Below are 115,343 nucleotides of genomic sequence, written 5' to 3' on the forward strand. Positions count from 1 at the left end.
TGCATATCGTGATGCCTGAAAAATCCCTGTTTGTAGAAAATGAGAAAAAAGCGACAGCTGCGGTTACCCTTAAACTTGCTCCCGGGACTAAACTGGGGGATGATCAAATCCGCGGGATTGCCAATCTCATGGCGGCTTCGGTCGAAGGACTGGAAATGCAGAATGTGACTGTTATGGATACAAACGGGAGCGTGCTTTCAGATGTCCTGGGCAACAGCAATGATCCTAACCGCCTGACCGGCACCCAGCTTCAGCTTAAGCAGACAGTGGAAAACAATATCCAGAAGTCTGTGCAAAGCATGCTCGACCGCGTCTTCCCGGGACAAACGGTGGTGCGCGCAAATGTCACATTGAATTTTGACCAGGTCTCAGTAAAAGAGCAGCAACACGGACCCGGAGCGGTCGTGAGCAAGGAGACCTCCACTGAAACGAGCACGAATGGCTCAGCCGTAGGAACTGTTCCGGGCCCAAATACCAATATTCCGGGTTACCCCGCTCCTACTGCTTCCGGTACGCCTTCCAGTTCGAATAGTTCGAAAACTACGGAAAATTTCCAGGTAGATGTTACCCAGACAGAAAGAATCATTAATCCGGGTTCGATCTCTCGCCTTTCAGTTTCCGTTATGCTGGACGGGGAGACGGTGACCCAGGCCCAAGCGGATCAGATCAAAGAAGTGGTGGCTTCGGCAGCCGGAATCGATGTTAACCGCGGGGATCAGATCCAGATCGCGGCTATCCCGTTTGACAAGCAATCCCTGATGGCGGAAAAGGCTGCTATGGCGCAAGCAGAGCAAAAACAAAAAATTCTCACCTACGCTGAACTTGGAGCCGGGGTGTTGTTAGGTATTCTCTTTCTGTTGATCCTGTGGCGCGCACGCTCCAAGTATAGGCAGGGAGGATCCTTAGCCCTGGCCGGGTCATTTGAGCCTGTGCCCTTGGCGGCGGCGGAAGAACTTCTGCTGTCTCAGAGACAGGCGGAAGCAGAGGCTAAGTTTAAAATTGCTCAGAAACAGGCTAAGAGTGCCGATGAGATCGAAAAGCAAAAAGTGAAAGAAGCCGTTGAACTATATACGCGCAATAATCCGGATGAGGTTGCTCGCTTGGTTAAAACCTGGCTGTCGGAGGACAGATAGATGGCACAAGACTTAAACGGTATCCAGAAAGCTGCTATTCTCCTGATTACGCTGGGTCCGGAACATTCGGCGCGCGTAGTGCAGCATTTAAGCGACTCTGAGATTGAACAACTTACTTTGGAGATGGCAAATATCCGCAAAATCGCCCCGGAAAGCCGCAACCAGGTGATTGACGAATTTCATCAGATGTGCATCGCCAATGATTATATTGCCCAGGGAGGGATTGAGTACGCCCGAGATGTCTTAGAACGGGCTTTGGGGGAACAGAAAGCATTTGAGATTATTACCCGTCTTTCTTCTTCCTTGAAAATGCGGCCCTTTGACATGGTGCGCCGTACCGATCCCAAGCAGCTGCTCACGTTTATTCAGGGGGAACACCCGCAAACTATTTCCTTAATAATGTCCCACTTGCCGCCGGACAAATCAGCCATCCTGATTTCAAGCCTGACTCCGGAGCGCCAGGCGGATGTGGCCAAACGCATGGCTTTGATGGGGCGGACCAGCCCGGACGTGCTGAAAGAGATTGAAAAGGTGCTGGAGAGGAAAATCTCGAGTCTGGCACCCCAGGATTACTCCAGTTCCGGCGGAATTCAGAGTGTGGTTGATATGCTTAACCGCGCTGATCCGGGGACCCTTAAGAATGTGATGGACACCTTGGAAATGGACGATCCGGATTTGGCCGAGCAAATCAAGAGGCAAATGTTTGTGTTCGAAGATATTGTTATACTTGATGACCGCGGTGTCCAGTTGGTGTTGCGTGAAGTGGAAACAAAAGACCTGGCCTTGGCTTTAAAAGGATCGAACCCGGAAGTTTCTCAGAAAGTGCAGTCCAATATGTCAGCGCGGGCGGCCCAAATGCTCAAGGAAGATATGGAATTTATGGGTCCGGTGCGCTTACGCGATGTAGAAGATGCTCAGCAGCGCATCGTAAAGGTTATCCGCAAGCTCGAAGAAAGCGGTACAATAGTTATTTCCAGAGGTGGTAGCGATGAAATCATTTACTAGTCAGCGGGTAGTAAAAAGCTATGCGGTTGAAGTCTCCGCTCCCAGGATGCTGGATTGCCAAGTTGACGCCTTTCGATCCCTAATGTCCCATCTGACAGTGGTTACGGTGGACGAAGATAAAGAAGTTCTGAGGGCCGTGAAGAATGAAGATGATCCTGAGAAGCAGGATGGTGCTCAGAGCGTAGAGCAGGCTAAGGCTGCAGAGGAAGCAACGGCGATTATAGCCAAGGCGCGCGCAGAGGCTGCAGAGATTCGCCGCCAGGCCGAAGAGGATGGAGCGGCAATCCTAGCCAAGGCCAGGGCAGAGGAAGAAAGCCTCCGCCTCCAGCTTGAAGCGGATGTGCGGTCAGAGGTATTTCCCCAGGCGCAGCAGGAAGGGTATGAAGAGGGAGTGCGGGCGGGGAGAGAAGAGGGTGCGAACTTGCGGGCTGAGGCCTACGCGCTCCTGAGTCTGGCGCAAACAGCACTAGAAGCAGAATATGTTAAAGCTGATGAAGAAATCTTGCACCTGTCAATCTTGATTGCCGAGCGCCTGGCGCGGGCCGCGTTAAATATAGATCCTGCGCGCTTGGTGGCGATCGTGAGAAATTTGAGCCTTTTACCCCAGGAACGGCAGGGATGGAGGCTTCATCTTTCAACCGCAGATGCTGATTGGATACAACGATTAGAGCCGGGTGAATTGCCCTGTCCGTGGGTTGTGGATGAGAGCCTGCATAGAGGAGACTGTGTGCTCGAATGCCAGGAGGGAATTTTTGATGCCAGGGTAGCAGCCCAGCTTGAGAGATTGGAAGAGACATTGCGGGAGGAACTAAGACGTGGGACAGTGGCAGAGGCTGGCTCGGATAGCGGAGAATAGTGAAACAATACTCTCACTGGGCCAGGTTGCGAAGATCGTGGGTCTGATGATTGAGTCTGCAGGGCCGCGGGTCAGTGTGGGGGAGTATTGTCTCATCCGGACGCGCGCCGGGCGGGATATACCGGCAGAGGTAGTAGGTTTTAGAGATACTACCACTTTGCTTATGCCCCTGGCCGAACTGGAAGGGATAGCGCCGGGGGACAAAGTAGTACCCCAGCGCCACCGACTGGCTGTGTCTGTAGGGGGGAACCTTTTGGGACGAGTCTTAGATGCCCTGGGACGACCGCTTGATGGGAAGCCCTTGGCCTGTGAAAGGGTGTACCCTTTACAAAACGCCCCGCCCAATGCCCTCTCCCGACCTCGGATTAAAGAGGAGTTAAGCGTGGGGGTGAGAGCGCTTGACAGCTTGCTTACGCTCGGACGCGGGCAACGGATGGGGATATTTGCCGGGTCTGGCGTGGGTAAAAGCACGTTGCTCGGGATGATGGCCCGCCACACTGAAGCGCATGTCAATGTCATCGCCTTGGTAGGAGAGCGGGGGCGGGAATTAAGGGATTTTTTAGAAAAGGACTTAGGTACGGAGGGACTAAAGCGCTCCGTCATCGTTGTCGCTACCTCCGATCAGCCGGCCTTGCTCAGACTGAAGGCAGCTTTTACGGCCACCGCCATCGCCGAGTACTTCCGCGATCAAGGGCAGAATGTCTTACTGATGATGGACTCCGTCACCCGCTTTGCCATGGCTCAGCGCGAAGTAGGCTTGGCAGCCGGAGAGCCCCCTGCTACCCGCGGTTATCCGCCTTCCGTTTTTGCCCTCCTACCCAAACTGCTTGAACGTGCAGGGATGGCAGAAAGAGGGAGTATCACCGGGATCTACACCGTGTTGGTTGACGGGGATGACCACAATGAGCCGATTGCTGATACCGTACGTGGCATCCTGGATGGACACATCGTTCTTACCAGGGAACTGGCTAGGCAGAACCACTATCCGGCGATCGATGTCCTGCAGTCTGTGAGCAGGTTAATGCCAGATGTAGCCGGTGCCAGGCACCTGGAACTGGCGGCCCAAGTGCGCGAACACATGGCAGTCTACCAGGAAGCTAAGGATTTAATCGACATCGGAGCCTATGTACAGGGGAGCAACCAGCGCATTGATGCGGCCCTGGCCCACATAGACAATATTCGCGCCTTTCTGAGGCAGGGCACGGAGGAAGAGGTGGAATTCAGCCAGATGCTTAAACAATTAGAGCAGATTTTTGCTGGGAGGAAGGGTAATGCCTAAATTCCGCTTCCGGCTTGAAGCGAGTCTGCGCTTGGCTGAGTTAGCGCTTGAAGAGGGGTTACGTCGGCTGGCCTTAGAAGTTAAACGCATGCAGGAGCTTCAGCAAGAGCGAGATGTGGGTGTGGACGCTTGGACTAAGGCTGTGGCAGGACAGCGCCTGGCAGGAATAAATACCCCTGAGGATCTTGGACTCTGGCAGAGATATGCCCACACGTGTGTGCAGCTTGTACGCGCAAAGGAAAAGGAACTTCTGGGGCAGGAAAAAAAAGTGCAAAAATGCCGGGAAGAACTGGCAGAGGCGTACAGGGAAGCGGAGAAATTCCGCCGCCTAAAGGAAAAACAGCTGCGTCTGTTTCGCTTGGCTGAAGAAAAAAGGGAACAGAAGATACTCGATGAGGCCGGACAGGTACTATACTGGCATCAGACGAGGGGCTAGGAGACAGAATTCAGAATTCAGTAGTCAGAATACTTCCAGACGATAAAGAGTTGAATAAACCGTTCTCTCATTCTGACTCCTGAGTAGTTACGATGAATTAAGGTCGGTGTTCGTATGATTTATGTCACCCGCTTAAATGGCAAACAGCTTGTGCTTAACGCGGATTTGATTGAAACGATGGAAGAAACCCCGGACACGGTTATAACCTTGACGGGTGGAAATAAATATGTGGTGGCCGAGGCGGCTGAGGTACTGATTGAGCGCGTGCAGGAGTACCATCGGCGCTGCCATCCTTTGGATGAAGCGGAGGAGAGAAAGTAAGATGACACGCAAAAAGCTGTTGTTAACGGCCTTGACTGTAGTAATTGGGATTGTTCTTGGCGTCGGAGGGACGATTGCGGCGCAGACCTTTATTTTCAAAAAGCCTGCCGTGGCTGTGAGTTCCCAGCCTAAGCCCAAAAAAGACGGCCCGGTGGTGCCGATCGGGGAGTTTATCGTTAATCTTCAGCACGGGTCTATTCTCAAAACCTCAATTGCGGTGGAAGGAGTAGACACGAAGGCTGGCGAAACGCTTAAAACTAAAGACGCTTTCCTTAAGGATCGGGTAAACTTAGTGCTTTCAGACAAGTCTCTGGCAGATGTCCAGACTCCGGAGGCACGGGAAAAGCTTAAGCAGGAATTAATCGTGAAGTTAAATGAGGTCGCTGAGGATAAAATCCAGGATGTCCTCTTTCAATCGTTCGTTTACCAGTAAACCCTGACGCGTTCGATATTTTCAGAGAGGGGGGATTCGATGGGAGACGTACTGTCACAGTCGGAAATAGATGCCCTGCTTAATGCTTTGTCTGACGGACAAGTGGATGCAGAGGAAATAAAAACCACCCAGACCCAGAAGCGCATCCGAGTTTACGATTTCAGACGTCCAAATAAATTTTCGAAAGACCAAATCCATTCTCTGCAAAATGTTCATGACAATTATTGCCGGGCTCTGACCACCTACTTTTCCGCCCATCTTCATACTATGATTGAAACGAAGGTTCTTTCGATTGAACAGATAACTTATGACGAATTCATCCGCTCTCTGCCGAATCCCACGGTTCTGGGGCTCTTTTCCCTGAGCCCGCTGGAAGGGACTGTCCTGATAGAGATGAGTCCAGCTCTGGGCTTTACCATAATTGACCGTCTCCTCGGGGGGGAGGGGCAAGGATCCGAAAAGAACCGTGATCTGACTGAGATCGAACGCACAATCATCGAGCATAGGGTAGTACAGATAATTGAGCTTTTTGGGGAGGCCTGGGAGGAAGTATATAAGGTATCCTCTGAGTATGTGGCTCTGGAAACAAATCCTCAGTTTACCCAGATTGTCGCCCCGAATGAGATGATTCTGCTCGTAACCATTGAAGTAACAGTCGGAGATATGGTGGGCATGATTAATGTCTGTCTGCCTTACCTTGTGCTCGAACCAATCTTGGATAAGTTAAGCACTTTCTTCCTTTTCTCTACCCAGGCCAAAATTACTTCGCCGGAACAAATAGATGTTATCCGCAAGAAAATTGAACGGGCCAAAGTTGATGTGGCCGCTTTCCTAGGCCACGCTGAGATCTTGGTCCGTGACCTCTTGGAATTAGCTCCGGGTGATGTGATCCCGCTCATGCAGGGTGTAAGCGAATCTCTGCCAATCTATGTGGGCAATTTTGAGAAGTTCCGCGCAGTCCCAGGTCTACACGGAGAACATCTCGCAGTGCAAGTGACAGAAATCGTTACGGAAGGAAGGGATCAAGATGAGTAACGGGATGCTCTCCCAAGAAGAGATTGACGCTTTGCTCCGGGGGACGTTGGAGCCTGAAGGCACCGAAGGTGTGGAAGCTTCTGAGATGCCTGCGACCGGAGGCCTGCTGGCAGACTTTAGTGAGATGGAGACCGATGCAATCGGGGAAATTGCCAATATCTCAATGGGCACGGCAGCGACTACTCTCTCCCAGCTCTTGGGCAAGAAGGTAGAGATCACTACTCCGCAAGTGGATGTTACGACCTCAGACCAGATCCGCAAAGATTACCCCGTTCCGTCCGTCATTGTGGATGTCAAGTATAAAGCGGGAATTGAGGGCTCAAACATCTTGATCCTGTCCCAGCGGGATGCTTCGGTCATCGTGGATTTAATGATGGGAGGGGATGGCAAGAACCCCTCAGAAGAATTGTCAGAGCTTCAGATAAGCGGAGTTTCAGAGGCTATGAACCAAATGATGGGCTCAGCAGCCACTTCGATGTCGACGATGTTTAATGCCATGGTAGATATCACACCTCCTCAGCTCGCCTTAAATAACCTGAGCCTGGAAGGGAATGGGATTCGGGATTTCCTGGCAGTTGGGGAAGAGTTGGTGCGCATTTCTTTCCGCATGGTTGTCGAAGCAGTTATTGACAGTATTCTGGTTCAGATTATTCCGCTGTCAGTGGCCAAAGGAATGGTATCCAAATTAATGGGAGTAGTTCAGGACACTCCTGCTCCTTCTCCCCAGCCCGCAATCCATCCTGCTGAAACCCCTTCCTATGGCACGGGTGTGCCAGCTAGCCCCACGTATGAGCAGACGGCAGCCTCGGTTGCGTACGCCATGGCACCGCCTGCGTATGGCATGACACCTCCCGCGTCCCCGGGAGCGGCTCAGGGAGGATACTACCCTCCTCCGCCAAATTACCAGGGAGCAGCCACTTCAGTCCAGCCTGCTCAATTTGCGCCCCTAGCACCAGGCCATCAGGGAGCGCATTCCAATAACTTAAGTCTTATCCTCGATGTGCCACTGCAAATCAGTGTGGAACTGGGGAGGACGAAAAAGACGATCAAGGAGATTCTGGAAATGGGTCCCGGCTCCGTGATTGAGTTGGAGCGGCTGGCCGGAGAGCCGGTGGACATGATTGTTAACGGCAAGCTTATTGCCAAGTGTGAAGTGGTTGTTATCAACGAGACCTTCGGCATTCGGATAACAGATATAGTGAATCCGGCCGAACGCATAAAAACCCTGAATTAAGACGAGGAGGAAAACAACGTGAGTGATACTGTGATGATTGTAGATGATGCGGCCTTTATGCGCATGATGTTAAAGGACATTCTGACCAAAAACGGCTTTACCGTGGTAGGTGAGGCGGAAAACGGGGCCGTGGCTGTGGATAAGCACGCAGAGCTTAATCCGAATCTGACCATTATGGATATTACGATGCCTGAAATGGATGGTCTCCAGGCTGTGAAGGAGATACGCAAGCGCGATCCGCAGGCACGAATTGTGATGTGCAGTGCTATGGGCCAACAGGCCATGGTCATTGAAGCGATTCAATCCGGGGCCAAAGATTTTGTGGTTAAGCCTTTTCAGGCTGAGCGTGTGGTCGAAGCAGTAAAGAAAGCCCTGAAGTAAAATGCCCAGCATTGAAGGTCAACCGTTTCCCTCAAGCCCTACTGAAGCATTGCCCAGTTCGGACTTCTCCTGGTGGGGACTGATCGGCACTTTGGCGGTCTTTCTCCTAATCCTACTGGTAGCGCTGTGGGTGATTCGTCGTCTCAACCGGGGATCATTCAGAGGGATGGATATTCCGTGGGCGCGTGTGCTCGACCGCCAGGTCTTGGGGGGACAGCAAGTGCTTTATCTCGTGGAGGTCGCCGGTAAACTCCAGGTGCTGGCAGGCACGGATCATCACTTAAGTAAAATCAGTGAGATTAATGACCCGGAAGTCGCAGCCGAAATCCTCGAAGAAATTGCCAACCGGCCGCGCGAGCGGGTACAAGGAGCATCTAACTTCATAGGAAGGGTCTTCGGGCGTAAGCGCTCTCAGGGAGATAGGTTTGCAGCCGAACTTGAGCATTTGCTTGAGGAGGTGGAAAAATGACCGAAGCTTTAAGCAATCCTCTGCAGATTGTGCTCTTGCTCACTGCCCTGTCCGTGGTTCCGGCGGTTCTGATCCTGATGACATCATTTACCCGGATTATAGTAGTCTTATCCTTTGTGCGCAATGCGTTGGGGACACAGCAGCTGCCCCCTAATCAGCTTCTAATCGGACTGGCCTTAATCCTTACCTTTTTCGTAATGGCACCGACTTGGAATCAAATTAACACTGAAGCTCTCCAGCCTTATCTAAATAAAGAAATTAGCCAAACAGAGGCTTTGCACAAGGCTGAAGAACCTTTACGCACTTTTATGTTTAAGCAGACGCGCCAGAAAGATCTGGAACTATTTGTCGGCCTGGCACGCATGGAGCGTCCTCAGACTTACGGGGACATCCCGACTTATGTCTTAATTCCTTCCTTTGTAATCAGCGAGTTAAAAACAGCTTTCCAGATGGGGTTTGCCGTCTTTATTCCTTTCCTGGTGATCGACATGATTGTCTCGAGCACTTTGATGTCAATGGGCATGATGATGTTGCCGCCCATGATGATTTCCCTGCCGTTTAAGATTTTGCTGTTTGTCTTGGTAGACGGCTGGCATTTGGTCGTACAGTCTCTCGTAACCAGCTTCAAGTAGCGCAGCACAAGATCTAAAGGGAGTAGGGGAAGTGACAGCATGAGCCAAAATCAAGTTTTGTTCTTAGCCAAAGAGGCTTTAGCTACAGCTTTACTAGTGGCAGGTCCTTTGCTGGGCATAAGTTTGTTAGTAGGTCTCTTAGTCAGTATCTTTCAGGCCATGACCCAGATCCAGGAGCAGACACTCTCCTTTATACCCAAGATTTTAGCCATTGTGGCCGTGATGCTGGTGTTGGGGCCCTGGATGCTGTCAGTGCTCACTACTTATACTGCCAATTTGTTCGCGCAGTTAGGTACGTTTGCGAGCTACTAAAGATGAGTTCCGAGGAGGAGGTATGGGAGCTTGGGTTTGGCAGAAATTCTCCAGTGGAACCTATCTTTGTTTTTACTTATCCTGTCGCGCTGGACAGGTATGGTCATGCTGGCACCGGTCTTCGGAGCGCGCGGGGTGCCGGGTCTGGTCAAACTTGGCCTCGCGGTCAGCCTTTCTGTTGTGCTCTATCCGCTGGTATGGGCTAATGCCCCTCAAATACCGGTTGGCCTTTTGCCCTATGCCGCCTTGGTTATTAAGGAAGTTATCGTGGGCTTGGTTATTGGCTTTGTGATATCCGCTTTTACGGCTGTGCTGCAGGGAGCAGGACAGCTGATAGACTTTCAGATGGGCTTTACCATGGCCAATCTGATTGACCCTGTCTACGGTATGCAGGGGCCGATGATGGGCAACTTCCAATTAATTCTGGCTACGATGCTCCTGCTGGCAACCAATGCCCATCACTACCTGATTGCGGCCATGGTCAAAAGTTATGCCTATATTCCCATTAACGTAAGTCGTTTTCCTCCCGGAATCAATTTCTATATCGAGCTTGTCAGCAGCGTTTTTGCGCTGGCTGCCCAACTGGCGCTTCCCGTCTTTGGGGCGCTCCTGGTGGCGGATTTGGGTGTGGGCCTCTTAGCGCGCACCGTGCCTCAGTTAAATATTTTTTCCGTGATGTTTCCGGTGAAGATAATTTTCGGTTTTATTCTCTTAATCATGGCGGTACCGTTTTTTGGGGAATCTATCGCACGCCTGTTTGACAAAAGTATGGATTGGATTCTGCAAATTTACCGGGGGTGGGGGATGTGAGCGAAAAGCAGCACCCCGCGACGCCTCGGAGGCGCCAGGATGCCCGTAAAAAAGGCCAGGTTCTTAGAAGCCAGGAACTGACATCGGCGCTTTTGCTTTTGGGTTATGTAGCGATCCTTAAATACTGGTTTCCGGCGATGTTTGTACGCATGGCAGATCTCTTTTCCTATACCTGGAGCCTGAATACAGAGTGGAGTGATAGAACAGTCGCAAGCTTGCTGGTGAGTGTGCTCTGGGTTGGGCTGCTGGCTGTGGCACCGGTGTTTGGAACCGGGCTTGTACTAGCGGTGGTTGCCAACTTTGTGCAGGTGCGCTCCCTGTTTACGGTAGAACCTTTGAAACCGCAGCTTTCCAGGCTTAACCCATTAAGCGGTCTCAAGCGCATGTTCGGCGTGCGCGGCTGGATTGAATTAGCTAAATCCTTAATTAAAGTTATCGTGATTGGCTATTTTTTGTACGCTACCATCCGTGACAACATGGGGGTCTTTCCCGCGCTGCAGCAAATCCCTGTCCTCCAGGGAGCGGTTCTTTTGGGGAAAGCGATCTTGAGTATGGCGTGGAAAATCGCGGCTTCCTTTCTCGTCTTAGCTGTGTTCGATTACTTATACCAGTGGTGGGATTTTGAAAAGAATTTGCGCATGTCTCATGAAGAACTGAAAGAAGAGTACAAACAGACGGAAGGTAATCCCCAGCTTAATGCCGAAATCAAAAAGAGGCAGCGCGCCATCGCCATGCGCCGGATGATGCAGGATTTAAAAAAGGCGGATGTAGTCGTTACCAATCCCACGCATTACGCAGTAGCGCTCCGGTATGACCTTGCTGAAAACCCTGCCCCTTTCGTTGTGGCCAAAGGGCAGGATGAACTGGCCCGGCGCATCCGGGAGTTGGCCAAGGAATATGGGATTGTAATTATGGAAAACAAGCCGTTGGCGCGGGCTCTTTACGCTCAGGTGGATATCGGGCAAGCCGTACCCGCGGACCTATATAAAGCAGTTGCAGAAGTCCTCGCCTTCGTGTACCGGCTCAAGAAGAGAGCGAGACTTTAGGTAGAAAGGAGTGACCCCGATGTCCGTTACCACCAGTCAGCGCCGCCGCTTGATGGCTAATACAGACGTTTTAGCAGCCCTGGGACTGGTGGCGATCGTGGTCATGATGGTCATTCCGCTGCCGCCCGGGCTTTTAGACATCCTGATTACCCTTAACATTTCGGGGGCTGTCTTAGCCCTGATGCTGGCGGTTTTTACCTTAGACCCGCTGGAGTTTTCTGTTTTGCCGTCCCTGCTGCTCAGTATGACTTTGTTCCGCCTCTCGCTTAACATCTCCACCACCCGTTTGGTGCTTCTGGACGGGTATGCGGGGGACGTGATCCAGCAGTTCGGCCAGTTTGTAATCCGCGGCAATCCTGTCGTCGGATTTATCGTTTTTGTGATCCTGGTAGTGGTCCAGTTTATTGTAATTACCAAAGGTGCGGAACGGGTTTCCGAAGTGGCCGCCCGTTTTACCCTCGATGCCATGCCGGGTAAACAGATGAGCATTGATGCCGATTTGAATTCCGGCTTGATTAATGAGCAGGAGGCACGGGATCGGCGCAAAAAAATCCAGCAGGGAGCAGACTTTTACGGGGCAATGGACGGCTCCAGCAAATTCGTCAAAGGGGATGCCATTGCAGCAATTATCATCCTTTTTGTCAATATTATCGGTGGTTTTATTTCTGGGGTGGCGATGAAGGGGATGCCCTTTTTGGAAGCCTTGCATAAGTACACCCTGCTTACGATCGGGGATGGCTTGGTGTCCCAGATTCCGGCTTTGCTTGTATCTACAGCCACAGGCCTGATCGTGACCAGGGCTGCCTCCGAGGATTCCAACTTGGGGCAGGATCTTGCCAAACAGTTGCTGCGCACCCCCAAAGCTTTATATATAACGGCAGGGGTTTTGATATTGCTGGCGCTTCTGGGGCTGCCGCCGCTACCGATGTTTCTCGTAGCGGGAGGGTTAATCACAATTGGAGTGATCACGCAGCGCAGCAGCAAGGCTCAAGTGGTGCAGGAAAGCGCAGCTGCTAGGGAAACAGCAATTGAAGAGAGCAAAAAACCGGAGAATATCATGGGGCTGCTGCATGTAGACCATATGGAACTTGAACTAGGGTATGCCCTGATTGCCCTGGTTGACCCCCAGCAGGGGGGAGACCTCTTGGATAGGATTGTGCTCATCAGACGCCAGATAGCGGGTGACATGGGCTTCATCGTGCCTGTAATCAGGGTGCGCGACAATATGAACCTATCTCCCAACCAGTATGTGATTAAGATCCGCGGCGCTGAAATCGCGGGCGGGGAACTCATAGCCGATCATTATATGGCTATGAGCGGAGGGCTGGATGATGACTCGATTCCCGGTACCCCGACCAAAGAACCGGCTTTCGGACTCGAGGCCAAATGGATTAATTCCGGCTACCGTGAACAGGCGGAATTAGCCGGGTATACCGTGGTGGATGCGCCCACGGTCCTGGCCACCCATCTAACGGAAGTGATTAAGAATCAGTCCTGGGAAATCTTAAATCGTCAGGATGTCAAGACCCTGGTTGACAACGCCAAAGAAAAGGCTCCGGCAGTGGTTGAGGAAGTCCTAGAGAGCTTAAACCTCGGGCAAATCCAGAAAATCCTTAGCAATCTTTTGCGCGAACGGGTTTCGATCCGGGACATGGTCAATATCTTAGAGGTTTTGGCCGATTTTGCCCCGAGCACCAAGGATATTGACCGCCTGACTGAGCATGCGCGCCAGGCTTTGGCCCGTCAAATCGTCCAGCCGCTTTTAGGCAAAGACAAAAATCTGTATGTGCTTACCCTTGACCCGCAGATAGAGCAAAAGATCCTCGACAGTATTCAACCTTCCGATTATGGGACTTATCTTGCTCTCGATCCCTCTCTGATGCAGGAATTGCTCCTAAGCTTAAGCCGCGAGGTGGAAAAAATGATGCTCAAAGGGTACAACCCGGTGGTGGTGTGCGCTCCGCTTGTGCGGATTAACTTAAAACGTTTAAGTGAGCGCCAGCTTCCACACTTGATAGTGCTCTCGTATAATGAACTTGTACCGGGTGTCCAAGTGCAAGCAGTAGGAATGGTGGTGATCGCGCGTGCGAGTTAAACGGTTTGTCGGGGACAATGTGGCGGAGACGATGGGCAAAATAAAACGTGATCTAGGTTCTGAAGCTGTAATCCTCCAAACTAGGCAGTATCGCGAAGGGGGCTTTTTCGGTTTTTTCGGCAAGCCTAAAGTTGAAATTATGGCTGCCATTGAAGATCACCCTGCAGGTAAGAAGGCACCGATGGGGAACTCTGATGTTCCCAATCCGGCGGGTAATCCTTGGCTTGGTTATAGGCAAGATTCCAGCTTAGGCATGCAAGGCGGAACGCAAAGCTTAGGAGCAGCGCAACTCTTGGGAGGCGCGCAAAATCCGAGAGTAGACGTGAATTCGGGGTCCGCGGCTTACCCTGGGGGAGTTTTGGCGTATGCTGCAGGGAGTTTGGCCGAGCCGGGTGGGATTGATGCACCGGAAACTGCCCCTGTGCAGCAGGAACTTAAGCAGATGCGGCAAATGCTTGAACAGATGAATAAACAGATGGAAGGCCTGGGCGAGGAGAAAACAATCTGGCCAACTTCCCTGCGCACGTGGGCTGATTTTCTGCGGCAGCGGGGTTTGAGTGAAAGCCTAGTGCGGCGGCTTTTGCGCCAGGTACAGCAAAGCCTGCGCGAAGAAGAATGGGCAAGCAGTGAACTGGTTTATGCCACGCTTAAAGAGAGCGTACTTAAGATGTGTGCTGCTACAGGTGCTATCAGGCCGGGGACTGGCAGACCTACGGTTGTAGCCTTAATCGGCCCGACCGGGGTGGGTAAAACCACCACGATCGGGAAGCTGGCTGCCGGGTTCAGTATCGTGGACAAGCGCAAGGTTGCTTTGATAACCGCTGATACTTACCGGGTGGCCGCGGTGGAGCAGCTTAAAACTTTCGGGGAAATTATCGGGGTCGATGTTGAAGTGGCGATGACTCCGTCCGGTCTGCGCGAGGCTCTGCTAAAGCATACGGATAAAGAACTAGTGTTCATTGATACAGCCGGGCGCAGTCCTCATCATGAAATGCATATGTCGGAATTAAGAGCTTTTCTCGATAAGGCGAAGCCGAATTTTACGCTTTTGGTTATGAGCGCGACAACTCAGTTGGCAGATCAGCTCAGGGTATTCCAACGCTTTCGGGACTTCGCTTCTCATGTAATTTTTACGAAACTGGATGAGACAGAATGTTCCGGTTCCCTGCTGAATGTATTACAGCAAACCACTTTGCCGGTTGCCTATGTAACCAACGGACAAAACGTCCCTGATGATATCGAGATTGCGACTCCGGAAAGATTGACTTACTACATCTTAGGGGAGGAAAAGCCGCATGTCTGATCAGGCGACTGTTTTGCGTGAATTGGCTTCGCGCCAGGCACCCCTCAAACATAAAATGCGCGTGATCTCTGTTACGAGCGGCAAAGGCGGCGTGGGCAAGACCAATTTTACGGTCAATCTGGCCTTGGCTTTGGCTGACTACGGTTTGCGCGTCATTATTATGGATGGGGATCTCGGCCTGGCAAACGTTGATATTGCCTTCGGGATTACCCCCCGCTACACGATGGAACACTTGTTGGCCGGGGAAAAAAGCATTGAAGAGATACTTATGACCGGTCCGAAAGGGGTGGGAATTCTTCCGGGAGGATCAGGCATACAGGAACTGGCCAATCTGGACAGAACTCAACTTCTTCACGTGCTCGCGAATTTGGGTAGGCTGGAGAAATTGGCAGACATTCTCATTATAGACACGGGAGCAGGACTTGGACATATTGTCTTGAATTTCCTCAGGGCCTCAGATGATGTGATTTTGGTGACAACACCTGAGCCAACTGCCCTCACGGACGCGTATGGCTTGCTTAAGGCTTTGCGCTTGGAACGGCAGGATCTTCAGGTTAATATAGTAATAAACAAGGTGCATTCAGAAGGGGAAGCCAGGGCTACATATGAAAGATTGGAAACAGCGGTTCAAAAATTCCTGAAGGAATCCCTCAACCTCCTGGGCTGGGTGTATGAGGACCAGTTAGTCGTACGGGCAGTCATGAAACAGGAGCCTATTGGAATATCTTATCCTGAGAGTTCAGCTTATCGCTGCATCCAGTGGGTCGCTGCCTCTCTTTCCGGCTTGTACCTGCAGACCCCGCGCAAAGCCAAAGGCATCCGGGGATTCCTAAGCTCTTTGCTCAAGAATTTTTAATTAATGCCCCTTCTACTTCGAACCACGAATATCGAACCACGAACATCGAAAAAGGGGGTGACCTTTTGACATACAAACAGAAACTTTTTCCAGGACAGGCGATTGAATTAAACGTACCGGAAGGGGATTACAAGGGAAAATACCGCACGCGTGTTGATGAAGTGGGGGAAAAACTCCTGTCTGTGGTTGCGCCTTATATCCAGGGGCAGGTCATTCCTTTACGGGAAGGCACAGTAGTTGAAGTGAATTTTTGGGATGATATTTCCGCTTACTCTTTCGATGCCAAGATTATGCAGAGAATTGCGGTTCCGATTCCGGTGTTTGTGCTTGAACTCCCTGAGAGTACCCGCAAAGTTCAGCGTCGTAATTTCGTGCGGGTTCCGGCCTATTATCCACTATCTTTCAGGGCTGTTACCCGCGAGGGGCTGAGTGACTCCCAAAAAGGGCTTATGCGGGATTTAAGCGGGGGCGGGATGCGTTTTCAAACAAAAGAGAAGGTGGAAAAAAGTTCTTTGCTGTACGCGGAGTTAGAGTTGCCTAACGGCAAGATTAAGACCCCAGTGCGCGTGTGCCGGGCTGATAAAGCGGAAGACGCCAAAGGGTATGATGTTTCGGCCGAATTCTACGAAATCTCGGAACGGGAAAGGGACAGGATTATTCGCTGTGTCTTTGATATTCAAAGAGACATGCGCAAGAAAGGATTGATCTAGCATGGATATAACTCAAATCCAGCTTGATGCTCTGCGCGAGATCGGCAATATCGGTTCCGGACACGCTGCCACGGCTCTTTCTACGCTGCTGCAGCGACGGATTAACATGTCTGTGCCGGAAGTATGGGCAGTACCTTTTGTTCAGGTGTCTGATATTATCGGTCAGTTGGATACTCCTCAGGCCGTGGTTTATGTCAAAGCTGAAGGGGAAGCACCGGGGAAAGCCGTGTTTTTCTTCCCTCTAACCAGTGCGGAAATAGTGTGCCAGGCTCTGTTTGGCACGAACGGACCTTTTGATCTTTTCAACGATGAGATGGCTCAATCCGCTCTTAAAGAAGTAGGGAATATTTTGGTCAGTTCTTTCCTTATTGCCTTGACTCAGTTCTCGGGGATTCCCTTTCAGCCTTCTGTGCCGGCGCTCGCTGTCGATATGGCGGGTGCAATTTTGGACGCGATTCTGATTGAAGAGGGAACCCTGGATGACAATGTTTTGTTTATAGATACTCAGATGAGTGGAATTCCTCAGATTGAAGGCCAGTTTATCTTCCTGCCGAATGAGGGTTCTCTGAACAAATTATTGGGAGCATTGGGAGTATGAGTGTAGTGATTACTGTTGGTATGGCAGATTATAAAACTGCCAAAATGCCGGATATCCTGATGACAGCGGGGTTAGGCTCCTGTATTGGGATTTGTGTTCATGACCCTATGCTTAAGGTGGGAGGAATGGCCCATATTATGTTGCCTACAGCGAATGGCAACAAAGGGAGCAATCCGGCTAAATACGCGGATACGGCTCTTGAGCTTTTGCTTAGTGGGATTATGCAGTTAGGGGCGAGTAAAATGCGGCTGCGGGCGAAAATGGCAGGGGGGGCGCAAATGTTTTCCTTTCCAGGCAAGCCCCAAGTCCTTAAGATCGGGGATCGGAATGCCGAGGCTGTGGAACAGGAGCTAAAGCGTTATGGTATCCCTTTACTCGTCGCGGATGTTGGGGGAAGCTTCGGTCGTACCATACATTATGACGTGGGCACCGGGGAACTAAAAATACGCACAATTAACCACGGCGAAAAGGTGATTTGATGAGTCCTTACATAGACAAAATGCGTCTGTGGGCGTGGCGCCTGGCAGTTGCTGCCTCCTTGCTGGTTGCAATCCTTGCCGCTGTGGGCGGAGCGGGTCTAACCGGGACCGTTATGCGGACGGCGATCGCGTGGATTGTAATTTATGGCTTAGCCTGGGCAAGTATTAAGTTGTTTGAGCAAACTGCTTCCCCGCCCAGACTTGAGCAAGCGGGAAGGCGTATTGATGTGGCTGTGGGTTTGGAAGACGACGGCGTGCTGCTCGGCAATGAAGGAGAACCGGATATTAAAGTTGAGATGAAGGAACCAGCGAAAGGAGTCCTTCCCGGTCAGGTTAACCCCGAACTGGCCGGAGGCCTGGGGGGTTCGGAAAAACAGGCGGAAATAGTCCGCCGTATGGGCTGGGGACAACAATAGAGGGGAGATTTTCTCATGCAGAAGGGATACGAAGGTGCAGCCCGTCCTCACTTAAATACGGAACAGATTGAACGGTATTTGCCCTTGGTCAAACGGATCGCGGGACGCTTGGCCATATCCCTCCCTCCGCACGTGGATGATAATGATTTGGTCGGGTACGGGGTATTTGGCCTGCTTGATGCTTTGGAAAGATTTGATCCAGGGCGCGGAGTCAAGTTTGAGACTTATGCCACGCTTAGGATTCGCGGGGCTATTATTGACGGGCTGAGGGCTATGGATTGGGTGCCCCATTCTGCCAGGCAGAGGGTAAAGCAGGTCCAGGATGCGTTTGTGGTTTTGGAAAACAAGTTAGGGCGCGCCGCTTCTACGGAGGAGGCTGCGGCTTATTTAAATATGGAGCGGCAGGAGTTGGAAGGGATTCTGGTACAGGGGCAAATGCTTACGCTCACTTCCTTTGATGAGATGGCGACAGGAGAAGAGGGGGAGACGAGCGGCACTCCCCTGAACTTGTTAATAGACCCTGAAGCGCAAGCAGCTTTTCAGGAAGTTGAAAAGGAGGACCAATACCGGATTCTAACGGAAGCGGTTGAGAAGCTGCCGGAGAAAGAAAAGCTGGTGGTTGGTCTTTACTATCAGGAAGAACTCACGCTCAAAGAGATAGCGGCGGTGATGAAACTGTCAGAATCCCGGATTTCCCAGCTTCACTCCCAGGCAATATTGCGCCTCAGGGGGAGGCTTAGCAGGCAGAAGAAGAATTTGTTTTAAATAGACTATAAGGTTAGGCCTTAATATTTAGCTTAAAGTAATTTGGAATTTCTGCCGATATAGTAATTGGAGTCTAACTTAGACGAGCCAAAGAGGAAAGCAGGTGATGCCATGACAGTTAACGCAGTCCTTGCGCCGGTACAGCCGGGAGCCAAGAAAGCAAATGGGGACAGTGCCGCTCCGGTGGGAGATGAAGGGGAACTGTTCGCAGCGGTGCTTGAACAGTGGCTGTACGCGACGGAAGGCGCGCAAGGGCAAAAGTTTGGGGAGGAAAACCCAAGCATCGTTCCGGCAGGCAAGGAGGCCAATTCCGGAATTGTCACAGGAGGCCAGGAAGAGACAAGCCCTCTCCTGTTGACCAGAGGATTTGCCCACACAGGGATGTATGGGCAGACCTCGATAGGTACAGGTTCGGAGTTGGATCAATATAGAGAGAGTATTGTTAAGTTACTTGAGGAATTAAACGGGGAAATCATTATTCCCAGGCAAGGAGTAAAAGCGGAGTTCCCGTACCAGACACAGGAATTCCAGAGCAAGCTCTTAGCCCAGGCATTTAGCCTGCTCCAGGTTCAAAGCCCGGGGTTGGCTGGAGTTAGTCAAGCCTTAGAGCAGGTAAGTATTGACTTGGCTGCGGGCGGTCAGGGAGAGCAGGCAACTGTTCAAGGTAGTCTGGGAGGCAAATTTTTCAGTATGGACGGTACAGGGAAAAATGTTGCTGTCCGCGAAGAGATAGCGGCGCAGTCAAGAGGGATAGCGCCACAGCCAAAAGACATAGAGGTTAGACAATTAAGTGATTCCCGGCAAAATACGGGAATCACGAATACCGGGGCCTTTGACCCGAATGTGGAAACCGGTATGGGGCCGGATCCAGCTCATGATGCCAGTGTTCTTGGTGAAAAATCCAGGGTTTCTGAGATTATAAACAAGAGCACGAACGAAGATAAAGGCAGTCTTGGGGAGCTGGTACAGTCTGCTGTGACAACAGTCCGCTCTCAGAGCAGAAACCTGAAGGCATCAGGGAGCAGCCCTGTGGATGCTGCCGGGGGATTTGAACAAGACTTAAAGACTCTTGGTGCTGGGCAGGCTTTAGCGGAAAATAGGCCTGGTTCAGGCAAAATTTCTAGTATTAGCTCAAGTGCTCAAGCAGACTCAGGAGAAGGCATGACTGGCAATCGACCGCAGAGCGGGATGTCTCAGACTAATGCTAATGGACAGGACAGTGTGGAAGCTCTCCCTACCTTTGGGGAAGGCCGCACCGGTATAACTGAGAGCAATTCTGCCCGCGGTAATATTGGGACAGAAGCCTTAAACGGGAGCAAAGGGCCGTTGCCGGTTTGGGACAAGATTGCTGAGGCAGTGCGTGAACACAGGAACAGTCCGGAAGTAAAGGAACTGCAAATTCAACTCCATCCAGCTGAATTAGGTAAGATCAAGGTTTTTCTGCACTGGCAGGACGGACAGGTTAACCTCCAGGTTCAAGCCTCTGAGAGTGCTACCGGCGCACTTCTGCAACATAGTCTAAGTGATTTGCGCCAAGCCTTAGAGCAGGCAGGGGTTTCCTGTGGCCTGCTGCAAAGCGGACTTGGCGGCGGGAACAGGGGGCAGCAGCCGGAGCAAGAATTTTCCGCTCATGCTTTAGCAAGACAGGATCAGGCCGAAGAGGACAGGAGCTTTCTGTCTGAGCACACTTACGGTTTTGCAGACATGGGTAGCAGGATTAACTATATGGCTTAGGGTGTTGAAGGCACCGGGAATTGTCTTATCAGGGAGGGACAAAGTGTGGGAACTATGATAAATACCAGCGCAGCCGTCACGGGGTCCAGCAGTCAGATTATCACGAAAGCGGCTGGCAATGTCTTGAACAAGGATGATTTTCTCAAGCTCCTGACGACGGAACTGAGATATCAGGACCCGCTGCAACCCCTTGACAATAAGGATTTCATTGCTCAGATGGCTCAGTTTAGCTCCCTCGAACAAATGAACAACGTAGCTGATGCGGTTAAGGATCTAAAAAACGAATTGATCGGACAGTATCAGCAGGGTGCCTTAACTCAGGGAGCGGTCTTAATCGGCAAACAGGTTACCGGTGCGGATGCAGACGGCAACGTCATTACGGGCATCGTGGACAGTGTTAAAATGCTCGATGGGATTGTGCGCTTAGTAATCGGGGCTCAAACTTTGGATTTAACCCAAGTGACGGAAGTAAAACCTTAAAAAAGTATGGATGTAGGTTATAGACGTAGAGCCCTAGCAGCTGAAAAAAGAGTAATTAAAGCCTAAAATAGGACGGGAGGAAGATAGCGCTATGATGCGTTCACTTTATTCAGCAATTTCCGGCTTAAAAAACCACCAAATCCGTATGGACGTGATCGGCAATAATATAGCCAATGTCAATACCACCGGTTATAAACGGACCCGCGCCACTTTTTCCACCGCGCTCAGCCAAACTCTCAGAGGAGCTTCGACTCCGACGACCCAGGGAGGTACGAATGCTATTCAAGTAGGCCTGGGGGCGATGCTAGCTTCTGTAGACCAGATTATGACACAGGGAAGCTCTCAATCCACCGGCAACCCGACTGACCTCATGCTTCAGGGACCGGGTTTCTTTGCTCTGCGCAACGGGGCGCAAACGGTTTACTCAAGGGCGGGTGGGTTTATCGTGGATAGCACTGGGCTGTTGGTTGATCCTGCCAGCGGGGCGGTCGTACAGGATAGTTCAGGCGCAGATATTACGATTGATCCGACATGGACCAGCTTCAGCATTGACACCGTCGGGCAAATAACCGGAGTGTCCGGTAATACCACGGTAGCAGGCCAGATAATCGGCGTTGCCAGTTTTAGCAATCCTGCGGGTTTAACCAATGTGGGCGGGAGTTTCTATAAGGAATCTAACAATTCAGGAACGCCTACATTAGGCCAGGCCGGAGATGCTGCGCATGCCGAGACTTCAATCGTTCCCAATGCCCTGGAAATGTCGAATGTGGATCTTTCCCAGGAGTTTACGGACATGATCGTGACCCAGCGTGGCTTCCAGGCTAATTCCCGTGTAATTACCGTGTCAGATACACTTTTGCAAGAACTGATCGACCTGAAACGGTCTTAATGCGAGTAACTTAGTATTTAGGACGTAAGTAAGTTCACCTGTCAGTAAACCACCGGACTTACTTGCAACTAACGCGGACTTACCGGATGCTGAATTAAGCGGAGGGCAAAAAATGCGGATCTTGGGAACGGCGGGAGCAGGCTTGCGGGCGCAGCAAGTTGGGCTAGATACTGTGGCCAACAATATGGCTAATGTCAATACTCCCGGTTACAAAGCACAAACAGTTAATTTCGAAGAAGCATTGGCTCAGGAGATTCGCCCAGCCAAGGCCACGATGTTAAATGGAGCTACAGCTGAGGAAGCCTTGAGTGTGGGTGCAGGCGTAATCTATAGTGGTGTAGGTACGGATTTCCGGCAGGGAACAGTTACTTTCACTGAGAGGGCACTCGATCTGGCCATTGAAGGAGAAGGTTTTTTCCAGGTGCGCACCGCTGGGAACGAAATAGCCTATACCCGTGCCGGGGTATTTCAGGTAGACAGTGCAGGTAAAATTGGGGACAGCAAGGGAAATTTGTTGGAACCGCCAGTAACGCTAGGGGCGGGAGTAACTGAGCTTAGCGTCAGCCCGGAGGGTGTAATCAGCGGGCTCCAAGGCGGCCAACGCAACGAGTTGGGCCGTATCACCCTGGCACGCTTTCCGAATGCGGAAGGACTGGCACAGGCAGGAGACAATCTTTTCCTGGCTACAGCCGAATCCGGGGTGGCGCAAACGGGAGAGCCCGGCACAGGAAACTTGGGCGTGATTCGGGCTCAGGCTTTGGAAAGCTCGAATGTGGAACTGGCTACGGGCATGACGGACATGCTCCAGGCGCAGAGAGCTTATCAGGTGAATGCCCGCTTGGTGCAGGACGGGGATAAAATGTGGGGTTTGGCTAATTCCTTAAGGAGGTAACAGGATGTCCGGTTGGTTAGAAAGTCCTATCTTTAATATCTTAGAGAAGGGGCTTGATGCATCGAGTCTGAGGCAAAAAGTGCTGGCTGATAACGTAGCCAATGTGGATACTCCGGGGTTTAAGCGTTCAGATGTCGATTTTCAAGAAGTATTAGGCCAGGCCTTGGGGGAAGGGAACAACAGCGGGAGGCTTGCCCTCAAACGCACTTCTCCCCAGCATTTGCCGGGCTCGAATGAAGGGGCTGCCACCGGCGTGGTCACAGATCAAAATACTAGCTTCCGCAATGATGGCAATAATGTGGATGTTGACCGGGAAATGGCGAACGTGGCTGAGAACGGCATCTATTACAATTCCGTGACCAGGGCCATTTCAGCGGAACTGGGACTTATGCGCATGGTTATCCAAGGGAAGCCCTAAGCCAGAGTTATCCGATGGCTGAATGGAAAAAAATAGAATTAACCTAAAAACTTCGAGAAAAAAATTTAGGAATAATTCTTAGGGAGCGATAGGAATGATCAGGGGTTTGTACACTTCTGCTTCCGGAATGTTGGCTGCACAGGCGCAAAGTGAAGTTGTTGCTGACAATGTAGCTAACATTAAGACCCCGGGATATAAAGAGGAAGAAAGCTTTGCAAGGGTTTTTCCGACAGTAGGGATCGAGCGCCTGGCTACCTCTAACGGGATAGCTGAGAGCACACCTCTGGGTGCGATCGGGACAGGGGTTATCGTGGACAGAGTCGCCCGCAACACGGTTCAAGGTGCGCTGCAGGAAACAGGAAAAGCCACTGACGTGGCATTAATTGAGCCGGACAATTATTTTGTCGTGCAAACTCCCGCAGGGGAGCAGCGCTATACGCGCAATGGACAATTTGAGCTGAGCAGCCAGGGAGTACTCCAGACCCGGGACGGGTATCAGGTATTGGGGACGAACGGTCCGCTCACACTCTCGGGAGACTGGAGCGTGAGTCCTGATGGAACGGTTAAGGCCGCAGGAGCCGAGATTGACCGCTTATTGGTAGTCAACATCGGCCAGGAGAATTTGGCGCGCGAGGGGCAGTCGTTATATCTGTCTAATAATCCTGGACAGGTGCCTGCAGCCGCTGCAAACATCCAGGTGCGTCAGGGAGCCCTGGAAGGATCAAATGTGGATCTGGGCGGGCAGATGGTGAAGATGATAACTGTCATGCGCGCCTACGAAGCGAACCAAAAGATTATCCAGACGCAGGATGAAACATTACAGAAAGCCGTCAATGAAGTGGGCAAAGTAACTTAGTCAATGAAGTTGGGAAAGTAAATGCTTTTTCAATGAAGTTGAATGTTAAGTTTATAAAAATATGGGAAGTGATAGCAGGTGGCCTCACAGGTCGTAATATTTGCACTGGGTCAAGAAGAATATGGAATGCCGATTGAAGTAGTAAGGGAAATAACCCGCTTAGGGGATGTTCGTCCGATTCCACAAGCCCCCTCCTTCGTGCGGGGATTGATAAATCTGCGCGGTGAGGCCATTCCTCTGATTGACCTGCATATAAGGTTCGGTATTGATAAAGAATCAGGTGCAGCAAGTGCGGACAGCGATGACAAACATAATCTGTTTGCGCTCATTACAGAAGTGCAGGGGAGCCATGTGGGATTTGCGGTTGATCAGGTACGGGAGGTCAGAGTCTTGGAAGATGTGGTGCCACCGCCGCCTTTGGTGACCGCTCCTTTTATTGGCGGAGTGGTGAATTTGCCGGACAGGATTATCATGCAGCTCCTGCCGGAGAGGATTTTGGAAGATGATGAAATAAGAAAGCTGAATGATATAATTTCCGTTTGATAATGCGTAGCTGATTATTCCTTCGGTATGAGCGCAGTTCTTCTAGTAAGACATATTAAATGTACATACGCAAAGGGGGACGCATTCGGTGAATGCGGCTGAAATTATCCTTATGTACCAGCTCCAGCAGGCTAACGGGGCGTGGCAGAGTAGTGACAAGAGCTGGCCGGGTGCAGGTACGCCCAATAATGATTTGCTATTTGCCCTGATGCTGGAAGCAATGCTCTCTGAAGATAAAGAGCAAACTTCTAAAAGTGCCAGTGGGGAGTTGGCAGCGGGTGCAAGTGGACACGGCTCAATTGATCAACTGATTAGCTCTATGGGCCAAAAATACGGCGTAGACCCTAATTTAATCCGGGAAGTAATTCGCGCCGAGTCCGGATTTAACCCGGAGGCATTGTCTTCCGCGGGAGCACAGGGGCTGATGCAACTTATGCCTGGGACAGCGGCTTCTTATGGCGTAAAGGATCCTTTTAGCTCCGTGCAGAATATTGAAGGAGGCACTCGCTTTTTGCGGGATCTTTTAAGCCGCTTTGAGGGGAACATTCCCCTGACCTTGGCTGCCTACAATGCTGGGCCGGGAGCGGTGGAGAGGTACAACGGGATACCGCCTTATAAAGAGACTCAAAACTATGTGAACAAAATCTTGAACAATCTGCGTAAGAATGAATGGGAAGGGTAAGCGAAGGCTGTGATTGATTTTTAGCTGAGTACATCTAGATGGAATCAAAAGTAAGAGGAAGGAGAGGAGGAGTATCATGAAAGTTATGTTTAGAAGAGGGATGCTGATTAGAAAAGCAACTCAGCTTTGGAAAGGCAGTTTGACTAAGAGAAGCATGGATTTAGGTTCTGAAGTTCCTAGTGAACGTGGTCTTGTGCTCAAGGCGCTGGTCTTGGCTGCGGCTTTGCTCTTTTTCTGGGGGATTCCCGGCAAAGCGTGGGCTGCGATCAGCTCAACTAATCTGCCAGCCCTAGGTAGTGCTCAGGAGAATATGCCGCTTTATACGGTGAATCAGGCGCTTACCGTGACCTTTGACCAAGATATTGGAACGGTTGATACGAGCATGATTAGTTTTAAAAATGCAGACAATACGGTGGGGAATTTTGTCTATTCTAAAAGCGGCTCAACCCTGACCATAGTTCCAGTCTTTGATGGAACTGGATCACCTGCCACAATATCAACTACCAATAAAATGCTGGAGTATAATAAAAAATATACGCTTAAATTCACAGCAGGTGCTGTAATGGACAATGCTACACCAGCCAATAGTTTAATTCCTTCTGACACAACCTATACCTTCACCACTGCCCATAATTTCGACACGCTTTTACAATACCCCGCTACTCTTGGCTCCCTCATTACCACCAATGCTCCGCGCGGGCTGAATATCCTGATCCCGAAAAAGTACATGACCAAGTTTGACATCTCGTACATTACCAAGGCAGGAACGACGACATTGGCCAGCCCGCTGACCTCGGTTGACATTACGGTTGACCCGGATGTGGCTGATATCGATGTAACTTTTGGCAGTGCGCCAACGCCGGTTCCAGCCCAGAAGCTGGATAACGTTTTCAATGCTGGTTATCAGGGTGTCATGACTACAACGGATGTCAATGGCAAGGAAGTGGGTTTGGACATTAAATTCAGCGCTTATGACAAGGATGGGCGCTTGTTGGAAGAAAAGACGATTAAGCTTGACCCCAAAGGGAAACAATCCGTGACCACTAATTCCAAAAAGCTCAACGGAACCAAGACCTTGCAAGATCTGATCATGAATAATGGCAAACTGTTCACCGATATCTTAAGCCAGTACAGTACTACGGACTTGGCGCTCACGATCCGCAAGTAGATTCGCGTGCCTGAGAAAGAGGTGGGCAGCCGCTGACTTCGGCAAATACGGTTTTCCGGATGATGTGAAAGGATGGTAGTGTGAGAAGAAATGCCCGCTTGGCGGCTTTAGCCATAACTTTGTTCTTGCTTTTCTCTCAGGCGGCTGCAGCAATGGCAGCCGATCCGCTGGCAGGCTTTACAGTCTGGCCAGGCAAAACAACGGATGATGTGAAGAAAGTTTGGACGGTTACTTTCACTACGCCCATCGCACCAAACAGTGTGATCAGCTCAAGCATCTATGTTACCAACACCAGCAATGCCAAGGTCTCAACCAAACTGACTCTGTCGGCAGATAAACGCTCAGTAACCGTTGCGCCCCTAAGTTCCTATAAGTCCGGGGAGTACCGCTTGTATATCACGGGCGGGATCAAGTCCCCGGAAGGAGTGAAGCTGGTTGAGCAAGTCATGATGCCTTTTACAGTATCAGATCCTCTGGGTGGACAAGCACCAACTTCCCCGAATGAGAAACCTAGTTACATCTTGGATGTCCAGAGCACAGTCGGCGAATATGTAACCAACTTTACGGTTAACACCGACATTGGGGTGTATAGAGTAGATGTAAATTATACTAAGCTGAGTTATATGGGGGACAATACGTTCAGCGGCGGAATTTTTGGCTTAAGCGCAGGTGACACGGTTACAGTCAAGGGATATGATAACAGCAACCGCTTGCTTGAGACCTACAAATACGTAGTGAACTAGGATAAGACCCTACCCGAAGCGGGTAGGGTCTTATTTAATGGGCTCATCATATATATTAGAAAAAACTTCGGCATCTCTTAACAATTCCTGCTGAGTAGTGTATACTACTATTCAACATACCACCAAGGGGTATATCGAATTAACCTCATGAGCAAGGAATGCTGACCTCAGGAGGGAGGAAATAGAAGGAGTTGGATCTTGATGCCGCTGCAGATATCTTTGTCGAAGAATATAAGTGAGGGCAAGCACCGTGAAGGCTGCCTTATCTGTGGTAAAGAACTTGTCTATAACGAAAAGGCCGAAAAGCAGGTATGTCTCATTTGCGGGAAGGAAGCAGAGAGTTCGATATTTTGCCTTAACGGGCACTTTGTATGTGATGAATGTCACCGGGCGGATGCAGCAGAGATTATCGAAATCCTGACAACCCGCAGTGAGGAGAAAAATCCGGTAAAACTGGCGCAAGAGATCATGGCAGCTCCGGTTTTCAATATGCATGGGCCAGAGCATCACATGCTGGTTCCGGCAGTACTCTTGGCTTCTATGCGTAACCTCGGCACAGAAATTCAACCTCAGCAAATGCGGGATGCGCTCTTTCGATCCAGCAAGCTACCGGGAGGGATTTGCGGGAGCTGGGGAGCGTGTGGAGCTGCGATCGGCGCGGGGATTGCATTAAGTGTGCGCCGCCGCCTGACAGCACTTAAAAAAGAAGGCTGGGGGGAAACAAACCGGGATGTGGGCATGATTCTCGCCAGAGTGGGAGCTTACGGCGGCCCTCGCTGCTGTAAACGCAGCACCTACTCAGCCGTTTTGGCAGCGATGGATATCCTCAAACAGGATGGGGTGGATTTCCCCGAGGAGGGATTCGTACTTCCTGTTTGCAAAGACTTCTGGCGCAATCAGCAATGCCTGAAAGAAGAATGTCCGTATTATCCGCGCAAGCAAGGAATTGAAAGATAACGGCTTACACTGAGGAAATCCGAAAAAATGGATTTCCTCTTAATTTTTGCCCATAAGTCCTATAGAAAATGCAAGGGTTAGCCGATAGTATATTATAGAAGAAAATATCTTGTCGAGAGGTCAAAAAAATAGCATATTCTGCCGTAGCAGAAGAAGGAATATTAAACAGTATAGAGAATCATAATCATGATATTAATATTTCGTAATAAGCATCAAGCATGTGCCTCGTGATTTCCGGTGGCTTGGATGTAACTCTCCGACTGGAGGGATCTGAATGGATAGAAAGTTCTTAAAGTATTGCCGTCTCTACTTCTGCCTACCCGGAGTGGTATCGTTGATACTGCTGCAAGGGGTATCAAACATTTGGCTGCGAACGGCAGGAGTCACTGTCCTGGCTCTGGGTTTTCTGGCTTTGATCGAAGGGCTTATTCATGATCGCAGGAGACTGCTGAAGGCTGCTAGCATTGATGACCTAACGGGACTGGGGAATTTTCGTTTATTTAAGGAAAGGATTACGCTGGAGACTGAGCTTGCTAAGAGAAGAAATACTCCTCTAACCCTTCTTCTGATTGATCTTGACAGTTTCAAGACTTATAATGACTCTTTTGGTCACCAACGGGGCAATGAGCTTCTGCGGGCCAGCGGGCAAATCCTTAAGGAAGCTGTACGGGCTACTGACGGGGTCTACCGTTTTGGTGGGGATGAATTTGCAGTGGTTTTCCCGGACACTTCGGTGGAGGCTGCCAGCAGGGTTGCGAATAGGATCGCCCGGGTTTTTGCGCGCTTAAACGGGCGTGGCTCAGTTACCTTAAGCATGGGGATGGCCAGTTACCGTGGGGAAAGTATGGAAGAATTTTTCGAGCGCGTCGATTCCCTCCTCTATAATGTTAAAGTGCAGGGCGGGGATTCCTGTCAATTAGAGCCGGAAGAGAGCATTGCGTTAGCATAACCAAAAAATATAGCCGTATGCCCCGACTTTAGGATGGGGAGGTTCAGAGGGGTATTTTATGTCTGACTATTACTATTATCTAGTGCGCACGACTTGGCCGTACTTGTTCGTGCTTTTTTTTATGCTTACACTAGTGGGATTTAAGTTCGTACAGATAAGCGTTAAGACCCTGCGCTCGGGCAGAGGACTGCGTGCCGTGCCCCTTTGGCTGACAAGGGTTCTTTTTTGGATGGGGATTTTAGGCATCTACCTCATGATGTTCATGCCGGCCAACCGGGACTGGTTGGCGCAGCCTGCGTTGGTCGAAGGGAGGATCAGCGGTATTGACACGATGGCGGGAGAAAGAGTGCTGATTAAACTCGAAGAAGGTTCAGGAGAAGTTACCGGGGAAGTTATACTGTATGCGGACTCGGAGTTTGCCGCCACAGTACAGCTTGGAGATGAGGTAAGATTAACTTATCTTGCGCATAAGAAGGAAATCGTAAAGTGCGTAATCAAATAAAAAATGGGGAGGGAATGTGTTTGTGAAAAATTCCCCCTTTATTTTTTACTCCAAAACGTATAACATATTGATAAGCTTGAGGAGTGGTAAGAAAATGAGTTCTGAAGTTTATTTTATGAATTTACGGACAAAACAGGGTCATAATCTTCTGGACAAATTGGAACGTCTTATCGGGAAAGCCGGGATTCTTGATGGGATCGAGGAAAAGGACTTGGTTGCGCTTAAAATGCACTTTGGGGAGAAGGGTAATCTGGCTTATGTTCAGCCCCAATTTGTCCGCCGTGTGGTGGAAGGGGTTAAGGGTAAAGGTGGACGTCCTTTCCTGACTGATGCCAACACCCTTTACGTAGGCTCGCGCGCTAATGCTGTCGACCATCTGGAGACCGCGATCGAAAACGGGTTTGCTTACGCGGTTGTGGGTGCGCCCTTGGTGATTGCCGACGGGCTAAACGGGAAAGACTATGTATCGGTGCCGGTTAACCTTAAGCATTTTAAGGAGGTTAAGATCGGCAGTGCGGCTGTCCATGCTGATGCACTGATCGCTGTCACGCATTTTAAGGGGCATGAAGCGACCGGTTTCGGCGGGACTTTGAAGAATTTGGGCATGGGCCTTGGCAATCGTTCCGGGAAACAGCAAATGCATTCAGATGTATTGCCCGAGATAACTGAGGACAGCTGCCGTGCCTGTGGGAAATGTGCCAAGTGGTGCCCTGCCGGGGCCATCTCTGTCTCGGAGAAAGCCAAAATAGATTCTGGTCTGTGTATTGGCTGTGGGGAGTGTACAGTGACATGCCCGTACAAAGCAATTGCGATTAATTGGAAAAGCCAGCCGGATGTCTTTCAGGAAAAGATTGTTGAATATACTGCCGGAGTTCTCAAGGGCAAAGAAGGAAAAATGGGTTTTATTACGTTTGTGACTAATGTCTCACCCTTGTGTGACTGTTGCTCCTGGAATGATGAACCCATAGTAAGTGATATTGGGATTCTGGCTTCGAAGGATCCGATCGCCATTGACCAGGCTGCGGTAGATTTGGTCAATAAGGCTCATGGTAATCCTCATTCCGAATTAGGGGAGCGCCACGGGGAAAATGACAAGTTCCGGACTCTGTTCCCGCAGGTAGATTGGGGGATTCAATTAGCTTACGGGGAACAAGTCGGGCTGGGAACGCGGAAGTACAAGCTGATCGAGGTAAATTGAGGTATTTTGCCTTTCTTTGCCAAGAATCCGGTGGCGTAATATGCTATAATCAGAATAGTATATGGTAGGAAAAGAGCATGGCGAGAAAGGGGAGCTGATAGCTATGCGTGTCCAAAAAGTTAATGATTCAACGATTCGCATCTTCATCTCCTTTACGGAACTTGCTGACCGTGATATCTCAATGGCAGACTTATTTCAACGCTCATCCAAGACCGAGCAGTTGTTTTGGGAATTGATTGCTCAGGCCAGGGAAGAAGTGGAATTTAATTTGGATCAGCCATTTTGGATTCAGGCCACAGTGGCATCGAATGATGAATTTGTTATTACGGTGATGAAGCAAGAAGAACAGACTGAGATTCCGGTTAAAGAGAAAGAAAAGAAAAAGCCCGCACGGGGCAGAGTTCCGGAATGGGTATATGCTTTTGCTGACTTTGAAGATGTGCTGGCAGTCGTTCAGCGTTTGCCCCAGTTTAATAACATGCGATCAAGCCTTTTTGAATTTGAAGGGGAATATTATCTGTCTGTCAGCAGAATCGGGGTCGGAAAGAAAAGGCAGTTGGCTGAAGCAATTTTGGATGAGTACGGGGACCTTGTGACCGCGACCCGTGATTTCCTGATCGAGCACGCTAAAGTAATTATAGCAGCTAAGGCGGTCCAGACCTTGCGCGCATCATTTGGAGTTTAACAACAGCAGTGGATCGTCATAACGTAGCGCTAAAAAAGGAAGCGTGAGCCGCTTCCTTTTTTGGCTATTCAAGTTTTGCGATTGAGCTATTCAGAGAAAAGTACGCGGGGAACCTAACTGCAAGAAAAGATCGAAGGTATAAGTTTAAGGCAGCAGGAGCAGACAGCTTTGCCCCGAAAAGTTTGAACTTTAATCGTTTGACCGCAGAAAATGCAGGATACACTCTGCTTTTTATGCTTAAAGTTAAGGTCAAAAGGGATAACAACAGCTACTGCGGCAGACCTTGTGCTGACAGGTCTACTTGAACAAGACATTTGGCAAACCTCCTAAGCTAGTATGTACCCATATAATATGCCATCTTCCCTGTCGAAATCCTAAAAAGGGCGCGGGCAGGAAGAGTAATAATTGGTCGATTAAGTCAAAGGAGTGTAAAGATATTGGACGAGAGCAAACTGCAAAGACTGAGAGCTCTCCCGGCAGTGCACGAAATATTGGCTGAACTTCAGGGTTTAGACGAGTTCGCCAAGTTTTTCATTGAGGAGGGGGGAGTGTCGAATGTTACTTATGCAATCCGGCACTTTTTGACAAAGGCCCGGGGGGAAATCATGCGCTCAGAAGATGCTTACCCGTGGAAGCTGGCGGGCACGGACTTTGGTGAGGCTATTCAGAAGTGGCTTAAGCAAGAGGTTTATCACGAGCTGGTTAACCCGGCCATGAGCCTGCGCCGGGTAATTAATGCAACTGGGGTTGTTTTACATACGAATTGCGGGCGTGCCGTTTTAGCGCCTAAAGTTGCCCGCTTTGTGGCCGCACAAGCGGAGCGCTACAGCAACCTGGAGCTAGATGTGGACAGCGGGGAACGGGGCTCGCGTTATGTCCATGTTGAGGAGATTCTGAAGCAATTAACCGGGGCCGAAGCAGCGATGGTAGTAAACAATAATGCTGCTGCCGTGCTCTTGGTGATGAACACTCTGGCCCAGGGGAAAGAAGTTATTGTCTCGCGTGGGGAACTGGTTGAAGTAGGGGGCTCGTTTCGCATTCCGGAAGTGCTTAAAGCCGGGGGCGCCCGCTTGGTCGAAGTTGGCTCGACGAATAAGACCTGGCTTAAAGACTATGAGAACGCCCTGGGACCTGAGACGGCACTTTTACTAAAAGTTCATACCAGCAACTACCGCATTGAAGGGTTTACCCACGCAGTGGACGGGAATGAACTGGTAAAGCTGGGGGAGGGAGCTGGGGTGCCTGTTGTCGAAGATTTGGGAAGTGGGAGCTTTTTAGATGGTACCGAGTTAGGCTTTCCGCTTGAACCTACGATTGCCCAGGTGGTCACAGCAGGTCTGGCCTTAGTGACCTTCAGCGGGGACAAGCTTTTGGGCGGGCCTCAGGCAGGGATTATTGTCGGGAAACGTGAATATGTTGAACGTCTGCGCCAGAACCAACTGACCCGGGCTCTTAGGATTGACAAGTTGACTCTCGCAGCTCTGGAAGGGACTTTGCGTCTGTATGAAAAAGAAAGTCTGGAAGAGATCCCGGTTTGGCGTATGCTCTCCCTTCCGGTGGCTGAATTGCGCCTAAGGGCGGAAGAACTGTATGCGCATATAAGTCAAATTGAGGAGCTGGAAGCTGAAATACAGGAAGATTACTCCCAAGTAGGTGGAGGGGCCTGGCCGACTGTAAATATTCCTACCTGGGTGGTTGCCGTGCGCCCGCGCCATGGGTCGGTCGAGGAATTGGAGCGCTTTTTGCGGCTAGGGCAGGTGCCGATCTTAAGCAGAATCCGTAAAGGCTGGGTTTTGTGCGATGGGCGCACCTTGCTCGCAGGGGACAGCGACGAGATAGTGAGCCGCCTGCAGGCGTGGGAGGAGAAGGGGGCGAAATGGTAGGACAGATGATACGCATTAAAGCTCTTGTTCCGCGAGTTCGGATTTACTTACCTTATTTTAAGGCATGGTAAATCCTTACAAGTACCTATTGGATCCTATTAGGCTTTAGATAGATTGATGGGTCAAAACCTGCCCACTGCACCATGTCCAAAGCCTGGCGATTCAAATTGCTCGGGAAATATCGTTGCCCTTGCACAACGACAACTTCTATTGTGGCTAGCACCTCCAGAATTGTTGCTATTGATGGAGTGTCAGTCTTCTTATTTCCCGGTAACTGGACAAATTCATTTCGTTCCTTAAGACTCTGTCGTACCCGATACTCAAGGTAAGATGCCAACATGAGCACCAAAATAAACACATATCCAAGCGCATGGATTCGTTTCTTGCTCTTTAGAAAAACCGGCCCTAGGTACACCGGACTTTTCAAAAACCGAAACTTCGTTTCGATCGAGATTTGACGCTTGTATTCAGCTAAAATGGCTGCCGGAGTATATTTCTGTTGATCCCGTATGGAGTAAATGAGCACGAAGGTTGATTCCAATTGGCGCAGCCGTTCAAAAAGATCAGGATTCAAGTCTCCTATTGTGCAGTTAACTCGGTAACTAACCGTCTCAATCGGTTGTTCACCTTTCTTCGGACGCCCCTTGCGTGCATAGGTTGTGACAGTCTGGCACTCCACTGTTCCAGAAAATGAGTAGCCTAGCTTAGCAACCTCTTTGGCAAAAGCTTGGAGAGCGCTGTGGGCATCCGGTTCACAGGCAAAAGCTGTGGAAGTTAGGTTTTTCGCCTTGCGTTCCAATTCTTCTTTCTGTTTGCTTATCCTCTTAATCAAGGTTTTCTCCTTGCTGGCTTCCAGCATGCTAGAGTGAACGACCAGGAAGTTGTATTCTCGATCATCCAGTTTTCTTTGTACCGGAAATACCCGATAGCGAGCTGCCTGGTTGGCATTACTACTCGCTAGCATCCCGATTTCCTGCCAATGGTCTTGGTCCCATGCCAACTGTTTTAATTCCCTGGCTAAGCTAAAGGTTTCGGGAAACCTAGAGATAAACTGCACCTCCTGTCCGGCTAAGCGCTTTAAGCCTCCGGTAGAAATCAGGGCACAATCAGCGATAAAGATGACGTCTTTGAATCCTTGCTTGGTGAAAAGCTCCTGTATCTTGAGAGCAGCATCCGGATTCCACTCTACGTCAGCTTTATTGCCGGCTAATAATTCACCCATTATGACTAATCCATGTTCCTGAACAGCGGCACCAAGTTTGAACTGTTTCAGATCGGGGCGCAGATCCTTACTAAACCCGTGATTAATCTCAAATTCATCATGGGCCTGACCGGTGTACGCCCCCTGGACGGACTTTGATGTCGTATCAAGATGAACAACATTTATGCCAAGGGAGTGTGCCTGGAGTAAGGATAGGGAAACTGTACTGACCAATTGTTCCATCGATACCTCGGCAAGCTTATCCAAGGCGTGGCCATAAGCATCATCATTAAGTTGTTCAACACTGAGTTCAACATCAGCGAATAAACTTGGCAAGTCTTGTTGGGCCCAGAATTGTTCGATCTTCCACAGGGGTTTGCGGCCACAAAGAATACAAATCACCAAGGTTTCAATGAGCAAACCGGGAGAAATCTTTGAATTAGCTTCTTTCCAGTGAACCATTTGGTTTACCGCCTGAGCGATTTTTGCCGTACGGCACAGGGCCGCAGCGACGGGAACACTTGATGCTCGTATGGTGCGGATATCAGCGAATGAATTCGTCATAATGTTACCTCCATGAAAATTTAGAGATAACATTCGACATGAAATAGTTAAAATCCTTTAAATGGAATAAAATAACTTTTCCCAAAATTTAACTTGCGGAATATGAGTTAAAAAAGGCGGGCTAGCCTCATGGATTGGGCTAAACCCGCTTTTTTTTGCGAAACGAACAGAATCAGGTAAAGGAAGAATTATTCTACCAATTCCGTCGCAGCATAGTCCTTGGTCGCCTTAATAAACGTCTGAACCAAAGGCGGCAAGTGTTTGTCCTTATGATAGACTAAGGAAAACTCCCGTTTAACCTCAATTTCCGGAATCTCGCGCACCACGACTAAGCCCGTCTGCTCACATAGTTTTACTGCCAGTTCGGAGACAATACTAATGCCGAGATTGGCGGCTACGGCATGCTTAATGCCGTCTGTACTCCCGTATTCCATCGCTACCCGGAGGTGAATACCCTCGCGCGCAAAAGCGTCTTCGATCGCTTTACGGGTGCCGGAGCCTGGCTCGCGCATTATGAAGCGCTGGCGGGCAAGGTCTTCGAGGGTGATTTTTTCCTGGCTTAAGAGAGGGTGGTTCGGGGAAAGAATCATGACTAGGTGATCAGTGCGGAAAGACTCGGCAATAAGATCTCCTTCAGATGGCCGTTCCCCGACGACAGCAAGGTCAAGCTGGTTGGCAAGTATTTTTTTCTCGATCTCCATTGAGTTAGCGACATCGAGAATGAGCTCAATTCCGGGATAATCATTTTTGAACTGACCGAGCAAGTGGGGAAGATAGTAAATTCCCGGAGTTGTGCTTGCTCCTAAGCGGATGCGTCCTTTGTGCAGTCCCTGAAGTTCCTCAAGCGCTCTTTCCGCTTCCTCGGCTAAGGCGAATATTTTCTGGGTATAAATAAAAAGCATGCGACCGGCATCGGTAAGGTAGATGTTACGGCCCAATTGTTCGAAAAGCTCCATCCCTAATTCCTGTTCCAACTTTTGCAGATGGACTGATACAGTGGGCTGGCTCAAATACAATTCTGCCGCCGCTTTAGAATAGCTACGGTGTTTGGCAACCACATTAAAAATATGCAGTTGATGGAAGTTCATTAAGAAATCCCTTCTTCCATTTAACAATTTGGCGAATTTATTAACATTTTTATGATAACAAAGCTATAGGTAAAAATCAACGCTCTGAAAGAATTACCTCATATGCAATGTAAGATGCAAACCCCATTGTTTAGAATTAACAAAGAATGTATAATGTACTTATTATGTGTATTATTAAAAATAAGTTATTAAAGAAATAAGTTATTAAAATGAGGGGGAAGGTATGATGTTTGCACTCGACAGTAGCAAAGACAAAGTGCGTTTAACACAGTATTCCAGCAAAGCCGGCTGAGGGTGTAAAATTGGTCCGGCGGACCTAGCGCAAGTATTGCGCCATTTACCCCCTAACCAGGAAGATGCCAACCTTTTGGTTGGCTTGGACACATCAGATGATGCAGGGGTGTATCGTCTGAACGAAGAACAGGCGATCGTCCAGACCGTGGATTTCTTTACTCCGGTTGTGGATGACCCGTATTCATTTGGGCAAATTGCGGCAGCTAACGCCTTGAGTGATATTTATGCCATGGGAGCTAAGCCCTTGACGGTGCTGAACTTAGTGTCATTCCCGATTTCCAAGCTCGATATGGGGGTTCTGGCAGATATCCTGCGGGGCGGAAGTGATAAGATCAAAGAAGCGGGGGCGCTCCTGATCGGCGGGCATTCAATCGATGACCCTGAACCGAAGTACGGCTTGGCGGTAACAGGGATTGTCCATCCGCACCAGGTGCTTTCCAATGCTACGGCTCGTCCGGGGGATGTGCTTATCCTTACCAAGCCTTTAGGTGTCGGGATTATTACTACCGGAATTAAGCGCGGGCTGATCTCTCTTGAAGCTGAGGCTGAGGTTGTGCGCGTGATGGCAACCCTTAATAAAGGTGCTGCCGAAGCGGCTTTGGAAGTCGGAGTAAACGCGCTCACGGACGTCACCGGCTTTGGTCTCTTAGGACATTTGCACGAGATGATGCAGGCCAGCAAGGTTAAGGCTCATGTGGACAGCCAGGCAGTGCCTGTGTTGGAGAGCGTGTGGGAAGCGATCGAGCAAAAGGCTGTTCCGGGAGGAACGATGGCCAACCGCCGTTATCTGGAGGATAAGGTCGAATTTGCGGCTGAGGTTGCTGAGCCTGTGCGCTTGGTCTTGGCAGATGCGGTCACTTCCGGCGGGCTTTTGATCGCTGTGTCTGAGGAGAAAGCCCCTGCTCTAATCGAGGCTCTGCGCCAAAAGGGTACTCCGGCAGCAGCGCGAATTGGCCAGGTCCTTGAAGGGGAAGCCGGGAAAATTGAAGTTTCTTAAAGCCTATGATAAAATACCCACGGTGAAAGCTTAGTGCTGTAGCAGGGGGAGATTAGAGTGCAGGAAGTGTGGCAAAGTGTGGCGACTTGTTTTGAGCAAGTGGCCTTCTTTTTTGCAGGAGGAGATCCGAAACTTGACGCGAGTTTTGGGAGGAGAGCAGAGCGTTTGGAGGGCAGGAGCTTTGCCCGTGAGGAATTGGTCAGAACCCTGACCGAGTACCATGAACGCCTGGGATTCGGGGAAGAGACCATGAAAAATATCTCCGCTTTGCTCCGGGAAGATACCTTAACCGTGGTTACGGGCCAGCAGGCAGGAATGCTCTCAGGCCCGCTCTATACCTTATATAAGGCGGTGACGGCAATTCGTCTGGCCGGTGAACAGCAACGAAAGCTGGGGCGGACGGTGGTTCCTGTTTTCTGGATTGCGAGCGAAGACCACGATTGGGCAGAAGTGAGAGAGACCGTCCTCCTTACTGGCGACGGCCGCCCGCTACCCCTGAGACTGGCGGGGGAGGGAGAGGGGCTTCCGGTCGGCAGCCTGTCGGTGCCGCCCTGGAGTGAGGTCGCAGATATGCTTAATCGGGGTCTGCCGGAGAGTGAGTTTAAATCTGAGATGATACAGGACTTGAAACGCTTAACAGAGCAAGCGCGTAATTTTAGTGAATGGTTTGCCTTAGTGCTTAAGTGGCTCACCCACGACAGGGGGTTAATCTTTTTTGATCCGGCCCTGCCGGCTTTTAAGAGACTCGCTTCTCCGGTATATGAGCGGATACTGAAATCTCACCGTGATCTTAATCAGGCTTTGGAGCAGCGTACGCACAAACTTGTGAGTCTTGCCTACAAAGCGCAAATTGAACTCGACCAGAGCGAGGTTAACCTGTTTATGGCAAATCCGGAGCGTCGCGCTGTGCTTAGTTCGTCGCAGGGTTTTAAGTTAAGGGGAAAAGAAACAACTTTAACTCTTGATGATTTAACATCCATGCTTAGGGAAAACCCGGGGCGCTTCTCCCCCAATGTCGCCACCCGCCCACTGGTTCAGGAATATCTGTTGCCGACTCTGGCGTATGTGGCCGGACCGGGAGAGCTTAATTACTGGGCTCAGCTCGGGCAAGGGTTTGCTGTGTTTGGGTTTGAGATGCCGGTAGTGTATCCCCGGCTGTCAGCAGTAGTTCTTACCCAGGGTTGGCAGCGGGCCTTGCGCACGGAAGGCCTGACTGTGGCCCAAGTGTATCAGGGGCTGGCAGAGTATAAAGAACGGTGCGTGCGGGAGCAGGACGAATACGATATTGACGGGCATTTTGAAGCTCTAAGAGCACAGATAAACTCAGCCTACCAAAGGCTTGACTCTTTTAGTGCGATCAATAGCCACGCCGAAGAATGGGTGGCTCAAAACCAAGAGCGGGTATTGGGGCAGATTTCCTACCTTGAAAAGAAAATTTGGCAAGCCCAGCGCAAACGTTGTGAAAGCATGCTGAGGCGGATCGAGCAGTTAGAACAAGCTTTAGCACCGTTTGGGATCAGGCAGGAAAGGGTCTTTAACCCACTGAGTTTTGTGGCCCGCTTCGGCCCGGAGTTCGGAATGCGGGTGGCGGAGCTTCCTCTGACAGCGGATTTTCGGGAACAGTGCATAATTATATAGATATTTTCGCTTAACGCTTCAAATAGGTAGCAGACAAGCTGTATAATTAAAAGGATTATGAGGCGCCATAAGTACATGGCGAAGCGATCTGGATGCAGTTAGGAGTTGTTTTGAGTTGCGGCGTAAACAAAAGATCGCCTTAATGTCTATAGCTTTGCTCACGGTATTTATCTCAGGTTATGTTTGGTATGCCTGGCAGGACAGCTCTGCCGGGCATACGGTGACAATGCCGCGGGGCGGGGTCAACGATATTCCCGGACTCAGCCAACAGATGAGCGTGCTGCTCATCGGAGCGGACCAGCGGCCGGGGGAGAGCAAGTTTAATTCAGACTCCATAATCCTGGCGAGTGTTGACCCGAAGGAGAAACGGATTAGCTTGTTATCCATTCCACGCGACACCAAGGTGACGCTCCCGGGGTATGGCGATGTCAAGATTAACTCTATTGCAGCTTTGAAGGATATTGAAACTCTGCAGCAGGAAGTTGCAGACATCACAGGAGTGCCGGTGTCAGGTTATGTTCTTACTAATTTTTCCGGGTTTAAGGAAATTATCGATACTTTGGGCGGGATCACAGTCTATGTCGAAAAAGACATGTACTATAAAACAGGGGACAAAGAGGATGGGCTTATTAATCTGAAAAAGGGAGAACAGCGCCTGGACGGCTCGAAAGCACTCCAGTATGCGCGTTTCCGGCATGATGAGCTGGCGGATATTTCCCGTACTGCCCGCCAGCAGGTAGTGCTGAAAGCGGTTGGGAAAGAGATGATGCAGGCGAGCACGATCCCGAAGCTTCCGGTCCTCATCCCGCAGTTAAGGGAAGCGGTTCAGACCAATTTGTCAGTGGGAGATATGTTAAAGCTTGCTAAAGTCGCGGTGAACTTCGATAGTTCCAGTATCTTGTCCCAGACTCTGCCGGGATCTTTTCTTGATTTAGACGGAGTGAGTTACTGGGCGGTGAACCCTGAAAAGGCTAAAGAAGTAGTGAAAAATCTCTTTCAGGGGAAAACCACTACTGAAGTTATAGTTGATAGCGGGCCGGTTGACCTCTTAAAACCGGTGGAGACGGTGCCGGATAGGCCTAAGCCTAAGGTTCCGGGCAACAGCCAGGATCCCAACGGACCTGGTTCGAATGGGCATGAAGGAGATATTAAAGTTCCGGGCAACGGCCAAGATCCCAATGGAGAAGGGTCAACCGGGTACCAGGATGTGATATAATGGGTTAAGAGATGATTTGGATGGAGTGGAATGCTATGCCGGAAGAAATCGTGCGCGGGCGCTCACTTGATGAAATCAGGCAGGAATGGGCTCAGAAGTGGGGCTGTTCCCCGGAGCAGCTTCAATTAGAGGTCTTGGACAAGCCCGGTTTTTTATCCAGGCAGTGGAAGGTGCGTTTGCACCTGCCGGAGGCACAGGAACCGGCTACGACTGCTGCGCCGGCCCAGGAGGTTTTAGTAAAAACAGAGTGGGACGGTGAAAGATACATAATAGACCCGGGTGAAGGGGTGGAGGAAATCTTTCCGCCCCGGCGCGGGGGAGAGATGCGGGTCAACGGAGAGCTCCAGGATAAATCCTTCTCCTGCCGCAGGGAGGATGTTATTGAGTTTATCCCGTGGCGGGAACCAGGGGAGCTTAAGTGGGAACTTGAGGTGCGCTTTCAAGGGGGAGCGGTGGTCGCCAGAGTTCAACAGAAAACGGCGGGCCGTTATGTATTAATGACAGAAATTCATCCTGCACGCCGTCTGGATCTGGATGAATTTTTAACATGGGAGGATATGCCTGTTTCCGGAGAAATGTGGGATGAACAGCGGCTCAATGACGGTCTGGCGGAGCTTAAGATTGTTTCTGGCCGCCGCCAAGAAGCCTGGAATGAGATTTTAGCAGTCAGAGGGAGCGGGGAAGTGGTAGTGGCAGAGACTGTAATGCCGGTTCCGCCGCAGCCGCCGGTATTAGAAGACTTCGTAGGAGCACCCCAGCCCAAAGAAGCAGCGGAATCTGAGCGTATTGATTTTTTTGCTTCAAAAATACAGCTTGTTAAGGAAGGAACGGTGCTGGCCCGTAAAAAACCTGGCATTCCCGGGATCCCCGGTACGGATGTTTTCGGACGCCAACTTCCGACTCAACCCCTGCGGGATTTCCAGTTCAGGCTGAAGAAAAATGTTCGCCTCTCGGAAGACGGGATGGAGGTTATTGCAGCGTGTGCGGGACTGCCCGTGCGTTTAGATGAGATAACTTATATGGTGGAAAATGCATATGTGTTAAATAAAGATGTTGATTTGTCCACCGGCAGCATTGAGTTTACCGGCGATGTTATGATCGGAGGGAATGTGCAGGACGGACTGCATATTTTTGCCACCGGCAAAGTCGAAATTCAGGGAGCGGTCTCTCATGCTGAGATTCGGGCAGAAAGAGGGCTGAAAGTTCAGCGCAATGTCCTGGGTGGAAAGCTGGTAGTGGGAGAAAAATATGTGGTGAGAGCGGAAATTCTGCGCCAGCTCAAAGCTGTTCATGATGAGCTTAATTTGTGTCTGATGCAAACTGAGGAATTGCTAAAATCCCCGGCGGCGGCTAATCTCAAACCGGGACAGTGCCTCAAAAAGCTATTGGAACGGAATTTCCCGGAGTTGCCGAAACGGGTGGTCAAGGCTGAGAACTATGTGCTTACGCACAAGGATGAACTTATTACTCAGGATCTAATCCTCGCCGTTAAATCTGCTAAGCACTTCTTGTCAGGTCTGGGGCCGTTAGAACCGCAATCCGTAACGCTTCTCCATAAAGTGAATAAGGCCTTTGCTCAATTGGTAGAAAATATTGCCCTTGAAGTTCCGGAAAAGCTGGCGTGTGTTGTCGATTATGTGCAGGGTACGACAATCGAGACCGGCGGTTCGTTTCAATGTGCTAAAGGAGCGTACAATTCAATGATTAGCGCGGATGGAGATGTAAACATTGAAGGGGTGTGCCGCGGGGGCAAGATTCTGGCTGGAGGAAATGTCTCGATCCGGGAATTGGGAGGGTCAGGAGTAAGCACAACCCTTGTACAAATTGTTGGAACCAAGCGGCTCAAGGTTGCTTATTGTCACCCTAATGTAGTGATTGCTGTGGACAAAGAAATTATTAGGATAGAGGAAGCGTACAAAGACTTAGAGGTGTATCGCGAGCGGGGTCTGGTGCAGATGGAAAAACTGCGGGCCAATCCTCTTTAATTCATGGAAGCCTGTTGCTGCTGGTTGGAGGTGGGCGACAGGCTCCCTGTTTTTTTGACAGAGTCCTTTGTTCACGCTACACTTGTGGGGAGAGAATCAAGGAAGGATAGAAAGCAGCATGGAAACAAATATTGATTTAGAGAAAGCGGAAGAGCTTGTTTATAGTCTGATTAAGCCCGTGTCAGCCGAAACGGTAGGTTTAGGGTCGGCCTATGGCAGGGTTCTGGCCCAGGATTTGCATTCTCAGCTGAATATTCCTCCGTTTGCACGTTCTCCGTTAGACGGGTATGCTTACTACGCCCGCGCCCAGGATTCTGAACCATTTAGCTTGAGGATCGTTACGGAAATTCCGGCGGGGAGTTGGCCGGAACGGGTTCTGGAAGTAGGAGAAGCAGCCCGCATTTTTACCGGGGCTCCCATTCCCGCAGGTGCCAACTGTGTAGTGCGCATGGAGGATACGGAAGAGCACGGGGATGAAGTGGTTATTCACTACCCTGTCCCGGCCGGGGCTAATGTTGTTCCGGAAGGAGATGAAATAGCCCGGGGAGAGGTTTTGCTGCGGCAGGGAGTGCTGCTCACTCCGCCTGCGCTTGGACTCCTGGCGGCAGCAGGGGTGCAAGAAGTGCCTGTATACCGCCGTCCGAAGGTGGGCCTCCTGTCCACCGGGTCAGAGCTAATTGATATCGACAGCCAACCGCTCCCAGGCAAAATCTACAACAGTAACAGTTACACCTTGCGCGGCCTGTTGCAGGAAGCGGGATGTGAGGTCAAAGCCATTCCTTATGTCCCGGACCGCTTGCCGGAAACCCTCCTGGCTTTGGAACAGTTGGAGGGAAGCGATGTCGTGATCTCAACGGGAGGTGCTTCCGTGGGGGAGTATGATCTTATGCCCCAGGCTCTTGAGCAGCATGGCTGTGAGATGCTCTTTTGGAAAGTGAACTTAAAACCCGGAACTCCGGCAGCAGTGGGCAGAAAAGGAAACAAGCTTTATTTTTCCCTCTCGGGCAACCCGGCTGCTGCAGTTGTCACTTTTGAACTCTTGGTGCGCCCGGTTCTGTCAAAGCTAAGAGGAAGTGTTCAGTGGCAGCCGCAAGAGTTTGCGGTGAAAATGGCAGGGGAGTTCTCTAAGTCCGGGCGTCAGCGCCGGTTCCTGCGTGCCACAGCTGTGCTGAAAGACGGGGAAATCTGGGCAGACCTGGCGCCGGCACAGGGCTCCGGGATTTTGCGCTCCATGATCGGCAGTGATTTGCTGGTGGATGTTCCCGGCGGGCATGGTCCCGTGCGGGAGGGAGAGTCCTTGCTAGCGCGCTGGATTGGGAAGTAAGGTTAAAATGCACTTTAAGCGTTAGGGATTATATGAGGGGGTAAATCAATGAGTAACAAAGAAATTCCGGTAGTGTCAGTGGTGGGGAAATCTGATTCCGGCAAGACTACCCTTTTGGAGAAGATTTTGCGCGAGGCCAAAAAGCGCGGGTGGCGGGTTGCGACCGTAAAACACGATGTCCACGGGTTTGAGATGGACAAGCCGGGGAAGGACACTTGGCGTCATGCCCAAGCGGGCGCAGATGTAGTGGTTATTTCTTCGCCTACTAAAATTGCAGTCCTCGAAAAGGTTGAAGAAGACCAGCCCTTGGATGAGGTTGTAAAACGCGTGCAAGGGGTTGACCTTATTTTTACGGAAGGATACAAGCGCGCGCACAAACCCAAGATTGAAGTATTCCGGTCTGCTGTACATAAGGACTTGCTGTGTCAGCCGGAGGAGCTCTTGGCGATCGCCAGTGATGTTCAGTTTGAGCTCGGAGTGCCGTGCTATGATCTAGATGATGCGGCCGGACTGTGCGATCTCTTGGCTGAGAAGTTTGGACTATAGGGCGTGTTCGTTTAGTGTTCGCAAACACGTAAGGCTAAGGTATTTTTACTTTAGACGGATTTGTCACTTTTTTTCAGGTAATAGTGTGACCAGGAGCCGGGCGGAGAGCGGGAGTAAGGGTAAGGCTAAGAGCGAGGATATTAGGTTAAATAAGGTATGAGCGTTGGCTGCTTGCCGTGCTAAGCTGCCCCCCAGGGATGCGAGTATGTTTGCCATCGGTGTGAGGAAGGGATAAAAGACGAGGACGCCAAAGACATTAAGCAGGACGTGAAAGAGGGCGACCCGCTGGGCCGACCTTGAGGTGGCAAGAGCGGCGAGGACTGCGGTAAAGCAGGTGCCGATGTTGGCACCGAAGATAAAAGCTAAGGCGGTGGGCATGGTAATCCAGCCGTCTTCAGCCAGGATCATTACGATTCCGGTAGTGGCGCTGGAGGAATGGAGAAGGGCCGAGAGCAGCGTTCCGGCGGCTACTCCTTGCAGATGATGATCCCCCAAACCATGGAGAAATTTCTGAACTTTAGCATTTTCCGCTAGGGGGGCCAGCCCGCCTTCCAAGAACGCAAGTGCGAGAAAGAGCGTGCCAAGACCGCACAGTGAAAGGGCGAGGTAGCGCCAGCGGTTTGGCAAAAAGAGATAGCCCAGCGCTCCGGCAAGCATGGCCATCATAGCAAAGCGTTCGAGAGGAAAGGCTAAAAGCTGAGTCGTTACGGTGCTGCCGATATTGCTGCCTAAAATAAGGGCGAGGGCATTTTCAAAAGGAAGCAGCCCGGCATCGACAAAAGAGACTGCAGCTACGCTGAGCGCGGTGCTTGACTGCAGGAGCGCGGTGGCGACTGTGCCGCTCCAAAAGCCGCGCCCAGGAGTAGCGGTCATCCAGAGCAGGGCTTGGTGCAAACCCTTGCCCGCAAAAGCCTGGAGGCCTTGGCGCAGAATATACATACCTCCGAGTAACAGCATAAGGCCAAGTGTGGGGATGATGATGAACATCCGCGTTCCTCCGAATTAATTCATCTACTGCGCAAAGCAATTGCATCTCGATTTATGTCTTAGTGGCACTTAGCCATCGGATAAATTATATATATCGGAAACAGCTTAAACCTATGCCCGCTTATCGGTGTAGCAGGTGAACAAAAATAGGCTCAAGCAGGGGCTACATCCCGGATGGTAATGCATATGTTATCCCAAGGGGTGGTTTTATGCATGTTCGCCAGGGAGATGCCCATGATTGGCCTTTTATTTATGCCCTCGCCCGGGAAGCAATTCCTTACAGTATTTCACCATGGCGCAAGCAGCCGCTGGATGAGACGCTGAAATACCGGGAACAGCTTCTGAAAGGGTTCTGGGGCTGGATTAAGCAGACCGATTCCCAAGCTTTGATTGCGGAAACGGAGAGTGGGGCTAAAATAGGGTATCTTATCCTCTACCCTACTTCGAGGGAAGAACTGACCGGGATGATCCAGGCATGGGTTATGGACGTGGCCGTGTCCCCTAAATGGAGAGGACGGGGAGCAGGTAAAGCCCTCTTCGAAGCAGCGGAAGAATATTGCCGGGAAAAGAACATTTCATATTTGGGACTGGCGGTTAGTAGCCATAACTTTCGCGCTCTCAGTCTTTATGAGAGTTTAGGGTTTGCCGAGGAGCGCAAGCTTATGGTTAAGGTAATTAAAGACGAACAATAAGATCATGATATAGAAAGCAAAAAAAAGCTTGCGACGAGATTCTTCCGTCGCAAGTGAAGTAAAAGAGAGGAGTGGGGATAAAAAATTGGAAAACGTGAGACTATTTAGATTGTGTCCCGCTTACTGGAGCTTTATACATTTCACAGCAAAAAAATAACTAATCGGAGGGAAGCATTTGAACAAAGACCAGATCAGGGAAATTGTGAGTTCATTAGCAGCGGCTGGGGAAGGGGACGGATACCTGGTTGCGCGCGCGCAGTCAAGGCGTGAGTCAGGTATCCGCCTTAGTAATGGCCGCTTTGAGTATGTCGGGAGTGGCTGGGAAAACGGGCTCGGAGTGCAGGCTTTCACAGCCGCCGGGGCTTCGGGCCTGGCAGCAGCTGACGTTTTATCACTTAAAGTAGGGCTGGAATTAGTGCGGCGGGCTGTAAGCCTGGCTGAGCGTAACGAAGAGATTGGGGGAGAACTGAACCGCGAGCTTTGGGATGCTCCGGTAGTGCAGGCTGATGTGCCGAGCCCGGCAGCGCCGAAATTGCCTGAGATCGGGGAACTCCAGCCAGAAATGCTCTATATCCACGAAAGCCTGCGTCGAGCGCGGCCTCAGGCTTCATGGCAGACGAGTCTGCGCCTGGTGCAGGACTTGTGGTGCATAGGGCGTTCGGACGGCAGCCTTGTTTCTTTTACAATCTCGCGTTCAGTGATCATGCACCAAGGTACAGTCCAGGAAAACGGGCGCTCGCAGAGCCTGCTCGTGCACCGCAGCGGAGTTGATGCCGGGATCGTGGCGCAGGAGAAGCATGAGCGCACCTTGGAACAGCAGGCCGCTGAGCGCGCTGATTTTGCGCTCGAAGTGTGCCGGGCACCGAGCCTTACGGCAGGACACTATCCGTTAGTTATTGATTACGGTTTGGCTAAGGGTTTGGCCCATGAAGCCTTCGGTCACGCCGTAGAAGCTGACGGGATCAGTGAATCCGTGCTGGGAGAGCACGGACGTTTGAGAAAAGGGCTGCAGGTGGCCAGACCCGGAGTGCATATTATTGACGGCCCCTTGTTTGGAGACTGGGCTTATCAGCCTTATTCAGCTAACGCGCTTGAGCGTAGGACTGTTTACATTGTACGCGATGGGATTCTCGAAGCAGGCTTGGGGGACATATTTTCAGCTCGCCGGGCTGGCATGGAGGTTTCCGGAGCCGGGAGGGCGGAGAGTTACAACTATGTGCCCCTGCCGCGCATGAGCAACATCCGGGTTTTAAGCGAACGGGTTCTCCCTCTTGAACCGTCTTCCCGTTTGCCCCAAGAGATGCAAAACTTACGGAACTCCCTGCTGCAGCACGGAGAGTTAAAGGAACACACCCTTGTGCTTTTGGGGTATCGCGGCGGGCAGGTCAACCCTAAAACAGGGGATTTTGTCTTTCAGTGTGACGGGATTATTGATTTGTCTGACCCGGAGCTTAAGGTCTACCAGCCTTCTATTTTCAGCGGAAAAATCCTCTCAGTCCTGCAGGCAATCCGGGCGGGCATCGGGGATGAGTGTTTCGGAGCGATCGGCACCTGCGGCAAGAATGGGCAGTCTGTTCCCTCCAGCGGTGGCAGCCACCGTTATCTCTTGCTTGATCAGGATGAGCAAGTAAGCCTGGGAGGGGCATAAGTATGAACTTGATCTCACAGTTAGAAGAAACTTTGCATAAGGCATCTGCCAATCCTTGGGACAAAGACCTGCGCCTGCAAGGATGGCGGATTCTGGTCCATGAATCACAGGCTCTGTCTTTGGGCTTAAAGGACAATGTCCCCGGCAGTGTTTATGCACCGCCAAGCTATCGCCTGGGAGAGAGCGGGGAAGTGTTTTTGGTCTGGGATGATGGCAGGTGCAGCCGCAGCAAAGTACATAATGCTTTAAGTGCGGGGAACTTTTGGCAGGACAAATTACAAGAATGGCGTCGGGGCTCGTATGAGGATCCGGATGGGGCCGTGATTTCCAACCCTCAGCCTTTGCCTTTAGTGACAGTGGAAGACCTTAAAGTACAAAGAATTTTGAAGGGGGACGACAGCATCCTCTTTGACCAGGTTAAGCGTGTAATCCAAGAAAGACCTTCAGAATCTAAAGTTCAGGGGAATTTTCAGGCTGCCTGGGGGTATCGGCATCTTCGCACTTCCAGCGGTTTGGCTATTACCTATCAGGAGTCTTATTACACCTTCTGGTACAGTTTTGACCGGCTGGTGAGCGCAGGGTATGCCAAACGGCGGCTGCCCGCAGCTCAAGAATGGGAAGGCTTGTGGACCCGCACTCATCAGTATTACGAGGCTCTTACACAGAAGGCAGAGGCAGCGGGGCCGGGAACTGTGGTCGTGTTTGCCCCGGCGGTAGTTGCAGAAATGCTGGAACAATTTGTGCTTCCTAATCTCGATGGGCAAAGCGTGCTTGACGGGCACAGTGCTTTTAGACGGGAAGAGTTCAGGGGCGGCCGCCAGGTGTTCGACCGCAGGGTGTCCTTGGTTATTGACCCGCTCAAACCTTTGGCCTGGGGTTCGTACCTGGTAACAGGAGAAGGGATTCCCGCTCAGCGCACCGAATTGGTTACAGCAGGTGTGCTTACTTCTCCTTATTTACGGCTCAAGGATGCGCGTCGCTGGGGTGGGGAGCCTACCGGGCTAGCCCAAGGGTCAGAGGGGGCTTACCTGGCATCTTCAGAGGAAGAAAGATGGCCGGAAGTCTTGCAGGATATTGAAGACGGAGTTCTGGTACTGTCCGTGCTGGGACTGCACACCCAGGATCCGGTCTCCGGAAATTATTCCTTAAGTGCGCCCCAGAGCATACGCATTAAGAAGGGAAGATTAGCAGGCAAAGCAGATGTAAAGCTTGCCGGAAGCTTCTTTAAAGATCTCGCAAGCCCGGAAAGCCGCTATGCCCGCTCACCACTAGCCAGCCAGCCTTACATGCTCGTGCGCACAGGGGTAAACTCTTTCTAGGTTTATGGGGGTAGACTAACTTGCGAAAGGAAGACAAGAGATGCTCGATCTTCACGTTCATTTAATAGGAGAGAGGGACCGGCCTGCCACTAAAGACAATATCAGGGCTTACCTGGATCAGGCCGTGCGCAAGGGATTAAAAGAAATAGGCTTTGCTGATCATGATCTTTATTGGGAAGACTTGAGGCTTGATTTATTTAACGAAGTGGCAGCAGATTATCCGGAGTTGGAAGTGCGGGTCGGACTGGAAGTGGATTATCGCCCCCAGGATGAGAGCAAGATCAGGGCACTCTTAAACTCGTTTCCGTTTGATTTTGTTATCGGGTCTGTGCATGAGATCGGGGAGTGGGCCTTCGATTTGCCTAGAGAGGAAAAAATTCACCGGGACAAGGATGCAGACACTCTCTACCGGGAGTATTTTACTCTGGTGGCTCAGGCTGCACGCAGTAAGCTATTCACTACGATTGGACATTTTGACTTAATCAAGATTTTCGGGGTGCGTCCGCATACAGATATCCTAATATTGGCCGCTGAGGCCTTGACTGCTGTTAGGGAAAACGACTGTGCCTTGGAGATAAATACAAACGGGCGCTATAAACCGATCGGGGAGTTCTATCCGGAAAAACGCCTGGTTGAAGAAATCCAGCGACGGGGAATTGCGATCACTTTAGGTTCTGATGCCCACCGGCCGGAAGTTGTGGGCAGGGATCTCGCCGAAGTGGTCGAGGAACTTAAGCTTGCTGGGGTGAAGGAAATTGTTGGGTTTAAGGGGCGGAAGCAGGCGCTATATTCATTAGGATGAAAGACTATTTACTGTTATTCCCAGGAGATATACTATAATTAAAGCAGGGGCTTCGCTAAAGGGGTAGGTAGCATGTATGAGAATGAGATTCGCCAATTAATTCAGCAACTGGCCTGGACGGATGATGTTACTTATTATCACAGCTTGCGTGTGGCCTGTTTGCTGGCTAAGTTTACAGAAATGCCGGCAGGGCAGAAGTTTCTCAAGCAAGCTTGGGTAACGCAGAGTGAGTGCATTACTGCCGGACTTTTGCACGAAATCGGAAAAGTGTCCTGGCCGCGCGATTATCTGTTCTCGTCAGACAGGTTGGCGCAAATGGATGATGAGACCTTAACTAAGTTTTGGACATTAAAGATTCAGCACCCACTGCTTTCGGAAAGAATGATTCTGGAGTTGTATGCAAAGAGCGGCAACCGTTTCTGGGAACGGATTGCCCGGGGAGTGGCAGCCCACCACGAAAGTTTCGATGGCAGCGGTTATCCATACGGCCTTATGGGAACAGAAATCCCTTTGCTGGGCAGAGGGTTAAGGGTATTTGACACTTATGTGGCTATGACCGAGTACAGGCGTTATCGCAGCCACTTTGAGCATGAAAGGGTACTTAAGGAGATGGGGTATTCCCTGGGCTGTCGTTTTGATGCTTATTGGGGTAGAGAGATTCTCGCCTTTTTAGAGAGTATTTATATAGAGAATGGTCAGCCTTGTGGTAACCTTGATCAATGGCTGGAAGAGTTTTTAGCGGGTTAACCTAAATCATAATCCTTCTTCGCTCGCTGATGGATACTGTATCAGCCTCGGTGGCAGACTAGATATAAAATTAAGATGTTACTGCACCAAAGGAGAAGGTAATATGCCATGGGTGGAAGTGGAACTTAAACCTAACTTCGAGTGGAGCGAGGAGGCTTTGAATGATTGGTCTCACGCTCTTACCGCGTTTTTGACCGATAAAGGGGTGGAACTAAGACCGAAAGCGCGAGTCTTGCCTGGGTACCAGGTCTTAAGTATTGGAGAACAGGAAAATATGGGGGCGATCGTTTTAAGCTCTTCGGAAAGGTTGGTCCTGCTGGAAGGTTGGTCATTAAACGGACCTCTTGAACAGGAATTTGCTTATTTTACCCTGAGGTTTGCCCGCGAGATGGGAGCTGTCGCTCTATGCACAGCCCTGAGCTCGGACGCTGAAGAGGATTTTTGGCTGAAAATGGGGGGGATTGTTAGGCCTGACCCTGTACCGCTTGCCGGGAAAATCACGCGCCGGAAGGTCGATGTGCTTCCTCTAGGCAAGTTAAGTCTCTTGGTCAGGTATGACGGGCAACCTGCCCTCTGTCTCGAACCGATTGCCTGTAATGCGCACGCACCCGGCCCGGTAAGCCTAGCCCAGAGGCGTTTGGAGAAGATGTTCGGCGGTAGGCCCCTGGGTTTTGCGAGCAGAGTTGCGGTGCATTGCCCGTGGGAAATAAGTAAAAGCCAGTGGGATGATTTACTGGCGTTCAGCCGCCTTAAGTCTTTTGAACTATTACATAAAATGGTGTGGGAAGAGGGGAGTTTGTCACTTCCCTAAAAATTCTGTATAATTAAGCTTAGACTTGGGAGGTATAGCTAGAAAAAGATTAAAGGGGAGAGAAGGAATTTGTCAGTTATTGACTTAGCTCATCAACTGGCACAGGCTTTACAGGAATCGGAGGAGTACCGCCAATTCTTAGAGGCCAAAGACAAGGTGCGTGCTGATGAGTCGAATTACAAAATGGTTAAAAACTTTCAGCTTAAGCAGTGGGAGATTCAACAGGCCCAGCTCTTGCAACAGGAAGTGGGGTTTGAGAAGCAGCAGGAGTTAGAAGGGCTCTACAGCCTCTTAAGCATAAGCCCGCGCTCGCGCGAGTATTTGCAGGCTGAATTTCAGATATCACGCTTAATGAATGATGTGCAGAAGATTATTGGGGAGGCGGTCAAGGACGCTTTGCCCTTGGGGTTTGAGGAAAACTCCGTATGAACGTATCGATAGGGCTCGCTTTTATCGGTGGTTTGGTTTCTTTCTTTTCCCCGTGTGTGCTGCCGGTAATTCCGGCTTATTTTTCATTTTTGGTGGGAACTTCAATCGCCGGGCAGATCTCGCGCCGGGTGCTCTTGGTGCGTTCTGTGTTTTTCGTGTTCGGGTTTTCCACGATTTTTGTGCTTTTAGGAGCCTCGGCCAGTGCAGCCGGACGCTTAATCGGGAGTCATCGCCCGCTTTTGATGCAAGTGGGCGGGGCGATCGTAATAATCTTCGGCTTGCACATGCTTGGACTTTTGAAAATACCCTGGCTGATGATGGAAAAGAGAGTGCACTTGGAGGAAGGACAAAAGGCGGGCGGAGATCGTGCCTTTGTCTTAGGACTGTCTTTCGCAGCCGGTTGGACTCCGTGCATTGGTCCGGTCCTTTCCAGCATTCTCTTTTTGGCTGGCAGCAGCGGGGGACTTGGGTGGGGCACTTTGCTTTTGGGTATCTATTCCCTCGGCATGGCTGTTCCATTTCTTCTCTTTGCCCTCCTGGCTGAAAAGGCCGTAGGGTGGATCAGGAGGAACGGCAGGGTGGTTCAATATGTGCAGTGGCTTGGCGGGGGCATTATGATCCTGTTAGGGATTACTTTGCTCTTTGGTTGGCTCGGGCGTCTGAGCGCCCTTATTCCGATCATTCCGCTACCGTTTTAGGGCAATCAAGAAGATAATTCTTCCCGTTTCAAGGGGGAGGGGAATCGTCCGATTTTATCACCTTGAATTCTCTGATGTTGGCGCTTGAGTGTATGGAGGTTAGGCGTGAAAATAGGAATGGTCTGTTATCCGACTTACGGCGGCAGCGGCGTGGTTGCTGCGGAGTTGGGTTATATTTTGGGCGAGCGGGGGCATCAGGTGCACTTTATTTCCTCGGCGCGCCCTTTTCGTCTGCAAAAATTTCACCGCAATCTCTTTTTCCATGAGGTGGAGGATGTGAGCTATCCTTTATTTAAGTACCCGCCCTATACCCTCCTCTTGGCCAATAAGATTGTGGAAGTGACGCGCCAGGTCGGCTTAGACCTTATTCACGTGCACTACGCTATTCCCCACACGATCAGTGCGTATTTGGCCAAACACATGCTGGATGAACAAATTCCCCTGGTTACCACTCTGCATGGGACGGATATCACGCTGGTGGGGGCTTATGAGGAATTTTATCGGTTAACGCGTTTGGCGCTTAAAGTAAGCGATTGTTTGACCTCGGTCTCCCGTTCGTTGGCGTCGAATACAGAGCAGCTCTTTGGTCCGCTTTCCCGGAATATTACGGTCGTGCCGAATTTTGTGGACCCAGAGGTATATTTCCCGCTCAAGAAAGCGGACGCAGAACGCGAATGCTTTGCCCCGGCGGGAGAAAAGATTCTAACTCATATTTCCAACTTTCGCGAAGTTAAGCATGTACCGGATGTTGTGCGGATATTTGATCAGGTGCAGCGTAAAATCCCCAGCAGACTTTTGCTTGTGGGAGACGGGCCGGAGATGAGCAAGGTGGAGCGGGAAGTGGAAAGCCGTGGGCTTAAGACTTTAGTTTCTTTCTTAGGCAAGCAGGAAAATGTACAGGAGATTCTGCAGATGACAGATGTCTTTCTGCTGCCCTCGGCTCAGGAAAGCTTTGGTTTGGCGGCATTAGAGGCCATGGCCTGTGGGGTTCCAGTCGTAGCCAGCAAGGTGGGCGGTCTGCCTGAAGTCGTGAAGGAAGGAGAGACTGGGTTTCTGCTTCCTCCGGGGGATGTGGAAGGGATGAGTGCGGCAGTCTTGCGCTTACTCACAGACCCGCAGCGGTATGAAGGGATGTCTTTAGCTGCGTCTGCCTGGGCTCATAGCGAGTTTCCTCCGGAGCGGGCGGCGCAGGAGTATGAAGAAGTATATCGGGATGCACTCGCACAAGTTAAAGGGAAAATCTCGTAATGTGGCGTATTAAATATAAAGGAAACTTACTTCAGGTGGAGTTTTAACTCCATCTGAAGTTTAGTTGAACTTATCCAGGGGCTAAGTGCCACTTATCTCCCACTTAAGAAGTGGAAGTCTTAGTGGCACTTAGCCATCGGATAAATGAGTAAGAGGGACAAGAAAATTACCCAAATGCTTGGATATGAGGGGATAGGTGAAATCGAATGTCACGGATGACTTTAGAGGAATTTGAGCACGCCTTGGAGGAAACGGGCTACATTACGGAACGTCAGGATAAGATTGCAGTTACGACATTTTTAGCGGTGCAGCTTGAAAAGCCTTTGCTCGTGACAGGGCCGCCGGGAGTGGGGAAAACTGAAATTGCCAAGATTCTGAGCCAAGTTTTTGGCGCGCCTCTGATCAGGCTGCAGTGTTATGAGGGTCTGGATGAAACCAGGGCTCTTTATGAATGGAACTACCAGCGCCAACTGCTTAAGATTCAAATGCAGCGCGAAAGCCTGCAGGAGGAAGATTTGTTTGCGAGTTCGTATTTATTGGGTCGGCCTTTGCTGCAAGCCCTCCAAAACGAGAAGCGCTCGGTGCTTTTAATCGATGAAATTGATAAAACTGATTCAGAGTTTGAGGCTTTTTTATTTGAATTTTTAGGAGAGTTCCAGGTTACGATTCCGGAAATGGGCACGGTTACAGCCAAAGAACGCCCTATAGTGATTCTTACCTCCAATGGAGAACGGGAATTGTCGGATGGGCTCAAGCGCCGCTGTGTCTTTCTGCATGTGGAGGCTCCGTCTGTGGACAAGGAAGTGCGCATTATCCGCGTCAAGGTGCCGGAGCTGCCGGAACGCTTGGCTTACCAGGTAGCCCGCGCTGTGGGAGTGCTCAGAGAAAAGCTGGCCCTCCATAAAATGCCTTCGATCGCTGAAACTCTGGACTGGGCCAAAGCTTTGCTGGTGATGGGTAAGACAGACTTAGACCCGGCCTGGGTGGATGCGACATTAACCTTGCTTTTGAAAAGCCAGGAGGATGTGGAGATCTTTTACCGCGAGCTGGGGGCGGAACGTCTCTTATGGGAACTGAAGTCTCCCCAGGGAGAAGGGCAGCGTCATGGGCACGGCAAGTGATCTGGACCGGCACCTGGTGGAATTTGCGCAACTCTTGCGCACGTTTGGGCTAAGGCTGAGCGCGTCCGAAATCCTTGATGCGATGCAGGGTTTGATGCTTGTAGGGCTTGAGGATAAGGGACGGGTCGAAGCTGTGTTGCAGGCAACCCTAGTCAAGGATGCCAATCAGATTCCTTGGTTCAGGGAAGCTTTCCGCGCCTATTTTGCTCCTCCGGAACACAAACAGGCTTGGGAAGCTGAGGCGGCGAAGCGGGCTGCCGAGAGGAACGCGAAATTGGAGCAGAGCCGCCAGGAACTCCGCTTCCAAGGCCGGGAACTTGATATCCCGGAAGAACAGCGGGCGATTTATGCCCAATTGCCGGAAGAAGAACAGGAACGCTTGCGCAAGTTTTTGGAAAGATCTTCTGAGGGCATGAAACTTGGGGTACCACTCGACCAAAGCTTTCAGCCCATGGTGGAGAGGGCGGTGCGCGGGTCGCTCGACTATTGGCGGCGCAAACTTGACGAGGAAGGAGCTCTGCTACCTCCCGGGTCGGACGACGGTGTGACTTCGGAAGTAGAAAAGGCGATGCGGGAACGGGAGATTCAGCTCTTGGCCCGCGATCTGAAACAGATTCCTCCGGAAGACTGGCCCCAGGTAATAAAGCTTATCCGCCGCCTGTCCCAGCGCTTAGCCAGCCAGGTGTCTAGGCGCTACCGCGCAGCGCGCAGGCGCGGAGGCGTGGACATGCGCCGAACTTTGAGACAAAACCTGCGCTATGGTGGGGTTTTGGTTGAGCGCCGCTATAAGAGCAGGCATACCAGCCGCCCCAGGTTTGTGCTCCTGTGCGACATGTCGGCCTCGATGCTTAAATACACAGAGTTCGTTCTCCAATTTGTGTATGGACTTTCCTCAGTGGCGAGCGGTATCGAAACTTTCGCGTTTGCCGACCGCTTGGTGCGCTTAACGGATAAGATTCATAAAGGACAGTCTTTTACGCACATGGTGGAAGAGGCCATGCCTCAGGCTTCTAACCAGTGGGGCGGGGGGACTAATATGGGTAATTCTTTGGCAGAACTTATGAAGGAATATCCTCATGTCTTAAGCAAACGCGCAGTTTTGCTGATACTCAGTGACGCGCAGACCTTGGAAGGGGAGCAAGCGGCATCTTTGCTGGAGCAAGCGCGCCGTTTGGCACGAGAGATTCTGTGGCTTAATACTTTGCCCGCCAAGCGTTGGCGGGAGGTGCCGACGATCGAGATGTTTAAGCCTTACTGCCAGATGTATGAATGCTACACCTTGGGTCATTTGACAAACATTCTTAAAGAGCGGCTATAGGAGTAAAATGTTCTTCGCCCGGATAGTCAGAACGGATGTAAGCCGGAAGCAGTTCGGAGTTTAATCTAAGCACGATCAGAGCATACTATTCGTGAAGCAGCTTTGTTCACATTGACACAAATGGGAGGTAAAGATCGTGCTCGAAAAGTGTCGTTCCTGTGGCTTGGAACACGAAGATTTAGCGAAGGTGTTATTTAAGCGCAATCACGTCAGCAACCGGGTTCTGCCGTACTGCTCACAATGTATGCGCCGCCTGTACCAAGTTCCCTACCGGCCTGAAAGAGATGTATAGATTATTCAGGTATTCAGAATTCAGGAGTCAGAATTCCGAATATTTCCAGACGATAAATCGCTCTCTCATGCTGACTCCTGGTTTCTGACTCCTGAGTAGTTGCAAAATTAGATGATTGCTCTGAGTGAGGTTTGTTGAAATAAGCGGAATATTTAAGGACGTATATTCTTTAGAACAATGCACATCATAACTAATTTAAACTTGCCTTTTCCCCCTCTCTTTGGTATAGTGACTTTGAAAAAGGGGAGAAAGGGGAGTTAGCGAATGGCTTTTGTGATTTCAGCCGAATGCATCGCTTGCGGAGCTTGTGCTTCCGAGTGCCCGGCATCTGCTATCAGCGAGGGCGATGAGAGATATGTCATTGACGCCGATGCTTGCACTGAGTGCGGCAACTGTGCGGAAGTTTGCCCCGTTGGCGCACCTGCAAAAGGTTAATCTACTTCGTTTCTATCTTTAAGGGAGAGCAACAACTCTCCTTTTTTCCGTTTTTCGGGGATCGTACCCTTCCAGGATTAGACATTGACAAATAGCCAATTAAAAATTATTATAAAAAAAGAAGATATTCAATCGAACATCGAACATCGAATCAGGGGGCTGAGTGCAGTGGATGCGATAGACATTCTTAGAAAACTAAAGGATAAGGGAGTGCGCTTTACCCCACAGCGTCAGGCTATTTTAGAATTCCTTCTTGCCACTGAGAGTCATCCCACGGCAGAAGAGATATATCAGCATGTGAAGGCCAAGTTTCCCGGAGTAAGCTTGGGCACGATTTATAATACATTGAATATGTTAAAGGAACATGGACACATTTTGGAATTGTCATATGGGGATATGTCAAGCCGCTTTGATGGCAACCCGGATAATCACTACCATATTGTGTGTTCTAAATGCGGGAGAGTGGTGGATTTTCACCGACCGTTGCTTGAGGTCGATCAGGAGGCTGAGGAAACATCAGGGTTTAGGGTAATCGGGCATAGGATGGAGTTCTACGGTGTATGTCCAGAGTGCCGCCAAGGTGAGATGAATTAGGAAGTGTATATGTTATAAGGCCAGACCCTCATGTTCAAAACGCGACAAGGGGGTCTTTTGTTATCTTTACCTTAAACTTTAATACAAGGCTTCTTCATCAATCTAGCTAAGGAACAACGAGAGTTCAAACATGAAAAATATCCTATATGCTAAAGGGTTTTTGTGAAAGCGGCGCGAATATCTTGAGCATGAGAATCTGAAGTACGGACTATCTTTGAGCAAAAGTTAAAGAAGGGATAATACCGTTATGCTCGACAGGCGCATTATTGCGTGGATTTTGATGCTTTGTCTCGGTATCGGCCTCCTGTGGTGGAGCTGGAAGATTCCGGCCGGAGTGGCGCTCCAGGCAGAACAGGGGATGACAAGCAGCCAGCGCTACTACTTGGATTTAGGTGGAACGTGGAGCAGTTTTTCCTCATTACGCCAGGCGTGGGCAGGAATGAATGACACGGGAACAAGGAAGTCTAAGCTGTTGATGATTCCAACGAGTCAGGAGTTTAAGGTGGCAGCTCGCCGTTTCCGGCTGAATCCGGAGTGGAGTGCCCGTACGATGTTCCTAGTGATGAACGGAGTTGAGGGAGAGACCCAGGTCTACTTGAACGGTGTGGACAATGCTCATCTAATTGGTACGCTTGCCGGGAGCGGGGTCAGGGATGTGTTGGAGATTCCGGCTGCTGCTTTTCGCTATGGGGAAGATAATATTTTGTTTATCCGTTTGTCCAAAGTCAGTGATAATGCTCTTTTCACCGTTCCTGAGCTTGAGGGAGGCAGGATGCTGGGCAAGGTTTACCTTGAAGGGGCAAGTGAGAGCAGCCTTGAACTGCCGCGCCTTGATATCTCCTGGGAGGGGGATATGGCTAAGGTTAATTTGAAAACTTTGATTAAACACCATGGCTTCATGGAACAGGGTCCTTGGACTGTCCAGGCTGTGGTCTCAGACGGCTCTGCCCTGGTTGCGGAGCAAGCGTTGACCATACGGGGTGACGGTAGCATGGAGCAAGTGGCCGCTTTTGATTTACAAATTCCGGGGGCGCGGCGCTGGAACCCTAAGGATCCTTTTCTCTATCAGGTGCATCTGACTGTAAGCAATACCAAGGGTGACCGCGATGATCTGGCTTTCCCGCTGGGACTGCGCTCCCTGACAATGTCTGAGGGTAAGTGGCAGTTGAACGGGGAAGAACTTAAAATTCAGGGGATTGAGATTTCCTCTGCGAAGCAGTTTGCAATCCGCAGTTCCGGCCAAGTGGAATCTTGGCTGCGTGAGCAATTAGCTAAGGGAATAAATCTGGTATACTTCAATGGGCCGGTTCCGGATGAGATGTGGCTGCAGGCTGCAGATCGGCTTGGAATTGGGATTTGGGCCGAATGGCCGCTGAGCTTGCGTCCGGCTAAAAGTTTGCCTGAGTCCGCGGCTATGCGCCCGCTGGTAACTGTGGGCAATTTTCACCCGTCCCTATGGGCCTGGACTGTCGGCAAAGGCTTAGATGCGCTCCCAAACACTAAGGCCAAGGATTATTTGCATAAAGCAGAGCAGGAAACGACAGCGAGTCTTGCCTTTTATCTGAGAAAAGTGGGGGCTGATCCCCAGGGTTTCCCGGTAGAGCGGTCTCCTGAGTTGAGAGGGGATAAAATCCAGGGAAACTGGGGGGAAGTAGTTCTCGGGGTAAGGACTGTACCTCCTTCTCTCTGGCCCCGTGAGCAAATGGCAGCAGCAGTATGGGCAGTATTAAGCGTTATCGTATGGCTCTTGAATGTGCGGGCCGTAAGTTGGCGTTACAGAGAAATTAGGGAGAGGAAGCCTAAACGACGGCTGCGCAGCGCCTGGTTCTGGCATGGCGCCGCAGTGCTCGTGCGCGAGGGATCATTGGCGGGAATTATCACCGCCCTTGCCTTTAGGCTGCCTTCCGAACTTGGACCGTGGTTTCCCAACTCCTGGCCGCTGCTGGAATTGATCCAGGCTCAATCCCCGTGGTTGTGGTGGGCTGTGCTTGGGGGCATTTTTACGCTTGGACGCCTGCTTCAGGTAGGGCTTGTTGCGCCTTACCAGCCAGGATCCCCGCACCCGCTGGGGCTTGTCTACTGGCTGGAAAGGCGCTACCGCTGGAATGTGGTTGTCGCTCTGCTCTGGGCTTTAAGTCCGCTGGGAATTCCCTTGTTATTTGCCCTGGGAGCCTATATAATTTTTAACATCTTATTTATGCCGTGGCGTATCGTGGACGTGCGCCGAGCCGGCGGACGTTACAGTCCCTTTTTTATCTTGCCTGGAATCGTAGGACTTGGACTTGTGGGGTTAGGGCTCTTCTTTGGGCGAGACATCTTATTTCTGATAAATTTCCTATTTGCTTAATTTAGATTAGAGTAAGATTTTGAAAAAGGTCTAAACTAATTAGGGAGAGGTGGAGTCATGGAAGAATTTAAGCCATTTTATCCGCAATTAATGGCAACCGGAGTCGGGAGCCTGCCCTACACCGGTGCTAATGAGGCTTTGAAACTTATCTGGGGCAGCGTGCCTGACGCTCCCCACTGGCCCCAACTTCCCCGGCAAGGGGCGGAAAGCTCGTTTATCGGACAATACCTTAAGGCTCTGATTGAGACGGGAGTAATTGGGGACTATGAGCAGCCACGCTTTCAGGTTGAGGAAGCAGACTGGACTGAACGAATAACTAAGTTTTATGAGCTGTACTTAGAGGCTGAAGCAGGAAATGAAGATTCTTTAGCGGAGTTTGCTTTCGGGACACAAGGTGGAGAAGGGTTTGACGCTTTCTGTGCGGATTTGGAACAAAACGGGATCAGGCAAGCTATCCTTCTCAAAGGGCAATTGAGCGGGCCGCTCACTCTAGGACTGCAGATTACGGATAAGAATAGGCGTTCAAGTTATTATGACGAAACAGAGCGCGAGATGCTGGTCAAAGCTCTGGCACTCCATGCTGAGTGGCAGACAAGGTGCCTGCAGAAATTCGGATTGCCGGTCCTGATAACAATTGACGAACCCGGTCTCTACGCTTTTGGGGCTTCCACTCATGTAACCTTGGAACGGGGCACTATTATACGAGACCTAAACACCATCGCAGATAAAATTGCCGCTGCTGGGGGAATTCCCGGAGTACATGTGTGCGCGGGGATGGATTGGACCTTGATCTTCGATTCCAACATTCAAGTCCTTAATTTCGATGCTTATGAATACATGACAAGCATGCAGGTCTTAGCTGGGCCTTTGAACCGCTACCTTGAACGCGGCGGGGTTGTGTCCTGGGGCATAGTGCCTACCCAGGAGAAGGTGTGGCAGGAAAATGCCGACAGTTTGCGCCTTAGGCTGGAGGAAGGCTTTGCGGAACTGGCGCACAAAGGAGTGGACGCGGCGCGTTTGCGCCGGCAAAGCATGCTGACTCCAAGTTGCGGCACGGGTACCTTAACCAAAGAAACTGCTGAGCGGGTTTATAACGTGCTGGCAGAATTAACCGGGGTCATGAGGGAAAAAGGGTTGCCTGTCTTTTCCTTATGATTTATAATATAAAAATAAAACCGACTGTTTTACTTAGGTTTTATTAGTAAGTAGGAAAAGGGGGATTTACGTGATTACCAAAGACATGACAGTGGGCCAGGTTCTGCGTCTCTATCCGCAAACTGTTCAAGTTTTTCTCGAATTAGGCATGCACTGCTTAGGCTGTCCTTCTTCCACGATGGAGAGCATCGAAGGTGCTGCGATCACGCATGGGCGCAACGTGGGTGCTTTGATTGAGCAACTTAACAATGCTGTCGACACTGCAGCTAAGACTAATTAGGCTTTCCAATGCCTGGGGCTGCCACATAGCTATCCCTCTGAATTGGGATAGCTTTTTGCTATGTTCTTTCCTGACACATTGATTAATGCCAAGATCGTGTCGGAAAATGGTTTGGTTTCGCGATAATGAAAGGAGATTAAGCGGCATGGAGAGGTATCAGGTAGGAATTCTTGGGGGCGGTCCAGGCGGGTATGTATGCGCACTAAGGGCGGCTCAGTTGGGTTTGTCCGTGGTCCTGGTCGAAGGAGAACGTCTGGGGGGGACGTGCCTTAACCGTGGCTGCATTCCGACCAAGGCTTTGGTCAAGAGTGCTGACTTGTGGCGGGAAATGAAAAGGGCGGAAGAATTTGGCCTGGCTGCAGGAGAGATGAGCCTTAACTTTAATAAGGTGATGGAGCGCAAAGACCAAGTTGTGGACACGCTGGTAAGCGGAGTGGAGCAATTGATGAAAGCTGCGAGGATTAGGGTGGTTTCCGGGTGGGGAGAATTCAAAGAACCCGGATTTATAGAAGCTACTACAGAGGCTGGTAAGGAGAAGATCCCGGTTGATAACGTGGTCTTAGCTACTGGATCTGTACCGTTCCGCCTTCCTATTCCAGGAGCAAACTTGCCAGGAGTGCTTACCAGTGACGAAATCCTTTTGGAAACGAACTTGCCTCAAAGCATAGTGATTATTGGCGGCGGGGTCATCGGGCTGGAATTTGCCAGCATCTATCACACGTTTGGGGTAAAAGTGACAGTCGTGGAGATGCTCCCAACCTTGCTCGGAAATATAGATGAGGAGATTCCCAAGCGTTTGACTCCGATCTTAAAAAAAGCCGGACTGGAGCTTATGACTAAAACTGCGCTTAAAGAGATCCGTCGGGAGCACAATTCGTTTACGGTAAAAGTAGAGGATGTGAAAGGGGCAGCAAAGGAAATAACAGCAGATAAGGTGCTAATCGCCGCCGGGCGCAAGCCGAATGTGCGCGGGATCGACATTGAAGGCTTGGGGCTTAAAACGGAACGGGGCGCACTGGTGGTAAATGCACGGATGGAGACAAACATCAAGCATGTGTATGCCATTGGAGACGTAGTCGGGGGAATTATGCTTGCCCATGTTGCGTCCAGCGAAGGGATGGTCGTGGCTGAGAACATCGCCGGGCATGATGTCGAGATGAATTACAACGCGATTCCGAGTGCTATTTTTACCCATCCTGAGATCGCGGCTGTCGGAAAAACAGAGCAAGAACTTAAAGCTGCCGGCGTTCCGTACCAAGTAAGCAAGTTCCCCTTCTCCGCTAACGGCAAAGCGCTTTCTCTCGGAGAAACAATAGGTACGGTTAAGATTCTTGCCGACGCTAAGGGGGTAATCGTCGGCGGTGCAATTATGGGCCCACAAGCGAGCAGCCTCATCCAGGAGCTGGTTGTGGCCGTAGCTAAAGGGATCAGCGCTGAGGAACTGGCGCATATGGTGCATGCACATCCAACTCTGCCGGAAGCAGTGATGGAGGCTGCCCATGGCATCGGAGGGAAAGCGCTGCACTTAGCCTAGGTTATGAAGACATTCATTGTCAGGTGCAATTTCTTGATGGGGAAGGCTCCGGCTTTTTAAGCTAAACAGAGAGTATAAGTTTTTGGGGTGCCCGAGTGTTTGGGGGGTACCCCTTTACTTGCGAATAACTTCAACAGATGGGTTTGGCAAGCTCGAACGCCAATGAGAAAGATCCCAAATCTTGCAGGAAAAGCCAACTGGGTTATGCGCTGGATTCCGCGCGCATCGCCTGCGACTTAGGGCTATTGAAGAGCGAAAAGGCTTCCGTAGCGAAGGATAAAACGATGCAGACTCTCAAAGAACACTTGTCCAAAGGTGCTTATATGGAAGATATCTATTCCGATTGACCAATGGGCAGGAGAGCGCAGCTGGAGCTTGAATACACAAATCATTCATAGTCAAAAGAAGTACATATATCATGAAGGACATTTTTACAAGTGTCCTTTTTCTTATTTAGAAAATGTTTAGAGTAAGATTATAAAATGTATTGTAGGGTATTCCATATATATCCATCACTGTAATACTCTGTTTAGTCAGAGCCGAGTTTTATAAATTTGGTACGAAACCATAGTTAAACAATGAAGAAAGGAAAAAGGAGAAATCAGCAATGTATTATGACACTTAAGGTGAGAAACCTTCAATTTGTAAAATAAAATTGTGGAGGTATTATTTAATGATGAAAAAAAACTAAGATATTATTTCTGATTTTACCTTGTCTTATGATAGTGTTTCTTTAATAGGAAAAACAGCATATGGGGCGACAACAATTACCACTCAAGGATCGGGTTTTACCGGTCCGCAGGGCGTAGCTGTGGACAGCAGCGGCAATATCTACGTTGCAGACTTTAGTAACAATGCCATTAAGAAAATACAGACATCCTCAGCTACCTGCTCTGTGACCTACAACGGGAACGGCAGCACCGGAGGAAGCGGGCCCGCCGACAACAATACGTATGTCCAGAGTGCAACAGTCACGGAATTGGGAAACACCGGCAGCCTGGAGAAGATCGGCTATACCTTCATCGGGTGGCACAGCGGCAAATGGGAGTGGAACAAGCTATACAATCGGGGGCACCTTCACCATGGGATCGGCTAATGTCACGCTGCACGCTCAGTGGGCACCGACAGCGGCACCCGCGCTCACGGGATTTACCTGGGCAGCGGGCAGCACAGTAGGGACAACCCAGGCGACAGCGGTACAGTCAGGCACTCTGAAGTATGTTGTGGGAGCAGCTGGGGCACAAACCCAGGCCAAGGTGAGGGATGCAGCCACGGCTTACACGAGTACGCTGACGGCTAATACGGATATTGCAGTAACCTCAGGGCAGTACATCTACACCGTTTCAGTAGACGGCAGCGGTAACGTACTCACCTGGACAGACGTTTCGGTAGCCGACACGAACATCAAAGCCGCACCGACACTAACGTTGCAATCAATTACAGTCTCCCCATCTTCAGCAAGTATTCAAACGGGTGGAATTCAAACTTACAATGCCACAGCAAATTACTCTGATGGGACTACACAGGATATAACAAGTACGGCAACTTGGACTAGCTCCAATCCCACGGTGGCTACGATGTCCGGTAATACGGCGACTGGAGTTGCTGCTGGTACTACAGTGGTTTCAGCGGTTTACGGCAGTCAAACAGGGACGGCAAATCTGACCGTCACAACACCTGTTCCTACTTATAGCGGTGGAGGCAATAATAGCAGTAATAGCGGTAATGGCAGTAACGGCGGTAGTTCGTCTACACCTACGACAGTTACCGGCAGCGTCGTAGACGCTACTAACGGTACTCAGATTTCTAATCTAACAGCCACGGTAACGACCGATAGCAATGGGAACGCCACAGTTTCAATGAACGCAGCACAGACTGTGGTACTTAAACAACCTGACGGCAAAACAAGTCCACTAAGTGATCTGGTAAACATCGCGATTAACACTGCAGCAGGCAATCCGGTAACCATGATCAATGATGGAACAATAACATGTACCGAATCTGACGAAAGGAACACAGAATAACCTCAATATCACCTATGACTTAGGCAACGGACAAAAAATTATCATTGGCACCATCGATATAAAAGTTGCTGACAAGGAGCCATAAGTTTAACCAGCACTCTCATTGACACCATACGGCATCATTACCGACGAAGCAACAGGGTAGCCTATCGCGGGAGTCAACGTAACCTTGTATTATTCCAATACGTCCAGAAATATCGCCGCCGGAAAAACACCGGGTACGGGGGTTCCACTACCGTCTGTCGCTGGATTCAGCCCCAACAAATAATCAGAACCCACAGGTCAGTGATGTGTCAGGGGCTTATGGCTTCCTGGTATTCCCGAATACGGATTATTATATCGTCGCGACCAAGGAGGGTTATAACCAATACACAAGTCCAACAATCTCTGTCGAGCAAGAAATCGTGAACTGGAATTTATCACTACACGTCACCGGAACAGAAAGATTATCTGGTCAGGATAGGGTAGATACATCTCTGGTCATTGCTAAAGCAACTTATCCGAACAAAGTTAGCAATGTAGTTCTGGCGACAGCAAATAATTATCCGGATGCTTTAACAGGAAGCGTGCTGGCCTCCAAACTGAACGCACCAATATTGCTGGTAGGAATTTCAGAAGCTGACCAAGCGAAAATACTAACGTATCTCCAGGACAATATGAAGCCAACAGGAACCGTCTACATTTTAGGTGGTACTGTGGCCATAAGCTCGGATATGGAAGTGAAAATAAAGGGAATTGGATTTGGCAATATTGACAGAATAGGTGGCGCAGACCGCTTTGCAACTTCGCTTGAAGTCGCGAAATACTTCAACCTGGGAGGCAATCTTATCTGTGTAGCCTCAGGAAATGACTACCCGGATGCGCTTTCCGGAAGTATCTATGCAGCGGTAAATAAGGCACTCATACTATTAACGGCCAACAACACTTTGTCAAAGGAAGAACTGACCTTCCTGAATGATAAAAAAATAACCGGAATAACCATATTTGGCGGCGAAGGTGCGGTAACTCAAGCTGTCCAACAACAATTGCCGCAGTTGACAGGACAGTAAGAGGACTTAAGAGAGAACGAGTGTGTAGGTCCTTGGAGAAATTGCCGACTGGAAAACACGTAGATCTTAAGGCGTTACAAGGATCAGTTAATGAATGACGAATGCGTGTAGGGGGTTATGGAGTACGATTATAAATATACGAAAAGCAAATGACGAAGTACGCCTTCCGAGTGTTCATGAAGAGAAGTTTATAACCAAAAAGCTTAGACTCAGCAATGCGTCTAAGCTTTTATCATTTCGAACATTCTTATAATAAAAGAAAGATTCTAAGACAAAACACTTAAGAATTGTCTTCCACGCTTTGGAGAAGGCGTATCCTGGTCGAATATAATCACGAAATTGTTAAGCGTCTTCTTTTCCGACATTATCAAGTGTCGATGTGGTTTTATACCCGACAAAATGGCAACCCAACGCACGTCGAGACAGTATTAGTCTTAATTAAGCAGAATCTATCACAATAGGATAGTGAGAGAAAAATCAGGTTGGAACAATGAGTGGTTACGGTTTTTCTTATTCTTAGGCACAGCATCAGTTTGCGATATCCATAGGCAGCGTCTTCTCTGGCTACAAGCTCCAAGAGCCATTCCTTGATTTCCTCATTACTGACAGGCTTGCCTTCTTTTGTACAGGACGATCAATTGGTATGAATTAATCAATAGGAAAGCAAAAAAAAGCAAAGGTTATAAGGGATATTTTACTAATATTTAATAATAAGTATTTTGAAAAACATCAAGTAATTAAAAGGGGGTGATAGGCCAGTACAAAAAATAAAAGGGGGTGTATCGGAAGAAAAAAGTTATCTGGCATAAAGCAACTGTAGATTGTTCTTCCAAACAAATACCTACCAGTTCAGGGTTAGGATGAATCCTGGAGGAATAGGTGATAAAAGGATTTTACTATTGATTGAAGTGTGCCTGCTTTAGCTATCCCAATCATTATTGCCAAATAAAGATAGAAATGGTAAGGAGGAAAAATGAATGTCGACTCAAGCGCAAATAGATCCTAATTCGTCAAGAATGAAAGGGTCTGGAGTTCTCAAGCGGTCGTTAAGCTTGCTGTATGTTTACGCACTTGCTACTGGGTCTATTTTAACCTTTATAGGTTATTGGGACGGAAACTTTTTGACATTGGCAGGCCCGGCAACATTTTTAGGTTTTGCGATTATGACTTTGTTGATATTGCCAATTGCTTTTGTTTATGCAGAACTTGCTTCAATGCTACCAACTGCCGGTGCTGAGTTAGTTTATGGCACAGTCGGTTTAAACAAGCATTGGGGATTTTGGTCCTCCTGGTTTATTTTAGCAGCCTGGATGGCAGTACCTCCAGCGGCTGTTATGGGGATAATTGCCTGGATCAACCGGCTTTTTGGCTTTGGGTTATCTATTCAAGGCGTTGCAATAATTGGTGGTATTGTTCTCATCGTTTACACTTGGTTGAGTTTAAACGACATTAAATTAGCTGGGCAGATCCAGACCGTCATGTTGTTTATCGCACTTTTTGGTGTCGCTTTGACAGCTATTTTGTTTTTCTTTTCTGGACATTGGAGTTGGTCGAATTTCCATCCTTTTATCAGATCCGCACTAAACGGTGGTGGAGCGACCGGAAATGGCGGTTATTGGGGTTGGTTTATAGGGGTAGCGGCATTAATAGGACCATTCTTTGGTTTTGAAACGGTACCTAACCTGGTAGAAGAAGGTAATTTCCCAATAAAAAGTCAAAGTAAAGCAATTTGGGGTTCCGTCATCACCTGTGGTGTGCTGTATGTGCTGTTCTTTTTCTCCTTGGCAGGAATGGACACTTGGGAATTCCTTACAGGTAATGGCACATTCATGCCTTTTTCCGCGCTCGAGGTTATGGAAAAAATTGGTTGGCCTGCGTTCTACGGAGTATTTTTTGGGATAAGCGCTATTTTGTTTACTATTGGAACGTGCTTGTTAGGCTTTTGGTTATCAACCGTGCGTTTACTATATGCCATGGGTCGCCAAAACTTCTTACCGAAGGTTTTTGCCAAAACCAATAAGCATCAACAACCAATTGCTCCCAATATCCTCCTACTCGTAATTAGTTTGGCGTCCTTAATTGTAATGAACACCTCAACTTTCTTGAATGATTTCTATATGCTGATGTCATTTAGCGTTGCGGTCTCCTATACGATTATTATGGCATCGGCAATTAATCTTTGGCGAAAGCATCCCGAATGGGAACGCCCCTATAAATTATGGGGTGGGCAGGCATTTAGGATTTTGGCCTTAATAATTGCTTTGGTAATTACATGGCTGACAACTCTTGGCCAAAGTATTTCCTCGTGGAAAGCTTTCAGTATTTATGGGATAATAGGGGCTGTTTTCTGGCTTTGGATGATAATTTACAAATGGCAGAAGGAGCCAGTTTGGATGAATACCCCAGAAGGAGAAAAAGATTATTAAAATATCCTTATTATTCTCTGGCTCGTGTGAAAGAATAACTACCCAAAGGGGGATATTCGTGTAATGGATCGATTGCAAAATAAGGTTGCTCTAATCACAGGTGGGGCTTTGGGTATTGGCGAGGCGGATGCTAAGCTTTTTGCCAAAGAAGGAGCCAAGGTGATTGTCGCCGACATCAATGAAACAGAAGGACGACGGGTCGCTAAAGATATTGTTGCTCAAGGCGGAGAAGCAATTTTTCTAAAACTAGATATATCAAAAGAGGAAGAATGGCAGCAAGTGATTAAAGAATCTTTGAATAAATTTGGCAAGCTAAACATTTTGGTCAATAATGCAGGGGTTTCGCTAGGAAAAGATATAGAACAAACAACTTTGGCAGATTGGAACTGGTTGATGGGTATCAATGCTACGGGAGTGTTTTTAGGAACCAAATACGGCATTAACGCCATGAAAGACAATGGCGAAAATTGCTCAATTATCAACCGTTCATCCATTGATGGGCAAATCGCAGAAGCCGGGTTGTTTGCCTATTGTGCTTCAAAAGGGGCAGTAACAGTAATGACAAAATCTGCGGCACTGAGTTGTGGCGAAAAGGGATACAAGATTAGAGTTAATTCTGTTCATCCCGGTTATGTGCATACCGCTTTAACTGAAAAGGAAGCTGAGGACTCAGGTATGTCGGCAGAAGAATACTTTGAGAAAGTTGGCAAGATGCACCCTATTGGGTACATTGGAAAACCAATCGATATTGCCTTTGCCGACCTCTATCTCGCTTCAGACGAATCGATTTTTGTCACCGGTTCAGAACTCACTATTGACGGTGGATGGACGGCGCAGTAACTGCCCCCTTTAATGCGAAGGGAGAAAGCTAAATGAAATTAGAAGGAAAGCTGGCATTTGTCACGGGAGCGGCAATGGGTAATGGTAAGGGAATCGCTCAAGTGTTAGCAATGCATGGTGCTCATGTGCTGCTCGCGGATATTTCTGATCAAGTCTTCAGTATAGCTAAAGAACTGGAGGCTCAAGGTTACAAGGCTACCGGATATAAAGTGGATGTAACAAAGAGTGAGCAAGTTCAAAAAGCAGCTGACGATGCTATAGCATCGCTGGGGAAAATTGATATCTTGGTGAACAACGCAGGAGTAATAAAACTGGTTAACTTCCTGGACATGAGCGATGAGATTAGAGATTTCCACTTTAACGTTAATATCAATGGAGTTTGGAATTGTACCAAGGCAATTCTTCCCAACATGATCAAGCAGAAGTATGGCAAGATAGTAATCATGTCTTCAGTAACAGGGCCTATGGTTGCCGATGAAGGTGAGACTGCCTATGCAACCACCAAGGCTGCATTATGGGGCTTTACTAAGGCTCTTGCCAGAGAGGTTGCAAAATATAATATCACCGTCAATGCTATTTGTCCCGGTTATATACTGACACCAATGGCTGAACAGATTGCCAGAGAATCTAATCCGGATAACCCCCAATCAGTGATCGACAGTATTGCCGGAGCTGTGCCGGTAGGCCGGTTGGGCAAAATTGAAGAAGTCGGCGAATTGGCAGCATTCCTGGCTTCAGATGAATCCAACTACATCACTGGTACACAGATTGTAATCGATGGCGGAAGCACATTGCCGGAAACTGTCTCTGTCGGCGGATAATCGTAATTTTTCCAGCTAAAATTTTAAAATGGAGGTCATAAAATGAATAAGGCACATCCCTATATTGCAAACTCAGAGCCAAAACTAAAAGAAAAATTGCTCAAAGAAATAGGTATCGAAAGTGTAGCTGACGTTTTCAAGGAGATTCCTGAGCATCTGAAGTTAGGCAAAAAGTTGGACCTGCCTGAGCCCATAACTTCTGAATATCAGCTTAGAAGGCACGTAGAGGAAATCCTGCAAAAGAATAAATCCACCAAAGATTATTTGAACTTCCTGGGTGCAGGCACCTGGCAGCATTATGTTCCTTCAGTAGTTGACACAATTATTTCCCGCGATGAATTTTTAACGGCTTATGTAGGAGATTTTTACGGTGACCATGGTAAAGCTCAAGCTTTATTTGAAACCGCGAGTATGATTGGTGAATTAGTGGGCATGGACGCAGTCAACACACCTACTTATGACTGGGCTAACGCCATAGCAATTTCCTGTCGTATGGCTGCAAGAATGACTGGCCGTAAAGAAATCCTGGTGGCCGGAACCATTAGCCCCGGCAGACTTGCTGTCATCAAGAACTACTGCAAGCCTGAAATTATAGTTAAACTTGTTAAGCATGATAAAGAAAGCGGTTTGATGGATCTTGATGACCTAAAGAACAAGGTTTCTGCCAATACAGCAGCTGTATACTTTGAGAATCCATCCTATCTGGGGTTTATTGAAACCCAGGGTGAAGAAATCTCTAAGATTGCTAAGGATAATGGAGCTGAGGTTATTGTCGGTGCTGACCCGTCCTCATTGGGTGTTTTAGCTCCGCCTGTACAGTATGGTGCAACTATAGTTTGCGGTGAGCTGCAGCCCTTTGGTATTCATATGCAGTGGGGCGGCGGATTATCCGGATTTATTGCTACTCCCGATGAGGAAAGATATGTTGCGGAGTATCCCTCCTTGTTATTCGGTATTACGTCAACCCGCCAAGACGGTGAGTATGGTTTTGGCGAAGTATTTTATGAAAGAACTTCCTATGCTTCACGGGAAAAAGGTAAAGATTTTATCGGAACATGTACTGCCTTATATGGCATTGCAGCTGGTGTTTACATGGCCTTGATCGGACCTCAAGGCTTGAAAGAACTTAGCGAAGGTATTATGCAGAGAGCCCAGTATGCAATTAACCTGCTGTCTGAAATCCCGGGGGTTAAGGTTCCTGTGATCAGTTCACCAAGCTTCAAAGAGTTTGTAGTGAACTTTGACAGTACTGGTAAGACTGTTGCTCAGATTAATAAGGCCCTGCTGCAGGAGAAAGTCTTTGGTGGAAAAGACATCAGTAAAGAGTTTCCTGAGTATGGTCAAAGTGCTCTATACTGTATTACCGAGGTCCATTCCAAGCATGACATTCAAAAACTGGCACACGCAGTAGAAAAGGCCGTCAAGTACTAGTACTACAAACATTGTTAAGGTAGTTAATCAATGAAATAACACTGTAATACGATTAAGAGAGGAGACGGAAAATGGGTAATGTTAAAGCAAGAAAAAACTTCCAACAGGCACGCTGGAATGAGCCTATAATTTATGAATTATCAAATCCTGGAGTAAGAGGTATTCATGTTCCTGAACCTGAGCAGGAAATTAAGGATAAAGTTGGGGACGTAATAGGCAAACTTCCTGCAAACATGCGCAGAAAAGGACTGGCTAATCTTCCAGAAATATCACAAAAACATGTATTAGCTCACTGGTTGCGTCTGAGTCAAGAAACATTGGGGTCAAACATTGGCAACGATATCAGCGAAGGAACCTGTACAATGAAGTACAATCCTCGCGTAAACGAGGACTTGGTAGCCTATCCTAAATTTTCAGAATTACATCCCTGCCAGGAGGAATCAACGGTACAAGGCATCCTGGAAATCTACTACAAGTTTGAACAGATAATTAAAGAGATTTCCGGTATGGATAAAGTAACATTTCAACCTGGTGGAGGAAACCATGCTGTATATACAGCAGCAAGTGTAGTCAGGGCTTACTGGGAAGAAAAAGGCGAATTGGATAAAAGAGATGAGATCATCACAACTATTTTCTCCCACCCATGTGATGCCGCTGCACCGCACACTGCTGGATTTAAAGTAATAACACTCTATCCGGATAAGAACGGTTTTCCTGACATTGAAGCCTTGAAAGCAGCAGTTTCGGAACGTACAGCTGCCATCTTTATGACCAACCCGGAAGACATTGGTCTGTTTAACCCGAAAGTAGATGAATTTGTAAAGATTGTACACGAGGCGGGTGGTCTGTGCTTCTACGACCAAGCAAATGCTAATGCATTCTTGGGAGTAACAAGAGCAAAAGAAGCTGGGTTTGATATGTGTCACTTCAATGTTCACAAAACATTCGGCGCTCCTCATGGATCTTCCGGACCAGCTAACGGCGCATACTGCTGTAAGGAAGAATTTGCGAAGTTCCTGCCGCTTCCAACGGTGGAGTTTGACGGTGAGAAGTATTATCTGGACTATAACCGTCCAAATAGCATCGGCAAGGTAAGAGATTTCATGGGTACTGCCGGCGTTATCCTAAGAGCTTATGCATGGACAATGGCCATGGGAGCTGAGGGACTAAGGGAATGTGCTGATATTTCAGTTCTAAACAACAACTATCTGGAGAAAAAACTGGTAACTATCAAGGGGCTAAGCGAAGCGTTTGCCGGTAACGGCTACTGTAGGCAGGAGCAAGTACGCTACAGTTGGGAACAACTTCAGAAGGATACAGGTGTTGGAACAGATGATATCAACAATAGAATTGTTGACTACGGCATACCGCACTACTGGACCAGCCATCATCCGTGGGAGATTCCCGAGCCGATGACTCTTGAGCCTTGTGAGACTTACTCAGTCGATGATTTAGATGAGTACTATCAAGTTTTGAAGGAGATTTCCAAGGAAGCTTACGAGAACCCGGAACTGCTCAAGACTGCTCCGCATAAAGCTGCAGCTCATAGAAGGAATGACGAGGACTCTCTGAATGATCCCTCGAAGTGGGCGGTCACTTGGAGTGCTTACGTCAAGAAGCATGGTATGAAGAAATAAAATAATAAAAGTTTTCCGCACCCTGTACAGGGTGCGGAAAACTTTGAAGCATAAGGGCATTACAAAAAAGGTGGTGTTTCAGCTTGCTGAAAAAATTAGGCTTTATTGTAAATCCGGTTGCAGGAATGGGCGGAAGAGTAGGTTTGAAAGGAAGCGATGGTTTAGAGATCCTGGAAAGAGCTAGGCAGCTTGGCGCAAAACCTGAATCCCCGAATCGTGCAAGGGATGCCCTTAACATGGTTAAAGACCTTAGGGACAACATTGAATTAGTAACTTACCCTTATAAAATGGGTGAAGAAGAGGCAAAACAGTGCGGTTTTAAACCCACAGTGATTGGCTCAATAGATCAAGACAATACCACTTCTGAAGACACTATCAGAGCTACTAGGGATATGGCAAAAGCAGGTGTAGATCTGATATTATTCGCCGGTGGAGACGGTACAGCGAGAAATATCTGTGAGGCAATAGGCAACAAGGTACCAGTTATTGGTATCCCTGCAGGAGTGAAAATTCATTCGGCCGTTTACGCTACAAATCCCAATAATGCTGGGCAGTTGACATTAATGTATTTGACCGGCAAACTGAAAAAAGTTCAGGAAGCTGAAGTCATGGATATCGATGAAGACGCCTTCAGGGAAGGACGAGTTACAGCTAAATTATATGGATACCTTTTGGTTCCACACGAAGAGAGGTTAGTTCAGGGCCTAAAATCAGGCAGAGCTGAAGGTGAAGGAACTGCCTTAAATGCTATTGCAGAAGAAGTAGTTGCACTTATGGAATCTGACTGGGTATATATTATTGGACCTGGAACAACAACCAGAGCCGTAATGGACAAATTGGGTTTACGCAATACGTTACTAGGCGTAGATGCAGTGTTGAATAAAGAACTCATAGGCAGTGATTTATCTGAACAGAAGATACTGGAGATTATAGAAGGTAAAAAGGCTAAAATAGTGGTTACTGTCATAGGTGGACAGGGATACATTTTTGGACGGGGCAACCCACAGATCAGCCCAAAAGTATTGAGAAATGTTGGAAAGGATAATATTATCGTTATTGCTCCACAGAGTAAGCTTACTGTTTTAGGGAGGAGGCCTTTGTTAATAGATACTGGCGATAATGAGGTAAATGAGATCTTAAGCGGTTACTATAAGGTAATTGTTGGTATTGAAAGAACTGTCATGCGTAAAGCCGAATAAACACCGCGATCATCCATCATATGTTCTACCAATATAAAAGAGAGTGGGAGTCGCAAGTGGAAAATTTAGAAATGTTAACATCTCAAGTTGAATTTGCGCTCAAAGGTTTGTTGGAAATAGCTAATTTAAATCCGGGGCAGATAGTGGTCATCGGCTGTAGTACTAGTGAAGTATTGGGTAAAAAAATCGGGGAGGCGTCAAATATAGATGTAGCCAAAGCTATATTGGACGGTCTGCTGCAGCAGGTAAAATTAAATAATCTCTACCTAGCCATTCAATGCTGCGAGCATTTAAACCGGGCGTTAGTGGTAGAAAAAGAATGCGCTGAAAAATATAACTTAGAAATTGTTTCAGTTGTTCCACATCCAAAAGCAGGTGGTTCGCTAGCTTCAATAGCTATGAAACGGTTTGATAACCCTGTAGTTGTAGAGACTATTATCGGACACGCAGGAATGGATATAGGTGATACATTTATTGGCATGCATTTAAAACGCGTCGCAGTTCCAATACGTTTAGATATCAATAATATTGGCAATGCCCACTTAACATTAGCGCGTACTCGACCAGCATTAATTGGTGGAGAAAGAGCAAAGTACAAATGAAACATTTTAACTAGACATCGTGGTCATTTAGGAGGTAAAAATGACTGAAAGATATAGAAATAATGGATCGTGGATAGTCAAAAAAGGATTAGCAGAAATGCTCAAGGGCGGGGTTATTATGGATGTAACAACTCCCGAGCAAGCTAAAATTGCTGAAAAAGCCGGAGCGCGTGCTGTAATGGCTCTAGAAAGGGTTCCAGCTGACATCAGGGTTGCAGGTGGAGTGGCCAGGATGGCGGATCCCACTGTCATTCTGAGAATAATGGATAGTGTTACCATTCCTGTGATGGCTAAAGTTCGAATCGGACACTTTGTAGAGGCTCAAATTTTAGAAGCTTTAGGAATTGATTATTTAGATGAAAGTGAAGTTTTAACTCCGTCAGACGATAATTTCCATATTAATAAGCATCAGTTCAAAGTCCCGTTTGTTTGCGGTGCACGCAATCTGGGGGAAGGACTCCGCCGCATTGGTGAAGGAGTTGCTATGATTCGTACTAAAGGCGAGCCCGGGACAGGAAATGTCGTAGAAGCAGTTACGCATATGAGAAAAGTAATGTCTGACATCAGAAAAATTCAAAATCTTCCTGATGAAGAGTTAATGACCGAAGCGAAGCAAACAGGTGCTCCATATGAACTTTTGAACCAAGTAAAAAAAACGGGCTGTTTACCGGTTGTAAACTTTGCTGCTGGAGGGATAGCTACTCCTGCTGATGCTGCGCTGATGATGCGACTGGGTGCAGATGGTGTTTTTGTAGGTTCTGGTATTTTTAAATCTAAGCATCCAGAAGCCCGGGCAGAAGCAATAGTTGCTGCAACAACCCATTTCGAGGATGCTCAAACCCTAGCCAAGATTTCAAAGGATTTAGGTAAGGCAATGCCTGATTTAGAAATTTCAAGTATAGCTAAAAATGAGCGTCTGCAGGACCGCGGCTGGTAGATCTATCTTTCTAATAATAGTCTTCGATATTTTGAGGGTGAAATACCTACACTTTTCTTGAACATGCGGTTAAAATGAGGAACTTCGTTATAGCCCACTAAAGTGGCAATCTGATTAATATTGATTGCAGAATTTCTAAGAAGTATTTTTGCTTCAGTTAAACGTATTTGATTTAAATGCTCAGAAAAAGTTAATCCGGTTTCTTTTTTTATTACCCTACTTATATAGCAGGTACTGAAATGGAAATGCTGTGACAACTCTTCAAGAGAAATGTTTTTCTTTGAGATGTTTCTATCTATATAGGTGAGGATATTTTCAACCAAATCCTTATTGCTGGTTTTGTTAGGGTTAATTAAATCGATAATTTCAAATTTATAAGTCTCAAGGTAATTTATTGCTTCCTCCGTAGAACTGATGCTAAGAGTAGCTTGCACACAACCGCGGGCGTGGGGTAATATTTTTTGTGGGTCTAATCCTGAATCTAACAACCCTCTTGATAATACTGTATTAAGTTCCAACATGTAAGTTTTTAGTGTTGAAATTGTCTTAGAAATCTGTATTAGTTCCTGGGAAAATTCTCTAAACGCATTAGAGAAAAGTGTAATATCATGGTTTTTAAGTGCTAGTATTAACAGCTTTTCCTTATTTAAAGGATATTTATTAAAAATGAGGTCTTTTTCGGGCAATTGGTCAATGTACTCCTTGATTGGTTTTTTTCTCTGATGTTTTATTACTTCTAACACTGAAAAAATTTCGTCGGCTGAAACAGGTTTAAGCAGGTATTCCTCTGCTCCTAACCGTAGGGCTTTCTGGACGTACGAAAATTCCTCATAAGCACTAATGATAATGCAACTAATTTCGGGATGCAGAATTTTTATTTCTTTTATTGCTTCTAACCCGTTAATACCTGGCATCCTGATATCCATCAAAATAATATTAGGCAAAAGTTTGGTAGCTAGTTCAATAGCTTCACGGCCATTGGCTGCTTCGCCGACTACTTTAAAACTCTTGCCTCTTTGCTCTATTGCCTGCTTTTGATAAATTCTTTCGAGCTCTTCGTCGTCTACAAGCAAGATTGTATCCATTGTTTTACCTCCCTGAAATAAACTCCAAGGTAATTGTTGTTCCATGGTCCAATTCGCTTGCTATTTGAAATTTAAAATTATTCTCTCCCAAGTAAATGCTAAGTCTTTTATAAACATTATATATTCCGATATGTCCTATGCCTTTAAAACTAGTTTCACTGGACTTAAGACTGAGCATAATGTTTTCCAGTTGAGTTGGGGACATGCCTAAACCGTTGTCATTAATAATAATTCTATATCCTTTGTCCGTTGTCTCGCCGAGAAGATGCAGCTTGCCTCCATCTTCTTTAGGCTCAAGACCATGGACAATAGCGTTTTCTACCAATGGTTGTAGTGTAAAAAACGGAAGTTCAAACTCTAACAAGTTGGGTGCAACATCAATCTGGTATAATATCCGATCGCCAAATCGCAGGTTTTGAATATACAAATATTTATTGATGTAATCCAGTTCGCGATCTAACGGTAAGATCTTATGAATATCCCGCAAACTGTATCGCAACATTTTAGTAAAAGCATCTAGAACTTTTTGTGCCTTTTGGTATTGTTCGAGAGCAATTAACCTGTTTATTGTACTTAAAATATTAAACATAAAATGCGGATTGATTTGATTTTGTAATGCTATTAACTCTGCTTCCTTGAGGGAATTTTCGAGGACTGCGCGTGCCTTTATTTCTTTAATTAATTGTTCTTTCTGTCTGTTAACTGTATCCTGGGCAATTTCTGAAATTTTTTTTTCTACGATGTAATTAACAACTATAAAAAGAGTATGGGCTATTGCTTCGATTCGTTGTCGGGGTAAATATTCTATTTCGCTATATAATTCGATATATTCAGAATCTGAAAGCCAATTCAAATAGCTTGGTAACTTCTCCAAGTAGGGAGGGACTGTGTCAAGACATTTTACCTGGCCTGCCATCATCGTACCTAAGTACTGGGAATTAACTATGATAGGTACTGCTATATCAATAAGTCCAGCATGACATTTATAGATAAAGGGTTTTTTAAGTTTATTTGCCTTTTGACCTGCCAGGTAATTTGAGAGCTTGCAAGCATTTATACCTTGTTCGTGGGAATGAAGTTTAGAGCAAAATTTTGAATAATTTGCGCCTTCTCCTAATTCATTACCGTATTCATCTGCAAAGACAGCAGCTATCCCTGTTGCTGTAGAAAAAGAGTCCTGTATAGTACGTAAAACATCAAGCTTGACAAAATTACTAAGACTATATTCAGTTTCCAAAAGGAACCCTCCTAATTGCCAGCCCTGAGTTTTCTCTATATTTCAATCACAAATATTTTTCTCGAAATTAGCCAATCCCCAACTTATCAAGATTCACTGGTAAACAGTTGATGCTAAGTATCAAGGATTGATCTTATATAGTGTTCTCCGACAAATACAAAAGGCACCTCCAGTACCTCAAAAAAACGATGTACAAGGCGCCTTTGCCCCAAACAAAATCAGCTTGGAATCAATCACTAATAACTATCTAACTTATTTTAATAATAATACGAAAAGCCGTGGTTGTAAAGGACCTGAAATTCGATTGTTTGACAAACGGATAATCTGACTATACAATATCTACCCACTCCATCTAACGTTCCATTAGAGCATAAGTTTCGGGGCGCAATAAGAAAAAATAGGGCTTCGACGGCTAAGGATGGCCAAGTGTCGCTTAAACCATGGACGGCGAGAAGCGACCGCCAACAGCCCGATCCCGACATGTTTATCATTAAGCTCGTTGTAGGGTTGAACTTAGGTCAAAAATTTTCACTAGGCTCGGTTGGTTAATTATTTCTGTTTCTAGGGGAAAAGGTCATAGGACTTTCTTCCCTTTTTTTATTTTCCTCAAGAAAAATATTACAACTTAGCAGGAAATCTCCTCTCAATGGAGAATAAGTGGGGTAAAGTGGGGCAAAGTGGGGCAAGTAGGTGCCGGGGTGGTGAACAACAGTGTTCATGGGAGAGTATCTCCATACAATTGACGGAAAAGGGCGGCTGATCATGCCCGCCAAATACCGGGAAGCCTTGGGTGAGAAATTTATCGCCACCAAAGGCTTGGATCACTGTTTGTTTGTGTACCCGCCCGCTGAATGGCAAGTTCTTGAACAGAAGCTAAAAACCTTGCCTTTTACCCAGCCTGATGTCCGGGCTTTTGTCCGGTTCTTCTTTTCCGGGGCCACAGAATGCGAAGTGGACAAGCAGGGGCGAATTCTCTTGCCTGCCAACTTGCGTGAATATGCACAATTGGAGAAAGATGTTGTGCTGGTGGGGGTGTCTACCAGGGTAGAGATTTGGAGCCAGGCACTTTGGGCAAACTACTCTGGTCAGGCTGAAGAACTTTATACCAGTGCTGCTGAATCCCTGGTCAACCTCGGAATTTAAGAAGGGACGATTAACTTGGAGTTCAAACACTTGACCGTGTTACTTGCACAGAGCATTGATTATCTGGTTACGGATGATGCTGGGACGTATGTAGACTGCACTCTGGGTGGGGCCGGACACAGCAGCTTGCTCTTAAGCAAGCTTGGGCCCGGAGGAAGGCTGATTGCTTTCGATCAGGATCCTGTAGCAGTAAAGCATGCCCAAACTCTGTTTGCTCAGGATAACAGGGTGCAGATTATCAAACGCAATTTTGTGCACCTGGAAGAGACCTTAAAAGAACTGGAAGTTCTGCCTGTAAATGGAATTATTTTTGATCTGGGAGTCTCATCCCCGCAGTTGGATGAGGCTGAGCGGGGGTTTAGTTATATGCAGGATGCCCCGCTAGATATGCGTATGGACCCCAGCCAGACCCTGACTGCTCAGGAAATCGTCAATAAATGGAGCGCTCAGGAGCTAGAGCGCATAATCCGGGAATATGGAGAGGAAAGATGGGCCCGCAGAATCGTGGAGTTTATCGTCAACAGGCGGGCCCACTCTTGGCTTGAGCGTACGGGAGAATTAGTCGAAGTCATCAAAAACGCAATTCCGGCGGGGGCGCGGCGGGAGGGTCCTCATCCTGCCAAGCGGACGTTTCAGGCCTTGCGGATTGCGGTAAATGATGAGCTGGGCGTGCTCGACCGGGTGTTGGACCAGGCTTTGAACTGCCTGGATGCCGGTGGACGAGTGGGAGTCATTACTTTCCATTCGCTCGAAGATCGCCTGGTCAAACAAAGAATGCAATCCTGGCTGGGACGGTGCACCTGTCCCCCGGATTTTCCAATTTGCCGCTGCGGTGCCAAACCCAAGGCCCGCCTAATCACGCGCAAACCTGTCCTGCCTTCGGTGCAGGAAGTTGAGCATAATCCGCGTTCACGCAGCGCCAAGCTGAGAGTAGCTGAGAAATTGTGATTCGCTAGAAGTATAAACGTTAAGGAGGGGGAATACCTTTGATAGTGGCGCAGGAAAAGATCCAATGGCAAGAACCGTTAGAAAGCAGACCCCGGAAACGGAAAATCTCCCCCACAAAGAAAAACCACGCCATACTTAAGTGGGCACTGGTCTTAGCTGTGATTACTGCGGTAGCAGGTTCGATCGGAGCCATGACTGTTCAGCTTACGGTGGCGAAAGGAGCGCAAGCGCGGGCTTTAGAGAAGGAGATTGCCGGAATAAAGGTGGAAAATGATCTCCTCCAGCTTGAAGTGGATAAGCTGCGCTCAGTTAGCCGCATTGAAAGTGCCGCTTTGGCGATGGGGATGGAGAAACCGGCGGGGACGGTGTATGTGTCTGGAAATCTACCTGCCGTCAAGAATGATAACGGGGCCCCAGCTACTCAAAATGCCGCTAATTCTCCTTCGACCAAAACTTCTGCCCTCAAGCAAGTATCTCAGCTTTTTACGGGCTTTTTTGCTTCGACCCAACGTTAGAAGAGAGGCGTTTTGTGTACGCTAGCCCCGATAGCAGGGGGGGGACGGATGAGTCCGTTCGTTTTAATGCGTAAGCGAATCGCCTTTCTTTTTTTCTGTGTCAGCGCTTTCTTGCTCGTGCTGATTATACGGTTGGCAGTTGTGCAACTGGGGCAGGGAGCATTCTTAAGCGACATCGCAGATGATTATCATTTTCGGGGTGTGCCGGTGGCTCCCAAGCGCGGCAATATCGAAGACCGCAACGGGGGTATGCTGGCCATGAGTGTCAGCAGTGAGACTGTGTATGCGGTTCCGGCCGAAGTCAGGCAGTCCGGGCGGACGCGGGAAATCGCTGAGAAGCTGGCGCAGATATTGAACAAGCCGGTGACGGAAATCGAACCGAAGATTACAAAACGTTCGGCCTTGGAGTATGTGCAGAAAAGAGTAACTCCGGAAGCGGCGGCCCAAGTGAGGGCCTTAAAACTACCGGGAATCGGAACAACGGAAGACAGCCAGCGCTATTATCCCAACGGCAGCTTAGCTGCACACATTATTGGGTTTGCCGGGATTGACAACCAGGGCTTGGAAGGAATAGAGTTAACCAGGGATGAAGCGCTAAGGGGAGTACCTGGCAGCGTTTTGAGGGAATTCGGGGCTAACGGAATTGAACTTCCTGAGGCCGAACAGCTTTACCTCGCACCCAAACAGGGGAACTCGGTGCGGTTGACGATTGATAAAAGCATCCAGGCTTTTGCGGAACGGGAACTGCAGAAGCTGATGTCAGGGCAAGGGACCAACATGAACGGGCAGGTTCCCAAAAGCGCCTCCATCCTGGTGATGGATCCGAACAGCGGAGAAATGCTGGCTTTGGCAACCTTGCCGACATTTGATCCTAACCACTACCAGGAATACGACCTGAGTACCAGACGCAATATTGCCATTCAAAACGGGTATGAGCCAGGTTCCACTTTCAAAATAATCACCCTCGCGGCCGCGCTTGAGGAGAAGAAAATCAAACCTGAGGAGCATTTCTTTGACCGTGGCTTTTATACTGTGCTGGGCAAGAATGTGCGCTGCTGGAAAGCAGGAGGGCATGGAGATCAGACGTTTGTCCAGGTTGCTGAGAATTCCTGCAACCCGGGGTTTGTCGAAATGGGCCAGCGCCTGGGCACGGATAGATTCTATAAGTATTTGCGGGATTTTGGGTTTGGCCAGAAAACAGGGATTGAGATGTCCGGGGAAGCTGTGGGCATTCTGGCTAACAAGAAGCGGGCGACAGCCCTGGATTTGGCCACAATGTCCATTGGTCAGACGAATAATGTCACTGCGATCCAGTTGCTTACGGCCGTGGCCGCCGTGGCTAACGGCGGCAACTTAGTCAAGCCCCAGTTGGTGAGAGAGATTGTAAGCCCCAGTGGTGATGTCGTGGTGCCGTATAAAAAAGAAGTTGTACGGCGCGTCATCAGTGAAAGCACCTCTAAGCTGGAGCGTGAGATTTTAGAATCGGTCGTGACAAACGGCACGGGTCGTCGTGCTTTCCTACCCGGTTATCGGGTAGCGGGCAAGACCGGGACCGCCCAGAAAGTGGCGAACGGGCAGTATGTGCAAGGGGACTATGTCGCTTCCTTTGTTGCGTTTGCCCCTGCTGACAACCCCCGTTTGGTGGTCTTGTCCGTGATTGACGGCGTACCTTTTTACGGTGGTGCGGTGGCGGCTCCTCCGGTTCAGGCCGTGTTGCTTGATTCTCTCAAATATCTGGGGGTAAAGCCGCAGGCTGATGCGCCCTTAACCCCGGGCAAGCCGATGCCGGGTTTGGAATTCCCGCCGGTGAAAAAAGCAGCTACTGTTCCGCCTGTTCTCGGATTGCCTGTGGCCGAAGCGCAACAGTCTTTGACCAAGGCTGGCTTCAAAGTCCTAACTGAGGGTGAGGGCGGGTATGTCCTTGACCAAATACCCCGCGGGGAGGCGACCGTGGAAGAAGGCTCGGGCGTGCTTATCTATCTGGGTCAGGATGCGGGGGCTCCGGCTATGGCCAACTGGTGGGAAGAAGAAGACGAAGATATTGAGGCGATTCTGAGCTTTCCTGGCAGGGTACCGATTGTGAGCAGCCCTCTGGGGCAATGAGGTCTGCCTTAGGCTTAAGCTGTCTATAATATTTTAGAGAGCGTTATAAGGAAGTGATAGTTTTATGAGGACATCTAAAACGCTGACAGAACTGATTGCTGGTATTGATGTTTTAGAAACGTCCGGAGATTTGACGACAGAGGTTCACGGCATTAGCATGGATTCTCGGCGGGTGCATGTGGGGGATCTCTACGCCTGTGTGCCGGGATTTAAGGCAGACGGACATGACTTTGCTGAGGGTGCGCTGGCTGCAGGTGCGGTGACCCTGGTGGTGGAAAGGTTCCTTCCGCTCCCGGTACCTCAGATCAAGGTCACAAGTGTCCGTCAGGCGCTCGGTCCGCTGGCTGCCGACATTTACGGGAACCCTAGCCAGAGCCTGGAGGTTGTGGGGGTTACCGGTACGAACGGCAAGACCACAATTACTCACCTGATTGAGAAAATCGGGACGAAGCAGGGACGCAAAGTAGGGCTGATCGGAACTTTGGGAGCGCGCATTGCCGGTCGGGAGATACCGGGCGAGCGCACCACTCCCGAAGCGATTGAGATGCAAAAATTGCTCTGGGAGATGGTTGAGGACGGAGTTTCGCTGGCCGTGATGGAAGTATCCTCCCATGCGCTTGATCTCGGTCGGGTTAAAGGGATTGAATTTGATGCCGGGATTTTTAGTAATCTGACACAAGATCATTTGGATTATCATAAATCTATGGAAGAATACTTAAGTGCGAAGGCCCGTCTGTTTACTGAGCTAAAAGGAGTAAAACAGCCTAAAATGGCAGTCCTGAACGCAGATGACCCGGCATTTCCCGCCCTACGGCAAGCATCTGCTGCTCCGGTTGTGAGCTATGGCATCAAAAACCCGGCTGATTACCGGGCCCGTGAGGTGAAAGCAGGGGCACAGGGTGTGAAGTTCACGGTTGAATTTCGGGGTAAGCTTCAGTCCGTCAATTATCGAACTCCGGGCTTCTTCAGCGTGTATAATGCCCTGGCGGCTTTCGCCTGGGGTGTGGAGCGCGGGTATGAGCCGGAACCGGTGGCTGAGGCCTTGGCGGAGATCCCCGGGATACCGGGACGCTTCGAAAGCATTACTCTGGGCCAACCTTTCCAAGTGATAGTGGATTATGCCCATACGCCGGATGGGTTGGAAAATGTTCTGCGCACTGCACGCGAGTTCACCCAAGGCAGACTGATTACGGTGTTTGGCTGCGGAGGGGACCGGGACAAAGCCAAAAGGCCGATTATGGGCCGGGTGTCTTCGGAGTTGAGTGATTTTTCCGTAGTTACGTCTGATAACCCACGTACAGAAGATCCGGAGCAAATCATCCGCGAGATCCTAAGCGGAGTCAAGGGCGAACAATATACAGTTGAGAGCGAGCGCAGGCAGGCAATTAAGAAGGCCTGTCGCCAGGCTCAGGCCGGAGATACGGTGCTCATTGCCGGCAAAGGGCATGAGACTTACCAAATCATCGGCACGGAAGTAAACCCGTTTGATGACCGGGAGGAAGCGCGCCAGGCGCTGAGGGGGCTAGGATATGCCGGTTTGGACAAGTGAGGATGTCGCCAGAATCCTTGACGGTGAGTTAAAAGGAGATGGCAGGGTACAAACGGCAGGGTGTGTGCTGGACAGCCGTCAGGCCAAAGCCGGGGAAATATTTTTTGCCCTGCCTGGGGAAAAAGCGGATGGGCATAAGTTTATTAAGGCGGCCTGGAATAATGGGGCCAATGTAGCGGTTGCGGCTAAAAGCAGAGTCGGGGAGTTTCCGGAAGCCCTGGATGTGCCGCCCGGGAAAGCTCTCTTGTTAGTACACTCTCCTTTTGAAGCCCTCAGGGCTTTGGCGCGGGCCTGGCGACAGTTTTTGGGGGCTAAAGTGGTAGGGATAACTGGAAGCAATGGCAAGACCACGACCAAAGACATGGTGGCTGCAGTCCTGGAACAACGCTATCGCGTATTTAAGAACAGCGGCAATCACAATAATGAGCTTGGGCTGCCTTTAACTGTTCTCAACGCTCCGGAGGATACGGAAATTTTGGTTTTGGAGATGGGTATGCGTGGCTTGGGTGAGATCAAGGCTCTGTGTGAAATCGCTCAGCCTGACACCGGAGTAATAACCAATATCGGAAGCACTCATTTAGAGCTCTTAGGGACACAGGAACGCATCGCTCAGGCCAAGTGGGAACTGATAGATTCCCTGCCGCCGCACGGAACGGCGGTCTTAAACGCCGAGGATTCGTGGTCGGCAACTAAAGGCAATAATGATCCTCATTCCCGCCTCTTCTATGGCCTTGAAGGAAAATATGAGAATCCGGAGGTGAGCGGGTATGAGCTGAAGCCGTGGGGTTCGTTGGGGACGTTTTTTAAAGTCAGAATGGGAGAGGAAGAAGCGGAAGTTTTTCTCCCTTTGCCTGGAGGTCATAATGTCCTGGATGCTTTGGCTGCCTTGGCTGTGGGCACTTTATACGGAGTGCGCCTCCAAGACGGGTGCCACGGGCTTAAGGAGCTAAAACTCTCCAAATTAAGGCTGGAAGTGCATGAAGGTTTCGCTGGCAGCGTGCTTATCAGTGATGTTTATAATGCCAATCCTGTCTCGATGCAGGCATCTTTACGGGTACTGAAAGAACGGGCTCAGGATAATGATACGCTGGCGATCCTGGGGGAGATGTACGAACTGGGTGCAGAGAGTGAACACGGGCACCGCTCAGTGGGGGAAACTCTGGCCGCTCTGGGGGTTAGCGAGTTAATTACGGTGGGGGCTCTGGCGGAGGACATTGCCCGGGGGGCGCTGGCAGCTGGGCTGTCTCCGAAGAGGGTCCACACCTGTGTGACCAGGGAAGAAGGGGTTGCGCTGGCTAAAGACGTGCTTAACCGCCTGAGGCAGCCGACCTGGGTTTTGATTAAAGGGTCGCGGGGGATGAAGATGGAGGAAGTGACCGCCGGACTTAAGCACGTTTCCGGGAACCCGCGGGTAGGAGAAGGAAGGATCATTTGATGTCTGAGCGTATCTTGTTAGCAGCGGGGCTGGCCTTGATCATTACCCTGGTTTTGGGACCGTTTGTCATCCCAGTGCTGCGTATTCTAAAATTCGGTCAGAGCATCCGGAAGGATGGTCCGGAAAGGCATTTGCAAAAGGCGGGCACCCCGACGATGGGAGGAATTATCTTCCTGGTCGGGATTGTGGCTGCTTCCCTCCTGGCTGCCCAAGAACCGACCTCGCTGGAAATGATCGTCCTGGTCGGCGGCACACTAGGCTTTGCACTTATTGGATTTATTGATGATTTTATCAAAGTGGTCATGCGGCGTTCCCTTGGTTTGCGCGCGTATCAAAAACTTCTGGGTCAGCTTGTTCTGGCGTTTATTTTGGCTATCGTAGCTGTTAAAGCCTTGGGCAGGGGGACAGACATCACCCTTCCTTTTACCGGCATTCACTTGGATATCGGCTTATTTTACTATCCTCTTACTGCTTTTATTATCGTGGGCATCAATAATGCGGTTAACCTAACGGACGGGCTGGATGGTCTGGCAGCGGGGACAACTCTGATTGCGTCCCTGGGCTTTGTCTTGATCGCGGTTCTTTTGTCTGTGCAGGGAGGGGTTGCGGTTTTGGCGCATGAGTCCGACCTGGCGGTTTTTGCTGCGGCTGTGGCGGGTGGCTGTCTGGGTTTTCTCCGCTTTAACGCATACCCGGCGCGGGTCTTCATGGGAGATACCGGTTCCCTGGCTCTGGGAGGGGCTCTGGTCAGCCTCGCTGTGCTCAGCAAAAGTGAACTCATTCTTTTGCTTGTGGGCGGGGTGTATGTGGCTGAGGCCTTCTCCGTAATCATTCAGGTTATCTCGTTCCAGACAACCGGGAAACGGGTATTTCGCATGAGCCCGCTCCACCATCACTTTGAACTAGGGGGATGGAGTGAATGGAGAGTGGTGGTGGTTTTTTGGTCAGCGGCTCTTATCTGCGCCCTGCTGGGGGTAATCGCTTATATACCGACGCTTGGTTAGGAGGAATGAACAGTGAACTGGCAAGGAAAACACGCTCTGGTAGTAGGTGCGGGCCGCAGCGGGCAAGCCGCGGTGCTTAAACTTAATAAATTGGGAGCAGAAGTGTTTTTAACAGACCGGAAGGAGAGGGAGAAGCTCCAGGGAATAGAGGAGCTGGGGCTTGATGAAGCCCACCTACTCCTGGCGCGGGTGCCGGAGTGGGAGGAGATCCGCGCTGAGCTGATCGTGCTCTCTCCGGGAGTGTCCCCGGAGCAGGGTTTTATTCAAGCGGCCCTGGCTGAGAAAGTTCCGGTCTGGAGCGAGGTCGAGCTGGCCATGCGTGATTCCGCCGCTGTCTGTGTGGGGATAACCGGAACCAACGGCAAGACCACAACCACGACTTTGGCCGGGGAACTGGCCAAACGCACAGGACGCCCGACCAGGGTGGTGGGCAATATCGGGCTCGCAATGAGCGGACAGGTAGAAGACTTGGCTGAAAACGGGATCGTGGTCGCAGAACTCTCGAGTTTTCAGCTGGAGTTCATTGACAAGCTGCATATCCAGATTGGGATTTTCTTAAATGTTACGCCCGATCATCTGGACCGCCACCATACGGTTGAGAATTACTTAAAGGTCAAGGCACGCATTTTTGAGAATCAGGAAAAGGATGATTTAGCCATCCTTAACTGGGACGACCCCCTGGTACGGTCCTTGGGGGGAGAAATGAAGGGGAGGGTTCTCTACTTCAGTTCTACTTCTTTCTTGCCTGATGGGATTTCCGTGTGGCAGGACAAGATTGTCTATGCCGAAGGGGGAGAGAGGACTGAGATTGTGGAGCGGCAAGCGTTGCAACTGCGGGGCAGCCATAACCTTGAGAATGTGATGGCCGCAGCTGCTGCTGCCAGAGAATTAGGGCTTACCTGGCCGGAAATCGCGCAAGTGCTGCGGGAATTTCCGGGAGTGGAACACCGCCAGGAGAAGGTTGGGGTTTTCGATGGGATACGCTTTATCAACGATTCCAAAGGGACTAATCCGGATGCTTCGAAAAAAGCGCTCCTGGCTTTTGAGGACCCGCTGATTCTCATTGCCGGAGGGAAGAATAAGGGCTTGGATTTCCACGAATTTATGAAGTTGGTCAAGCGCAAAGTGAAACACCTGGTCTTGCTGGGACAGGCTGCGGCAGAAATGGAGGAGGCAGCCCGGGATGAGGGAGTGGAGCGGATTGTGCGCGCATCTTCTTTAGAGGATGCGGTAGAGAAAGGGATTGCGGAAGCCTCTCCTGGGGATGTGGTCCTGCTCTCTCCGGCTTGTACAAGTTGGGATATGTTTAAGAGTTATGAAGAAAGAGGGGAATTGTTTAAGGAGTTAGTGCGTAGGCATTATAGGGAACCCAAATTGTAAAGGGGGAACTTGCATGCCGAGGCGGAGCCGACCGGATATGATCTTATTGTGGGCGATCCTAGCCCTGCTGAGCATAGGGGTCATTATGGTTTATAGTTCCAGTGCTGTTAAAGGATACTTACAGTACAATGATCCTTATCATTTCCTCAAGATGGAGGGAATCTGGGTCACGCTTGGTTTGGCAGCAATGGTGCTGAGCATGCGCCTCGACTTGCGCTTACTAAGGAAATGGGCAAAACCCGCTTTATACTTGGCCATTGTCTTACTGATTATGGTGAAAATCCCGGGGGTAGGGCGGAAAGTCAACGGTGCAGACCGCTGGATTGGGTTAGGCCCCTTATCTGTTCAGCCTTCAGAGATCATTAAGCTGGCAATGGTTTTGGTGATGTCCCACATCCTGGCTTTGCAGCCCTATAAAATTCGCTCTTTCCGCAAAGGGCTCTTGCCGGTCTTAGGGCTTTTAGGATTGATTGCCGGGCTGATCATGCTGCAGCCAGACTTGGGTACTACGTTGGTGATAGCCGGGACCACTTTCTTTATGCTGATCGCGGCCGGAGCCAGAGCGGGTCATCTCACTGCCTTGGGCGGGACCGGCCTGCTCCTGGTGGTGGCGGCAATAGCAGCTGCTCCTTATCGCATGCGGCGCATCCTCGCCTTTCTGGACCCGTGGGCTGATCCTTCAGGGAAAGGGTATCAGACGATTCAGGCTCTTTTGGCCCTCGGCCCGGGCGGTTTCTTTGGCCTGGGCTTAGGCCACAGCAAGCAGAAATTTTTGTACCTGCCTGAAAACCACACGGACTTTATCTTTGCCATGATCGGGGAGGAACTGGGATTCATCGGAGCGACGCTGGTTGTTTTGCTCTTTTTCCTCTTCGCCTGGCGCGGCTTCAAAGTGGCGATGGGAGCGGCTGACGCTTTTTCCGGTCTCTTGGCTGTGGGGCTGACTTCGATGGTAGTGATCCAGGCGATGGTTAATATGGGAGTGGTCAGTGGGGTTTTGCCTGTGACCGGAATCACGCTCCCGTTTCTAAGTTATGGCGGAACCTCGCTCGTCTTTACCCTGCTCGGAGTCGGGGTGCTGCTCAATATTTCACGGGAAGCGAAATAACGAGAAAATAAGTTCAATTAAACTTCAGATGGAGTTAAAACTCCACCTGAAGCAAGTTTTCTTCAGGCGGAGGGATTTAGGATGCGTGTTATCGTAACTGGAGGAGGAACAGGGGGGCATATTTACCCGGCCTTAGCCATTGCCCAAGGTCTCATGGCCAGAGGTGCGGACAATAAGATTCTCTATGTTGGCACCAAGGATGGAATGGAAGCCCGCCTGGTTCCGGAAACCGGTATCAACTTCACAGGGATTTCCGGACAGGGGCTGCCGCGTAAAGTGAGCGTTGAGATGCTGAAAACCGGGGGCAAAAGTTTCAAGGCGGTATGGGAAACTAAGCGCATACTTAAAGAATTTCGTCCGGATTTGGTGGTAGGCACGGGCGGTTATGTTTCCGGGCCGGTGGTGCTTACAGCCGCTCTGTTTGGGATTCCGAGCATCCTGCATGAACAGAACGCTGTACCCGGAATTACGAATAAGATTCTGGCCCGCTTTGTGAGGCGGGTTTTGGTGACTTTCCCGGAGAGTATTGCTCATTTTGGAGTTAAGAAGAAAATTATGATTTCCGGGCTCCCTGTACGCCCGGAAATCGGTCAAGAGACGCGGGAACAGGGGTTAAAACATTTTGGCCTGCGTCCTGAGTGCAGTACTCTTTTAGTAACAGGGGGAAGCCGGGGCGCACGGGCCATCAATCAAAGCATGGTTAAAGTGCTTAAGGATTTGGCTGCCCGCCCGCAAATCCAGGTAATTTGGGCCACAGGACAAGCCACTTATCAGGAAACGATGTCTGCCCTCAAAGAGATTGGGGCAGAACGCTCTCAGTGGCGGATTTTTCAGTATCTTAAAGACATGCCGCAAGCGCTTGCTGCTGCCGACCTTTGCGTTGGGCGGGCGGGAGCGGCTTTCCTGGCAGAGTTGATGGTTGCCGGTAAGCCAGCCATTCTGGTCCCATATCCGTACGCGGCGGGCAACCACCAGGAACACAATGCCCGGGCTCTGGTGCAAGCCGGGGCGGCCCAACTCCTGCTCGACAAGGATTTGACAGGAGAGGTGCTTCTTAATAAGATAAATGAGTTGTTAGCAGATCCCCAAGGATTAAATAAGATGGCTGAGAAAATGAAAAATTTGGCTCAGCCCGAGGCTCTTAGCAAAATTCTCGACGTGTGTTATGATACGGCCTGGCGCTGAGACTCAGGTTGTCAGAATTCAGAATTCAGAATCCGGAGAACATGGTTCCGGCAATTGACTAACTTCTTAAGAAAAGTTTTATTTCGGGAACATCTGCTCAGGTATTCAGTAATTTATTAAGTAATTCGAAATACTTACAGACGATAAACCGGTTTCTCATACTGGCTCCTGACTCCTGAGTACTGAGTACTTACCGAAGATTTTCACACCTCATGACTCCTGTGCATAACATAAGGCATCAAAGTGCGAAAGGAGTGATGACGGTGCACCATCTCTTACAATTAACGGCAGGTTCTTCCGTGGAAGGGATTGACGGCCTGGAGGCGCTCCTTGGCGCAGCCGGACTGGCTTATCTGCCGGTAAGTGAGGCGACAGCCTGGGCCCAAGCCGGAGATGACTGGGAGAGGATGTCGGAAATTCCCACAGGCCTGCTTTGGTGGCCGGGTCAGGAAAATGAAGATATTTTAACTCTGGCGCAGGCCCGCGGGATCGAATGCCAGTCAGTTGCAGAATTCCTACATAAGTTGTGGAAGGATGAACTGGTCTTTTCCCTGCCCGAACCTTACGTTTTGCTAAACGAACGCCCTCTGCTCTGGCACCTGTTACAGGCGGGAGGGTTTGAGCCTTCTTTGCTGTGGCCGGGCCTGGACAAAACCTGGATCGGGGAGCGCGGGCCCGGGCTGTGCTGGGTAGTGCCTGAAGCCTGGTTAAACGCTGCCGGTGCTGCTTCTCTGGGAAGACGGGCGGCAGCAGCTGAAGGGTACTGTGAAGCAGGGGCTGAAGAACTTGCTTTTTACCGTTCCAAATTCCAGTTCCTGGGTTTCATGGAGCGCTGGCCGCAACCGTTGCTGGAACACAAGGCGTGTGCAGAGATTGTCCAGGCTCTTGAATACGGAGTGTCCTGGGCTGACATTAAGCGTGCCCTTAGATCCTGGGGTCTGGAAGTAAGACGCGCAAGGTGGGATATGGATGATACTGGACCGGGTACAGGGACGGGTGGAGAGGAATTACCCGCTTCATCGGCTTACGACCTGGAAAATAGGCGGGCCGGCTGAGTATGTTTACTGGCCCGCACATACAGAAGAACTTGAGGAAGTACTTAGATCAACCCGTGCGGAAGGTATACCATTGTGGGTTATCGGTCGGGGTTCGAACTTGCTGATCGCAGATGAAGGGCTTCCGGGTATCGCTGTTGTGACAACTTCACTAGACGGCATTGAATGGAGAGAGTGCCGTGTTCGGGCACAAGCCGGTTATTCCCTGGCGCGCTTGGCACAGGAAAGCGGAGACCGGGGGGTGAGCGGGCTGGAGTTTGCCCGCGGGATTCCGGGAACGCTTGGAGGAGCTGTGATTATGAATGCGGGTGCCCACGGTGCGGATATATCCGGACTCATCCTGGCTGTGACTGTACTTAGGCCTGATGGCACTGTTGTGACCGTGCCCCGTGCCGACTTGGAGTTTGGCTACCGCCACAGTTCCCTGCGCTCACAGGGAGTGGTTCTGGAGGCAGAGTTGCTTTTTTCTCCCGGAGAGAGAGTGCACATACTTAAGCAGATGCAAGAGAACCTAAGCAAGCGTAAAACTGCTCAGCCGCTGGAATACCCGAATGCGGGCAGTGTCTTTCGCAATCCGCCCGGGGATTCTGCCGGACGGCTGATCGAGGCTGCCGGCTGGAAAGGGAAGTGTGTGGGCGGGGCCGAGGTATCAGGAAAGCATGCAAACTTCATCCTGAACCGTAATCAGGCCATGGCCGACGATGTTTTAACTCTGATCGAAATGATCCGCCAAGATGTGCTTAATAAGTACGGAGTAGAGCTAGTGCCTGAGATAGAGTATTTGGCACCAAGGAGGTAAAATAAATAATGACCATGGATCGCTATGTCATTACCGGAAAACAGAGCCTGGAAGGATCAGTGCGTGTCAGTGGTGCCAAGAATTCTTCCTTGCCTTTGCTGGCGGCGACTTTGCTCGCGGACGGCACTTCAGTGTTAATGGACATTCCGGATTTGCTCGATATAACACATATGGTTGAGGTGCTTGCAACCCTGGGCTGCCGTGTGCAGAGGGATGAGGAGGTCTTGGTGGTAGATGCTTCCACTCTTAACGGTGCGGAAGTGGACGAGACTCTGATGCGCAAAATGCGGGCTTCAAACCTTATCTTAGGCCCGATTCTGGCACGCACCGGGCGCGTGCGGATCGCGCGGCCGGGTGGCTGTGCCATCGGCTCCCGCCCCATGGACCAGCATATTAAAGGGTTGATGGAACTAGGAGTTAAAGTTAAGGAAAGGCATGGTTATATTGAGGCCTGGTATGACCGCTTGCAGGGCGGGGATATCTATTTTGATGTACCGAGTGTAGGAGCTACGGAAAATATTATGATGGTCGCAGTCCTGGCTGATGGGTATACCGTAATTCACAACGCCGCCCGGGAACCGGAGATTGTGGATTTGCAGAATCTCTTAAACAAAATGGGGGCTAAAATCCGCGGTGGCGGTACAGATGTGATCCGCATCGAAGGAGTTAGGAAACTGACGGCAGCTGAACACAGGGTGATTTCTGACCGCATTGAAGCAGGTACGCATATGGTGGCTGCGGTTATGACCGAGGGAGATGTCCGGGTGGATAACGTGATCCCGGAACACCTTGAAGGGGTAATTGCCAAATTGCGCCAAGCGGGGGCGGAGATTACCCTCGAGGATGATGCGGTCAGGGTGCGCCAGCGCGGGAGAATTAAGCCTGTGGATCTAAAAACAATGGCTTATCCCGGCTTCCCCACAGACATGCAGCCTCAATTCATGGCCATGCTCGCGATGGCTGGTGGGACCAGTGTAATTACCGAGACGATCTTTGAGAACCGCTACCAGCATGTTGACGAACTGCGGCGCATGGGCGCGAATATAACGGTAGAAGGCAGGACGGCAGTGGTACGCGGGGTCGAAACCCTGGAAGGGGCGTTTGTCGAGGCCACTGATCTGAGGGCGGGCGCGGCTCTGTTCCTGGCAGCCCTGGCTGCTGAGGAAGCGACTGTGCTTGAGCAAGTGGGACATATAGACCGGGGATATGAGAATTTGGAGGAGAAATATCGCGGACTCGGTGCGAGGCTGCGTCGTGTCCTGCCGAATAGTTCGGAACTACCGAGAATTGACACGTAAAATATTTCCTGTAAAAAGCAAGACAGAGCAGGGTAGTATTCGTTATACTTGGAATAAGGAGGAAAACGCATGCCGTCCACAAAGGGGAATACTACCCTGTTCTATGCTTCGCTGTTCGTGATTCTGGTTGGGCTTGCCGCTGTTTTGTTCCTGCGTTCCAGTGCGTTTGTCATCAAAGACATCAAAGTGGAAGGGTTGAATATAATCCAACCGGCAGAGATTGAACGGCTGGCAGCGGGAGCTAAAGGGCAGAACCTTATCCTGTTTGACCAGGACAGCCTCAGCCGCAGGATTACCCTGCATCCGCTTGTAAACGAAGTGAGCTTTGTCCGGGATTTCCCCCGTACTCTGGTCATAAAAGTCTCTGAGAGAACTCCGTCTGCCCTTGTCTTAGTGGGGAAAGGGGCAGTGGAGGTTAACGGGCAGGGAGTGTTCTTGCGCCGTATCGAGAGTTGGCCGCAAGTGGATTACCCTGTGATTACGGGCGTAACTCTGTCTGATGCGAGCGGACCCGGGCACAAGATAGATGACCCATTGCTTGCTGCTGCCCTTAATTTGCTGGGACAAGCTCCTGCTGCTCTCTTGCCTTTAATCGGAGAAGTGCATGTAAACTCGATCCAGCAGCTTACTCTCTTTCTGACAAGCGGGGTTGAGGTGCGGCTCGGCCAAGCTACGGGCTGGAAAGATAAGCTGGGCGCACTCTATACTTTGCTTAATGATAAAGATTATCGTAGTATAGAACATGGGGTAAGGTATATTGACTTTACCGCCGCCAAACCGGTAATAGGACGCTGAATCCAAGGAGGCTCACCAACAATGTGGCTACCGATATTAGGCTTAATTTTGGGACTGGCTGTCGGGTACTTCTCCCCGTTTTCCGTACCTGTAGCTTATGCTAAGTATTTGTCCGTGGCTATTTTAGCTGCTTTGGACTCTGTCCTGGGTGGGATTCGCGCCGCGCAGGAAGATCATTTTGACAGTACGGTTTTTTTGACCGGCTTTTTCAGCAATATGTTGCTGGCGGCACTTTTAGCTTATATCGGGGATCGCATCGGAGTCGATCTTTATTTGGCGGCCGTGGTGGCTTTTGGCGTCCGCCTGTTCCAAAACCTGGCCATTATCAGGAGGCATTTGCTGAAGAAGTAGGATTTGTAGAATTTTCCCATAAAAAAGTTATGGCGTAAAAAGAGGGATAAAGCCGGGGCTTATAGAACATATAAAATTTGTTAGGTTGATTTTAACGCTCCAGAGCTGGTCTGAAAGCGCAAGGGGATACGCACATACACAAGAGGATACGCAATTTTCGCCGGGGAAAACGACCGCGGAAAATTTGGTTAATAAAGCGAAAAAAAGAGCAAGGGGGTTAAACACTAAATGCTGGAATTTGATATTGACGTTAATCAAGTTGCCGCCATTAAAGTGATCGGTGTGGGCGGGGGCGGCAACAATGCCGTTAACCGGATGATAACTGCAGGGCTTAAAGGTGTGGACTTTGTCGCAGTGAACACAGATTCCCAGGCTCTGGGACTTGCTCATTCCCCGCAGAAAGTGCAAATCGGGGGGAAGTTAACTAAAGGGCTGGGAGCGGGAGCAAACCCGGAAATCGGTGCCAAGGCGGCTGAAGAGAGCCGGGAAGAGCTGGTGCAGGCTTTGCGGGGAGCGGATATGGTTTTTGTGACGGCGGGTATGGGCGGAGGCACAGGCACGGGAGCAGCGCCGGTGGTGGCTGAGGTGGCGAAAGAACTGGGGGCGCTCACTGTGGGAGTAGTTACCCGTCCTTTCACGTTTGAGGGCCGTAAAAGAGCCATGCAGGCCGAGAAAGGGATTGCTGATCTCAAAAGCAAAGTAGACACCTTGATAACTATTCCCAATGACCGCTTGCTCCAGGTTGTGGACAAGCATACCACCATTCATGAGGCTTTTCGGATTGCGGATGATGTTCTGCGTCAGGGCGTTCAGGGGATTTCCGACCTGATCGCGGTTCCGGGCTTAATTAATTTGGATTTTGCAGATGTCAAGACAATTATGATGAATACCGGTTCTGCCCTCATGGGGATCGGTCAGGCTACGGGCGAGAACAGGGCGGCCGATGCGGCGCGCAAATCTATTTCCAGCCCTCTCCTCGAAACCTCTATTGAAGGGGCTAAAGGAGTGCTCTTAAACATTACCGGTGGGACGAATCTAACCCTCTTTGAAGTCAATGAGGCTTCAGAGATTATTGCGGAAGCTGCTGACCCGGAAGCCAATATTATTTTTGGCGCGGTGATTGATGAGAACATGAAAGAAGAAGTGCGGGTCACGGTCATTGCCACCGGCTTTGATCAGCGTCAGACCGGAGCAGTGGGGATTGCCAAATCAGCGGAAACTTCGGTGATCCGCCCGGTAGCGCCTGATTCAGATTTAGATATTCCTGAGTTCCTGCGCCGTCGGCGCTCGTAAACTAATCTTATTCAAGTCGAAAAATGTAGTAAAGCACCTGACCTTGCAAAGGGGGTGCTTTTTTGCGCTTCTCTTTCCCCAAAAAATGCCATTTCTATCCACCGCAAAGCGACAGGTTTTATCCCTTGTCTTCGGTATAATTTTGCCAGAGCGTGAATAGAAAGGGCGCGTCTGGATGACCGGGCAAAGTTATCTCGATCTGGACATGTTGATTAACGGCAGTGCGGATGCGCTTTTGCTAGTGTTAAGTGGCCGCCTCCTCCACCGCCCTGTGCACGCCAAACGGATTTTTGCCGGAATTCTTCTGGGCGAAATCCCCGTGCTCTTAGCGCTGAAGCCCCAGTGGCCTTGGTTTGAATTAAGCAAATATCTGATTCCTTTTTTGATGGTCGGGGCAGCTTTTCCCTGGCAAGGGCTTAAGTTGTATGTGAAGACCCTCGTTGTCTTTTGGTTGTTGTCAGCAGGATTGGGGGGATTTGTGTACGCTTTGTGGGGACTGTCCCAGTTTCAGGGAATAGGGACCGGGCCCGTCATCCAATTGAACCTGCACAATTTCTGGGTCTTACCCCTCAGTGCGGGCTTATGGTGGGGAGGGCACAAGGCCTGGCAGCACTGGCAGAACCGGGCTGCTCTCTTGGATCAGACTTTATGTGAGGTGGAGATTGATTTTGGCAAAGAGGGTGAAACGGTGAGGGTGAAGGCTCTGCTTGATACAGGGAATACTCTGCGCGATCCCTTAAGCGGAGTCCCTGTAATCCTTTTGGAGGAAGAGGCAGCCGCCCGGGCTCTGCCGGAATCATTGCAGGAGATTTTGGAGCTGCCCTGGCGTCAGGCAGCTGATCCCTGGCCCTTCCTCTGGAGGAAGAATCCGCACTGGATGGAACATTTTGTATTTATCCCGTATCAAAGTATTGGCAGCCAAAGCTGGCTTTTAGGAGTACGTCCGGAGCGGGTAGAAATTGACGGGGACAATGGTCGCAGAAGTGTCAAAGCTACAATAGCCTTGGTGCCACAAACAATGAGCTCTGAGGGGGAATACCAGGCATTATTGCATCCGGAACATGTGCAGAAAGGGGTAGAATAATTACATGAAATGGTGGAAGACCGCTAAACATAAACTCAACTTGATCTGGCTTCTTTTCCGGCACAAACTGCGTGGACGGACGGATGTACACGAAATCTATTATGTCGGGAGCAGCGAGGCCTTGCCACCTCCTTTAAATTCGGACGAGGAAACTCTGCTTTTGGAGCGTCTGGAGCGAGGGGACATTTCAGTCAGGGACGTTTTGATTGAACGCAATCTAAGACTTGTGGTGTATATCGCGCGCAAGTTTGAAAATACCGGGGTTGGAATCGAAGATTTGGTTTCGATCGGGACGATTGGACTAATTAAAGCGGTTAACACCTTTGATCCTCAGAAAAAAATTAAGCTTGCAACTTACGCTTCCCGCTGCATTGAAAACGAAATTCTGATGCATCTGAGGCGCAACAATAAGACGCGTTCTGAAGTTTCGTTTGAAGAGCCGTTAAATATTGATTGGGACGGCAATGAACTTCTCCTCTCTGATGTCATGGGTACTGAGGTTGATATTATCTCACGTCCTCTGGAAGAAGAAGTAGACCGCCAGCTCCTGCACCTGGCTATGGACCGTCTCTCAGAACGGGAGAAGCTGATTATGGAGTTGCGCTTCGGACTTGACGATGGGGAAGAAAAGACTCAGAAAGAGGTTGCAGACCGTTTGGGAATTTCCCAGTCCTATATTTCGCGCTTGGAAAAGCGGATTATCCGGCGTTTAAGAAAAGAATTTTGTCGATTGGAATAACTAGCTTTGTGACCGGGCATACTCTCCAACAGGAAATTTTCCAGGAGGTGCTCGGATGGCTTTCAACAAGGTAGAAATCTGTGGCGTGAACACCTCAAAACTACCTGTACTCTCAAGTGCCAAAATGAAGGAACTTTTTGTAGTCTATCAGGCCGGTGAACGCAGTGCCCGGGAGAAACTAATTTACGGAAATTTGCGGCTGGTGCTCAGCGTGATTCAAAGGTTTACCAATCGAGGGGAATATGTAGATGACCTCTTCCAGGTTGGCAGTATTGGATTAATGAAGGCGATTGACAATTTTGATCTGAGCCAAAATGTCAAATTCTCGACCTACGCAGTTCCGATGATTATTGGGGAAATCAGGCGTTACTTAAGGGATAATAACCCGATCAGGGTAAGTCGCTCACTTCGGGATACAGCTTATAAGGCCTTACAGGTGCGCGACCAGCTCGTGAGCGAGTGTTCCCGGGAACCTACCGTGACAGAGATAGCCGCAAAACTTTCCTTGCCGCGGGAAGAGGTTATTTTTGCTTTAGATGCGATTCAGGAACCGATCTCCTTATTCGAGCCAATTTACCACGATGGTGGGGATCCGATCTTCGTTATGGACCAAATAGGGGATGACCGCCATTCTGATGCCAGCTGGCTTGAAGGACTGGCGGTACGGGAGGCTTTGCGCCGCCTGGGTGAACGGGAGAAGCTCATTTTGTCCCTACGTTTCTTTCAAGGGAAAACCCAGATGGAGGTAGCGGATGAGATCGGGATTTCTCAGGCTCAAGTTTCCCGCTTGGAAAAAGCGGCGCTCAATCATATGAAAAAGTATGTGTAAATTCAGGAGACAGGAGACAGTAGTCAGTAGTCGGAGAGGACGACAGGAATTTAGAAAGTAGCGGACAACGGATAGGATTAAAATGACCCTCGCTCTCATATGATTTGTAAGAGAGGGGGTAAGGCGATGCGCATTTCCGAACTCCGGATGCTCGATATAGTTAATATTAAGGACGGTCGCCGTCTGGGGCCGATCAAAGACCTCGACCTTGATCTGGAGCGGGGTGTGGTCAAAGGGATTGTCGTTCCGGGTGCGACCAAGAGTTGGGGTTTTTTCGGCGGGGGACGGAGCGAAGATGTGATGGTCCCCTGGGATCGGGTCAAAAAAATTGGGGTCGACGTAATTTTGGTCGATGCCCAAGACTTGGTTGATTTTAACCCTGAACGGGAAGACCCGCGCTAATTCGGGGTTCGAAGTTCGTAGTGCGGGGGCGAGGGCGAAGGTATGAGAACCATGTGTATAGCTAAAATCTAACTAATTATGACGCGCAGAGGGCAATAAATTGCCCTCTTGTTTTGTCTTAGGCGAAAATATGGTATATTTTAGCTAAGAGGACAAAACGGAGGGGGTGTTTGCAAGGAGATGTGGGTTTGGCGGGAAAAAGCATCGTTGAAGTATCTTACGCTTCCGGCTTGGGAAGAAGCAGGGGTAGAAATCGGCTTTTCGTCCCGCGGGGGTGGGGTAAGTGGAGAGCATTTCTCTTCCCTTAACTTGGGTTTGCATGTGGGAGATGAACCGCAAAGGGTACTCGAAAACCGCAGGCGCTGGCTGGAGTTGTGGCAGGCAGACTGGAATGAGGTTGCTCTTGCCGAACAGGTACATGGGACGGGCGTAGTGTGGCTGGATGTGGAAGCGGGGGGGAGAGGAAGCCGCGACCTCAGGACGGCTATTCCGGGAACAGATGGCTTGTTGACCAAGGACAAGCTGGGACTTATGGCTTTCTTCGCTGATTGTGTTCCTCTGTTTTTCTATCACCCCAAGCTTAAGGCTGTAGGGATTGCGCACGCAGGCTGGAAAGGGACGGCAGGGAAAATCGCCCTCCAGGTTCTGGACGAGCTGGCTCAGGCCGGGGGGCAGGCTGAAGATTGCTGGGCAGCTATCGGGCCTGCAATCGGGCCTTGTTGCTATGAAGTCGATGAACCAGTCGCAGCCCGTTTGCGGGCGAATTTTACGGAAACTGTTTTTCTGAGGCCTTCACAGGACGGACATTACCAACTTGATTTATGGCAGGCAAACAAGGAGATCCTTCTGGGCGCAGGAGTAAAGCCTGAGCACATTTGGTCAGCCGAACTCTGCACCGCGTGCAGACCGGTTGAGTTCTTTTCCCACCGCCGGGATGGCGGGCTAAGCGGACGGCTGGCGGGTTGGATCAGGCGCAGAAGCTAAGGGGGAATCGTAGATGGCTGTTATATTAGTCGTAGATGATGAGGAATCAATCCAGGAATTGTTGCGCTACAATCTGGAGAAGGAAGGGTACAAGGTTTTGGCCGCCCGTGACGGACTTGAAGCGCTGGAGCGGGTGGGGAAAGACCAGCCTGATCTGGTTGTGCTTGATGTGATGCTGCCGCACATGGATGGGATGGAGGTGTGCCGCCAGCTCAGGCTTAACCCGAAATTTCGGGAGCTGCCCGTGATTATGCTTACGGCCAAGGGGGAAGAAATTGATAAAGTGTTAGGACTGGAACTGGGTGCGGATGACTATATGACAAAGCCTTTCAGCCCGCGGGAACTGGTAGCGCGCATTAAAGCGCGCTTGCGCCGGGTAAAAAGTGCGGACGAGGTTCCAGATCAGATCGTGCACGGAGAGCTGAGAATAGATCTTACCCGGTTTATGGTGTATATAAAAGAACAGGAGACTGAACTGACGCCTAAGGAGTTTGAACTCTTGAGGGTGCTGGCAACCAGGCCGGGCAAGGTTTATTCCAGGGAGGAACTCTTGGAACGGATCTGGGGCTATGAGTACGCCGGAGACACGCGCACTGTGGATGTGCATGTCAGGCATGTGCGCCAGAAAATTGAAAAAGACCCGTCCAACCCGGAATATATTGAGACTTTGCGCGGGATCGGCTATCGGTTCAAGGGTTAGGGTCAGATGAGCATCAAATGGAGGTTTACCCTGCTTTTTCTGAGTATGACTGCCATATCTCTGTTTCTGGTGTGGGAAGGGCAGAATTTAATAGCGGGTGGTCAGCAAAGGACGCCTGATTACCGCTTGTTGCTCTTTGCCTTGCTCCTTCCGGGAGGGGCCGTTTTCTTTTACGCCAGACGCCTGGCGGGGCGGATTCAGACTTTGAGCTTTACTACCCGGCGCATAGCGCAGGGGGATTTTGAGCGGGCGCAGTTTCTAGATACCAAAGACGAAGTCGGGCAGTTTACGGCCGAATTAAACCGTTTGGCGCGGCAACTGGAAACTCTCATCCAAAAAGCGGACCAGGAAACCCACAAGATGCAGGCGATTCTCACGGCGATGCAGGAGGGAGTAATCGCGCTTGACCATGTGGGGAGGATCGTGCGGGTGAACCCGGCGGCGGAAAAAATGTTCGGCCATCGGCAGGATGAGGTCATGTTAAAGTACCTCCTTGAACTTGTGCGCCAGAGCGAGTTGGATGAACTGGTGACAAATGTGCTTTTGGGGGAGACACCGGGAAATATAGAGCTAACGCTGGAACAGCGGACAATGCGTTTTCAGGTAAGCCCGATTCTGGGAGAGAACAAGCGTACCCGGGGGGCAGTGATCGTAACCTATGATATTACTGAGCTAAGGCGTCTGGAGCAAATGCGGACAGAATTTGTGGGCAATGTGTCGCACGAATTGCGTACACCTTTAACCTCGATCAAAGGTTTTGTGGAAACTCTGTTAGATGGGGCGCAAGAAGAACCTGTCTTGCGCGAACGGTTTTTGAATGTCATTCAGGCTGAGACCTTGCGTCTGCAACGGTTGATTGATGATCTGCTTACGTTGGCGAACAATGAAAATCCTGATTTGCGCCGGGGTGCCGGAGTTGCCAGAGTTAGTTTTGTGCAGCAGGCTTTTGCTAAAATTCAGCCTGTGATTGAAAGTTATGCCGAGGCCAAAGGGATCAGGCTCAGCGTTGACCTGGCAGAGAATTTGCCGGCAGTGCGTATGGGTGAGGATCTGTTAAGCCAAGTCCTGCTCAATCTTTTGGAAAATGCCGTTAAGTATACCTCAGAGGGTAAAATTTGGCTTAAGGGGGAAGCCGATCAAGAGAGTGTGCACCTGGAGTTTGGAGACACGGGGTGCGGTATTCCAACGGCAAGCCTTCCGCGCATCTTTGAGCGTTTCTACCGTGTTGATAAAGCCCGCTCGCGTGAACAGGGAGGAACCGGGCTTGGACTTAGTATTGTCAAACACATTGTCGAAGGGAGCGATGGCCGGATTAATGTGTCCTCAGAACCCGGAATCGGTACAGTATTTATATGTGATTTGCCACGGGCATAAATCCATCGGATAAAGGACAGAGTCGGAGGGCATGATGAAAAAGGGAAATACGGGAAAGAGGATGCTGACGGCAGTGGTTTTGCTGATTGCAGTCGCGGTCGCTGTCTGGATTTACGGCACAGGCTTCACGGCTCGAGATTTAGAGTATGTGCGCGCAGAGACGGGGGCTATCAAGCACGAGCAGACAGTGAGGGCTGCATTTGCCAATGAGGAATACCTGCTGCAGGCTCCGAGTGGCGGAGAGGTGGAAAAACTCGCTGTGCCCGGACAAAGGGTCAGGCGGGGAGAGAGTGCAGCCCGGATCAAGCAAGTCGGGGGAGAGAGCAAGTCAGTCCCGGCTCCGGCAGGTGGTCTTGTGTTTTATAAAGTGGATGGTCTTGAATCATTGTGGACCGCAGCTAATTTTAAGGATATGGATCTAAAGAAGCTCTTAGAGATGCCAAGCTCGGAGCAGGAAATTACCACCGCTCAATTCGGGCAAGCTATAGGTAAGATTATCAATAACCTGGCTCCGACAGCAGCTTTCGTGGAGATGCAATCTCTGGATGGGTTCAGTGTGGGCAAAAGCTTGCGTTTTGCCATTGATGGGAAGGTGTTCCCGGCTAAGGTCGTGCGTAAATCTGAGAGCCCTACCGGAGTTGTCGTTGAATTCAGCAGTTATGTGGATGGCTCAGCCGAGCAACGGCGGCAGGAGATTACCTGGATTATGAAACCGGAAGGCAAGGGTGTTGTCATACCGCGCAGTGCGCTTTGGACTAAAGGGGAGGAGCAGGGAGTTTTTGCAGTGATGGAAGGGGTACTGCACTTCCGCCGGGTGAAGGTACAGGATGAAAATGAAACTGAGACCGCTGTCGAGGATTTGCCGTCTGGGCTGTTAGTGGTGAAAAATCCGGGAGCTGACCTTGAAGGACAGCCCGCCCGCTTAAAATAGTGTGCATAATCTTAAAAACTTGCTGGCAGCAGCAGGAAACAAGGATGTTTTGTAGAATCATTCGATTAAGGTGGAATGTCCATGGATATCGAACAAAACCTTGCTCAAGTGCACTCGCGCATTGGGCAAGCTGCGTTGGCGGCTGGGCGAAGTCCTGACGAGATTAAACTGTTGGCAGTGTCCAAAACGATGCCTTCTTCCGTAATCGCTGAGGCTTGGCAAGCGGGGCAGAGGGTTTTTGCCGAAAACAGGGTTCAGGAATGGCAGGAGAAAGTCTCTCTTTTGCCTCCGGACTGCGAGTGGCATCTCATCGGTCGCTTGCAGACCAACAAGGTAAAATACCTGGACGGGAGAGTGACCCTGATTCATTCTCTTGACCGTTTCTCCCTGCTGGCAGAATTGGAAAAGCAGGGGTTCAAGCACGGGCATACGTTTAGCACCCTGCTGCAGGTGAATACAGCCCGGGATCAGGCTAAAGCAGGGCTATTGAAAGAAGAAACAGAAGATTTTCTGACAGCAGTAAAGGATTACCCCCATGTCAGGGTTTTGGGATTAATGACGATTGGGGCTTTGGAAGCCAGCACTGCCGAAACCCAAGGGTTTTTTCGCGAGCTTAGGCTTTTACGCGATAGCCTGCAACAGCGGGTTTACCCGGGGGTGGAAATGCGGGAACTTTCCATGGGTATGAGTCAGGATTTTGAGCTGGCAATAGCAGAAGGAGCAACCATGGTGAGAGTAGGCAGACAAATTTTTGGAGCAAGGTAGGAGGGAAAAAGTATGCCGAAGTTTTTTGACAAAGTCATTGGGATCATGGGTTTCGCTGATGAAGAACCGGAAGAGGAATTTGTGGAAGACGATGAAGTTAAAGAAGATGCAACCCGGGAAGATGCGCGCCCTGGCCGTCGGAGCGCACAGGTGCTGAGCATCCACTCCCAAAAACAGATGAAGGTGGTTGTGATGGAGCCTCACTCGTTTGAGGATGCCCAAAATATTGCTGACCAGTTGAAGAACCGCCGTCCGGTTATCGTCAACCTCGAAAATGCTGAGCGCAATTTGGCCAAGCGGGTAGTGGATTTCATCAGCGGCACGACCTACGCGTTGAACGGTAATATGCAAAAAGTCGGGAACGGTATTTTCCTTTTTGTTCCGAGCAATGTGGATATTTCCGGTGAGACACGGGACGAACTCAAAGACAGAGGGATTTTTTGGCCCGGGACTAAATAGGAGGGATTAGTATTTCCATTCTGTGGCAAGTCATTGATAAAGTTATTACGATCCTTATTTACGCGATCATTATTCGCGCTTTCCTTTCGTTTATACCGCATTCTCCGCGCAATCAGCTCATTCGTCTGCTTTATGATGTAACAGAGCCTTTGCTTAAGCCGTTCCGGCGGTTTCAGCTCGGGAGTGCCGGGTTTGCCTTGGACTTTTCCCCAATACTGGCAGTTTTTGCTCTCAGTATTCTACGTTCCATTCTTCTGCGAATCGTTGCGGGCTTGATGTTCTGATGATCGACCGCAGCTCCCTGAAAGAGTGGCTGCAGGGCTTGCTGGCGCGTGCCGGATTGGCGTACATATCTGAAAGGGCGTCTTGTATATAAGGTGCTTGTTTTCAGAGGACAGCGGGAGTAGGTAAGGACAGTAGGAAAGCGGGGTATCATGCATGCAATTAACTCCGATTGATATCAGAAACAAGGAATTCCGCAAAGGGATGCGCGGTTACCAGTGTGAAGAGGTTGAAAAGTTCCTGGAGGCTGTCAGCAACGAATTTGAAACAGTGTATGCGGAGAACTTCGAACTGAGGGAGAAAATCCAGCGGGCGGAATCTGAACTAGGCCATTACCGCAAAATTGAAAGCACTTTACAGCAGACGATGCTGTTGGCGCAACAAACGGCGGAAGAAGCCAGGCAGGCTGCCCGCCGTGAAGCGGAACTGCTGCTCAGGGAAGCAGAACAGGAAAAAGAACAGAGATTGTCTGAAGCTAAGTCAAAATGGGAAGAAATACAGGAAGAGATTCAGGAGTTGACACGCAAGCGTGAGCTTATCCGCGCCCAGCTTAAGTCTTTCCTCAATGCTCATCTTGACCTCGCGGATTCCCTGGAGCGCGATTTGAACGTATCTTAGGTACTGATGGTGCCATGTTTGAGGTTGCGAGTGTGGATAACTCGTGATAAAATGAAGAACAGACGATTTTAAGGAGAAGGATTTCCATTCATGAAAACCATTTTAATAACCGAACTAGTGCCCGAGTTTCTCATCCAGGGATTCAGTTTGAACCCTGACGCAGGGCGGTTTACTGGGAAAGTCGGACGCCATGAGGTTGAGCTTCTCGCTTCCGGCGGATCCGATGCACCTTTGGAAGGGGAAGCGCAGATAATCAGCCTGGGTTTAGCGCGGGCAGCCGGGCAGTACCGGGCGGGCGACATTTTGATGATGGGTAGCGATGATCTGCTTGACCGGGCTTTTCAGGCTTTGGACGAAATGGAGCAGAGGGGACTTGTGGTAAATCTCCCGGCTCCGGATGAGCAGAATACAATTTTTGAGCCGCAGGATGAAGCTTTGTTCGGATGGGTACAGACCTGGAAGAATAAGAAGCTGCCTTTTCTGTGCTTGTGTGTAGTCGAGCCTATTGGCTCGGAAGAGCAGGCGAAACTGGTAACGTTAGTGCGCAAGATTGTAAGTTAGGTACCGCGAGTTAATCCCGTCCCTTACTACAGGGGCGGGATTTTCATAATATCATAAGGGTATTACCACAGTAGGAGGAACAGATAAATGGACTACCGTGATACTTTGAATTTGCCGGAAACTAACTTTCCCATGCGGGGAAATTTGCCCCAGCGTGAACCGGAGATCCTCAAGAAATGGGAGGAAAAGAACCTTTATGATGAAGTGCAAAACGCACGTGCAGGCAAGCCACGCTTCGTCCTGCATGATGGCCCGCCCTATGCCAATGGGGATATTCATTTAGGGCATGCTTTAAATAAAATCTTAAAAGACATTATCGTTAAGTACAAAACGATGGCTGGTTTTGATGCTCCTTACGTGCCTGGGTGGGATACCCACGGTCTCCCGATCGAGCAGCAGGTTATTAAAAAGCTTGGCCTTAACCGGCATGCAGTTTCAACCCTTGAGTTCAGAAACAAGTGCCGCGAGTATGCGGTGAAGTACGTTAATATTCAGCGCGAACAGTTTAAGCGTTTGGGTGTACGCGGAGATTGGGAGCACCCCTACCTGACGTTGGAGAAGGAGTATGAGGCGGCTCAAATTGGCATCTTTGGGGAAATGGCCAAAAAAGGTTATATTTACAAAGGGCTAAAGCCCGTGTATTGGTGTCCGTCCTGTGAAACTGCGCTGGCTGAGGCTGAGATTGAGTATGCGGACAAGACTTCGACCGCAATTTATGTAAAATTTCCGGTGTGGGACGGCAAGGGAGTATTGCAGACTGAAAACACCTTTGTCGTGATCTGGACGACCACACCCTGGACTCTGCCTGCGAACCTGGCGATCAGCGTTCATCCTGAATTTACTTATGTGCTGGTTAAGGCCGGGGAGGAACACTGGGTCGTTGCGGAAGGGCTCTTGGAAGACTTGCGTTCCCTGTGGGAGATGGAACTTCCGATAGAAAAAACTCTCTCCGGCAAAGACCTTGAGGGCGTGATTTGCCGCAACCCTTTAATGGAGAGGGATTCTCTCCTCATTTGTGGGGAGCATGTCACTTTGGAACAGGGGACGGGCTGTGTGCACACTGCTCCCGGACATGGGGAAGATGACTTTATTGTGGGCAAGGAATACGGGCTGCCTGTGCTTTGTCCTGTTGACCACCAGGGCAAGTTTACAGCAGAGGGCGGGCGATATGCGGGCTTGAGAACGGATAAAGCCAATCCGGTGATTGTGGAAGATTTGCGGAAGAATTTTGCCCTTATTCATGATGACAAGATTCAGCACAGTTACCCCCACTGCTGGCGTTGCAAGAGCCCGATTATTTTCCGGGCGACGGAGCAGTGGTTCGCTTCCATTGATGGCTTTCGGCAGGAAGCGCTTAATGAGATTGAGAAGGTTCAGTGGATTCCAGCTTGGGGCAGGGACCGCATTTATAACATGGTCGCAGACCGGGGGGACTGGTGCATTTCGCGCCAGCGCACCTGGGGGGTGCCGATTCCGATTTTCTACTGTGAGACCTGCGGCAAAGAGCTAGTTAATGATAATATTATTGCCAAAGTACAGGAAATTTTCCGGCGCGAAGGCTCGGATGCCTGGTTCGCCCGCCCGGCGGCGGAACTGCTGCCCGAAGGGACAATCTGTGAATGCGGAGGGAAGTCTTTCCGCAAAGAGACAGATATTATGGATGTTTGGTTTGATTCCGGCACCAGTCATGTGGGCGTGCTCAAAGAACGACCGGAGTTAAAGTGGCCGGCTGATCTATATTTAGAAGGGTCTGACCAGCACCGGGGTTGGTTTAATTCTTCTTTGTCCACGTCTGTGGCCGCTTTTGGGAAAGCACCCTATGAGGCGGTTCTCACTCACGGCTTCCTGGTGGATGAACAAGGACGGAAAATGTCCAAGTCCCTAGGCAACGGGGTTGACCCGCTCCAAGTCGTGAAAGAGATGGGTGCGGATATTCTCAGGCTCTGGGTATCTTCGGCAGATTACAAGAGCGATGTGGCTGCTTCCCCGCGCATTATGAAGCAGATGACAGAGGCTTATCGCAAAATCCGCAACACCCTGCGTTTCCTCTTGAGCAATCTCAACGACTTCGACCCGGCCAAAGATTTTGTCCCTTATGCGGAACTGTCGGAGATCGACCGCTGGGCATTGCTTAAACTGGCGAAAGTTATCGCCAAGGTCAGCCAGGGGTATGAGAACTATGAGTTCCACTTGGTTTACCATACCGTGCACAACTTCTGCGCCGTTGACTTAAGCGCAGTTTATCTCGACATTGTGAAAGATAGGCTCTATGTGGAAGGCAAGGGGGCGAAGGTTCGCCGCGCCGCTCAGACTGTGCTTTACCAGGCGCTTGATGCCCTCGTGCGCCTCTTGGCACCGATTTTAACCTTTACAGCGGATGAAATATGGCCTTATGTGCCGGGGTCTAAAGAGGAAAATGTCCAGACTGCTAAGCTGCCGGAAGTAAAGCAGGAATGGATTGATGCCGGGCTTGAGGAAAAATGGGAAAAAATCTTGAGACTCCGCGCTGATGTAGCCAAAGCTCTTGAAATGGCCAGACAGGAGAAACTGATCAACCATCCGCTGACCGCGCAAGTTGAGCTTTACCCGACTGCGGAACAGTATAAGTTCTTGGAACAAGTTCCGAACCTGTCGGAAATCTTTATTGTTTCGGCGGTTCGAGTGCACCAACCTAAGGAGGAACGTCCTGAGGGCGTCTTGGAAGGGCAAGAACTGGAGGGGTTAGGGATAGCTGTCCAGTCCGCTGCAGGCGAAAAATGCGAACGTTGCTGGATTTACCATCCGTCTGTGGGGCAGGATCAGGAGCATCCTACCTTGTGCCCACGCTGCGTCACCGTAGTGAAGGGCTAAGTCATAAAACCTAGATTTGCGGGAACCGCTCACACCCGGCGTTCACAGGCCAAACTTACATTTAGGCTCGGTTTATAAAATTTTTGGGCTAACTAGTAGACATTAGAGTCAACTGGGTATAGACTGATACCAAGGTTGGTTGATAAAACTGCATATGACCGGATGATTTCAGTGGGAGAGACCTAGCTTTTGGGCGCCGAAGGAGCAAACTTTCTGCAACACGCTGGCAGAAAGGGAAACTCTCAGGCAAAAGTACTACTGAAAGACGGGACTCTGGAGAGTTTCTCGTGATGAGAACACCAAAGGGGAAGCCTTTTTAAGGCAAATCTCTCAGGTACAAGGACAGAGGTGGTGCGCAAGTACCCCCTCTGTTTTTTTGTCTTTTTCCGTACATAGTCATGCTTTTCTGGTCATAGTTGCCAAGAGTAAAACCAACCATAATGTACAAACTTAACTTTAAGGAGGTGCGATTTTTTATGACAGAATTAAAAAGAACCCCTCTCTATGACGAACATGTAGCCTTAAAAGCGAAAATGGTGGATTTCGGCGGCTGGGAAATGCCGGTACAGTATGCCGGTGTGATTGAGGAGCACCAAACCGTCCGCTCCAAGGCAGGGCTCTTTGACGTTTCCCATATGGGGGAGATTGATGTCCGCGGTAAGGATGCCTTGAGCTTTGTGCAGCACCTTATAACCAATGATGTAGACAAAATTGCGGATACCCAGATTCTCTATTCCTTAATGTGCTATCCGAATGGTGGGATAGTGGATGATTTGTTGGTTTATCGTTATAACCCGGAACATTTCTACCTTGTAGTCAATGCTTCAAACACAGATAAAGATTATGCCTGGATTCAGGAGCAGGCTCAAGGATTTGACATCACACTTGAAAATATCTCAGCCTCAACCGCTCAGCTCGCATTCCAGGGCCCGCTGGCGGAAAAGATCATGCAGCGCTTTAGCGATGTGGATCTGTCTCAGATTAAATATTACTGGTTCAAGCACGGGAAAGTTGACGGCGTAGACTGCCTTATTTCCCGCACCGGCTACACCGGGGAAGATGGGTTTGAAATTTATTTCGCGCCCCAGTATGCGCCACAGCTTTGGCGTAAAATCCTGGAGACAGGAGCCCCTGAAGGAGTTCAGCCCATAGGTCTTGGAGCCCGCGACACCCTGCGTTTCGAAGCGCGCTTGCCCCTCTATGGTAATGAACTTGGTGCGGAGATTACTCCCCTGGAAGCAGGACTCGGGTTTTTCGTGAAGCTGAATAAAGAAGAATTTAGCGGGAAAGAGGTTTTGCAAGAACAGAAAGAAAAAGGAGTACCGCGTAAGCTGGTCGGCCTAGAAATGATTGAACGCGGAATTGCCCGCTCGCATTATCCGATCCACAAGGATGGAGAAGAAGTCGGCTTTGTGACATCCGGGTCTTTCTCCCCGACGCTTAATAAAAACATCGCTCTGGGCTTGATCCGTGCGGATTTGGCGGAAGTGGGTTCAGACCTGGATGTAATAATCCGGAATAAGCCGGTAAAGGCAAAGATCATTCCCACTCCGTTCTATAAGAGGGCACAGTAAAGACAGGAGACAGGAGACAGGAGACAGGAGTCAGACTTCTATGCCGATTGGCGGCACTTTTCTTGCAAAAGTTTAATAAATTGCCGGACGTATTCCCGGGTCATTCTGAGTTCTGACTTCTGAATTCTGAATACCCGAGTAGTAAATCATACTATTAAATAAATGTTAGGAGGATGAATTTATGAACCCTAAAGATTTAAAGTATAGCAAAGAACACGAGTGGGCTAAGGTAGAAGGAAATAGGGTTACCTTGGGGATAACGGATCATGCCCAGGAAAGTCTGGGAGATGTGGTATTTGTGGAATTACCCGGTGAGGGAGATAGCATCACGGCCGGGAAATCCTATGGAACTGTGGAATCGGTAAAAGCTGTCTCTGATATTATCGCTGCTGTAGGTGGCAAGGTAATCGAGGTTAATGAAACAGTGGTGGATGCGCCGGATACTCTGAACAGTGATCCCTATGGAGATGGATGGCTTGTTAAAGTAGAAGCGGATGATTTGTCCCCGCTGAATAGCATGATGACCGTAGAGCAATATGAAGCTTTCTTAGCCGAGGAGGCGCATTAATATGAACTTTGTACCTAATACGGCTGTGCAGCGGCAGCAGCTGCTGGAACGCATTGGGGTGAAGTCAGTTGATGAGCTTTTTGCTGATGTCCCTGCTAACGTGCGTTTGCAGCGGCCCCTGGCAGTGGAAGGCGGCTTGGCGGAACAGGATTTGATCCGCCACGTCAAACACTTAGCCGGTCGCAATGCCAGCTTGGAAGAATACACTTCTTACCTGGGAGCAGGAGCGTATGAACACCATATCCCCGCTTTTGTCGATCAACTCTTGCTGCGCCAGGAGTTCTACACCGCTTATACTCCGTACCAGCCTGAGATCAGCCAAGGGACTTTACAGGCGATTTATGAATTTCAGACTTTGGTCTGTGAGCTGACCGGGATGGATGCAGCGAACGCTTCGATGTATGATGGTGCCTCTGCTTTGGCTGAAGCGGCGCTTATGAGCTGTGACGCTACCCGCAGACGCCAAGTCTTGGTGCCCCAGACTGTACATCCGGAATACCGGGAGGTTTTACAGACTTATCTCCACCCTCGCGGGATCGGAATCGTGGATGTCCCGCTGAAGAACGGGCTGACTGACATGGAAGCCTTGGAAAAGCTCCTCACTGAGGAAATAGCCGGGGTCTTAGTACAGAGTCCGAACTTCTTGGGACAAATCGAGCAGGCGGAAGAAATCGGGCGCTTGGCCCACGCCAAGGGGGCTTTAATGGTAATGGCGGTTAACCCGGTTTCCCTGGGGTTGATTAAATCACCGGGGGAAGCTGGAGCTGACATCGTGGTCGGAGAAGGGCAGGTCTTTGGCAACCCTATTAACTTCGGTGGTCCGTACTTAGGATTTATGGCAACCAGAGATAAGTTTGTGCGCCGCATGCCCGGTAGGATTGTAGGCGCAACTGGGGACCGCAACGGAAAAAAAGGGTATGTCCTGACTTTGCAGGCCCGGGAACAGCACATCCGCCGCGAGAAAGCCACATCCAACATTTGTTCTAATGAAGCATTGTGCGCGCTGGCCTTTACTATCCACTTAGGTGCTTTGGGCAAGGCCGGGTTGAAAGAGTTGGCTAACCTTAACCTGCAAAAGGCCCACTATGCTGCCAAACAGATTACGGCTCTGCCTGGGATGAGTCTGGCTTTTAACGGACCCTTTTTCCATGAATTTGTGATCGAGACGAAGGTTGACCCCGCCAAGATCAACACTAAACTTTTGGAAGACAAGATCATTGGCGGCCTGGATCTCTTTCGTTTTTACCCGGAGTTTAATCACCACCTCCTTTTCTGTGTGACCGAAACTAAGACAAAAGCAGATATCGACCGGCTGGTGGCCAGATTGGGGGAGATTAAATGAAAATACTGGAGCCGCTAATTTTTGACTTAAGTGCTGAGGGCCGGACGGCCGTAAGCTTGCCTGCATGCGATGTGCCGCAGGAGGCGGTAGAAACCCTGGTACCCGCAGCGTATTTGCGCGCGCAGGAGCCGGAGCTGCCCCAAGTTTCCGAAATAGATGCCGTCCGCCACTTTACCAGGCTTTCAACCTTTAACCACGGGGTAGATTCCGGGTTTTATCCGTTAGGGTCCTGTACCATGAAGTATAATCCAAAGGTAAATGAAGCCTTGGCCCGCCTGTCCGGTTTTGCCACCATTCACCCGTATCAGCCGGAGAACCTAACTCAAGGGGCACTGCAATTGATGGCTGAACTGCAGGACGATCTGGCGGAAATCGCCGGGATGGATGCATTTACCCTGCAGCCGGCAGCCGGGGCTCATGGAGAAATGACCGGGATCCTAATCATTAGGGCTTATCACGAACACCGTAAAGACTCCAAACGTACGAAGGTGATTGTGCCTGACTCGGCGCATGGGACGAATCCGGCCACGGCTGCGATGGCTGGGTTTGAGATCGTCCAGGTTCCTTCCAACGAGCGGGGCGGGGTCAATCTTGAGGAACTGCGCAAGGTAGCAAATGATGAAGTCGCCGCTTTGATGCTGACCAACCCGAACACCCTCGGTTTGTTCGATGAAAACATTACTGAGATTGCGAAGATCATTCACGATGTTGGCGGGCTTGTGTATTATGATGGGGCTAACCTCAATGCGATTATGGGAATTGCCCGCCCGGGGGACATGGGTTTTGACGTGGTGCACTTTAATTTGCACAAAACTTTCGCAACTCCGCATGGCGGCGGCGGTCCGGGCTCAGGCCCTGTTGGCGTGAAAGAATTCCTGGCACCTTTCCTGCCCAAACCGGTTGTCAAGAAGCAAGCTGATGGAATTTTCACCATGGATTATGAGCGGCCGCTCTCGATCGGACGGGTGCGTTCTTTCTACGCCAACTTCGGCGTGCTGGTCAAGGCGTATTCGTATATTCGCAGCTTGGGCGGCCAAGGGCTGCGCGAAGCCTCGGAAAATGCGGTTCTTAATGCTAACTTCCTGATGCAAGTCCTGAAAGAACATTATTATGTGCCATACGACCGGGTGTGCATGCATGAGTTCATCATCACGCCCAAGAACCTTAAAGAGTATGGAGTACACACGCTTGACATTGCCAAGCGCTTGCTTGATTATGGATATCATCCGCCCACAATTTATTTCCCGTTAATTGTGGAAGAAGCGATGATGATCGAGCCAACAGAAACGGAAAGTGTCGAGACTCTAAACCAGTTTGCGGAAGCATTAATTAAGATTGCTGAAGAAGCACGGACAGATGTTGAGCTGGTTAAGAACGCCCCCCACACGACGCTCGTAACCCGTCTGGATGAAACCGGGGCTGCACGTCATCCGAACATCCGGTGGCAAAAATCGTAGTTCGCTATTCGCTATTCGTGGTTCGAAATTTAGATGTATAATAGTGATATGCGGGTTTGGGTTAAAGGCGAGCAAGCTTTATTGAGGTTAAATATCGAGGTTCGATATTCGAGTTTGGGACAGAAGTTGTAAATGATTAGGGATAAACGATGTGGGCGAATGGTTCAGGGATTGAGCTATTCGCCTGCCCCTTATCGTAGCTCGATATTCGTGGTTCGAGGTTCGATTTTAGCGCGTTATAAAGCGGCAAATGGCTTTTTCGAGATTCGATAATCGATAATATTTGCAGGGATGTGGGGAAGTGGCAGGAAAATCCTTGGCTTTGTTTGCGCCGGAAACGCATGCGTTGATTGAGCGTGGATGGGAAATCCGGAAGCGGTATTTTGAGGATAAGATATATTTTGATTATCCGCTTGAGACGAAAAGCATCACCTTGACCGGCACTGACTGCGCCCTTAACTGTGCCCACTGCGGCGGGCATTACTTGGAGGGAATGCTGCCGCTGGCCCAAGTGCCTGAGGATACAAAAGAGCTTCCTTTTCGTAGCGCTCTGATTAGCGGCGGTTGTACTGCTGAAGGGAAGGTTCCTTTTAACTTACACTTAGAACGCTTGCACCGGTTAAAAGCGCAAGTACGTTTTAATTTCCACGTGGGACTTGTGGATGATGAAGAAATTCTGGCCCTCAAAAGTCTGGCTAATGTAGTGTCTTTTGATTTTGTGGCTGATGATGAGACCATCCGGGAAGTGTATGGGCTTAATCGCAGCGCTGATGATTACCGCACTGTATATCGCAAGCTGCGCCAGGCGGGGCTTAAGGTGATGCCACACCTGACTATCGGGCTTAAAGGCGGGGAATTTGCGGGCGAGGAAAAAGCGTTGGACGTCTTAGAGGAGCTTGGTCTTGAGGGGCTTACTTTCATAGTTTTTATCCCTACCCCTAATACTCGCTATGCCAAACGCCAGCCGCCCCAACTTGAAGAAGTGGTACGGTTTTTGGCTAAAACTAGGGTCCGTTTCCCGGATATTACACTGGCCTTGGGGTGCATGCGGCCTAAGGGACGCTACCGTCAGGTTCTTGACGAAGCTGGGGTCGCGCTCGGACTTAACCGTGTGGTTCTGCCTACACCCGCTGCCCGGCACCTGGCAGAGGAAAAAGAATTGGAAATCATACGGGGAGAGGAGTGCTGTGCCCTATGATTCGCTGCTCTCTAGGCACCGCCAAAGTGTTAGGCTTAAAGAGAATTAAAGTCGATGACTTACCAACAACAGCCTACCTTATGGTCGGGGAACGTTGCCAGTTTAACTGTGCTTTCTGTGCCCAGGCGCGCGCGAGCGGAGCAAGATCAGACATGCTGTCACGCGTAACCTGGCCCCAGTTTCCGCGGGCTGATTTTCTTCAAGGGCTCAAAGGCGGGCCAGCCCGGGACACTTTCAAGCGCATCTGCTTTCAGGTGGTCCAGGATGAGGAAGCCTTGGCTGAGACCAAGGCCTGGGTCAAAGAAGTAAAAGAGCACTCAAAAGCCCCTATCTGTGTGTCTGCCGGCCCGCGCACCCTCGAGGAAATTCAGGAGCTCTTAGAACTGGGAGTAGATCATGTCAGTATTGCCTTGGATGCAGCTGCCCCGCACGTTTACGCCCAAGTGAAAGACGGTTCTTGGGGCGGGCGCTATTCCCTGCTCACAGAAGCGGCAGTGCGCTTTCCTGGGAGAATTGCCACCCACCTGATAGTGGGGCTGGGTGAAAGTGAAGAAGAGATGGTACGTTTAATTCAGGTTTTATACGATCAGGGTATTATCGTTGCACTGTTTGCTTTCACTCCTGTCAGAGGAACGCGTTTGGAGCACCGTACTCAGCCGGCACTTGCGCATTATCGGCGGGTTCAGGCGGCTCATTTTCTCATTAGGCAAGGGCAGGCGCGGGCCGGTGAGTTCGGGTTTAAAGATGGAAAGCTACTAGATTTCGGTCTGCGGCTTGATCGCCTGCAGGAGCTTCTGCAAGATGGAGAAGCTTTCCGCACTTCCGGCTGCACGGGGTGCAACCGCCCGTACTATAACGAGACCCCGGGAGAGACTATGTACAAT

The 115,343-nt window shown here is 49.8% G+C and carries 116 protein-coding genes and 1 riboswitch (2 of these 117 cut by a window edge); of the genes, 111 read left to right on the forward strand and 5 right to left on the reverse strand.

Going from position 1 to position 115,343, the window contains the following annotated elements; translation table 11 throughout:
* The 39 genes from fliF to selA form a co-directional block, all read left to right on the forward strand.
* Nucleotides 1–1,133: the 3' portion of a flagellar basal-body MS-ring/collar protein FliF gene (gene fliF, locus ACYQ2N_RS14695; RefSeq protein WP_459999993.1), read on the forward strand. The gene continues 457 nt to the left of window position 1, outside the view; the window shows 1,133 of its 1,590 coding nt (coding positions 458–1,590); its start codon lies off the left edge, out of view; its stop codon occupies nt 1,131–1,133.
* Complete coding sequence (gene fliG / locus ACYQ2N_RS14700; RefSeq protein WP_459999994.1) at nt 1,134–2,138, forward strand: flagellar motor switch protein FliG; 1,005 nt, start codon at nt 1,134–1,136, stop codon at nt 2,136–2,138.
* Nucleotides 2,122–2,994, forward strand: a complete 873-nt coding sequence (locus tag ACYQ2N_RS14705) for a FliH/SctL family protein (RefSeq protein WP_459999996.1) — start codon at nt 2,122–2,124, stop codon at nt 2,992–2,994. Before fliG ends, ACYQ2N_RS14705 begins: the two co-directional genes overlap by 17 nt.
* Nucleotides 2,954–4,273, forward strand: a complete 1,320-nt coding sequence (fliI, locus tag ACYQ2N_RS14710; RefSeq protein WP_459999998.1) for a flagellar protein export ATPase FliI — start codon at nt 2,954–2,956, stop codon at nt 4,271–4,273. The genes ACYQ2N_RS14705 and fliI overlap by 41 nt, the downstream gene beginning before the upstream one ends.
* Complete coding sequence (locus tag ACYQ2N_RS14715) at nt 4,266–4,709, forward strand: flagellar export protein FliJ (RefSeq protein ID WP_459999999.1); 444 nt, start codon at nt 4,266–4,268, stop codon at nt 4,707–4,709. The genes fliI and ACYQ2N_RS14715 overlap by 8 nt, the downstream gene beginning before the upstream one ends.
* Nucleotides 4,710–4,823: 114 nt before the next feature.
* Entirely contained in the window at nt 4,824–5,030 is a 207-nt protein-coding gene (locus tag ACYQ2N_RS14720) for a flagellar FlbD family protein (RefSeq protein ID WP_460000000.1), read from the forward strand.
* Nucleotide 5,031: 1 nt separating this feature from the next.
* Complete coding sequence (locus tag ACYQ2N_RS14725; RefSeq protein ID WP_460000001.1) at nt 5,032–5,463, forward strand: flagellar basal body-associated FliL family protein; 432 nt, start codon at nt 5,032–5,034, stop codon at nt 5,461–5,463.
* A 39-nt stretch (nt 5,464–5,502) separates the two neighbouring features.
* The gene (gene fliM / locus ACYQ2N_RS14730) at nt 5,503–6,498 is read left to right on the forward strand and encodes a flagellar motor switch protein FliM (RefSeq protein WP_460000002.1); all 996 of its coding nucleotides are present in this window, start codon (nt 5,503–5,505) and stop codon (nt 6,496–6,498) included.
* Nucleotides 6,491–7,732, forward strand: a complete 1,242-nt coding sequence (fliY, locus tag ACYQ2N_RS14735) for a flagellar motor switch phosphatase FliY (RefSeq protein ID WP_460000003.1) — start codon at nt 6,491–6,493, stop codon at nt 7,730–7,732. The genes fliM and fliY overlap by 8 nt, the downstream gene beginning before the upstream one ends.
* Nucleotides 7,733–7,765: 33 nt before the next feature.
* Complete coding sequence (locus tag ACYQ2N_RS14740) at nt 7,766–8,113, forward strand: response regulator (protein WP_460000552.1); 348 nt, start codon at nt 7,766–7,768, stop codon at nt 8,111–8,113.
* 1 nt (nt 8,114) lies between these two features.
* Nucleotides 8,115–8,582: a FliO/MopB family protein gene (locus ACYQ2N_RS14745; RefSeq protein ID WP_460000004.1), complete on the forward strand. Its 468-nt coding sequence runs from the start codon at nt 8,115–8,117 to the stop codon at nt 8,580–8,582.
* Entirely contained in the window at nt 8,579–9,214 is a 636-nt protein-coding gene (gene fliP / locus ACYQ2N_RS14750; protein ID WP_460000006.1) for a flagellar type III secretion system pore protein FliP, read from the forward strand. Before ACYQ2N_RS14745 ends, fliP begins: the two co-directional genes overlap by 4 nt.
* Before the next feature lie 39 nt (nt 9,215–9,253).
* Complete coding sequence (fliQ, locus tag ACYQ2N_RS14755) at nt 9,254–9,526, forward strand: flagellar biosynthesis protein FliQ (RefSeq protein ID WP_460000007.1); 273 nt, start codon at nt 9,254–9,256, stop codon at nt 9,524–9,526.
* A gap of 30 nt (nt 9,527–9,556) precedes the next feature.
* Nucleotides 9,557–10,336, forward strand: coding sequence for a flagellar biosynthetic protein FliR (gene fliR, locus ACYQ2N_RS14760; protein ID WP_460000008.1), 780 nt, complete (start codon nt 9,557–9,559; stop codon nt 10,334–10,336).
* On the forward strand, nt 10,333–11,382 hold the full coding sequence (gene flhB / locus ACYQ2N_RS14765) for a flagellar biosynthesis protein FlhB (RefSeq protein WP_460000010.1): 1,050 nt from the start codon (nt 10,333–10,335) through the stop codon (nt 11,380–11,382). The genes fliR and flhB overlap by 4 nt, the downstream gene beginning before the upstream one ends.
* A gap of 19 nt (nt 11,383–11,401) precedes the next feature.
* Entirely contained in the window at nt 11,402–13,477 is a 2,076-nt protein-coding gene (flhA, locus tag ACYQ2N_RS14770) for a flagellar biosynthesis protein FlhA (protein ID WP_460000011.1), read from the forward strand.
* Nucleotides 13,467–14,780: a flagellar biosynthesis GTPase FlhF gene (gene flhF, locus ACYQ2N_RS14775; protein ID WP_460000013.1), complete on the forward strand. Its 1,314-nt coding sequence runs from the start codon at nt 13,467–13,469 to the stop codon at nt 14,778–14,780. Before flhA ends, flhF begins: the two co-directional genes overlap by 11 nt.
* On the forward strand, nt 14,773–15,636 hold the full coding sequence (locus tag ACYQ2N_RS14780; protein ID WP_460000014.1) for a MinD/ParA family protein: 864 nt from the start codon (nt 14,773–14,775) through the stop codon (nt 15,634–15,636). Before flhF ends, ACYQ2N_RS14780 begins: the two co-directional genes overlap by 8 nt.
* 65 nt (nt 15,637–15,701) lie before the next feature.
* Nucleotides 15,702–16,346, forward strand: a complete 645-nt coding sequence (locus ACYQ2N_RS14785) for a flagellar brake protein (RefSeq protein ID WP_460000015.1) — start codon at nt 15,702–15,704, stop codon at nt 16,344–16,346.
* 1 nt (nt 16,347) lies between these two features.
* Nucleotides 16,348–16,944, forward strand: coding sequence for a chemotaxis protein CheC (locus tag ACYQ2N_RS14790; protein ID WP_460000016.1), 597 nt, complete (start codon nt 16,348–16,350; stop codon nt 16,942–16,944).
* Nucleotides 16,941–17,423 (forward strand): chemotaxis protein CheD, encoded by a 483-nt coding sequence (locus ACYQ2N_RS14795; protein WP_460000017.1) that lies wholly within the window; start codon nt 16,941–16,943, stop codon nt 17,421–17,423. Before ACYQ2N_RS14790 ends, ACYQ2N_RS14795 begins: the two co-directional genes overlap by 4 nt.
* A complete protein-coding gene (locus tag ACYQ2N_RS14800) occupies nt 17,423–17,839 on the forward strand; it encodes a hypothetical protein (protein ID WP_460000018.1) in 417 nt (138 codons plus the stop codon). The genes ACYQ2N_RS14795 and ACYQ2N_RS14800 overlap by 1 nt, the downstream gene beginning before the upstream one ends.
* A gap of 15 nt (nt 17,840–17,854) precedes the next feature.
* Nucleotides 17,855–18,604 carry a FliA/WhiG family RNA polymerase sigma factor gene (locus tag ACYQ2N_RS14805; RefSeq protein ID WP_460000019.1) on the forward strand — a complete coding sequence of 250 codons (750 nt, stop codon included), beginning with the start codon at nt 17,855–17,857 and terminating at the stop codon, nt 18,602–18,604.
* A gap of 111 nt (nt 18,605–18,715) precedes the next feature.
* The gene (locus ACYQ2N_RS14810) at nt 18,716–20,338 is read left to right on the forward strand and encodes a flagellar hook-length control protein FliK (RefSeq protein WP_460000020.1); all 1,623 of its coding nucleotides are present in this window, start codon (nt 18,716–18,718) and stop codon (nt 20,336–20,338) included.
* A 54-nt stretch (nt 20,339–20,392) separates the two neighbouring features.
* Entirely contained in the window at nt 20,393–20,818 is a 426-nt protein-coding gene (locus ACYQ2N_RS14815) for a flagellar hook capping FlgD N-terminal domain-containing protein (RefSeq protein ID WP_460000553.1), read from the forward strand.
* A 91-nt stretch (nt 20,819–20,909) separates the two neighbouring features.
* Nucleotides 20,910–21,707 (forward strand): flagellar hook-basal body complex protein, encoded by a 798-nt coding sequence (locus tag ACYQ2N_RS14820; protein ID WP_460000021.1) that lies wholly within the window; start codon nt 20,910–20,912, stop codon nt 21,705–21,707.
* Nucleotides 21,708–21,819: 112 nt separating this feature from the next.
* Nucleotides 21,820–22,599, forward strand: a complete 780-nt coding sequence (locus ACYQ2N_RS14825) for a flagellar hook-basal body protein (protein ID WP_460000022.1) — start codon at nt 21,820–21,822, stop codon at nt 22,597–22,599.
* Nucleotides 22,600–22,603: 4 nt separating this feature from the next.
* On the forward strand, nt 22,604–23,017 hold the full coding sequence (flgB, locus tag ACYQ2N_RS14830; RefSeq protein WP_460000023.1) for a flagellar basal body rod protein FlgB: 414 nt from the start codon (nt 22,604–22,606) through the stop codon (nt 23,015–23,017).
* 94 nt (nt 23,018–23,111) lie between these two features.
* On the forward strand, nt 23,112–23,873 hold the full coding sequence (locus tag ACYQ2N_RS14835) for a flagellar hook-basal body protein (protein ID WP_460000024.1): 762 nt from the start codon (nt 23,112–23,114) through the stop codon (nt 23,871–23,873).
* A 78-nt stretch (nt 23,874–23,951) separates the two neighbouring features.
* On the forward strand, nt 23,952–24,416 hold the full coding sequence (locus tag ACYQ2N_RS14840) for a chemotaxis protein CheW (protein ID WP_460000025.1): 465 nt from the start codon (nt 23,952–23,954) through the stop codon (nt 24,414–24,416).
* A gap of 88 nt (nt 24,417–24,504) precedes the next feature.
* Nucleotides 24,505–25,098: a lytic transglycosylase domain-containing protein gene (locus ACYQ2N_RS14845; RefSeq protein ID WP_460000026.1), complete on the forward strand. Its 594-nt coding sequence runs from the start codon at nt 24,505–24,507 to the stop codon at nt 25,096–25,098.
* 76 nt (nt 25,099–25,174) lie between these two features.
* On the forward strand, nt 25,175–26,266 hold the full coding sequence (locus tag ACYQ2N_RS14850; protein ID WP_460000027.1) for an Ig-like domain-containing domain: 1,092 nt from the start codon (nt 25,175–25,177) through the stop codon (nt 26,264–26,266).
* 80 nt (nt 26,267–26,346) lie between these two features.
* Nucleotides 26,347–27,009, forward strand: coding sequence for an Ig-like domain-containing protein (locus ACYQ2N_RS14855; RefSeq protein WP_460000028.1), 663 nt, complete (start codon nt 26,347–26,349; stop codon nt 27,007–27,009).
* Between the two features lie 201 nt (nt 27,010–27,210).
* Nucleotides 27,211–27,966: a DUF5714 domain-containing protein gene (locus ACYQ2N_RS14860; protein ID WP_460000029.1), complete on the forward strand. Its 756-nt coding sequence runs from the start codon at nt 27,211–27,213 to the stop codon at nt 27,964–27,966.
* A 274-nt stretch (nt 27,967–28,240) separates the two neighbouring features.
* Nucleotides 28,241–28,915: a GGDEF domain-containing protein gene (locus ACYQ2N_RS14865; RefSeq protein ID WP_460000030.1), complete on the forward strand. Its 675-nt coding sequence runs from the start codon at nt 28,241–28,243 to the stop codon at nt 28,913–28,915.
* Between the two features lie 58 nt (nt 28,916–28,973).
* The gene (locus ACYQ2N_RS14870; protein ID WP_460000032.1) at nt 28,974–29,417 is read left to right on the forward strand and encodes a hypothetical protein; all 444 of its coding nucleotides are present in this window, start codon (nt 28,974–28,976) and stop codon (nt 29,415–29,417) included.
* Between the two features lie 94 nt (nt 29,418–29,511).
* Nucleotides 29,512–30,615 (forward strand): DUF362 domain-containing protein, encoded by a 1,104-nt coding sequence (locus tag ACYQ2N_RS14875; RefSeq protein WP_460000033.1) that lies wholly within the window; start codon nt 29,512–29,514, stop codon nt 30,613–30,615.
* A 103-nt stretch (nt 30,616–30,718) separates the two neighbouring features.
* The gene (locus ACYQ2N_RS14880) at nt 30,719–31,300 is read left to right on the forward strand and encodes an adaptor protein MecA (protein WP_460000034.1); all 582 of its coding nucleotides are present in this window, start codon (nt 30,719–30,721) and stop codon (nt 31,298–31,300) included.
* Between the two features lie 437 nt (nt 31,301–31,737).
* The gene (selA, locus tag ACYQ2N_RS14885; RefSeq protein WP_460000035.1) at nt 31,738–33,183 is read left to right on the forward strand and encodes an L-seryl-tRNA(Sec) selenium transferase; all 1,446 of its coding nucleotides are present in this window, start codon (nt 31,738–31,740) and stop codon (nt 33,181–33,183) included.
* A gap of 85 nt (nt 33,184–33,268) precedes the next feature.
* On the opposite strand, the gene ACYQ2N_RS14890 is transcribed toward selA, so the two are convergent.
* Both ACYQ2N_RS14890 and ACYQ2N_RS14895 read right to left on the reverse strand, forming a co-directional pair.
* Nucleotides 33,269–34,948, reverse strand: coding sequence for an IS1634 family transposase (locus ACYQ2N_RS14890; RefSeq protein ID WP_459999250.1), 1,680 nt, complete (start codon nt 34,946–34,948; stop codon nt 33,269–33,271).
* A 188-nt stretch (nt 34,949–35,136) separates the two neighbouring features.
* A complete protein-coding gene (locus ACYQ2N_RS14895) occupies nt 35,137–36,036 on the reverse strand; it encodes a selenium metabolism-associated LysR family transcriptional regulator (RefSeq protein ID WP_460000036.1) in 900 nt (299 codons plus the stop codon).
* A 223-nt stretch (nt 36,037–36,259) separates the two neighbouring features.
* Between ACYQ2N_RS14895 and selD the strand changes: the two genes are divergently transcribed.
* The 6 genes from selD (at nt 36,260) to mobB (ending at nt 44,036) form a co-directional block, all read left to right on the forward strand.
* Nucleotides 36,260–37,327 (forward strand): selenide, water dikinase SelD, encoded by a 1,068-nt coding sequence (selD, locus tag ACYQ2N_RS14900; protein WP_460000037.1) that lies wholly within the window; start codon nt 36,260–36,262, stop codon nt 37,325–37,327.
* Between the two features lie 57 nt (nt 37,328–37,384).
* A complete protein-coding gene (gene bshC, locus ACYQ2N_RS14905) occupies nt 37,385–38,965 on the forward strand; it encodes a bacillithiol biosynthesis cysteine-adding enzyme BshC (RefSeq protein WP_460000038.1) in 1,581 nt (526 codons plus the stop codon).
* 115 nt (nt 38,966–39,080) lie between these two features.
* On the forward strand, nt 39,081–40,181 hold the full coding sequence (locus tag ACYQ2N_RS14910) for an LCP family protein (RefSeq protein WP_460000039.1): 1,101 nt from the start codon (nt 39,081–39,083) through the stop codon (nt 40,179–40,181).
* A 35-nt stretch (nt 40,182–40,216) separates the two neighbouring features.
* Nucleotides 40,217–42,166, forward strand: a complete 1,950-nt coding sequence (locus ACYQ2N_RS14915; RefSeq protein WP_460000040.1) for a flagellar assembly protein A — start codon at nt 40,217–40,219, stop codon at nt 42,164–42,166.
* A 118-nt stretch (nt 42,167–42,284) separates the two neighbouring features.
* Nucleotides 42,285–43,490, forward strand: coding sequence for a molybdopterin molybdotransferase MoeA (locus ACYQ2N_RS14920; protein ID WP_460000042.1), 1,206 nt, complete (start codon nt 42,285–42,287; stop codon nt 43,488–43,490).
* A gap of 48 nt (nt 43,491–43,538) precedes the next feature.
* Nucleotides 43,539–44,036, forward strand: a complete 498-nt coding sequence (gene mobB / locus ACYQ2N_RS14925) for a molybdopterin-guanine dinucleotide biosynthesis protein B (protein WP_460000043.1) — start codon at nt 43,539–43,541, stop codon at nt 44,034–44,036.
* Between the two features lie 63 nt (nt 44,037–44,099).
* On the opposite strand, the gene ACYQ2N_RS14930 is transcribed toward mobB, so the two are convergent.
* Complete coding sequence (locus ACYQ2N_RS14930; RefSeq protein WP_460000044.1) at nt 44,100–45,023, reverse strand: Na/Pi cotransporter family protein; 924 nt, start codon at nt 45,021–45,023, stop codon at nt 44,100–44,102.
* A 209-nt stretch (nt 45,024–45,232) separates the two neighbouring features.
* On the opposite strand from ACYQ2N_RS14930, the gene ACYQ2N_RS14935 reads away from it, so the two are divergent.
* The 30 genes from ACYQ2N_RS14935 (at nt 45,233) to pdxS (ending at nt 75,459) form a co-directional block, all read left to right on the forward strand.
* On the forward strand, nt 45,233–45,715 hold the full coding sequence (locus ACYQ2N_RS14935) for a GNAT family N-acetyltransferase (protein ID WP_460000045.1): 483 nt from the start codon (nt 45,233–45,235) through the stop codon (nt 45,713–45,715).
* Between the two features lie 175 nt (nt 45,716–45,890).
* Nucleotides 45,891–47,363, forward strand: coding sequence for a TldD/PmbA family protein (locus tag ACYQ2N_RS14940; RefSeq protein WP_460000046.1), 1,473 nt, complete (start codon nt 45,891–45,893; stop codon nt 47,361–47,363).
* Between the two features lie 2 nt (nt 47,364–47,365).
* A complete protein-coding gene (locus tag ACYQ2N_RS14945; RefSeq protein WP_460000047.1) occupies nt 47,366–48,682 on the forward strand; it encodes a metallopeptidase TldD-related protein in 1,317 nt (438 codons plus the stop codon).
* A gap of 40 nt (nt 48,683–48,722) precedes the next feature.
* On the forward strand, nt 48,723–49,484 hold the full coding sequence (locus tag ACYQ2N_RS14950; RefSeq protein ID WP_460000048.1) for a histidinol-phosphatase HisJ family protein: 762 nt from the start codon (nt 48,723–48,725) through the stop codon (nt 49,482–49,484).
* 72 nt (nt 49,485–49,556) lie between these two features.
* Entirely contained in the window at nt 49,557–50,231 is a 675-nt protein-coding gene (locus tag ACYQ2N_RS14955; protein ID WP_460000050.1) for an HD-GYP domain-containing protein, read from the forward strand.
* A 103-nt stretch (nt 50,232–50,334) separates the two neighbouring features.
* Nucleotides 50,335–51,042: a hypothetical protein gene (locus ACYQ2N_RS14960; RefSeq protein ID WP_460000051.1), complete on the forward strand. Its 708-nt coding sequence runs from the start codon at nt 50,335–50,337 to the stop codon at nt 51,040–51,042.
* 69 nt (nt 51,043–51,111) lie between these two features.
* Nucleotides 51,112–51,471, forward strand: a complete 360-nt coding sequence (locus ACYQ2N_RS14965) for a YlbF/YmcA family competence regulator (protein WP_460000052.1) — start codon at nt 51,112–51,114, stop codon at nt 51,469–51,471.
* Complete coding sequence (locus ACYQ2N_RS14970; protein WP_460000053.1) at nt 51,468–52,169, forward strand: cytochrome c biogenesis CcdA family protein; 702 nt, start codon at nt 51,468–51,470, stop codon at nt 52,167–52,169. The genes ACYQ2N_RS14965 and ACYQ2N_RS14970 overlap by 4 nt, the downstream gene beginning before the upstream one ends.
* Nucleotides 52,170–52,274: 105 nt before the next feature.
* Entirely contained in the window at nt 52,275–53,417 is a 1,143-nt protein-coding gene (bshA, locus tag ACYQ2N_RS14975) for an N-acetyl-alpha-D-glucosaminyl L-malate synthase BshA (protein WP_460000054.1), read from the forward strand.
* A 206-nt stretch (nt 53,418–53,623) separates the two neighbouring features.
* Complete coding sequence (locus ACYQ2N_RS14980) at nt 53,624–54,538, forward strand: AAA family ATPase (RefSeq protein WP_460000055.1); 915 nt, start codon at nt 53,624–53,626, stop codon at nt 54,536–54,538.
* Nucleotides 54,522–55,856: a vWA domain-containing protein gene (locus ACYQ2N_RS14985; RefSeq protein ID WP_460000056.1), complete on the forward strand. Its 1,335-nt coding sequence runs from the start codon at nt 54,522–54,524 to the stop codon at nt 55,854–55,856. The genes ACYQ2N_RS14980 and ACYQ2N_RS14985 overlap by 17 nt, the downstream gene beginning before the upstream one ends.
* A gap of 136 nt (nt 55,857–55,992) precedes the next feature.
* A complete protein-coding gene (locus ACYQ2N_RS14990; RefSeq protein WP_460000057.1) occupies nt 55,993–56,148 on the forward strand; it encodes a hypothetical protein in 156 nt (51 codons plus the stop codon).
* 264 nt (nt 56,149–56,412) lie between these two features.
* Nucleotides 56,413–56,583, forward strand: coding sequence for a 4Fe-4S ferredoxin (locus ACYQ2N_RS14995; protein WP_206811129.1), 171 nt, complete (start codon nt 56,413–56,415; stop codon nt 56,581–56,583).
* A gap of 168 nt (nt 56,584–56,751) precedes the next feature.
* Nucleotides 56,752–57,177: a Fur family transcriptional regulator gene (locus tag ACYQ2N_RS15000; protein WP_460000058.1), complete on the forward strand. Its 426-nt coding sequence runs from the start codon at nt 56,752–56,754 to the stop codon at nt 57,175–57,177.
* Nucleotides 57,178–57,424: 247 nt separating this feature from the next.
* Nucleotides 57,425–59,524 carry a glycoside hydrolase family 2 protein gene (locus tag ACYQ2N_RS15005; protein WP_460000059.1) on the forward strand — a complete coding sequence of 700 codons (2,100 nt, stop codon included), beginning with the start codon at nt 57,425–57,427 and terminating at the stop codon, nt 59,522–59,524.
* A 57-nt stretch (nt 59,525–59,581) separates the two neighbouring features.
* A complete protein-coding gene (locus ACYQ2N_RS15010) occupies nt 59,582–60,679 on the forward strand; it encodes a methionine synthase (protein WP_460000060.1) in 1,098 nt (365 codons plus the stop codon).
* A 70-nt stretch (nt 60,680–60,749) separates the two neighbouring features.
* Nucleotides 60,750–60,959 (forward strand): DUF1858 domain-containing protein, encoded by a 210-nt coding sequence (locus ACYQ2N_RS15015; protein ID WP_460000061.1) that lies wholly within the window; start codon nt 60,750–60,752, stop codon nt 60,957–60,959.
* Between the two features lie 145 nt (nt 60,960–61,104).
* Entirely contained in the window at nt 61,105–62,493 is a 1,389-nt protein-coding gene (lpdA, locus tag ACYQ2N_RS15020) for a dihydrolipoyl dehydrogenase (protein WP_460000062.1), read from the forward strand.
* Between the two features lie 143 nt (nt 62,494–62,636).
* The gene (locus tag ACYQ2N_RS15025) at nt 62,637–62,840 is read left to right on the forward strand and encodes a hypothetical protein (RefSeq protein ID WP_460000064.1); all 204 of its coding nucleotides are present in this window, start codon (nt 62,637–62,639) and stop codon (nt 62,838–62,840) included.
* Between the two features lie 365 nt (nt 62,841–63,205).
* Complete coding sequence (locus ACYQ2N_RS15030) at nt 63,206–63,589, forward strand: hypothetical protein (protein ID WP_460000065.1); 384 nt, start codon at nt 63,206–63,208, stop codon at nt 63,587–63,589.
* The gene (locus ACYQ2N_RS15035) at nt 63,576–64,517 is read left to right on the forward strand and encodes an Ig-like domain-containing protein (protein ID WP_460000066.1); all 942 of its coding nucleotides are present in this window, start codon (nt 63,576–63,578) and stop codon (nt 64,515–64,517) included. Before ACYQ2N_RS15030 ends, ACYQ2N_RS15035 begins: the two co-directional genes overlap by 14 nt.
* 290 nt (nt 64,518–64,807) lie before the next feature.
* A complete protein-coding gene (locus tag ACYQ2N_RS15040; RefSeq protein ID WP_460000067.1) occupies nt 64,808–65,566 on the forward strand; it encodes a cell wall-binding repeat-containing protein in 759 nt (252 codons plus the stop codon).
* Between the two features lie 977 nt (nt 65,567–66,543).
* Nucleotides 66,544–67,992: an APC family permease gene (locus ACYQ2N_RS15045; protein WP_460000068.1), complete on the forward strand. Its 1,449-nt coding sequence runs from the start codon at nt 66,544–66,546 to the stop codon at nt 67,990–67,992.
* A gap of 63 nt (nt 67,993–68,055) precedes the next feature.
* Nucleotides 68,056–68,832: a glucose 1-dehydrogenase gene (locus tag ACYQ2N_RS15050; RefSeq protein WP_460000069.1), complete on the forward strand. Its 777-nt coding sequence runs from the start codon at nt 68,056–68,058 to the stop codon at nt 68,830–68,832.
* 32 nt (nt 68,833–68,864) lie between these two features.
* A complete protein-coding gene (gene ucpA, locus ACYQ2N_RS15055; RefSeq protein WP_460000070.1) occupies nt 68,865–69,653 on the forward strand; it encodes an SDR family oxidoreductase UcpA in 789 nt (262 codons plus the stop codon).
* A gap of 42 nt (nt 69,654–69,695) precedes the next feature.
* Nucleotides 69,696–71,084 (forward strand): aminomethyl-transferring glycine dehydrogenase subunit GcvPA, encoded by a 1,389-nt coding sequence (gcvPA, locus tag ACYQ2N_RS15060; protein ID WP_460000071.1) that lies wholly within the window; start codon nt 69,696–69,698, stop codon nt 71,082–71,084.
* Between the two features lie 71 nt (nt 71,085–71,155).
* Nucleotides 71,156–72,721, forward strand: a complete 1,566-nt coding sequence (gene gcvPB, locus ACYQ2N_RS15065; protein WP_460000072.1) for an aminomethyl-transferring glycine dehydrogenase subunit GcvPB — start codon at nt 71,156–71,158, stop codon at nt 72,719–72,721.
* 83 nt (nt 72,722–72,804) lie between these two features.
* Complete coding sequence (locus ACYQ2N_RS15070) at nt 72,805–73,920, forward strand: ATP-NAD kinase family protein (RefSeq protein ID WP_460000073.1); 1,116 nt, start codon at nt 72,805–72,807, stop codon at nt 73,918–73,920.
* A gap of 71 nt (nt 73,921–73,991) precedes the next feature.
* Nucleotides 73,992–74,522 (forward strand): TIGR01440 family protein, encoded by a 531-nt coding sequence (locus ACYQ2N_RS15075; RefSeq protein ID WP_460000554.1) that lies wholly within the window; start codon nt 73,992–73,994, stop codon nt 74,520–74,522.
* A gap of 40 nt (nt 74,523–74,562) precedes the next feature.
* Nucleotides 74,563–75,459: a pyridoxal 5'-phosphate synthase lyase subunit PdxS gene (gene pdxS, locus ACYQ2N_RS15080; protein ID WP_460000074.1), complete on the forward strand. Its 897-nt coding sequence runs from the start codon at nt 74,563–74,565 to the stop codon at nt 75,457–75,459.
* Nucleotides 75,460–75,461: 2 nt separating this feature from the next.
* Here pdxS and ACYQ2N_RS15085 read toward each other — a convergent pair whose 3' ends face one another.
* Together ACYQ2N_RS15085 and ACYQ2N_RS15090 are read right to left on the reverse strand one after the other, a co-directional pair.
* The gene (locus ACYQ2N_RS15085) at nt 75,462–76,544 is read right to left on the reverse strand and encodes a response regulator (protein WP_460000075.1); all 1,083 of its coding nucleotides are present in this window, start codon (nt 76,542–76,544) and stop codon (nt 75,462–75,464) included.
* A gap of 4 nt (nt 76,545–76,548) precedes the next feature.
* Nucleotides 76,549–77,781, reverse strand: coding sequence for a sensor histidine kinase (locus ACYQ2N_RS15090; RefSeq protein WP_460000076.1), 1,233 nt, complete (start codon nt 77,779–77,781; stop codon nt 76,549–76,551).
* A gap of 711 nt (nt 77,782–78,492) precedes the next feature.
* On the opposite strand from ACYQ2N_RS15090, the gene mraZ reads away from it, so the two are divergent.
* The 36 genes from mraZ to lipS2 form a co-directional block, all read left to right on the forward strand.
* Nucleotides 78,493–78,924, forward strand: a complete 432-nt coding sequence (gene mraZ / locus ACYQ2N_RS15095; RefSeq protein WP_460000077.1) for a division/cell wall cluster transcriptional repressor MraZ — start codon at nt 78,493–78,495, stop codon at nt 78,922–78,924.
* A gap of 15 nt (nt 78,925–78,939) precedes the next feature.
* Nucleotides 78,940–79,872 carry a 16S rRNA (cytosine(1402)-N(4))-methyltransferase RsmH gene (gene rsmH / locus ACYQ2N_RS15100; protein WP_460000078.1) on the forward strand — a complete coding sequence of 311 codons (933 nt, stop codon included), beginning with the start codon at nt 78,940–78,942 and terminating at the stop codon, nt 79,870–79,872.
* 38 nt (nt 79,873–79,910) lie between these two features.
* Nucleotides 79,911–80,387, forward strand: coding sequence for a septum formation initiator (locus ACYQ2N_RS15105; RefSeq protein WP_460000079.1), 477 nt, complete (start codon nt 79,911–79,913; stop codon nt 80,385–80,387).
* A 48-nt stretch (nt 80,388–80,435) separates the two neighbouring features.
* The gene (locus tag ACYQ2N_RS15110; protein WP_460000080.1) at nt 80,436–82,490 is read left to right on the forward strand and encodes a penicillin-binding transpeptidase domain-containing protein; all 2,055 of its coding nucleotides are present in this window, start codon (nt 80,436–80,438) and stop codon (nt 82,488–82,490) included.
* A gap of 64 nt (nt 82,491–82,554) precedes the next feature.
* Nucleotides 82,555–84,039 (forward strand): UDP-N-acetylmuramoyl-L-alanyl-D-glutamate--2,6-diaminopimelate ligase, encoded by a 1,485-nt coding sequence (locus ACYQ2N_RS15115; protein WP_460000081.1) that lies wholly within the window; start codon nt 82,555–82,557, stop codon nt 84,037–84,039.
* A complete protein-coding gene (locus tag ACYQ2N_RS15120) occupies nt 84,020–85,474 on the forward strand; it encodes a UDP-N-acetylmuramoyl-tripeptide--D-alanyl-D-alanine ligase (RefSeq protein WP_460000082.1) in 1,455 nt (484 codons plus the stop codon). Before ACYQ2N_RS15115 ends, ACYQ2N_RS15120 begins: the two co-directional genes overlap by 20 nt.
* The gene (gene mraY / locus ACYQ2N_RS15125; protein ID WP_460000083.1) at nt 85,474–86,478 is read left to right on the forward strand and encodes a phospho-N-acetylmuramoyl-pentapeptide-transferase; all 1,005 of its coding nucleotides are present in this window, start codon (nt 85,474–85,476) and stop codon (nt 86,476–86,478) included. Before ACYQ2N_RS15120 ends, mraY begins: the two co-directional genes overlap by 1 nt.
* Nucleotides 86,479–86,490: 12 nt before the next feature.
* Nucleotides 86,491–87,858, forward strand: coding sequence for a UDP-N-acetylmuramoyl-L-alanine--D-glutamate ligase (gene murD, locus ACYQ2N_RS15130; RefSeq protein ID WP_460000084.1), 1,368 nt, complete (start codon nt 86,491–86,493; stop codon nt 87,856–87,858).
* A 13-nt stretch (nt 87,859–87,871) separates the two neighbouring features.
* Nucleotides 87,872–88,966: a stage V sporulation protein E gene (gene spoVE, locus ACYQ2N_RS15135; RefSeq protein ID WP_460000087.1), complete on the forward strand. Its 1,095-nt coding sequence runs from the start codon at nt 87,872–87,874 to the stop codon at nt 88,964–88,966.
* 81 nt (nt 88,967–89,047) lie between these two features.
* Complete coding sequence (murG, locus tag ACYQ2N_RS15140) at nt 89,048–90,151, forward strand: undecaprenyldiphospho-muramoylpentapeptide beta-N-acetylglucosaminyltransferase (protein WP_460000088.1); 1,104 nt, start codon at nt 89,048–89,050, stop codon at nt 90,149–90,151.
* 263 nt (nt 90,152–90,414) lie between these two features.
* Nucleotides 90,415–91,206 (forward strand): hypothetical protein, encoded by a 792-nt coding sequence (locus ACYQ2N_RS15145; RefSeq protein ID WP_460000089.1) that lies wholly within the window; start codon nt 90,415–90,417, stop codon nt 91,204–91,206.
* On the forward strand, nt 91,121–92,005 hold the full coding sequence (murB, locus tag ACYQ2N_RS15150) for a UDP-N-acetylmuramate dehydrogenase (protein WP_460000090.1): 885 nt from the start codon (nt 91,121–91,123) through the stop codon (nt 92,003–92,005). The genes ACYQ2N_RS15145 and murB overlap by 86 nt, the downstream gene beginning before the upstream one ends.
* Nucleotides 92,006–92,013: 8 nt before the next feature.
* Nucleotides 92,014–93,303: a UDP-N-acetylglucosamine 1-carboxyvinyltransferase gene (gene murA / locus ACYQ2N_RS15155; protein ID WP_460000091.1), complete on the forward strand. Its 1,290-nt coding sequence runs from the start codon at nt 92,014–92,016 to the stop codon at nt 93,301–93,303.
* A 69-nt stretch (nt 93,304–93,372) separates the two neighbouring features.
* Complete coding sequence (locus ACYQ2N_RS15160) at nt 93,373–94,098, forward strand: cell division protein FtsQ/DivIB (RefSeq protein ID WP_460000093.1); 726 nt, start codon at nt 93,373–93,375, stop codon at nt 94,096–94,098.
* Nucleotides 94,099–94,119: 21 nt separating this feature from the next.
* Nucleotides 94,120–94,449, forward strand: a complete 330-nt coding sequence (locus ACYQ2N_RS15165; RefSeq protein WP_460000095.1) for a small basic family protein — start codon at nt 94,120–94,122, stop codon at nt 94,447–94,449.
* Between the two features lie 228 nt (nt 94,450–94,677).
* Complete coding sequence (gene ftsZ / locus ACYQ2N_RS15170; protein WP_460000096.1) at nt 94,678–95,742, forward strand: cell division protein FtsZ; 1,065 nt, start codon at nt 94,678–94,680, stop codon at nt 95,740–95,742.
* Between the two features lie 175 nt (nt 95,743–95,917).
* Complete coding sequence (locus ACYQ2N_RS15175) at nt 95,918–96,826, forward strand: sigma-E processing peptidase SpoIIGA (RefSeq protein WP_460000097.1); 909 nt, start codon at nt 95,918–95,920, stop codon at nt 96,824–96,826.
* 4 nt (nt 96,827–96,830) lie between these two features.
* A complete protein-coding gene (sigE, locus tag ACYQ2N_RS15180; RefSeq protein ID WP_460000098.1) occupies nt 96,831–97,565 on the forward strand; it encodes an RNA polymerase sporulation sigma factor SigE in 735 nt (244 codons plus the stop codon).
* Nucleotides 97,566–97,620: 55 nt separating this feature from the next.
* A complete protein-coding gene (gene sigG / locus ACYQ2N_RS15185; RefSeq protein WP_460000100.1) occupies nt 97,621–98,394 on the forward strand; it encodes an RNA polymerase sporulation sigma factor SigG in 774 nt (257 codons plus the stop codon).
* Nucleotides 98,395–98,520: 126 nt separating this feature from the next.
* Nucleotides 98,521–98,796: a YlmC/YmxH family sporulation protein gene (locus tag ACYQ2N_RS15190; RefSeq protein ID WP_460000101.1), complete on the forward strand. Its 276-nt coding sequence runs from the start codon at nt 98,521–98,523 to the stop codon at nt 98,794–98,796.
* A gap of 180 nt (nt 98,797–98,976) precedes the next feature.
* Nucleotides 98,977–99,780 (forward strand): peptidoglycan editing factor PgeF, encoded by an 804-nt coding sequence (gene pgeF, locus ACYQ2N_RS15195; protein ID WP_460000102.1) that lies wholly within the window; start codon nt 98,977–98,979, stop codon nt 99,778–99,780.
* 13 nt (nt 99,781–99,793) lie between these two features.
* Nucleotides 99,794–100,480 carry a response regulator gene (locus ACYQ2N_RS15200; protein ID WP_460000103.1) on the forward strand — a complete coding sequence of 229 codons (687 nt, stop codon included), beginning with the start codon at nt 99,794–99,796 and terminating at the stop codon, nt 100,478–100,480.
* Nucleotides 100,481–100,486: 6 nt separating this feature from the next.
* A complete protein-coding gene (gene pnpS / locus ACYQ2N_RS15205; protein WP_460000105.1) occupies nt 100,487–101,854 on the forward strand; it encodes a two-component system histidine kinase PnpS in 1,368 nt (455 codons plus the stop codon).
* A gap of 34 nt (nt 101,855–101,888) precedes the next feature.
* On the forward strand, nt 101,889–102,785 hold the full coding sequence (locus ACYQ2N_RS15210; protein WP_460000106.1) for an HlyD family efflux transporter periplasmic adaptor subunit: 897 nt from the start codon (nt 101,889–101,891) through the stop codon (nt 102,783–102,785).
* Between the two features lie 81 nt (nt 102,786–102,866).
* Entirely contained in the window at nt 102,867–103,550 is a 684-nt protein-coding gene (locus tag ACYQ2N_RS15215; RefSeq protein ID WP_460000107.1) for a YggS family pyridoxal phosphate-dependent enzyme, read from the forward strand.
* Between the two features lie 12 nt (nt 103,551–103,562).
* Nucleotides 103,563–104,009 carry a cell division protein SepF gene (locus ACYQ2N_RS15220; protein ID WP_460000108.1) on the forward strand — a complete coding sequence of 149 codons (447 nt, stop codon included), beginning with the start codon at nt 103,563–103,565 and terminating at the stop codon, nt 104,007–104,009.
* 20 nt (nt 104,010–104,029) lie between these two features.
* Nucleotides 104,030–104,293: a YggT family protein gene (locus tag ACYQ2N_RS15225; protein WP_488199464.1), complete on the forward strand. Its 264-nt coding sequence runs from the start codon at nt 104,030–104,032 to the stop codon at nt 104,291–104,293.
* A gap of 154 nt (nt 104,294–104,447) precedes the next feature.
* Nucleotides 104,448–104,909: a DivIVA domain-containing protein gene (locus ACYQ2N_RS15230; protein ID WP_460000109.1), complete on the forward strand. Its 462-nt coding sequence runs from the start codon at nt 104,448–104,450 to the stop codon at nt 104,907–104,909.
* 90 nt (nt 104,910–104,999) lie between these two features.
* Complete coding sequence (locus tag ACYQ2N_RS15235) at nt 105,000–105,470, forward strand: PH domain-containing protein (RefSeq protein WP_460000110.1); 471 nt, start codon at nt 105,000–105,002, stop codon at nt 105,468–105,470.
* Between the two features lie 87 nt (nt 105,471–105,557).
* A complete protein-coding gene (ileS, locus tag ACYQ2N_RS15240) occupies nt 105,558–108,320 on the forward strand; it encodes an isoleucine--tRNA ligase (RefSeq protein WP_460000111.1) in 2,763 nt (920 codons plus the stop codon).
* 162 nt (nt 108,321–108,482) lie between these two features.
* A riboswitch (glycine riboswitch) is annotated at nt 108,483–108,588 on the forward strand.
* 208 nt (nt 108,589–108,796) lie between these two features.
* Nucleotides 108,797–109,894 (forward strand): glycine cleavage system aminomethyltransferase GcvT, encoded by a 1,098-nt coding sequence (gene gcvT / locus ACYQ2N_RS15245; protein WP_460000113.1) that lies wholly within the window; start codon nt 108,797–108,799, stop codon nt 109,892–109,894.
* 181 nt (nt 109,895–110,075) lie between these two features.
* Nucleotides 110,076–110,462 (forward strand): glycine cleavage system protein GcvH, encoded by a 387-nt coding sequence (gene gcvH, locus ACYQ2N_RS15250; protein ID WP_460000115.1) that lies wholly within the window; start codon nt 110,076–110,078, stop codon nt 110,460–110,462.
* A 1-nt stretch (nt 110,463) separates the two neighbouring features.
* Nucleotides 110,464–111,804, forward strand: coding sequence for an aminomethyl-transferring glycine dehydrogenase subunit GcvPA (gene gcvPA, locus ACYQ2N_RS15255; protein ID WP_460000117.1), 1,341 nt, complete (start codon nt 110,464–110,466; stop codon nt 111,802–111,804).
* Nucleotides 111,801–113,261 (forward strand): aminomethyl-transferring glycine dehydrogenase subunit GcvPB, encoded by a 1,461-nt coding sequence (gene gcvPB, locus ACYQ2N_RS15260; RefSeq protein ID WP_460000118.1) that lies wholly within the window; start codon nt 111,801–111,803, stop codon nt 113,259–113,261. Before gcvPA (ACYQ2N_RS15255) ends, gcvPB (ACYQ2N_RS15260) begins: the two co-directional genes overlap by 4 nt.
* A 301-nt stretch (nt 113,262–113,562) precedes the next feature.
* The gene (gene lipS1, locus ACYQ2N_RS15265; protein ID WP_460000120.1) at nt 113,563–114,459 is read left to right on the forward strand and encodes a LipS1 family lipoyl synthase; all 897 of its coding nucleotides are present in this window, start codon (nt 113,563–113,565) and stop codon (nt 114,457–114,459) included.
* Nucleotides 114,456–115,343, forward strand: partial view of a LipS2 family lipoyl synthase gene (gene lipS2, locus ACYQ2N_RS15270; protein ID WP_460000121.1) — the 5' portion only. It continues 60 nt past the right edge of the window; only the first 888 of its 948 coding nucleotides appear in the window; its start codon is at nt 114,456–114,458; the stop codon falls past the right edge of the window. The genes lipS1 and lipS2 overlap by 4 nt, the downstream gene beginning before the upstream one ends.

This window comes from Paradesulfitobacterium aromaticivorans, assembly GCF_054657415.1.

What these genes read in the sequence shown, in the direction of transcription:
- ACYQ2N_RS14985 (WP_460000056.1), top strand. Translation starts at nt 54,522, where the DNA reads ATGGGCACGGCAAGTGATCTGGACCGGCACCTGGTGGAATTTGCGCAA.
- ACYQ2N_RS14980 (WP_460000055.1), top strand. Translation starts at nt 53,624, where the DNA reads ATGTCACGGATGACTTTAGAGGAATTTGAGCACGCCTTGGAGGAAACG.
- flhA (WP_460000011.1), top strand. Translation starts at nt 11,402, where the DNA reads ATGTCCGTTACCACCAGTCAGCGCCGCCGCTTGATGGCTAATACAGAC.
- murG (WP_460000088.1), top strand. Translation starts at nt 89,048, where the DNA reads ATGCGTGTTATCGTAACTGGAGGAGGAACAGGGGGGCATATTTACCCG.
- ACYQ2N_RS15045 (WP_460000068.1), top strand. Translation starts at nt 66,544, where the DNA reads ATGTCGACTCAAGCGCAAATAGATCCTAATTCGTCAAGAATGAAAGGG.
- pdxS (WP_460000074.1), top strand. Translation starts at nt 74,563, where the DNA reads ATGACTGAAAGATATAGAAATAATGGATCGTGGATAGTCAAAAAAGGA.
- ACYQ2N_RS14955 (WP_460000050.1), top strand. Translation starts at nt 49,557, where the DNA reads ATGTATGAGAATGAGATTCGCCAATTAATTCAGCAACTGGCCTGGACG.
- ACYQ2N_RS14970 (WP_460000053.1), top strand. Translation starts at nt 51,468, where the DNA reads ATGAACGTATCGATAGGGCTCGCTTTTATCGGTGGTTTGGTTTCTTTC.
- ACYQ2N_RS14915 (WP_460000040.1), top strand. Translation starts at nt 40,217, where the DNA reads ATGCCGGAAGAAATCGTGCGCGGGCGCTCACTTGATGAAATCAGGCAG.
- ACYQ2N_RS15005 (WP_460000059.1), top strand. Translation starts at nt 57,425, where the DNA reads ATGCTCGACAGGCGCATTATTGCGTGGATTTTGATGCTTTGTCTCGGT.
- pgeF (WP_460000102.1), top strand. Translation starts at nt 98,977, where the DNA reads ATGTGGGTTTGGCGGGAAAAAGCATCGTTGAAGTATCTTACGCTTCCG.
- murB (WP_460000090.1), top strand. Translation starts at nt 91,121, where the DNA reads ATGATACTGGACCGGGTACAGGGACGGGTGGAGAGGAATTACCCGCTT.
- fliQ (WP_460000007.1), top strand. Translation starts at nt 9,254, where the DNA reads ATGAGCCAAAATCAAGTTTTGTTCTTAGCCAAAGAGGCTTTAGCTACA.
- ACYQ2N_RS14745 (WP_460000004.1), top strand. Translation starts at nt 8,115, where the DNA reads ATGCCCAGCATTGAAGGTCAACCGTTTCCCTCAAGCCCTACTGAAGCA.
- ucpA (WP_460000070.1), top strand. Translation starts at nt 68,865, where the DNA reads ATGAAATTAGAAGGAAAGCTGGCATTTGTCACGGGAGCGGCAATGGGT.
- ACYQ2N_RS14790 (WP_460000016.1), top strand. Translation starts at nt 16,348, where the DNA reads ATGGATATAACTCAAATCCAGCTTGATGCTCTGCGCGAGATCGGCAAT.
- sigE (WP_460000098.1), top strand. Translation starts at nt 96,831, where the DNA reads ATGAAATGGTGGAAGACCGCTAAACATAAACTCAACTTGATCTGGCTT.
- ACYQ2N_RS14740 (WP_460000552.1), top strand. Translation starts at nt 7,766, where the DNA reads ATGATTGTAGATGATGCGGCCTTTATGCGCATGATGTTAAAGGACATT.
- fliY (WP_460000003.1), top strand. Translation starts at nt 6,491, where the DNA reads ATGAGTAACGGGATGCTCTCCCAAGAAGAGATTGACGCTTTGCTCCGG.
- ACYQ2N_RS15115 (WP_460000081.1), top strand. Translation starts at nt 82,555, where the DNA reads ATGAGGACATCTAAAACGCTGACAGAACTGATTGCTGGTATTGATGTT.
- ACYQ2N_RS15210 (WP_460000106.1), top strand. Translation starts at nt 101,889, where the DNA reads ATGAAAAAGGGAAATACGGGAAAGAGGATGCTGACGGCAGTGGTTTTG.
- ACYQ2N_RS14880 (WP_460000034.1), top strand. Translation starts at nt 30,719, where the DNA reads ATGCGTGTCCAAAAAGTTAATGATTCAACGATTCGCATCTTCATCTCC.
- mobB (WP_460000043.1), top strand. Translation starts at nt 43,539, where the DNA reads ATGAGTAACAAAGAAATTCCGGTAGTGTCAGTGGTGGGGAAATCTGAT.
- gcvPA (WP_460000071.1), top strand. Translation starts at nt 69,696, where the DNA reads ATGAATAAGGCACATCCCTATATTGCAAACTCAGAGCCAAAACTAAAA.
- gcvH (WP_460000115.1), top strand. Translation starts at nt 110,076, where the DNA reads ATGAACCCTAAAGATTTAAAGTATAGCAAAGAACACGAGTGGGCTAAG.
- gcvT (WP_460000113.1), top strand. Translation starts at nt 108,797, where the DNA reads ATGACAGAATTAAAAAGAACCCCTCTCTATGACGAACATGTAGCCTTA.
- ACYQ2N_RS14715 (WP_459999999.1), top strand. Translation starts at nt 4,266, where the DNA reads ATGCCTAAATTCCGCTTCCGGCTTGAAGCGAGTCTGCGCTTGGCTGAG.
- ACYQ2N_RS14995 (WP_206811129.1), top strand. Translation starts at nt 56,413, where the DNA reads ATGGCTTTTGTGATTTCAGCCGAATGCATCGCTTGCGGAGCTTGTGCT.
- ACYQ2N_RS14805 (WP_460000019.1), top strand. Translation starts at nt 17,855, where the DNA reads ATGCAGAAGGGATACGAAGGTGCAGCCCGTCCTCACTTAAATACGGAA.
- gcvPB (WP_460000118.1), top strand. Translation starts at nt 111,801, where the DNA reads ATGAAAATACTGGAGCCGCTAATTTTTGACTTAAGTGCTGAGGGCCGG.
- ACYQ2N_RS15085 (WP_460000075.1), bottom strand. Translation starts at nt 76,544, where the DNA reads ATGGATACAATCTTGCTTGTAGACGACGAAGAGCTCGAAAGAATTTAT.
- ftsZ (WP_460000096.1), top strand. Translation starts at nt 94,678, where the DNA reads ATGCTGGAATTTGATATTGACGTTAATCAAGTTGCCGCCATTAAAGTG.
- ACYQ2N_RS14895 (WP_460000036.1), bottom strand. Translation starts at nt 36,036, where the DNA reads ATGAACTTCCATCAACTGCATATTTTTAATGTGGTTGCCAAACACCGT.
- ACYQ2N_RS14930 (WP_460000044.1), bottom strand. Translation starts at nt 45,023, where the DNA reads ATGTTCATCATCATCCCCACACTTGGCCTTATGCTGTTACTCGGAGGT.
- ACYQ2N_RS14850 (WP_460000027.1), top strand. Translation starts at nt 25,175, where the DNA reads ATGAAAGTTATGTTTAGAAGAGGGATGCTGATTAGAAAAGCAACTCAG.
- fliM (WP_460000002.1), top strand. Translation starts at nt 5,503, where the DNA reads ATGGGAGACGTACTGTCACAGTCGGAAATAGATGCCCTGCTTAATGCT.
- spoVE (WP_460000087.1), top strand. Translation starts at nt 87,872, where the DNA reads ATGCCGAGGCGGAGCCGACCGGATATGATCTTATTGTGGGCGATCCTA.
- ACYQ2N_RS15160 (WP_460000093.1), top strand. Translation starts at nt 93,373, where the DNA reads ATGCCGTCCACAAAGGGGAATACTACCCTGTTCTATGCTTCGCTGTTC.
- ACYQ2N_RS14820 (WP_460000021.1), top strand. Translation starts at nt 20,910, where the DNA reads ATGATGCGTTCACTTTATTCAGCAATTTCCGGCTTAAAAAACCACCAA.
- ACYQ2N_RS14780 (WP_460000014.1), top strand. Translation starts at nt 14,773, where the DNA reads ATGTCTGATCAGGCGACTGTTTTGCGTGAATTGGCTTCGCGCCAGGCA.
- mraY (WP_460000083.1), top strand. Translation starts at nt 85,474, where the DNA reads ATGTCTGAGCGTATCTTGTTAGCAGCGGGGCTGGCCTTGATCATTACC.
- ACYQ2N_RS14860 (WP_460000029.1), top strand. Translation starts at nt 27,211, where the DNA reads ATGCCGCTGCAGATATCTTTGTCGAAGAATATAAGTGAGGGCAAGCAC.
- murA (WP_460000091.1), top strand. Translation starts at nt 92,014, where the DNA reads ATGACCATGGATCGCTATGTCATTACCGGAAAACAGAGCCTGGAAGGA.
- ACYQ2N_RS14960 (WP_460000051.1), top strand. Translation starts at nt 50,335, where the DNA reads ATGCCATGGGTGGAAGTGGAACTTAAACCTAACTTCGAGTGGAGCGAG.
- ACYQ2N_RS14890 (WP_459999250.1), bottom strand. Translation starts at nt 34,948, where the DNA reads ATGACGAATTCATTCGCTGATATCCGCACCATACGAGCATCAAGTGTT.
- pnpS (WP_460000105.1), top strand. Translation starts at nt 100,487, where the DNA reads ATGAGCATCAAATGGAGGTTTACCCTGCTTTTTCTGAGTATGACTGCC.
- ACYQ2N_RS14865 (WP_460000030.1), top strand. Translation starts at nt 28,241, where the DNA reads ATGGATAGAAAGTTCTTAAAGTATTGCCGTCTCTACTTCTGCCTACCC.
- ACYQ2N_RS15190 (WP_460000101.1), top strand. Translation starts at nt 98,521, where the DNA reads ATGCGCATTTCCGAACTCCGGATGCTCGATATAGTTAATATTAAGGAC.
- ACYQ2N_RS15110 (WP_460000080.1), top strand. Translation starts at nt 80,436, where the DNA reads ATGAGTCCGTTCGTTTTAATGCGTAAGCGAATCGCCTTTCTTTTTTTC.
- gcvPA (WP_460000117.1), top strand. Translation starts at nt 110,464, where the DNA reads ATGAACTTTGTACCTAATACGGCTGTGCAGCGGCAGCAGCTGCTGGAA.
- ACYQ2N_RS14875 (WP_460000033.1), top strand. Translation starts at nt 29,512, where the DNA reads ATGAGTTCTGAAGTTTATTTTATGAATTTACGGACAAAACAGGGTCAT.
- ACYQ2N_RS15215 (WP_460000107.1), top strand. Translation starts at nt 102,867, where the DNA reads ATGGATATCGAACAAAACCTTGCTCAAGTGCACTCGCGCATTGGGCAA.
- ACYQ2N_RS14835 (WP_460000024.1), top strand. Translation starts at nt 23,112, where the DNA reads ATGATCAGGGGTTTGTACACTTCTGCTTCCGGAATGTTGGCTGCACAG.
- ACYQ2N_RS15230 (WP_460000109.1), top strand. Translation starts at nt 104,448, where the DNA reads ATGCAATTAACTCCGATTGATATCAGAAACAAGGAATTCCGCAAAGGG.
- ACYQ2N_RS14705 (WP_459999996.1), top strand. Translation starts at nt 2,122, where the DNA reads ATGAAATCATTTACTAGTCAGCGGGTAGTAAAAAGCTATGCGGTTGAA.
- ACYQ2N_RS15165 (WP_460000095.1), top strand. Translation starts at nt 94,120, where the DNA reads ATGTGGCTACCGATATTAGGCTTAATTTTGGGACTGGCTGTCGGGTAC.
- ACYQ2N_RS14800 (WP_460000018.1), top strand. Translation starts at nt 17,423, where the DNA reads ATGAGTCCTTACATAGACAAAATGCGTCTGTGGGCGTGGCGCCTGGCA.
- fliG (WP_459999994.1), top strand. Translation starts at nt 1,134, where the DNA reads ATGGCACAAGACTTAAACGGTATCCAGAAAGCTGCTATTCTCCTGATT.
- ACYQ2N_RS15075 (WP_460000554.1), top strand. Translation starts at nt 73,992, where the DNA reads ATGTTAACATCTCAAGTTGAATTTGCGCTCAAAGGTTTGTTGGAAATA.
- ACYQ2N_RS14725 (WP_460000001.1), top strand. Translation starts at nt 5,032, where the DNA reads ATGACACGCAAAAAGCTGTTGTTAACGGCCTTGACTGTAGTAATTGGG.
- ACYQ2N_RS14935 (WP_460000045.1), top strand. Translation starts at nt 45,233, where the DNA reads ATGCATGTTCGCCAGGGAGATGCCCATGATTGGCCTTTTATTTATGCC.
- ACYQ2N_RS14945 (WP_460000047.1), top strand. Translation starts at nt 47,366, where the DNA reads ATGAACTTGATCTCACAGTTAGAAGAAACTTTGCATAAGGCATCTGCC.
- fliP (WP_460000006.1), top strand. Translation starts at nt 8,579, where the DNA reads ATGACCGAAGCTTTAAGCAATCCTCTGCAGATTGTGCTCTTGCTCACT.
- ACYQ2N_RS15220 (WP_460000108.1), top strand. Translation starts at nt 103,563, where the DNA reads ATGCCGAAGTTTTTTGACAAAGTCATTGGGATCATGGGTTTCGCTGAT.
- ACYQ2N_RS14825 (WP_460000022.1), top strand. Translation starts at nt 21,820, where the DNA reads ATGCGGATCTTGGGAACGGCGGGAGCAGGCTTGCGGGCGCAGCAAGTT.
- lpdA (WP_460000062.1), top strand. Translation starts at nt 61,105, where the DNA reads ATGGAGAGGTATCAGGTAGGAATTCTTGGGGGCGGTCCAGGCGGGTAT.
- ACYQ2N_RS14815 (WP_460000553.1), top strand. Translation starts at nt 20,393, where the DNA reads ATGATAAATACCAGCGCAGCCGTCACGGGGTCCAGCAGTCAGATTATC.
- sigG (WP_460000100.1), top strand. Translation starts at nt 97,621, where the DNA reads ATGGCTTTCAACAAGGTAGAAATCTGTGGCGTGAACACCTCAAAACTA.
- ACYQ2N_RS15175 (WP_460000097.1), top strand. Translation starts at nt 95,918, where the DNA reads ATGACCGGGCAAAGTTATCTCGATCTGGACATGTTGATTAACGGCAGT.
- ACYQ2N_RS15235 (WP_460000110.1), top strand. Translation starts at nt 105,000, where the DNA reads ATGAAAACCATTTTAATAACCGAACTAGTGCCCGAGTTTCTCATCCAG.
- ACYQ2N_RS14810 (WP_460000020.1), top strand. Translation starts at nt 18,716, where the DNA reads ATGACAGTTAACGCAGTCCTTGCGCCGGTACAGCCGGGAGCCAAGAAA.
- gcvPB (WP_460000072.1), top strand. Translation starts at nt 71,156, where the DNA reads ATGGGTAATGTTAAAGCAAGAAAAAACTTCCAACAGGCACGCTGGAAT.
- flgB (WP_460000023.1), top strand. Translation starts at nt 22,604, where the DNA reads ATGTCCGGTTGGTTAGAAAGTCCTATCTTTAATATCTTAGAGAAGGGG.
- ACYQ2N_RS14720 (WP_460000000.1), top strand. Translation starts at nt 4,824, where the DNA reads ATGATTTATGTCACCCGCTTAAATGGCAAACAGCTTGTGCTTAACGCG.
- ACYQ2N_RS14795 (WP_460000017.1), top strand. Translation starts at nt 16,941, where the DNA reads ATGAGTGTAGTGATTACTGTTGGTATGGCAGATTATAAAACTGCCAAA.
- ACYQ2N_RS15035 (WP_460000066.1), top strand. Translation starts at nt 63,576, where the DNA reads ATGGGATCGGCTAATGTCACGCTGCACGCTCAGTGGGCACCGACAGCG.
- ACYQ2N_RS15120 (WP_460000082.1), top strand. Translation starts at nt 84,020, where the DNA reads ATGCCGGTTTGGACAAGTGAGGATGTCGCCAGAATCCTTGACGGTGAG.
- ACYQ2N_RS15010 (WP_460000060.1), top strand. Translation starts at nt 59,582, where the DNA reads ATGGAAGAATTTAAGCCATTTTATCCGCAATTAATGGCAACCGGAGTC.
- ileS (WP_460000111.1), top strand. Translation starts at nt 105,558, where the DNA reads ATGGACTACCGTGATACTTTGAATTTGCCGGAAACTAACTTTCCCATG.
- ACYQ2N_RS15050 (WP_460000069.1), top strand. Translation starts at nt 68,056, where the DNA reads ATGGATCGATTGCAAAATAAGGTTGCTCTAATCACAGGTGGGGCTTTG.
- ACYQ2N_RS14870 (WP_460000032.1), top strand. Translation starts at nt 28,974, where the DNA reads ATGTCTGACTATTACTATTATCTAGTGCGCACGACTTGGCCGTACTTG.
- ACYQ2N_RS14920 (WP_460000042.1), top strand. Translation starts at nt 42,285, where the DNA reads ATGGAAACAAATATTGATTTAGAGAAAGCGGAAGAGCTTGTTTATAGT.
- ACYQ2N_RS15200 (WP_460000103.1), top strand. Translation starts at nt 99,794, where the DNA reads ATGGCTGTTATATTAGTCGTAGATGATGAGGAATCAATCCAGGAATTG.
- ACYQ2N_RS14950 (WP_460000048.1), top strand. Translation starts at nt 48,723, where the DNA reads ATGCTCGATCTTCACGTTCATTTAATAGGAGAGAGGGACCGGCCTGCC.